Origin of the sequence: Runella aurantiaca (genome assembly GCF_003339505.1) — a bacterium.
GTDB classification, from domain to species: Bacteria; Bacteroidota; Bacteroidia; order Cytophagales; family Spirosomataceae; genus Runella; species Runella aurantiaca.
Genome location: NZ_QPIW01000001.1, coordinates 173,015 through 288,357, shown reverse-complemented (window position 1 = coordinate 288,357; position 115,343 = coordinate 173,015). Strand labels below are relative to the sequence as shown.

At 45.4% G+C, this 115,343-nt stretch carries 97 protein-coding genes, 4 tRNA genes and 1 riboswitch (1 of these 102 cut by a window edge); of the genes, 49 read left to right on the top strand and 52 right to left on the bottom strand.

Annotated elements, in window-relative coordinates; all coding sequences use genetic code 11:
* The first annotated feature begins 43 nt into the window (after positions 1–43).
* Complete coding sequence (locus DVG78_RS01305) at positions 44–2,125, top strand: ATP-dependent nuclease (RefSeq protein ID WP_114459259.1); 2,082 nt, start codon at positions 44–46, stop codon at positions 2,123–2,125.
* Positions 2,126–2,305: 180 nt separating this feature from the next.
* Here the strand turns inward: DVG78_RS01305 and DVG78_RS01300 are convergent, their stop codons facing one another.
* The gene (locus tag DVG78_RS01300) at positions 2,306–2,626 is read right to left on the bottom strand and encodes a DciA family protein (protein ID WP_114069995.1); all 321 of its coding nucleotides are present in this window, start codon (positions 2,624–2,626) and stop codon (positions 2,306–2,308) included.
* Positions 2,627–2,777: 151 nt separating this feature from the next.
* Positions 2,778–2,903, top strand: a riboswitch (SAM riboswitch).
* A 152-nt stretch (positions 2,904–3,055) separates the two neighbouring features.
* On the opposite strand from DVG78_RS01300, the gene DVG78_RS01295 reads away from it, so the two are divergent.
* From DVG78_RS01295 to DVG78_RS01285, 3 genes are all read left to right on the top strand, one after another.
* Entirely contained in the window at positions 3,056–4,090 is a 1,035-nt protein-coding gene (locus tag DVG78_RS01295) for a homoserine O-acetyltransferase family protein (RefSeq protein WP_114459258.1), read from the top strand.
* Between the two features lie 16 nt (positions 4,091–4,106).
* Positions 4,107–5,138 carry an aminopeptidase gene (locus DVG78_RS01290; protein WP_114459257.1) on the top strand — a complete coding sequence of 344 codons (1,032 nt, stop codon included), beginning with the start codon at positions 4,107–4,109 and terminating at the stop codon, positions 5,136–5,138.
* A 167-nt stretch (positions 5,139–5,305) separates the two neighbouring features.
* Positions 5,306–6,094, top strand: a complete 789-nt coding sequence (locus DVG78_RS01285) for a DUF3108 domain-containing protein (protein WP_114459256.1) — start codon at positions 5,306–5,308, stop codon at positions 6,092–6,094.
* 114 nt (positions 6,095–6,208) lie between these two features.
* On the opposite strand, the gene dnaB is transcribed toward DVG78_RS01285, so the two are convergent.
* A complete protein-coding gene (dnaB, locus tag DVG78_RS01280; RefSeq protein ID WP_114459255.1) occupies positions 6,209–7,810 on the bottom strand; it encodes a replicative DNA helicase in 1,602 nt (533 codons plus the stop codon).
* A 102-nt stretch (positions 7,811–7,912) separates the two neighbouring features.
* Entirely contained in the window at positions 7,913–8,962 is a 1,050-nt protein-coding gene (locus tag DVG78_RS01275; RefSeq protein WP_114459254.1) for a glycosyltransferase family 9 protein, read from the bottom strand.
* 279 nt (positions 8,963–9,241) lie between these two features.
* Between DVG78_RS01275 and DVG78_RS01270 the strand changes: the two genes are divergently transcribed.
* A complete protein-coding gene (locus DVG78_RS01270) occupies positions 9,242–9,625 on the top strand; it encodes a DUF423 domain-containing protein (protein WP_114459253.1) in 384 nt (127 codons plus the stop codon).
* Positions 9,626–9,700: 75 nt separating this feature from the next.
* Here DVG78_RS01270 and DVG78_RS01265 read toward each other — a convergent pair whose 3' ends face one another.
* The 10 genes from DVG78_RS01265 to DVG78_RS01220 all read right to left on the bottom strand — a co-directional run bounded on the left by DVG78_RS01265 (position 9,701) and on the right by DVG78_RS01220 (position 19,778).
* A complete protein-coding gene (locus DVG78_RS01265) occupies positions 9,701–12,655 on the bottom strand; it encodes a glycosyltransferase family 117 protein (RefSeq protein ID WP_114459252.1) in 2,955 nt (984 codons plus the stop codon).
* Between the two features lie 147 nt (positions 12,656–12,802).
* Positions 12,803–13,423 carry an NUDIX hydrolase gene (locus tag DVG78_RS01260; protein WP_114069987.1) on the bottom strand — a complete coding sequence of 207 codons (621 nt, stop codon included), beginning with the start codon at positions 13,421–13,423 and terminating at the stop codon, positions 12,803–12,805.
* 146 nt (positions 13,424–13,569) lie between these two features.
* Positions 13,570–15,165 carry an NAD(P)/FAD-dependent oxidoreductase gene (locus DVG78_RS01255; RefSeq protein WP_114459251.1) on the bottom strand — a complete coding sequence of 532 codons (1,596 nt, stop codon included), beginning with the start codon at positions 15,163–15,165 and terminating at the stop codon, positions 13,570–13,572.
* Between the two features lie 92 nt (positions 15,166–15,257).
* Entirely contained in the window at positions 15,258–15,566 is a 309-nt protein-coding gene (locus tag DVG78_RS01250) for an EthD family reductase (RefSeq protein ID WP_114459250.1), read from the bottom strand.
* Positions 15,567–15,579: 13 nt separating this feature from the next.
* Entirely contained in the window at positions 15,580–16,395 is an 816-nt protein-coding gene (locus tag DVG78_RS01245) for a DUF6597 domain-containing transcriptional factor (RefSeq protein ID WP_114459249.1), read from the bottom strand.
* 87 nt (positions 16,396–16,482) lie between these two features.
* Entirely contained in the window at positions 16,483–16,929 is a 447-nt protein-coding gene (locus tag DVG78_RS01240; protein ID WP_114459248.1) for an ester cyclase, read from the bottom strand.
* 131 nt (positions 16,930–17,060) lie between these two features.
* Positions 17,061–17,579 carry a DinB family protein gene (locus tag DVG78_RS01235; protein ID WP_114459247.1) on the bottom strand — a complete coding sequence of 173 codons (519 nt, stop codon included), beginning with the start codon at positions 17,577–17,579 and terminating at the stop codon, positions 17,061–17,063.
* A 90-nt stretch (positions 17,580–17,669) separates the two neighbouring features.
* Positions 17,670–18,350, bottom strand: coding sequence for a hypothetical protein (locus tag DVG78_RS01230; RefSeq protein ID WP_147276937.1), 681 nt, complete (start codon positions 18,348–18,350; stop codon positions 17,670–17,672).
* An 82-nt stretch (positions 18,351–18,432) separates the two neighbouring features.
* The gene (locus tag DVG78_RS01225; RefSeq protein ID WP_114459245.1) at positions 18,433–19,221 is read right to left on the bottom strand and encodes a hypothetical protein; all 789 of its coding nucleotides are present in this window, start codon (positions 19,219–19,221) and stop codon (positions 18,433–18,435) included.
* A gap of 95 nt (positions 19,222–19,316) precedes the next feature.
* Positions 19,317–19,778 (bottom strand): Lrp/AsnC family transcriptional regulator, encoded by a 462-nt coding sequence (locus DVG78_RS01220; RefSeq protein WP_114459244.1) that lies wholly within the window; start codon positions 19,776–19,778, stop codon positions 19,317–19,319.
* A 299-nt stretch (positions 19,779–20,077) separates the two neighbouring features.
* Here DVG78_RS01220 and DVG78_RS01215 point away from each other — a divergent pair, with 299 nt between their 5' ends.
* From DVG78_RS01215 to metH, 5 genes are all read left to right on the top strand, one after another.
* Positions 20,078–20,812 (top strand): YiaD family glycine zipper/OmpA-like lipoprotein, encoded by a 735-nt coding sequence (locus tag DVG78_RS01215; RefSeq protein WP_114459243.1) that lies wholly within the window; start codon positions 20,078–20,080, stop codon positions 20,810–20,812.
* A gap of 61 nt (positions 20,813–20,873) precedes the next feature.
* Positions 20,874–21,350: a hypothetical protein gene (locus DVG78_RS01210; RefSeq protein ID WP_114459242.1), complete on the top strand. Its 477-nt coding sequence runs from the start codon at positions 20,874–20,876 to the stop codon at positions 21,348–21,350.
* 56 nt (positions 21,351–21,406) lie between these two features.
* Positions 21,407–22,036 carry a porin family protein gene (locus tag DVG78_RS01205; protein ID WP_114459241.1) on the top strand — a complete coding sequence of 210 codons (630 nt, stop codon included), beginning with the start codon at positions 21,407–21,409 and terminating at the stop codon, positions 22,034–22,036.
* Positions 22,037–22,329: 293 nt separating this feature from the next.
* Complete coding sequence (locus tag DVG78_RS01200) at positions 22,330–22,992, top strand: L,D-transpeptidase family protein (protein WP_199563174.1); 663 nt, start codon at positions 22,330–22,332, stop codon at positions 22,990–22,992.
* Positions 22,993–23,027: 35 nt separating this feature from the next.
* Positions 23,028–26,852 carry a methionine synthase gene (gene metH, locus DVG78_RS01195; RefSeq protein ID WP_114459239.1) on the top strand — a complete coding sequence of 1,275 codons (3,825 nt, stop codon included), beginning with the start codon at positions 23,028–23,030 and terminating at the stop codon, positions 26,850–26,852.
* 82 nt (positions 26,853–26,934) lie between these two features.
* Here the strand turns inward: metH and DVG78_RS01190 are convergent, their stop codons facing one another.
* A complete protein-coding gene (locus DVG78_RS01190; protein WP_114459602.1) occupies positions 26,935–27,435 on the bottom strand; it encodes a pyridoxamine 5'-phosphate oxidase family protein in 501 nt (166 codons plus the stop codon).
* Between the two features lie 128 nt (positions 27,436–27,563).
* Here DVG78_RS01190 and DVG78_RS29975 point away from each other — a divergent pair, with 128 nt between their 5' ends.
* Entirely contained in the window at positions 27,564–27,713 is a 150-nt protein-coding gene (locus DVG78_RS29975; RefSeq protein ID WP_158549942.1) for a GNAT family N-acetyltransferase, read from the top strand.
* A 173-nt stretch (positions 27,714–27,886) separates the two neighbouring features.
* Here DVG78_RS29975 and DVG78_RS01185 read toward each other — a convergent pair.
* From DVG78_RS01185 to DVG78_RS01160, 5 genes are all read right to left on the bottom strand, one after another.
* A tRNA-Pro gene (locus tag DVG78_RS01185) sits at positions 27,887–27,961 on the bottom strand.
* 38 nt (positions 27,962–27,999) lie between these two features.
* Positions 28,000–28,086: transfer RNA gene (locus tag DVG78_RS01180), tRNA-Ser, on the bottom strand.
* A gap of 109 nt (positions 28,087–28,195) precedes the next feature.
* Entirely contained in the window at positions 28,196–28,924 is a 729-nt protein-coding gene (gene phhA, locus DVG78_RS01175; protein ID WP_114459238.1) for a phenylalanine 4-monooxygenase, read from the bottom strand.
* A gap of 15 nt (positions 28,925–28,939) precedes the next feature.
* A complete protein-coding gene (hppD, locus tag DVG78_RS01170) occupies positions 28,940–30,073 on the bottom strand; it encodes a 4-hydroxyphenylpyruvate dioxygenase (RefSeq protein WP_114459237.1) in 1,134 nt (377 codons plus the stop codon).
* 273 nt (positions 30,074–30,346) lie between these two features.
* Entirely contained in the window at positions 30,347–32,317 is a 1,971-nt protein-coding gene (locus DVG78_RS01160; RefSeq protein WP_114459235.1) for an acetoacetate--CoA ligase, read from the bottom strand.
* A 211-nt stretch (positions 32,318–32,528) separates the two neighbouring features.
* Between DVG78_RS01160 and DVG78_RS01155 the strand changes: the two genes are divergently transcribed.
* The 3 genes from DVG78_RS01155 (at position 32,529) to DVG78_RS01145 (ending at position 36,477) form a co-directional block, all read left to right on the top strand.
* Positions 32,529–34,271: a pseudouridine synthase gene (locus DVG78_RS01155; RefSeq protein ID WP_114459234.1), complete on the top strand. Its 1,743-nt coding sequence runs from the start codon at positions 32,529–32,531 to the stop codon at positions 34,269–34,271.
* 122 nt (positions 34,272–34,393) lie between these two features.
* On the top strand, positions 34,394–35,596 hold the full coding sequence (locus DVG78_RS01150; protein WP_114459233.1) for a glycosyltransferase family 4 protein: 1,203 nt from the start codon (positions 34,394–34,396) through the stop codon (positions 35,594–35,596).
* Between the two features lie 17 nt (positions 35,597–35,613).
* On the top strand, positions 35,614–36,477 hold the full coding sequence (locus DVG78_RS01145) for an alpha-1,2-fucosyltransferase (RefSeq protein ID WP_147276935.1): 864 nt from the start codon (positions 35,614–35,616) through the stop codon (positions 36,475–36,477).
* Positions 36,478–36,480: 3 nt separating this feature from the next.
* Here the strand turns inward: DVG78_RS01145 and DVG78_RS01140 are convergent, their stop codons facing one another.
* Both DVG78_RS01140 and DVG78_RS01135 read right to left on the bottom strand, forming a co-directional pair.
* The gene (locus tag DVG78_RS01140; protein ID WP_114459231.1) at positions 36,481–37,344 is read right to left on the bottom strand and encodes a c-type cytochrome; all 864 of its coding nucleotides are present in this window, start codon (positions 37,342–37,344) and stop codon (positions 36,481–36,483) included.
* Between the two features lie 162 nt (positions 37,345–37,506).
* A complete protein-coding gene (locus DVG78_RS01135) occupies positions 37,507–38,238 on the bottom strand; it encodes an NIPSNAP family protein (RefSeq protein ID WP_114459230.1) in 732 nt (243 codons plus the stop codon).
* Positions 38,239–38,414: 176 nt separating this feature from the next.
* On the opposite strand from DVG78_RS01135, the gene DVG78_RS01130 reads away from it, so the two are divergent.
* Positions 38,415–38,819, top strand: a complete 405-nt coding sequence (locus DVG78_RS01130; protein WP_114459229.1) for a DUF4174 domain-containing protein — start codon at positions 38,415–38,417, stop codon at positions 38,817–38,819.
* Here DVG78_RS01130 and DVG78_RS01125 read toward each other — a convergent pair.
* From DVG78_RS01125 to DVG78_RS01100, 6 genes are all read right to left on the bottom strand, one after another.
* Complete coding sequence (locus DVG78_RS01125; protein ID WP_229598094.1) at positions 38,816–41,587, bottom strand: formylglycine-generating enzyme family protein; 2,772 nt, start codon at positions 41,585–41,587, stop codon at positions 38,816–38,818. The genes DVG78_RS01130 and DVG78_RS01125 overlap by 4 nt on opposite strands.
* 12 nt (positions 41,588–41,599) lie before the next feature.
* Complete coding sequence (locus DVG78_RS01120; RefSeq protein WP_158549941.1) at positions 41,600–42,040, bottom strand: GNAT family N-acetyltransferase; 441 nt, start codon at positions 42,038–42,040, stop codon at positions 41,600–41,602.
* Positions 42,041–42,072: 32 nt separating this feature from the next.
* Complete coding sequence (locus DVG78_RS01115) at positions 42,073–42,723, bottom strand: NAD(P)H-binding protein (protein WP_229598093.1); 651 nt, start codon at positions 42,721–42,723, stop codon at positions 42,073–42,075.
* Between the two features lie 202 nt (positions 42,724–42,925).
* On the bottom strand, positions 42,926–43,558 hold the full coding sequence (locus DVG78_RS01110) for an MgtC/SapB family protein (RefSeq protein WP_114459227.1): 633 nt from the start codon (positions 43,556–43,558) through the stop codon (positions 42,926–42,928).
* A gap of 62 nt (positions 43,559–43,620) precedes the next feature.
* Positions 43,621–44,910 carry an aminopeptidase P family protein gene (locus DVG78_RS01105; RefSeq protein WP_114459226.1) on the bottom strand — a complete coding sequence of 430 codons (1,290 nt, stop codon included), beginning with the start codon at positions 44,908–44,910 and terminating at the stop codon, positions 43,621–43,623.
* A 93-nt stretch (positions 44,911–45,003) separates the two neighbouring features.
* The gene (locus tag DVG78_RS01100; RefSeq protein WP_114459225.1) at positions 45,004–46,389 is read right to left on the bottom strand and encodes an aminopeptidase P family protein; all 1,386 of its coding nucleotides are present in this window, start codon (positions 46,387–46,389) and stop codon (positions 45,004–45,006) included.
* 85 nt (positions 46,390–46,474) lie between these two features.
* Between DVG78_RS01100 and DVG78_RS01095 the strand changes: the two genes are divergently transcribed.
* On the top strand, positions 46,475–48,022 hold the full coding sequence (locus tag DVG78_RS01095; protein ID WP_114459224.1) for a S8 family serine peptidase: 1,548 nt from the start codon (positions 46,475–46,477) through the stop codon (positions 48,020–48,022).
* 82 nt (positions 48,023–48,104) lie between these two features.
* On the opposite strand, the gene DVG78_RS01090 is transcribed toward DVG78_RS01095, so the two are convergent.
* Positions 48,105–48,965, bottom strand: coding sequence for a sulfurtransferase (locus tag DVG78_RS01090; RefSeq protein WP_114459223.1), 861 nt, complete (start codon positions 48,963–48,965; stop codon positions 48,105–48,107).
* 224 nt (positions 48,966–49,189) lie between these two features.
* Between DVG78_RS01090 and DVG78_RS01085 the strand changes: the two genes are divergently transcribed.
* Positions 49,190–50,473 (top strand): Gfo/Idh/MocA family protein, encoded by a 1,284-nt coding sequence (locus DVG78_RS01085; protein WP_114459222.1) that lies wholly within the window; start codon positions 49,190–49,192, stop codon positions 50,471–50,473.
* A 254-nt stretch (positions 50,474–50,727) separates the two neighbouring features.
* Positions 50,728–51,051, top strand: coding sequence for a hypothetical protein (locus DVG78_RS01080; protein ID WP_114459599.1), 324 nt, complete (start codon positions 50,728–50,730; stop codon positions 51,049–51,051).
* 4 nt (positions 51,052–51,055) lie between these two features.
* Here the strand turns inward: DVG78_RS01080 and DVG78_RS01075 are convergent, their stop codons facing one another.
* Positions 51,056–52,471, bottom strand: a complete 1,416-nt coding sequence (locus DVG78_RS01075; RefSeq protein ID WP_114459221.1) for a CCA tRNA nucleotidyltransferase — start codon at positions 52,469–52,471, stop codon at positions 51,056–51,058.
* 129 nt (positions 52,472–52,600) lie between these two features.
* On the opposite strand from DVG78_RS01075, the gene DVG78_RS01070 reads away from it, so the two are divergent.
* On the top strand, positions 52,601–53,131 hold the full coding sequence (locus DVG78_RS01070; protein ID WP_114459220.1) for a DUF2480 family protein: 531 nt from the start codon (positions 52,601–52,603) through the stop codon (positions 53,129–53,131).
* Between the two features lie 49 nt (positions 53,132–53,180).
* On the opposite strand, the gene DVG78_RS01065 is transcribed toward DVG78_RS01070, so the two are convergent.
* Genes DVG78_RS01065 through DVG78_RS01050 form a run of 4 tightly spaced genes read right to left on the bottom strand, consistent with a single transcriptional unit; the run spans position 53,181 to position 57,098 of the window.
* Positions 53,181–54,026: a hydroxymethylglutaryl-CoA lyase-like TIM-barrel protein gene (locus DVG78_RS01065; RefSeq protein ID WP_114459598.1), complete on the bottom strand. Its 846-nt coding sequence runs from the start codon at positions 54,024–54,026 to the stop codon at positions 53,181–53,183.
* A gap of 48 nt (positions 54,027–54,074) precedes the next feature.
* Positions 54,075–54,317 carry a MoaD/ThiS family protein gene (locus tag DVG78_RS01060; RefSeq protein ID WP_114459219.1) on the bottom strand — a complete coding sequence of 81 codons (243 nt, stop codon included), beginning with the start codon at positions 54,315–54,317 and terminating at the stop codon, positions 54,075–54,077.
* A 53-nt stretch (positions 54,318–54,370) separates the two neighbouring features.
* Positions 54,371–55,522: a vWA domain-containing protein gene (locus DVG78_RS01055; protein ID WP_114459218.1), complete on the bottom strand. Its 1,152-nt coding sequence runs from the start codon at positions 55,520–55,522 to the stop codon at positions 54,371–54,373.
* Positions 55,512–57,098 (bottom strand): McrB family protein, encoded by a 1,587-nt coding sequence (locus tag DVG78_RS01050; RefSeq protein WP_229598092.1) that lies wholly within the window; start codon positions 57,096–57,098, stop codon positions 55,512–55,514. The genes DVG78_RS01055 and DVG78_RS01050 overlap by 11 nt, the downstream gene beginning before the upstream one ends.
* 237 nt (positions 57,099–57,335) lie before the next feature.
* On the opposite strand from DVG78_RS01050, the gene DVG78_RS01045 reads away from it, so the two are divergent.
* The 3 genes from DVG78_RS01045 to DVG78_RS01035 all read left to right on the top strand — a co-directional run bounded on the left by DVG78_RS01045 (position 57,336) and on the right by DVG78_RS01035 (position 59,308).
* Complete coding sequence (locus tag DVG78_RS01045) at positions 57,336–57,791, top strand: hypothetical protein (protein ID WP_114459217.1); 456 nt, start codon at positions 57,336–57,338, stop codon at positions 57,789–57,791.
* Positions 57,792–57,997: 206 nt separating this feature from the next.
* Positions 57,998–58,795, top strand: a complete 798-nt coding sequence (locus DVG78_RS01040) for a DUF7452 domain-containing protein (RefSeq protein ID WP_114459216.1) — start codon at positions 57,998–58,000, stop codon at positions 58,793–58,795.
* Positions 58,796–58,960: 165 nt separating this feature from the next.
* Complete coding sequence (locus tag DVG78_RS01035; protein ID WP_114459215.1) at positions 58,961–59,308, top strand: hypothetical protein; 348 nt, start codon at positions 58,961–58,963, stop codon at positions 59,306–59,308.
* A gap of 69 nt (positions 59,309–59,377) precedes the next feature.
* On the opposite strand, the gene DVG78_RS01030 is transcribed toward DVG78_RS01035, so the two are convergent.
* From DVG78_RS01030 to elbB, 3 genes are all read right to left on the bottom strand, one after another.
* On the bottom strand, positions 59,378–60,190 hold the full coding sequence (locus tag DVG78_RS01030; RefSeq protein ID WP_114459214.1) for a class I SAM-dependent methyltransferase: 813 nt from the start codon (positions 60,188–60,190) through the stop codon (positions 59,378–59,380).
* Positions 60,191–60,616: 426 nt separating this feature from the next.
* Positions 60,617–60,700: transfer RNA gene (locus DVG78_RS01025), tRNA-Leu, on the bottom strand.
* Positions 60,701–60,754: 54 nt separating this feature from the next.
* Positions 60,755–61,438 carry an isoprenoid biosynthesis glyoxalase ElbB gene (elbB, locus tag DVG78_RS01020; RefSeq protein ID WP_114459213.1) on the bottom strand — a complete coding sequence of 228 codons (684 nt, stop codon included), beginning with the start codon at positions 61,436–61,438 and terminating at the stop codon, positions 60,755–60,757.
* 346 nt (positions 61,439–61,784) lie between these two features.
* Between elbB and DVG78_RS01015 the strand changes: the two genes are divergently transcribed.
* The 3 genes from DVG78_RS01015 to DVG78_RS01005 all read left to right on the top strand — a co-directional run bounded on the left by DVG78_RS01015 (position 61,785) and on the right by DVG78_RS01005 (position 65,990).
* Entirely contained in the window at positions 61,785–62,705 is a 921-nt protein-coding gene (locus DVG78_RS01015) for a LytTR family DNA-binding domain-containing protein (protein WP_114459212.1), read from the top strand.
* A 98-nt stretch (positions 62,706–62,803) separates the two neighbouring features.
* Positions 62,804–64,447: an alkaline phosphatase PafA gene (pafA, locus tag DVG78_RS01010; RefSeq protein WP_114459211.1), complete on the top strand. Its 1,644-nt coding sequence runs from the start codon at positions 62,804–62,806 to the stop codon at positions 64,445–64,447.
* Positions 64,448–64,583: 136 nt separating this feature from the next.
* Positions 64,584–65,990: a tetratricopeptide repeat protein gene (locus DVG78_RS01005; RefSeq protein ID WP_114459210.1), complete on the top strand. Its 1,407-nt coding sequence runs from the start codon at positions 64,584–64,586 to the stop codon at positions 65,988–65,990.
* Between the two features lie 28 nt (positions 65,991–66,018).
* On the opposite strand, the gene DVG78_RS01000 is transcribed toward DVG78_RS01005, so the two are convergent.
* Together DVG78_RS01000 and DVG78_RS00995 are read right to left on the bottom strand one after the other, a co-directional pair.
* Positions 66,019–67,893, bottom strand: a complete 1,875-nt coding sequence (locus tag DVG78_RS01000; protein WP_114459209.1) for a glycoside hydrolase family 13 protein — start codon at positions 67,891–67,893, stop codon at positions 66,019–66,021.
* A gap of 81 nt (positions 67,894–67,974) precedes the next feature.
* Positions 67,975–68,844 carry an AraC family transcriptional regulator gene (locus DVG78_RS00995; RefSeq protein WP_114459208.1) on the bottom strand — a complete coding sequence of 290 codons (870 nt, stop codon included), beginning with the start codon at positions 68,842–68,844 and terminating at the stop codon, positions 67,975–67,977.
* 169 nt (positions 68,845–69,013) lie between these two features.
* On the opposite strand from DVG78_RS00995, the gene DVG78_RS00990 reads away from it, so the two are divergent.
* The 5 genes from DVG78_RS00990 to DVG78_RS00970 all read left to right on the top strand — a co-directional run bounded on the left by DVG78_RS00990 (position 69,014) and on the right by DVG78_RS00970 (position 73,343).
* Positions 69,014–69,682, top strand: coding sequence for an HAD family hydrolase (locus tag DVG78_RS00990; RefSeq protein WP_114459207.1), 669 nt, complete (start codon positions 69,014–69,016; stop codon positions 69,680–69,682).
* 9 nt (positions 69,683–69,691) lie between these two features.
* The gene (locus DVG78_RS00985; protein ID WP_114459206.1) at positions 69,692–70,081 is read left to right on the top strand and encodes a VOC family protein; all 390 of its coding nucleotides are present in this window, start codon (positions 69,692–69,694) and stop codon (positions 70,079–70,081) included.
* Positions 70,082–70,218: 137 nt separating this feature from the next.
* Positions 70,219–71,376, top strand: coding sequence for an MFS transporter (locus DVG78_RS00980; protein ID WP_114459205.1), 1,158 nt, complete (start codon positions 70,219–70,221; stop codon positions 71,374–71,376).
* Positions 71,377–71,463: 87 nt separating this feature from the next.
* Positions 71,464–72,264: a DUF4905 domain-containing protein gene (locus DVG78_RS00975; protein WP_158549940.1), complete on the top strand. Its 801-nt coding sequence runs from the start codon at positions 71,464–71,466 to the stop codon at positions 72,262–72,264.
* Positions 72,261–73,343 (top strand): LysM peptidoglycan-binding domain-containing protein, encoded by a 1,083-nt coding sequence (locus tag DVG78_RS00970; protein ID WP_114459203.1) that lies wholly within the window; start codon positions 72,261–72,263, stop codon positions 73,341–73,343. The genes DVG78_RS00975 and DVG78_RS00970 overlap by 4 nt, the downstream gene beginning before the upstream one ends.
* Before the next feature lie 120 nt (positions 73,344–73,463).
* On the opposite strand, the gene DVG78_RS00965 is transcribed toward DVG78_RS00970, so the two are convergent.
* From DVG78_RS00965 to DVG78_RS00955, 3 genes are all read right to left on the bottom strand, one after another.
* A complete protein-coding gene (locus DVG78_RS00965; protein ID WP_114459202.1) occupies positions 73,464–75,047 on the bottom strand; it encodes a complex I subunit 4 family protein in 1,584 nt (527 codons plus the stop codon).
* A gap of 48 nt (positions 75,048–75,095) precedes the next feature.
* Positions 75,096–77,075: an NADH-quinone oxidoreductase subunit L gene (gene nuoL, locus DVG78_RS00960; RefSeq protein ID WP_114459201.1), complete on the bottom strand. Its 1,980-nt coding sequence runs from the start codon at positions 77,073–77,075 to the stop codon at positions 75,096–75,098.
* 96 nt (positions 77,076–77,171) lie between these two features.
* Entirely contained in the window at positions 77,172–78,014 is an 843-nt protein-coding gene (locus tag DVG78_RS00955; RefSeq protein ID WP_114459200.1) for an alpha/beta fold hydrolase, read from the bottom strand.
* 147 nt (positions 78,015–78,161) lie between these two features.
* On the opposite strand from DVG78_RS00955, the gene DVG78_RS00950 reads away from it, so the two are divergent.
* From DVG78_RS00950 to DVG78_RS00910, 9 genes are all read left to right on the top strand, one after another.
* Positions 78,162–79,988 carry a hypothetical protein gene (locus DVG78_RS00950; protein ID WP_147276934.1) on the top strand — a complete coding sequence of 609 codons (1,827 nt, stop codon included), beginning with the start codon at positions 78,162–78,164 and terminating at the stop codon, positions 79,986–79,988.
* A gap of 75 nt (positions 79,989–80,063) precedes the next feature.
* Positions 80,064–80,519 (top strand): MarR family winged helix-turn-helix transcriptional regulator, encoded by a 456-nt coding sequence (locus DVG78_RS00945; RefSeq protein WP_114070068.1) that lies wholly within the window; start codon positions 80,064–80,066, stop codon positions 80,517–80,519.
* A 110-nt stretch (positions 80,520–80,629) separates the two neighbouring features.
* Positions 80,630–81,244, top strand: coding sequence for a YceI family protein (locus DVG78_RS00940; RefSeq protein ID WP_114459198.1), 615 nt, complete (start codon positions 80,630–80,632; stop codon positions 81,242–81,244).
* Between the two features lie 145 nt (positions 81,245–81,389).
* Positions 81,390–82,514, top strand: coding sequence for a hypothetical protein (locus DVG78_RS00935; protein WP_199563173.1), 1,125 nt, complete (start codon positions 81,390–81,392; stop codon positions 82,512–82,514).
* A gap of 55 nt (positions 82,515–82,569) precedes the next feature.
* Entirely contained in the window at positions 82,570–83,478 is a 909-nt protein-coding gene (locus tag DVG78_RS00930; RefSeq protein WP_114459196.1) for a DUF72 domain-containing protein, read from the top strand.
* Between the two features lie 147 nt (positions 83,479–83,625).
* Positions 83,626–84,126: a QcrA and Rieske domain-containing protein gene (locus DVG78_RS00925; protein WP_114459195.1), complete on the top strand. Its 501-nt coding sequence runs from the start codon at positions 83,626–83,628 to the stop codon at positions 84,124–84,126.
* Between the two features lie 58 nt (positions 84,127–84,184).
* Positions 84,185–85,087: a DUF5777 family beta-barrel protein gene (locus DVG78_RS00920; RefSeq protein ID WP_114459194.1), complete on the top strand. Its 903-nt coding sequence runs from the start codon at positions 84,185–84,187 to the stop codon at positions 85,085–85,087.
* A 39-nt stretch (positions 85,088–85,126) separates the two neighbouring features.
* The gene (locus DVG78_RS00915; RefSeq protein ID WP_114459193.1) at positions 85,127–85,684 is read left to right on the top strand and encodes a YceI family protein; all 558 of its coding nucleotides are present in this window, start codon (positions 85,127–85,129) and stop codon (positions 85,682–85,684) included.
* Positions 85,685–85,808: 124 nt separating this feature from the next.
* Entirely contained in the window at positions 85,809–86,504 is a 696-nt protein-coding gene (locus DVG78_RS00910; protein ID WP_114459192.1) for a 3-keto-disaccharide hydrolase, read from the top strand.
* A 68-nt stretch (positions 86,505–86,572) separates the two neighbouring features.
* On the opposite strand, the gene DVG78_RS00905 is transcribed toward DVG78_RS00910, so the two are convergent.
* The 3 genes from DVG78_RS00905 to DVG78_RS00895 form a co-directional block, all read right to left on the bottom strand.
* Positions 86,573–87,376, bottom strand: a complete 804-nt coding sequence (locus tag DVG78_RS00905; protein WP_114070061.1) for an enoyl-ACP reductase FabI — start codon at positions 87,374–87,376, stop codon at positions 86,573–86,575.
* 129 nt (positions 87,377–87,505) lie between these two features.
* Complete coding sequence (locus DVG78_RS00900; protein ID WP_114459191.1) at positions 87,506–88,165, bottom strand: ATP-binding cassette domain-containing protein; 660 nt, start codon at positions 88,163–88,165, stop codon at positions 87,506–87,508.
* Entirely contained in the window at positions 88,162–88,473 is a 312-nt protein-coding gene (locus DVG78_RS00895) for a hypothetical protein (protein WP_114459190.1), read from the bottom strand. Before DVG78_RS00895 ends, DVG78_RS00900 begins: the two co-directional genes overlap by 4 nt.
* A gap of 287 nt (positions 88,474–88,760) precedes the next feature.
* On the opposite strand from DVG78_RS00895, the gene sppA reads away from it, so the two are divergent.
* Positions 88,761–90,518, top strand: coding sequence for a signal peptide peptidase SppA (gene sppA, locus DVG78_RS00890; RefSeq protein WP_114459189.1), 1,758 nt, complete (start codon positions 88,761–88,763; stop codon positions 90,516–90,518).
* A 97-nt stretch (positions 90,519–90,615) separates the two neighbouring features.
* Here the strand turns inward: sppA and DVG78_RS00885 are convergent.
* Positions 90,616–90,691: transfer RNA gene (locus tag DVG78_RS00885), tRNA-Gly, on the bottom strand.
* Positions 90,692–91,497: 806 nt separating this feature from the next.
* On the opposite strand from DVG78_RS00885, the gene DVG78_RS00875 reads away from it, so the two are divergent.
* Entirely contained in the window at positions 91,498–92,667 is a 1,170-nt protein-coding gene (locus DVG78_RS00875) for an acyltransferase family protein (protein WP_114459187.1), read from the top strand.
* Here DVG78_RS00875 and DVG78_RS00870 read toward each other — a convergent pair.
* From DVG78_RS00870 to DVG78_RS00850, 5 genes are all read right to left on the bottom strand, one after another.
* Positions 92,664–93,233, bottom strand: a complete 570-nt coding sequence (locus DVG78_RS00870; RefSeq protein ID WP_114459186.1) for a DUF4956 domain-containing protein — start codon at positions 93,231–93,233, stop codon at positions 92,664–92,666. The genes DVG78_RS00875 and DVG78_RS00870 overlap by 4 nt on opposite strands.
* Positions 93,234–93,256: 23 nt before the next feature.
* Positions 93,257–94,000 carry a VTC domain-containing protein gene (locus DVG78_RS00865; protein WP_114459185.1) on the bottom strand — a complete coding sequence of 248 codons (744 nt, stop codon included), beginning with the start codon at positions 93,998–94,000 and terminating at the stop codon, positions 93,257–93,259.
* A gap of 143 nt (positions 94,001–94,143) precedes the next feature.
* Positions 94,144–96,669 carry an ATP-dependent Clp protease ATP-binding subunit gene (locus tag DVG78_RS00860; protein WP_114459184.1) on the bottom strand — a complete coding sequence of 842 codons (2,526 nt, stop codon included), beginning with the start codon at positions 96,667–96,669 and terminating at the stop codon, positions 94,144–94,146.
* Positions 96,670–96,754: 85 nt separating this feature from the next.
* On the bottom strand, positions 96,755–97,381 hold the full coding sequence (locus DVG78_RS00855; protein ID WP_114459183.1) for a WbqC family protein: 627 nt from the start codon (positions 97,379–97,381) through the stop codon (positions 96,755–96,757).
* Positions 97,382–97,555: 174 nt separating this feature from the next.
* The gene (locus tag DVG78_RS00850; RefSeq protein WP_114459182.1) at positions 97,556–98,320 is read right to left on the bottom strand and encodes a creatininase family protein; all 765 of its coding nucleotides are present in this window, start codon (positions 98,318–98,320) and stop codon (positions 97,556–97,558) included.
* A 144-nt stretch (positions 98,321–98,464) separates the two neighbouring features.
* On the opposite strand from DVG78_RS00850, the gene DVG78_RS00845 reads away from it, so the two are divergent.
* Positions 98,465–99,322 (top strand): lysophospholipid acyltransferase family protein, encoded by an 858-nt coding sequence (locus DVG78_RS00845; RefSeq protein ID WP_114459181.1) that lies wholly within the window; start codon positions 98,465–98,467, stop codon positions 99,320–99,322.
* Between the two features lie 20 nt (positions 99,323–99,342).
* Here DVG78_RS00845 and DVG78_RS00840 read toward each other — a convergent pair whose 3' ends face one another.
* The gene (locus DVG78_RS00840; RefSeq protein ID WP_114459180.1) at positions 99,343–100,239 is read right to left on the bottom strand and encodes a LysR family transcriptional regulator; all 897 of its coding nucleotides are present in this window, start codon (positions 100,237–100,239) and stop codon (positions 99,343–99,345) included.
* Positions 100,240–100,476: 237 nt separating this feature from the next.
* On the opposite strand from DVG78_RS00840, the gene DVG78_RS00835 reads away from it, so the two are divergent.
* Together DVG78_RS00835 and DVG78_RS00830 are read left to right on the top strand one after the other, a co-directional pair.
* Entirely contained in the window at positions 100,477–100,965 is a 489-nt protein-coding gene (locus tag DVG78_RS00835) for a GNAT family N-acetyltransferase (RefSeq protein WP_114459179.1), read from the top strand.
* A gap of 1 nt (position 100,966) precedes the next feature.
* Positions 100,967–101,497 carry a GNAT family N-acetyltransferase gene (locus tag DVG78_RS00830; protein ID WP_114459178.1) on the top strand — a complete coding sequence of 177 codons (531 nt, stop codon included), beginning with the start codon at positions 100,967–100,969 and terminating at the stop codon, positions 101,495–101,497.
* Positions 101,498–101,549: 52 nt separating this feature from the next.
* On the opposite strand, the gene DVG78_RS00825 is transcribed toward DVG78_RS00830, so the two are convergent.
* Positions 101,550–102,257, bottom strand: a complete 708-nt coding sequence (locus tag DVG78_RS00825) for an XRE family transcriptional regulator (protein ID WP_158549939.1) — start codon at positions 102,255–102,257, stop codon at positions 101,550–101,552.
* A 119-nt stretch (positions 102,258–102,376) separates the two neighbouring features.
* Here DVG78_RS00825 and DVG78_RS00820 point away from each other — a divergent pair, with 119 nt between their 5' ends.
* The 5 genes from DVG78_RS00820 to DVG78_RS00800 form a co-directional block, all read left to right on the top strand.
* Positions 102,377–102,790, top strand: coding sequence for a LexA family protein (locus tag DVG78_RS00820; RefSeq protein ID WP_114459176.1), 414 nt, complete (start codon positions 102,377–102,379; stop codon positions 102,788–102,790).
* Between the two features lies 1 nt (position 102,791).
* The gene (locus DVG78_RS00815; RefSeq protein ID WP_114459175.1) at positions 102,792–104,093 is read left to right on the top strand and encodes a Y-family DNA polymerase; all 1,302 of its coding nucleotides are present in this window, start codon (positions 102,792–102,794) and stop codon (positions 104,091–104,093) included.
* 237 nt (positions 104,094–104,330) lie between these two features.
* The gene (locus DVG78_RS00810; protein ID WP_114459174.1) at positions 104,331–110,852 is read left to right on the top strand and encodes a polyketide synthase; all 6,522 of its coding nucleotides are present in this window, start codon (positions 104,331–104,333) and stop codon (positions 110,850–110,852) included.
* Between the two features lie 17 nt (positions 110,853–110,869).
* Positions 110,870–114,880, top strand: a complete 4,011-nt coding sequence (locus DVG78_RS00805; RefSeq protein ID WP_114459173.1) for a non-ribosomal peptide synthetase — start codon at positions 110,870–110,872, stop codon at positions 114,878–114,880.
* On the top strand, positions 114,880–115,343 hold the 5' portion of the coding sequence (locus DVG78_RS00800; protein ID WP_114459172.1) for a 4'-phosphopantetheinyl transferase family protein. The gene runs 217 nt beyond the window's last position; the window shows 464 of its 681 coding nt (coding positions 1–464); the start codon lies at positions 114,880–114,882; the stop codon falls past the right edge of the window. The genes DVG78_RS00805 and DVG78_RS00800 overlap by 1 nt, the downstream gene beginning before the upstream one ends.

Sequence of the window (115,343 nt, the reverse complement as noted above, 5' to 3'; positions counted from 1 at the left end):
ACCACTAATGCAAAGAACTAAACACATAATATTATAACGTTCTATGGATATAATATCAAAAATTGAAATAAAACACTTTCGCTCATTCGATGGAGGAAAAGACCAAGAAAAAGTTCGAATTGAAGAATTAAAAGATATAAATGTATTTTCTGGTTCAAATGACTCAGGAAAATCAAATGTTTTAAGAGCATTAAATTTATTTTTCAATAATGAAATTTCGCCCGGTATTCGTTTTGAAAAAGAAAGAGATTTTTCGAAAATTGTATCAAATCGTTTTGATAAAGATATTGAAGAAAGAAAAAAAATTGAGAATGAACGGGTAAGATTATTAAATGAAAGTGGTGGAAATGAAAAACCAAAGGATTTAAGAAGGTCAGACGAGGTAATTTCAATTAAATTATTCTTTAATAATCCAACAAAACAAAGAGGATTGCCTACAGAATTTTGGATTTCAAGAACGTATTCGCAAAAAAACAGTTTCCAAGGGGATTATAGTTATCAGGGGGATTTGAATAAAGCTCAAACAACAGCTTTTCTTAAAAACTTCCAATTTGAATATATACCAGCAATTAAAGATCGTCAATTTTTCAACCATCTTTTCACAAAACTTCAAACTTATCTTTTTGAAAAAGGTGACAAATCTAAAAAAAATAGATTTCGGGATTCTTCTGAAAAATTCAATGAGATTTTAAAGACAGAAACTGACGAATTATTTGAAAATTTCAAAAACAGTACTGGTGTTGAAGCAAGTTTTCATATCCCATCTACTTTAGTTGATTTTTTTAGAACATTATCAGTAATGACTGAAAATGAAATTTCATTATTTGAAAGAGGTGACGGTGTTCAAGCTAGGTTCATTCCTGAAATTCTTGACGAAATATCCAAAAATTCAACAAAAAATATTATTTGGGGTTTCGAAGAACCTGAAAATTCATACGAGTCCAAGAATATTAGGAAATTGAAAGATGAATTTCAATTCAATTATTCTAGAAAATATCAAATTTTTATCACGACTCATACAATGGAGTTTTTGGCAATTAAAAGAGCTTTTACATCTGAAGAACAGAGTATTATTGATAATAAAAAAATTACTGGACAACTTAGAAAAACAGAAGCCCTAAATAAATTACCGACAACTAAAAAATCAAGTGATATTGCCATTTACCGTGTTTGGAAGAATTCGGATACAAATAATACATCTCTTGTTACAAGGTATATTGAAAACAATAACACTTGGGAAGATTTATGTGATGACTTAGGAATTATTTACGAAGCAAGAATAATTGAAAGTCTTCAAAAAAACATTGAACGTCAAATTCTAGAAATCAATTCTGCTAACCTGACATTAATTCAACAAAAACAAATCTACAAGGAATTAAACAAAGACTATTTAAAAAGTATAGAACAACTTGAGAGTGCCAAAAATAAAATAGAAGAATTACAAAAACCAATTTTATATGTTGAAGATATTTATGAAGCAATCTATAAAATTGGCTTTTTAAAATGTAAAGGTATCGAATTCCAAAAAGAAACTTTGGATAATGTGTTTGCTGAAAACGCTCCTTTTGTAATTCGAAGAAGTGGTGGAGCTGGGTCAGTTGGTGGAATTCTAAGTATGACAACTACAGATGGTTATGACGATAAAAAAATTATTGGGTTATTCGATTATGATGAGGAAGGTTGTAAAAATTTTTATCTGCTAAAAAATAGATGTGAGGGTGCTTGGAATGATCCAATTTTAGGTGATAAGAGAACAGGCCTTTATAAAAAGCGGAAAAAACATAATTGTTTTTATTCTTTATTGTTACCAATACCAGAAAGGTTAGAATCTCTTACAAGCGATATAAAAAGTGGAGCATTTACAAGTTTTGTTGAGATTGAAAATCTAATAAATCTAGCAAAACTGCAAGAATTAAATTGTGTTGAAACGAAATCAATTCTTGATAAAACTTATTATAAAATGAAGGAATCTTTAAAGCCTAAAGCTGTAGAAAAATTCTCTAACTTACCACAAGAAGATTTTCAAGATTTTATACCATTGTTTGATAAAATAAATGAACTTTTTGGAATTGAAAGCGACCAGATTGCAACAAATACAAATGCACAAGTGGTAACAAACACTTAGCTCCATTTTTCTGCCGCAGGCGCAACACAAAAAAACGGCGCCAAGCGCCAGCCGTTGTGCCTAGCCGGGAAAATCGCTAAATCAACATTCCTGCAAATCCAAGTCAATTTCAGCGTTCTTTGAACAAAATCACCACTTTGCGCAAGATTAAAATGATTTTGCAGGCATTCTATCAGTCCTTTAAATAAACACAATATCCGTAATCAATTCATACCCAAAGGAGTCATTGAGGGATTGGATGAGTTTGCGTTTGGCAATCACCAATTCGTTGGCCAGAGGGGCCGAGTCCAGTCGCAGAAACAGAACTTTGTCTTTTACGTAAATATCCGAAGTACGCGAAGCAATCTCTTTGCCCACCAGTTTTTCCCAGTACACTTTCACCGACGACTCATCAAATTTCCCGCGTAGACGGTAAATTTCCAACATTTTATTGATGGCATCGCCCACGGTAGTCACCCCCGGACGGCGGGCTGCATTTTCTTTTTTAAAACGGTAAACCATATTTATGGGCAGAGTTTGCTACGACAAATCTACAATAAGATGAAGAAATTTGGATTGGAACAACGAGTTTTTTCTGATTTATTTTGGATTCAGCCCTTTGCGCTGTAATATTGCACCATCAAGTCAGTTGCTTCTATTATGCACAGCGATTGATTTATAAAGAAGGGGGGAGAGAATAGGCTCCGCGAACCTCTGGCAACCTGTTTCCAAATACACGAGATAAGGTGCTAATTCCTACCTAAGCGGTCGCAAAAACGACCCTCAGGGGATATAAATCGAAACATTCATGTTAAGATTCCCGGAAAAACACATGCGCCTTTTGCGCAACACACGTTTGTCATCTTTTCGTTAAGATGTACTGGGCCGTTACTATCCCTTGGAAATTGAAAACGCTGAAACAACAAAACCACTTTTAATTGTTTTTGAACCTTGGCAGTTACTTTATTCAAATATCCTTACACGTTTCCTTTGGAACTGGGCGGCGAACTGGCAGGCTTCCAATTGGCGTACACTACCCACGGCACCCGCAACGCCGACAGCAGCAATGTTTTATGGATTTGCCACGCCCTCACGGGCAGCTCTGACCCCACCGATTGGTGGGATGGGTTGGTTGGCCCTGGACTTCATTATGACCCCAAGGATTGGTTTATAATCTGCGTAAACGTGCTCGGCTCGCACTACGGCTCCACCAACGCCCTGAGTATCAACACCAAAACAAAAGCGCCTTACTTTCAGAGTTTTCCTGACATCACCATCCGGGACAATATCTACGCTTTTGAACTGCTGCGTGAGCACCTCGGCATTGAGCACATTCATACCTTGGCGGGCGGCTCTTTGGGCGGGCAGCAAGCCCTCGAATGGGCCATTATCAAACCCGATTTAATCGAAAAACTGGTCCTGATTGCCACCAATGCCCTCCACTCACCGTGGGGAATTGCGTTCAATGAATCTCAGCGCATGGCCATCAAAGCCGACCCCACTTGGCAAGAAGCCCGCCCCGACGCAGGCATCGAAGGCATGAAAGTGGCGCGCTCCATTGCGCTGCTGTCGTACCGCAATTATGACACCTACGACTTTACCCAAGCCCGCGACAGCAACGAACAAACCGATCATTTCCGCGCCGCTACCTATCAGCAGTACCAAGGCGATAAATTGGCTCACCGCTTCAATGCGTTTTCTTACTGGACACTTTCTCGCATGATGGATTTGCACAACGTGGGCCGCAACCGTCCGAGCGTAACCAATGCCCTCTCGCTGGTAAAAGCGCATACGCTGGTGGTGGGCATCAGTTCGGATATTTTATTCCAACCCAGCGAACAAAAATTCCTCGCCCGACACATTCCCGATGCTGAGTACCAAGAAATTGACTCACTCTACGGTCACGACGGTTTTTTGATTGAATACAAGCAGTTGAAGCAGATTTTGCAAGCTTGGGAAACCAAAGGAATCCCGCAAGGACGTTAATGTAAATGCAACCCAAATGCTTAAAAAAGCCCTCCTCGTTGTTTTGCTTGTGCTCGTCGTCCTCGGCATCATCTATCGAGAACTGATTAGTTACGGATACATGCAGGCCAAAGGACAGGTGAGTATTTTGTTCAACACCCGCCCGGTAGCAGAAGTCCTGCAAGACCCCGCCCTCCCCGACTCGCTCAAACAGCGATTAAAACTCATCGGGGAAATCAAGCAATTTGCCATTGATTCATTGGGATTGGATTCTTCGGGCAGTTATACCGAATTTTATGACCAAGGCGGTAAACCCATTTTATGGGTGCTTACCGCCTGTGAAAAATTCCAAATGAAGCCCCAGCAATGGAGCTTCCCTATCATCGGGACGTTTGCTTACAAAGGCTTCTTTGATACCACCCGTGCCTATACAGAAGAGAAAACGCTCCTAGCGGCAGGATTTGACACCCAAATCAACGAAGTATCGGCATGGAGTACGTTGGGGTTTTTCAAAGACCCGATTTTATCTTCGATGCTCTACCGGGGCGAAGGCAGTCTGGCCAACCTCATCATCCATGAAATGACCCACGGCACGCTGTTTGTGAAAGACAATTTGGAATTAAATGAAAATCTGGCAAGCTTTGTCGGCGACTACGGGGCAGTGCGATTTATGGAAGCCAAATACGGAAAGAATGCTCCGCAGCTTGAACGTTATGAATTTCGAAAACGCTACAACGACGCGCTCAGTCAGCACATAGTACGCGGGGCTAATCAACTGGACAGCCTCTATAAAAAGTTTACGCCTTCGCTTGCTACATCCCTCAAAGACAGTCTCAAAACGGCCAAAATCCAGCATATTGTTCAAAGTTCGGATACGCTTTTGGGGGGATTGGTTGGCAAAAAATACCCGTGGCGCGGCAAGAAACTACCCAACAACGCGTTTTTTATTGGGTACCTTACGTACCATTCTCAACAAAATCAGTTCAATAAAGAGTTTAATGAAAGGTTTAAAGGGAACTTTCGCGCCTATCTTTCGTACTTAAAAACGAAGTACCCTACCTCCTTTTAGGAACAATTTTGAACTTCTATCTGCGTTTAATTGTAAATTTGGGGTGTATACGAATCGTCTCATTAAATCCTTGCCTTAAAACCAATTTGGGCTTTTAATCGTACATTTAAGGACCCTAAACGAGACCTCAAAAATACACTTGCCGTGTTAACAAAAATAATGAATGTATGCTTCGACGCAGTGTCATAGCCTTATGGGTATTGCTGATTTTCCCAGCTTTTCATGCCAAAGATTCTTATCGCCGAGTGGCTCAAACCAGCTTTGGCGTAGGGGAGCATTTTGAATACCGTGTCCATTACGGCATTTTCAATGCGGCAGATGCCGTGGTAGACGTAAGCCCTCAAATTCAGTACGTTAACGGTAGACCTTGCTATAAAATAAGCATTGTAGGCACCACACTAGGGGCCTTCAGTTGGTTTGCCAAAGTACGTGATGAATGGCAATCATGGATGGATACATCGGCCATTGTGTCGCAGAAATTTTACCGAAATATTCAGGAAAACAATTATCGAAAAGTAGAAACGACCCTTTTCAATCACGCCACCGACGATGCCGTGGTGACCGATGAAAACGGCACCAAGAAGTTTGACGTTCCCAATCATATTCAGGATGCCATCAGCGGGTATTTTTATTTGAGAACGCTGGATTTCAACAAATTACAACCCAATGACGTCGTCGATGTCCCTACTTTTTTGGAATCTTCGGTCTATAAATTAAAAGTAAAATACCGAGGGAAAGACACAATTAAGACCAAATTCGGAAAAATAAAAGCGTTAAAACTAACGCCTCTTATGCCGGATAATCAACTATTTAAAGGCGAAAATTCAATCCGCATTTGGGTTTCCGACGATGCCAACAAGGTTCCCATTAAAGTAGAAGTCGACCTTTGGGTCGGTTCTTTGGTCATGGAGGTCCGTTCTTTCAGGGGTGCCCGCAACAACTTCAACTGGTACTGATTCTTCGTCAGATTCAGCTGCCCACCAAAACGATTCTTCGTCTGTAGTTTGTTTTTCGTTCCACTCCCTGAACGAATCATTGAAGGTTTTCAGGTTGATGCACATGGTCTGCCCCTAGAAAGGAGGTTCTTCGGAAGGATTTGGTGGCGGGAAGTTCATCGCGCCCAAATCATTGGCTTTGCTACGGAATGTTCCACCAGCGGCAGGAGGAGGAGTGTCAAAAGACGCAGGAATGCTACCCGTGTTTAGCGGGGCATTATTGCCAGGATTGGCCGAATAATAGCCGTCCAAATCAGTAAATTTGGTGTATTTACCGATAAAGCGCAATTGAATGGTATCCAACGAACCACTACGGTTTTTGGCCACAATCACCTCACCGATACCCTGCACCGAATTGCCCGCTTCATCTTGCGTAAATCCGTAATACTCAGGACGGTAGAGGAAGGCTACCATGTCGGCATCCTGCTCAATAGAGCCTGATTCACGTAAATCTGATAGTTGCGGTCGCTTATCCCCACCCCGGGTCTCAACCGCACGACTCAACTGCGACAGTGCAATCACGGGCACATTCAATTCTTTGGCTAAGTTCTTGAGCGCCCGCGAGATAGACGCAATTTCTTGTTCACGGTTTCCACCACCTTTACCTCCGTCGCCCTGCATCAACTGCAAGTAGTCAATCACGACCATCTGTATGTCGTGCTGCTGCTTGAGGCGGCGGCATTTGGCGCGTAGTTCCAAGATAGAAAGCGCAGGAGTATCATCAATAAAAATGGGCGCCCGCATCAAGCGGTCGATGCGTTGGTGCAACTGCGTCCATTCATGGGGGGCAAGATTTCCTTTTTTAAGTTTTTCGCTATCAAGCTCGGCTTCGGCCGAAATCATACGATTGACCAACTGTACGGCCGACATTTCGAGCGAAAAAATGGCTACCGGCATCCCAAAATCAACGGCTGCATTGCGAAGCGATGAAACCACAAAAGCGGTTTTACCCATGGCAGGGCGTGCTGCCAAAATGATTAATTCGGTAGGTTGCCAGCCTGAAGTTAAACGGTCGAGTTGCGTAAAACCAGAAGGAACACCCGTCAAACCGTCCTTTTGTTCGCGGCGACGTTCGAGTTCTTTCAACGCCTCGTTCATGAGCGTACTCATGTCGGCGTAGTTTTTCCGGATATTTGACTCTGAAATCTTAAACAACGACTGCTCGACGGTATCAAGGAGGTTAAAAACGTCGATGGTATCTTCAAATGCGTCCTGTAAAATCTTGGAGGCCACCGTAATCATCTCGCGTTTCATGGCCGATTGGGCAACCACGCGTGCGTGGTATTCGATGTTGGCCGCCGAGTTAATTTTGGTCGTCAACGACGTCACATATTGCGCTCCCCCTACCACTTCAAGCGTACCCAATTGACGTAGCTGGGTCGTAACCGTCAGCAAATCAATGGGTTCTGAATTTGTAAAAAGAGTAATAATCGCATTGTATATTTTTTGATGCGCTTCTTTGTAGAAACTATCAGGCTTTAAAATATCAATGACCGAATTGAGCGCATCTTTCTCAATCATCAAAGCTCCCAGTACCGCCTCCTCTAACTCCAACGCTTGTGGGGGCAATTTTCCCATACTCGTCCCATTTTCCAGCCAACGATTGCTAGGATTGGGGCGGGAGCTGTTCCCAAGAGATTTTTTTTGAAGGAAATTGTATGATTTATCGTTGTCCATATGGCAAAATCTACTACAATGATAAGCCTATTTTTACGATTCTGAAAGTGCTTTTAGAAACAAAAATTTGGATTTTTCTTTAACTCATTGATAGCAAATGTCCTACAAAACAGATGCTGCCTTGGGGATTCGGTCAAAAATTGTTTCAATCTCTCCTCTGACCAGTGTATAATCCAACTCGGCACAAGTCTTACCCGACTCCCGAATCAGCAGGGCTTTGGTGCCATTTTGATAGTGGCCCGAGTAGGGCATGTAGGTATCAAAGTTGTTTAACTGGCCAAACAATAATATCCCAAAAGTGTCAACGGCATTGGCCAAATGCGCCGGACCACTGTCGATACCGATAAAAAATCGGGCGCGTCGAATGATTTCGGCCGTTTGCAAAATCGAAAATTTCCCGCACAAATTCAAATAGTGGTCATCCGTACTCTCAACGACATTTTTTAAGCCAATTTCGGCCACATAATAGCCTTTTTCGTGCATTAACCAGTTGACAAGTTTATTCCAGTTCTCTACCGACCAATCTTTGGCGGGATAGTTGGAACTGCAATGAATGACAATCAGTTTCTTGGGTAATTGCAACGCGTCCACCCGCACACGGTCAGCATCGTTGATAAACACTTTGGGCACATCATCGACCATGGGTAACGCTGCACACTGCTGAAAAATAGAGAGCAGGTTTCCTTTCTCAAAATAGTTAAAAACGGTAATATCTTTCTGCGCCGCCACGCGGTTGACGTGCACATCCTCACTAATGGAATCTCGGTTGCTTTGCCAAAATTCCAAGTTATATACTTGCTCAAAAATACCCGACTCACATACCAGTAACCGCTGTAAAACAGAAGGTTGGGCCCACACTTTATCAATTTCAGGATGTCTTTCTACCAATTCTTTAAATACAGGCCGCACAATCCAAACGATGTAAGCATTGGGGATAAGCGCCCGCACTTGACGGACAATAGGCTCGGCGGCTACAATGTCACCAAAATGCTCAGTCCGCAAAATAGCCACCATTTTTCTACTTCCTTTAAACGAAATCTTAAGAATCAGGAAACGTATAATTACGCCCAATGCCCCCGCGTATTCACCCAAAATGTAAGTGTATTTACGAAAACGATGAACCCAAAGGGCCTTTAAAGCAGAAACATCCATACAAAGCTGAGACTTTATTCTTTTGGCAAAAAAATGATTTAGTTTATTTATAACAACCAAATCACTGTTACTCAATATTATTCAACTGACATATAAACGCAAAATTAGGGTAAAAACGGATTTTTAGGTGATAAAATATCATGTTTTATACCTTTCAATTAGTATTCGGCACAATTCATTGAGAATTTTAGCCAAAATCGTACCAGAGCGTCAACAATGTTGGCTATTTTTGGGCCAAGTCTTCTAAGTTATTAGCGATACAAACCTTGATTTACCGTAATGTCAACTAAATTTTTTCTACAGTTGGGGGCCATTTTGGGCGCGTTGGGCGTCGCCATAGGTGCTTTTGGCGCTCACGCCCTCCGACCCACACTCGAAGCCTCTGGACGGATGGACACGTTTGAAACGGCCGTAAAGTATCAATTTTATCATGCATTAGCGCTCATACTGATTAGCGTTTTGCTCCAAAATACCGCAGTTACTTCTGCCAAGTGGTACCATTGGGCGGGTTATTCATTTTTGGGCGGTGTCATTGTTTTTTCAGGCTCGCTTTATACCATTTGTTTTACAGGCATCAAAGCATTTGGCGCCGTGGCGCCCATTGGCGGCACCCTCATGATTGTGGGCTGGGTATTGCTTTTTTTGGGAGCAACGAAACAGTAACTTTCCAAAAAAATGCAATAAAAAAGGTAGCGAGATAATCCCGCTACCTTTTTTTGTGGATTCAAACCAATGATTCTAGCCGCCCAATGCAGTCATGTATTGCTGCAATAAGGTTTCGTATTTTTTGGCTTGAGTCTCCTGTTTTCCTTCGCGGCACGCATTGGCGAGCGTTTGGAGGATGTACAACTGAATATTTGTATCCTGATTTACCCCGTGCTGCTGATTATACTTAAGAATATCTTCCGCACGGCGGCTCATTACTTCCGCGATTTCGAGGGCCTTTTTGGGTTCTCCCAGCGCAAACAAGTAATTCACGTAGTTGGCCGTAATCTGATCGTAAGGAATGGTTTTATCCGGCATTTTGGTGAGGATAAAATTAAGCGCCGTTTTGGCCTTTTCCGTTTTTCCTTCACGAATCAACTGATCAACCAAACGCATAAAGGCAATGCGAGCCGAGAATGCGGGCGAACCTTTGTAAGTACCGTCGTAATAAGCATTGGTGTTGTCCAATTCGCGCCAGAAAGTTTTCTTCATGAGGTTTTCAGACATGATGTCGGTATTTACATAACCATCTGAAGCACCGGGAACGCGAACAGGCAACAAACGATAAGCGTATCCTTCCAACTGCATGAATTCTTTCAAATTCAGGTAGTTATCATTGGTCAAAGTTCCTGAGAAATACACTGGGCGTTTCCAATCGTTGGTCGCAATGATGTCCAACATAATGAGGTCTGACTTGTACAAATCACGCTTACCCATGGTCCACTGCATGGTATCTTTTACAAAAGCCGACAATTCAGGTTTCAGAATGTTCAGCTTACGAACTTCGTTGGGATTGATACCCAACACCAATACTGACGAAGGCAGGATGCTGGTCATCTCACCGCTGGTCAATGGCACCTGAATGGCCGCGTTGTTTTGTTTTACCAACGCCATGTATTCTTTGAGATTGATACCGTTTTTAACGGCTGGCATCTCGTAGAAAGGCACGATGTCGTTTTTACCCGCCGCGAAGTTTTCGTATTCCAAGGAAATCGGCAATGGGTCAGATTCGTAGGTTTTGCGCTTCATTTGACCGATGTACCAATCAGTGCCCAACAGGCTCAGGTTACACACCCGAACGTCGGTACGGAAACCTTCTACTTCCTGAACGTACCAAAGCGGGAAAGTATCGTTGTCGCCACCCGTAAACAAAATCGCGTTGGGAGCACAGGAATTGAGCAAGTTTTTGGCAAAATCAACCGAATGATAACGATTGCTACGGTCGTGGTTGTCCCAACCTTTGGCACCCATCAAAAGCGGTGCTGACAAACCAATAACGGTGGCCAAGCCCGCCCGAGCAGGCGCTGAGGGGAGGATTTTGGTAAGAAAATCATAAATAAACATGACGCCCAAACCAATCCAAAACGCAAAAATGTAGAAAGAACCCACGTAAATATAGTCACGTTCGCGGGGTTCAACGGGGGGAGAGTTGAGATAAACCACCAACGCCACGCCCATCATCATAAACAATAATCCCGTTACGAGTAAATCTTGCTTACGACGGAACGCCTGTGCCACAATCCCCAACAATCCGAGGAGGAACGGAATCATGTAAAAATTATCGCGGGCTCGGTTGTTGGCCATGACGTCGGGAAGACCTTGGTTGGTATCCCACGGACGCAATCCGCCAGCGCCTTCTTCGTCGCTTTCACGACCGACAAAATTCCAAAGGAAATAACGCCAGTACATGTGTCCTAACTGGTGAGAGAAGAAGAACGCTAGGTTGTCGCCCATGCTTGGTTTTTGGCCTTCGGCCAGTCCCAATTTATCACGGTAGAGCTGCGGGTGATTCATTTGGTTGCTGTGTACCCGAGGAAAAAGCATCTGCTGATTTTTCTCGTACACGTACTCTGGCCGATAATCAGCAATGATATACCTACCGTTTGATTTGCGGTAAATAGGCTCCCCTTGTTCAGAGTTGACAGGACGCGCCGTAAATACCGGCCCAAATAACAATGGACGACTGCCGTACTGCTCGCGTTTGAGGTACGATACGTAGCTGATTACATCACTTGGGTCGTTTTCGTTGATAGGAGGGTTAAAATTAGAACGAACCAATACGAGGAAGTACGACGAATAGCCAATCAATACAAAAGCAAAAGAAAGCAATGCCGTATTCCAGACTTCTTTTTCTTTTTTGGCTGTATAACGAATTCCCCAAATCAACGTTCCAACGAATAATAAAAGGAAGAAAACGATACCTACCGAGAACGGTGCCCCGAGGGTATTGACAAAGAAAATTTCAAATTTGCCAGCCGTGGAAGGCAGCCAAACAATCACACCCGAGTTGATAATCATCAACACCACCAGACCGCCTACAAAAGCCGCGATACCGCCCCACAAAGATGGATTTTTGTATTTTTTGAAGTAATATACCAAAGCGAGTGCGGGAATGGTGACCAAGTTGAGTAAGTGGACTCCAATCGAAAGACCGACCAAATAAAACGTGAAAATCAACCAACGGTTTGCGGCGGCGTCATCTTCGATGCGCTCCCATTTCAACACGGCCCAAATCACGATGGCCGTAAAAAAGGAAGACAAACCGTATACTTCGGCTTCGACCGCCGAAAACCAAAAAGAATCTGAATAAGTGTACGCCAGCGCGCCGACCAACCCAGAACCCACCACAGCGATGGTTTCGCCCAAATTAAGATCTTCGTCTTTTTTGCCAAGCAATTTCCGTGACAAAAGCGTAATGCTCCAAAACAAAAATAAAATGGTAAAAGCACTCGACATCACCGAAACGAGGTTGACCCAGTAAGCCACTTGGGTTACGTCGCCCATGGCCATCATCGAAAACAACCGTCCGATAAGTAGGAAAAGTGGCGCTCCGGGGGGGTGTGGAACTTGAAGTTTGTAAGAACAGGCGATGAATTCGCCGCAATCCCAAAAACTGGCCGTACGCTCAACGGTAAGCAGGTAAGTGACCAGCGCTACCGCAAAAACAAGCCAGCCAGTTAGGGTGTTGATTCGATTAAATTTAGACATATAGAGAATATTGGATGTTAGTTTTTGGAGGGGATTTTTGTTAAAAAAATGGGTTATTTCCCCTTAGTTATCCAAAGGCGTGCCAAAAATAGCAAATTCAGCCTAAAGGCGACGAACCGGCCTTCTTAAAAGTTGTTAAATGAAGCGTTATTGACGAATCACCGTCAGGAGTTCGCTGATCATCATGGCGGTAGCCCCCCACACTTTGTGCCCCTGAATATCGTAGAAAGGCGCCTCAATGGTGACTCCACGCACGTCAAGTTCGGTAAAGCCAACGATGGTCTCGTCCAGAAGTTCATTCAAATTTACTTCCAAAACGGCCTCCACTTCGCGGGGGTCGGGGTAAAAGTCGGGCTTGTAAGCCAACTTTCCTACCACGGGCAGCACATAAAAATTGCTGGGAGGAATAAACAATTCGGTGAGTTTCCCCAATATCTGAACATCCGATGCTTTTATCCCAATCTCTTCTTGGGCTTCGCGCAGGGCGGTTCTGATGAGATTTTCATCCGTTTTTTCATAACGTCCGCCCGGAAAGGCCATTTGTCCCGCGTGAACACCGTCGTATTTGGGCCGTAAAATGAGGGGAAGGAGAATGTGCTCACGATGCGGGTAAAACAAAATCAACACGGCAGAGCGCCGTGTTTTTTCGTTGGGCTGAACCTTGAGACGCAGTCGCGTAGCTGATGCCATTTTAACATGTGCCTCCTGCCCCGGCAACGGTTGTCGGAGTTGGGCATCAAGCGCATGGATAAAATCGTTAAAAGGCATTGGCCAAATTAAAATATAAAAAAACTATTAACTCTATTTTGGCTAAAGTAATAGATAGTTCATAAACTAACCATTTTTGCAAAAACAATTTATCAAGCGTACTGATTTTGGGCAAAAGAGAATTGATAAAATAAGAACAAACGGGTTTATTTACCGTATTTGTTGACCAGTTGTTCGGCCACAAAAGTCCCATCCAACGCGGCCGACATAATCCCACCGGCATATCCAGCTCCCTCGCCACAGGGGTACAATCGTTGGGTCTGAAGGTGCTCGGCAGTGTCGCGGTGGCGTGGAATCCGCACCGGCGACGACGTGCGACTTTCAACCCCGATAAGTTGGGCTTCGTTGGAAACATAACCGTTCATTTTTCGCCCAAAATCCTGCAATCCTTGTCGGAGGGGTTCCGCAATGTGGTCGGGAAGGTATTCGCGCAAATCCATTGACAAAAGCCCCGGTTGATAGGACGTATCCAACAATTCAGGTGATGTTTTTCCTTTGACAAAATCCAGCACGCGCTGAGCTGGCGCGGTTTGTCCGCCGCCTGCGAGCGCACAGGCGCTTTGCTCAATGGCTCTTTGTAACTCTAACCCTGCCAACGCCCCGAAAGCCTGATACGGCTTCAAATCAACGTCTTCGATGCTCACGACCATGCCAGAATTGGCAAAACGTGAATCACGACGCGACGGAGACATGCCATTGACCACCAATTCGCCCGGCGAAGTAGCAGCCGGGACAATAAAACCTCCAGGACACATGCAAAAGGAAAAAACACCGCGTTGTACATTTTTATGCTGCGACTGCGTCACTAAGCTGTATGAGGCCGCGGGTAGATACGCCCCACGGTCGGGGCGATGGTATTGAAGCGAATCAATTAATTTTTGGGAATGTTCAATGCGCACTCCCACCGCGAAGGGCTTGGCTTCAATCAACACATTTTTGACCTGACACAATTCAAAAATATCCCGTGCCGAGTGCCCCGTGGCCAAAATAACCCCAATGCCCGTAAATTCCCGTCCGTCGGCGGTGACAACACCTTTTATTTCAGCCTGTTGATTGACACTCGTTGACGATGCGGCAAAAATAAAATCGGTGACTTTGGTTTCAAAATGCACCTCACCGCCCGCGTTCAGAATACTTTGACGCATATCTGCGATAAGGGGCGGAAGTTTATTGGTTCCGATGTGTGGGTGTGCATCATAAAGGATTTCTTCGGCCGCGCCATGCGAAACAAAAATTTCGAGAATGCGCCTAATATCACCGCGTTTGCTGGAGCGCGTGTATAATTTCCCATCCGAGTATGTCCCCGCTCCTCCTTCACCGAAACAATAATTTGAATCAGGATGGACGACGTGGTCTTTGTTGATAGCGGCCAAATCGCGCCGCCGCGCGCGAACATCTTTGCCCCTTTCGAGCAACACGGGTTTGTAGCCCAGCTCCACCAAGCGCAACGCCGCAAACATTCCTGCTGGGCCGCAGCCCACAATCACAACAGGCGGCTTTTGAGAAACATCAGGGTAGTCTTTTTGGTAGGCAATGGCGGGCGGGGGCGTCTCGTCGGCGTAGACTTCTGCCTGTACATTTACCTTTATTTGACGCGAACGTGCATCAATGGATTGGCGGGTTTTCCGAACCGTCAGGGTGTCTGTATCCTGAAGATGAAGGGTTTGAACAATGTATTGACGAAAAGCCGTTTCGTCCATCGCCGTCTCGGGTGGCAGCGTTAATTGGAGTGTCTGTTGCATCTGAGTTTGAAAGGGAGTTAGCCTTTAATGGCACAAAGATACGGCGAAACTGACTATTTTTATACTATCTACACGTTTATAGCAAACAGAAATCAATCTTCATTTCCAATCAAAACTACTGGTGCGCCACCCGTTGAAATCCGAATGGCGTCGGCGCCAACCTCCTGCAACCAGGTCGACACGGCCATCTGCAATGCTTCCAGAGACTCAAAAGGCAACGAAAATTGTTGATAAAACGCCGGTAGACCTTCGGGCGTGGGAAGCATTTTGGTTATAGTGTAAGTCTTTACATGTGTAGGTATTCCTGCTTTTTCGTGAAACAGTTCCAAGTGTTTTTTATAATCAGCCTCAAACTGTTGTACATCAGTTGGTTGCGGGTAAAGAACGAGAAGTTTAAGCATGGTAGTTAAGGATTTATTTCAGATAATTGGCCAATTCAACATTGTTTTTCACGTAAAACGAAGGACTTTTTCCCGTAAATTCCGTAAACTCTTTGATGAAGTGGGATTGGTCGTAGTATCCATTTTTGTAGATAATGTCTTGCCAATCAGCCACCTGCCAACGTTTTTGGGCTAGTTCACTGCATAAACTACCTACCCGACGAATACGGGCGTAATACTTGGGACTTACGCCCACTTTCTGTAAAAATTTGCGTTCAAACTGCCTACGACACACAAAAAGCTCGTTCATCATATCGCTGATATTGACCACTCCCCGCTGTTCCACTATCAGGTTTGCGGCGTAGTCTATGCGGTCGAGTTCTGGATTTTTGCGTAATAACTGAAGATTTAAAAACTGTTCTAGCAAGCCAATTCTTTCGGCGGGAGAAGCGGCCTCCTCAATTTTGTCGGACCATTCGTCCAGATGACGCCCCAGCACATCACGGAGGTTGGTGCGCTCGTCAGAAAACTCGTACATCGGCAATCCAAACAGCGTATTTAAGCCCGCAGGCCGAAATACGATACCCACCATGCCTATTTTACCCGAAAGTTGAAGTTGATAGCTTTTGGTTGCTTGACCTGTCAGGAAATTTTTGGGAACCAAGCCGCCGTTTAGTTTTTGGGAAGTTACCCGATACGGTGTGCCGTAGTTAAACACCATTGAGGCAAAGCCCGTTGGGGGCGACTCAATGGACAAGGATTTCGACAACATCAAACTATTTTCCCACAGGAAAAAACATTCCACAAAGGGGCGCAGGTGATTCGGGGGGACGAACTTTCGGTAAAGCATTATCAGTCATGATTTACCAAAAGTACGAAGTTTATACGTCACCCGCCAAACATTATAGTTGATACTTATCAAACGGTTACGGTATGTTTATACGCCCGTCAATTGCGCCACAAAACCCTCATGATTCCAATTGATTTTCAGGTCGATGATTTTATCGTTTTCGTCAAAACGAAACACGAAGATATGGTCGCTGTTGAACTTCAACCCTTTGCTTGGCAATCCCAGAAAGTCTTTTTCCTGTGTCCCAAAAATCGCCACTTTACAAATAATCAAATCATCTTCCGAATACATGCTGTCGACGGTGTTATCTAAATCGGGAAAACAGTCAATCAGCAAACTCCACACGTTTTTGCCAAATTCTTGAAAAAGTCCTTTTCCACCTTCACCCAGCGGCTCAAACCACACGGTAGCGTCGGGGGTGGCGAGGCTAATCATTCGTTCGGTATCCAACTCTTGATAGGCCGAAAAAAATTCGATGCAGGTGCCTTTGCGCGTGAGGTCGGTGATTGATTCGGTGGTTTTTGTCGTTTCCATTTTAAAAAGAGGATAGAGGGTAAGAGAGTTTTGTTTTTACAACCACAGAGAAACAGAGGGGCACGGAGACAAAAAACTTCGTGGTATTTACCGTTGAAAATTTTGAGGTTGTTTTCGGCCTTTAACAGCTGCTAAAACAAACCTTCTGCCGGTGGTTTGATGCCTTTTAGGCGCAGATAAATGGTGGTTTGCCCACGGTGATGGCACATGTGCTCAAACGATTTTGTAAACGCACTGTCAGCCGTCAGTTCTTGGCCAAATACTTTCACTTTCTTGGCCAAATCTTCTTCCGACATCGCCTTGATGGCTTCGATGGTAAAATCAATACTCTGCATTACCGTTTTAGTGACGGTGGCCTTAGAGTGGTCAGCCGATTTTTCGGCGGAGCCTTGGTAGGGGCTTGCTTTACCGCTGGCGGACGATGCAAACGCAAAATTAGCATCAGCGACGTGCATCATTTGTTGAGAGTAACTGCGGATTTCGGGCGTAGGTTTGAAAGAATAACCGTCTTCTGGCATCGCGGCCAAATATTCTGTCATAAATTTTTTGCCCCGTTCCCAATCGGCCAAGAGTCTTGATTTAGCATTTTGGGCGTTGATAGCCTGTCCAAAAAAGGAAAGCAATAATAAAGTTAAGAGAGATTTTTTCATTGACTTTTCATGTTTTAGTTTAATGATTCAAAATTACGTCATCGCATCTTGTAATTATTGTAAAAATGCGACATTTAGGCACCAATTTTATTATTTTTTTTCCAAAGTTTGAATTCCCGCAAAAACAATCTTCCAAGCCCCGTTGCTACGTTCAAGGATGCGCACTTGACGGACTTTCGCTTCGGTATTGGCAGTATCAAAAAAAGTTGCCCATGCTGTGATTCCTGCAATGTGGACCTCATAATCACTTATTAAGGCCGCAGATTGCTCGGCATCTATGGACTTTCTAACCAGCCCTTCTTCAAATTTGTTTTGTGAATAATCTGTCAAGGCTACCACAGCCGCAATTTTCCACGCATTATCGTGTTTTTCGAGTACACGAACCTCTTTGGTGGGCTTACTTTCTTTACCATACAGGTATTGGTCATAGGTTACGAAGCAAGCTTCATTACTATAAAACTTAAATACCATATTTTCTAATATTGGGTTGATTTCGCGGGCTTTAGCCACTTTAAAAGCCGCTAATCGTTCTTTCTCAATGGCATCCCAACCTTGTTTTACGTCGTAGCCTGTCCGTGAATTCCAGGCACGATAAGTGTGAGGGGCTTTTACCCAATTTTTGTTGTACTCCTGCACATCTACAGCATATGCATTTTTAGTTTCTTGGAGTAAAAGGGTCTTTATTCCCTCCTCTTCAGCAGTGGTTTGGGCAATGGCGGATATGCTAAAACAAGCCCCCAAAAGCAAAAAAAGTAGTTTTTTTATCATCATAATATTTGATTTGTTTGACGACTCAAAACTACCCTTCTGTTTGTGACTGTCATTGTAAAAATGCGACATTATCAATGGCAAATTAAAACGATTGCGCCTTTACAAATACCTCTCGTTGCTTGTCTGAAGGACGTTCTTGTATAATTTTATTCTCTTTTAGTTCAATGCTATTTAACACCGTTACCCCTACTGCCAAGTGGTTATTTGAACGCAGTTCTCTCGTTTCGGAAAGCGTCACCCCATCAAACTGATATAGAGATACTCCTGCACTTAAAAACTGTTTCGTTTTGGGATTATAAAAAGCATTCACGGCTAAGGGATAAGCATATATTTTCATGGCAACCATCTCTTTATACCTACCTTCACCCCACTTATCGTTTCCGTACTGTGCAGATTCTAAAAACCACACTCCTTCCAGACCGCCGTTTTTAAGTGGTTCGGGGGGAGTAATTCTTTCCAGAATATCATTGATGGGATAATTAGGCCATTTTTCAGAGTTCATTTTTCCATATTGTTGAAACTGTTTTTTGTTGACCTTAAAATTCATCACATAAGTGCTTCCAACAGCGGTAGAGTCCCAAGAGTAAAAAGCAACATGCTCGTTATATTTGCCATTTTTTAAGTCATAAGTACCACCGCAAGCGCCATCAAATACAGGTTTCTTTTTATCATCATATTTCTTCGATGCTGCAAACCAATAACCATCTTTGAAAACCTTTATACTGTATGGTCCATCGTACAATTCCATTTTTTTCATCTCCCCGTATTGAAACCGGGTGCGGTGGTAAGACCCATTAAGCTTATTTACCGGCGCATCACTTATAAAGGCCAATAGTGAAGCTATAAAGTATCCGAAAAGTAGTTTTTTCATCGTCGCAACTGTTTTGTTTTACAATTCAAAACTAATGCATCCGTGATGGCATTGATTGTAAAAATGCGACATTTTATGGCAAATACGCCACTTCCTTATACCTTCAGCGCGGTTTCGTGCTTGATTTCACTCATTACAAATATGCTGTGGGTATTGCCGATGCTGTCCAGTGCCCCGAGTTTTTCCATCAAAAATCGCTGGTATTCTGGCATATCATTTACCACTACTTTGAGCATAAAATCATATTCGCCCGAGATATTATAGCACTCCATCACTTCTTCAAAGGTCATCACTGCCGATACAAACTTTTCGCCATTGGCACGGCTGTGTTCTTTCAACGAAACATTGCAAAAAGCCACCAAATTTTTGCCAATTCCTTCCCGATTGACCAAGGCTACGTATTTTTTAATAATCCCTTCTCGCTCAAGTTTGCGTACCCTTTCGTACACTGGCGTATAAGAAAGATTCAATTGGGAGGCCAATTCTTTGGTGGTCAAAAGGGCATTCTGCTGTAAATAGCGTAAAATACCGCGGTCAGTTGTGTCTAGTTTTAGCATAGAACAATGGGGAATAACTTGCGCACAATTAGATATAATATCTTACAAATAAACAAATTTAATTTATTTTATCTAACAGCAATCCAACGAGTTTATTCTTCGAAAACCAGAAATTTGCACAAATTCCTCACTTTGGGGATTATTTTCTACAATTGAAAATTATATCCGAATGAGTCCAAAGCCGATAAAAAAGCACAACAATTTAAATATCAGATAGTTAGCATTCATTATACTCATTCAACTGTTCTTAGGCATGTAATTTTAGGCGGTATGTTTACACCAAACGGTATAAATAAATTATGAAAGCAATAACATCTTATTTAATCGCAACTTACATCATTGTGTTGTCGATTTATAACGTGGGGGTAGCTTCCGCTCAACAGTCAACCAAAAAGAAAGCAACGACTGCTCAAAAAGCTAAACTAAAAAAATCCCAAAAAGGAGCGTTAATCGGCGTAGGTGCGGGCGCAGTTATTGGTGGTATTATCGGTAAAAACAATAAAAATACGGCCATTGGCGCCATCATCGGGGCTACCGTGGGCGGTGCAGCAGGAGCCATCATTGGCAACCACATGGACAAGCAAGCCGAAAAACTTAGTAAAGATTTGGGCAATACGGCCCGCGTCGAACGCGTTGGTGAAGGCGTAAAACTAACCTTCGACAATGCCCTACTGTTTGACTTCGGCTCCTCTCAGTTGCGCAGCCAAACCCAAGAAAGTCTGCGAAATATGGCACAAACGCTTAAAACTGACGGCCAAACCAACTTATTGGTTGAAGGACACACCGATAGTGTAGGCTCAACGGAGTTTAACCGCGCACTTTCCGAAAAACGCGCACGGGCCGTATCAGATTTCTTGATTAGCGAAGGAGTTCCTGCCAGTCGTTTTAAAATTGTTGGCCAAGGGGAGTCAACCCCCATTGCCTCCAACAATACCGAAACAGGACGTCAACAAAACCGCCGGGTAGAAATGGCCCTGTATGCCAGCGAAGAAATGAAAAAAGCCGCTCAAAACGGCACCATCAGTCTTAGGTAGTCCTTTAAGTGAGTACCGTAAAGTCCCTAACTTTGCACCATTAACAATTATTCTCAATACAATGAACAGGTTATTTATTTTGCTGTATGCAACAGCAATCTTCTTTCTCAGCACACAATCAGGATGGTCGCAAGATTATCGTACGGGTATTGGCCTTCGCGCTGGCGGCCCCAACGGGGTGACAATCAAGCACTTCACAAAACCAAAAGTAGCAGTCGAAGGAATTATTTCTTCCCGCTGGAGAGGCTTAGGCTTTACGGGACTTATCGAAGGGCACACCCGCGCTTTTAACATCAATCGCCTCAATTTCATTTATGGTGCAGGGGCTCACGTTTATTTTTGGGGTGAAAGCAAAAGAGGTTATTCACCCTACGGACGCAGCAGCGTGGTGGGGATAGACGGAATTTTAGGGCTAGAGTACAACTTCCGCGAAATTCCCATCAACATCAGCATCGACTGGAAACCTACATTCAATCTTAATGTAGACGATGGTTTTTGGGGTGACGATGGAGCACTTTCCATTCGCTACATCTTCTAAAAACAACACCTACATCCACCCATAGTTTATATCCAACTTACTTAACTAAGGAAGCTATGAAAATTAGATTAATGTCAGCAATCATTTGCATTGCCACGGGTTTGTTCCAAACCGCCAATGCCCAAGAAGCAGTATCCCGTACGGGTATTCGGGGAGGCTTGAACGTATCAAATTTATACGTAAAAGACGTTACAGACCGCAATCCACGTTACGGGTTTCACGCAAGTTTGTTTACCCAAGTACCTCTCATCAAGGGAGTTCTTTATTTACAGCCCGAGCTTGGCTATTCTACCAAAGGCGTTACGGCTCGGTATAATTTATTGAACAATACCTTCCGAGGCGAGAATTCTTTTAAACTAGATTATGTCGAAATACCCGTATTAGCCACCGTCAAAGTGGGCAATTTTGTCGATATTCACGGGGGTGTCTACGGAGGGTTTTTGGCCAACGCCTCCACCGAAAGCAAGAGCGACGCTGGATTTACGGCCACCACCCTCAACCGCGACAATTTCAACAGTTTTGACTACGGTCTTTCGGCTGGATTGAGTATTTACTTCGGAAAGTTGATGTTGGGAACACGCTACAATTATGGACTACGTTCCGTAGCCCAAAGCGACGCCGCAAAGGTATTTTTAGGAAATGCCAAGAATTCCGCAGCCCAAGTATCTCTGGGAATTACGTTCTAGTAACAACGATAAAGTACATCATTATGATTCTCCCCATCAGACAAGTCTGGTGGGGATTTTTTTGCTTTAAATCACTGGATAATTTATCTATTTCAGGAATCCCCTAACCTGTAAAAAGTATATATTATTCACAAAACCATATAATTGTCCATTAATTATCTATTTTATTTTACATATCTCCAAATATCGTCTAATAAGCGTCGTAATCATTACTTTTGTCGTAATTTTGTATTTTCCATTTTCCGGCAAAGAAATGTATGCCTTATCGGACTTTTCTACTTTTATTGTTTGCAATGAACGCTTTCAGCCAGCCATTCCCGGTCAGTGAACGCTCCCGTGAGGTGACTGTTAAAATGACGGAATCACTGAAAAGCGAATTTGTAACGAGTGGATTGAAATGGGGAAGCACCGTGTTTATCCGAATATTTAAGGAACCCAAACGACTGGAAATGTGGATTAAAAACGGAAAACGCTTTGCGCTTTTTAGGACTTACCCCATTTGTCATTTTTCGGGTCAGTTGGGGCCAAAAACAAAAGAGGGTGATTTGCAGGCACCCGAAGGGTTTTACGAAGTCACCCCCGCTCAAATGAACCCCAACAGCGACTATCATTTGTCGTTCAATTTGGGATACCCAAATGCATTTGATCGGGCCCAAAAATACACCGGAAGTTATTTAATGGTGCATGGCAAATGTGTCTCTGTAGGCTGTTATGCCATGACCGATGCGTACATTGAAGAGATTTATACTTTGGTTCAAACGGCCTTTGAATACGGCCAGAAAACGGTTGCCGTTCATGCCTTTCCATTTGAAATGACAACCCAGAATTTGGCCAATTACGACACCCACCCATCCGCTGACTTTTGGAAAACCATCAGTGAGGGTTATAGCCTTTTTGAAAAAAACGCCTTCCCGCCCCGCGTGAACGTGAAAAGAAAAAAGTATGTTTTTAAGTAAAACTGCTCTGAAAGAGCACACAATTTAGTAGCAACATGCAAAACCCCGACATTCAGGAAATTTTAAAATCTCGTATCCTTGTGCTCGACGGCGCAATGGGCTCGATGATTCAACGCTATAAATTGACCGACGAAGATTACCGCGGCGAACGCTTCAAAGACTTTCCACACGAGCTCAAAGGCAACAACGATTTATTGTCATTGACTCGCCCCGACGTAATTCAGGAAATCCACGAAGCCTACCTCGAAGCAGGAGCCGACATCATCGAAACCAACACCTTCAGTGGTACAACCATCGCCATGGCCGATTACCACATGGAAGACCTAGTGTACGAACTCAACTACGAATCGGCTCGCTTGACGCGGGAGGCGTGTGACAAATACACCGCCATCACTCCCGACAAACCCCGCTTTGTAGCAGGCTCTATCGGCCCCACCAACCGCACGGCTTCCCTTTCGCCCGATGTCAACGACCCAGGTTACCGTGCCGTAACGTTCGATGAACTGGTCGATGCCTACTACGAACAAGTGCAGGCCCTCACCGACGGTGGTGCGGATGTGTTGTTGGTTGAAACCATTTTTGATACACTCAACGCCAAAGCCGCGCTGTACGCCATTGATTTATACTTTGACGATGTCAAAAAAGGAACGGTGCGCCCCATTCGCGGGGCGTTCCAACCGCCGTCGGTCAATACGACAAAAACCCAGTTGCCCATCATGGTATCGGGCACCATTACCGATGCCTCAGGCCGTACCCTTTCGGGCCAAACCACCGAAGCATTCCTGACGTCGGTGTCGCACATGCCTTTGCTTTCCATCGGTTTAAACTGCGCTTTGGGAGCCGATTTGATGCGTCCTTACGTGCAAACCTTAGCCACGCAAGCCCCATTTTATACGTCGGCGCACCCGAACGCGGGCTTGCCCAACGAAATGGGAGAATACGACCAAACACCTGAGCAGATGGCCGTTATCATTGATGACTTTCTGCAAAATCGGTTCATCAATATTATCGGTGGTTGCTGCGGAACCACCCCACCACACATCAAAGCCATTGCCGATGTAGCTGCCAAATACGAACCACGCGACATACCATTAGACGACCATATTCAAAAATTATCGGGGCTGGAGCCGCTCAAAATCACGAAAGAGACCAATTTCGTAAACATCGGTGAGCGCTGTAACGTGACTGGCTCAAAGAAATTTGCCCGCTTGGTGCGCGAAGGCAACTACGACGCGGCCATCGCCGTAGCCCGCGAACAAGTAGATACAGGAGCACAGGTACTCGACATCAACATGGACGAAGGAATGATTGACGGAGTACAGGCCATGACCAAATTCTGTAACCTGCTCATGGCCGAGCCCGACATTGCCCGCGTGCCGTTTATGGTCGATTCGTCAAAATGGGAAGTAATCGAAGCGGGTTTGAAGTGTTTGCAGGGCAAAGCCATTGTCAACTCCATCTCGCTCAAAGAAGGCGAAGAGAAATTCATCCAGCAGGCCGAAAAAGTACGTCGCTACGGGGCTTCCGTGGTGGTTATGGCCTTCGACGAAATAGGTCAGGCCGACAACTACGAGCGCCGCCTCGAAATTTGCGAACGGGCGTATTGGATTTTGGTCAATAAAGTAGGTTTCCCTCCACAGGACATCATTTTTGACCCCAACATCCTGACCGTCGGGACGGGGATGGAAGAACATAACAACTACGCGGTAGACTTTATCAACGCCACCCGCTGGATCAAAGAACACCTACCGTACGCCAAAGTAAGCGGTGGGGTTTCCAATGTGTCGTTTTCGTTCAGAGGCAATGAGCCCGTGCGCGAAGCCATTCACACCGTGTTTTTGTACCACGCCATCAAAGCAGGTATGGACATGGGTATCGTGAATGCGGGACAGTTGGGCGTTTATGACGACCTGCCCAAAGACATGCTCGAACACTGCGAAGACCTCATTTTGAACCGTCGCCCCGACGCGACCGAACGAATGCTGGCCTTTGCCGAAACCGTCAAATCTAAAGGCAAAGAACAGGTCATTGATACGGCATGGCGCGACCAACCCGTAGCCAAACGCCTCGAACACGCGCTCATCAAAGGATTGACCGAATACATAGACCAAGACGTAGAAGAAGCCCGTCAAACGGTAGACAAACCGCTACACGTAATCGAAGGACCACTCATGGACGGCATGAACGTGGTGGGTGATTTGTTTGGCGAAGGAAAAATGTTTTTGCCCCAAGTGGTAAAATCGGCGCGGGTAATGAAAAAGGCCGTAGCGTATCTGCTGCCTTTCATTGAAGAAGAAAAACTCGCTTTCCCGTCAGCTACGGAGTCAGGAGTGTCTAAAATTTTATTGGCAACGGTCAAAGGCGACGTTCACGATATTGGTAAAAACATCGTGGGTGTGGTTTTGGGTTGTAACAACTACGAAATCATTGACCTCGGTGTGATGGTGCCTACCGATAAGATTTTGGCCGCCGCCAAAGAGCACAATGTAGACATCATCGGGCTTTCGGGCTTGATTACGCCTTCGCTCGACGAGATGGTGGGCGTGGCCAAAGAAATGGAACGTCAAGGTTTTAAAGTGCCGTTGTTGATTGGCGGTGCTACCACTTCACGCATTCACACGGCCGTAAAAATAGACCCGCATTACAGCGGCCCCGTGATTCACGTGTTGGATGCGAGCCGTGCCGTGCCCGTAGCAGGTAAATTGACCCAAAACGAGCAAACATACGCCGAAGCGTTAGCCGACATCAAAAAAGAATACGCTAAACTCCGTGAAGACCACGCGAAGCGCCAGCAGGCCAAAGAAGCCGTGACGATTGAAGCGGCCCGCGCCAATAAAACCAAAATCGACTGGGAAGCCTTCACGCCTACTAAACCCAAATTTTTGGGCAACAAATATTTCTACGATTATCCACTGGAAGACATTGCCAAATACATCGACTGGACGCCTTTCTTCCAAACCTGGCAGTTGCACGGTAAATACCCCAAAATATTTGACGATGCCGTCGTAGGAAACGAAGCGAAGAAACTATACAACGACGCCAAGGCAATGTTGGCCGACATTATCAAGAATAAATCCCTGAAAGCCAACGCCGTCATTGGTTTTTATCCTGCCAACTCCGTCGGTGACGACATCGTGTTGCACGATTTTGAGGAAGTAGAAGTAAGTTTTGCGGGACAGGGCCAACAAAAACGTACCGAATACCGCGTTGTACCCGCAGAAACGCAGAATGTGGAGTCTCTGCAACAAACCGTATTGCATCACCTCCGTCAGCAAAACCAAAAGGCCGCTAATTTGCCTAATCTGTGCCTTTCGGATTATATCATGCCCTCAACCACCCACAAAACCGACTACATCGGCGCCTTCGCCGTCACGGCGGGCATTGGCATTGAAGCATTGTTGGACAAATACGAAGCCGACCACGACGACTACAACAGCATCATGGTCAAAGCCGTAGCCGACCGTTTGGCAGAAGCTTTTACCGAATTGATGCACGAGCGCGTTCGCAAAGAATTTTGGGGCTATGTGAAAGACGAGGCGCTTTCTAACGAGGAATTAATCTCGGAAAAATACCAGGGCATTCGCCCCGCACCAGGCTATCCTGCTTGCCCCGAGCACACCGAAAAACGTGCGCTGTTTGATTTGCTCGACGCCGAAGCACAGGTGGGTATTCAACTCACCGAAAGCTACGCCATGTACCCTGCCAGTTCGGTCAGCGGGTGGTATTTTGCCCATCCTGATTCTCGGTATTTTGCGCTCGGCAAAATCGCCAAAGACCAAGTGCAAGACTACGCCACTCGAAAAGGTATGTCGCTCGAAGAAGCCGAAAAATGGCTTTCTCCCGTCTTAAATTATGACTAATCACCTCTGATACAATACTTTAAACGAATAACGCACGAGGCTGGCCTCGTGCGTTATTCGTTTAAAATCGTCCCAAATAATCTTATAAATTGATTTTTCCGTATTCGCCTTCGTTGTATTCTTTCCCCGTTACAAGGGCTTTGGCCATGTTGAACAAAACCACCATTTTACTGGAAGAGCTGTCCCAATACTCCGCTGAATGCGTATCAATTTTGATTAATAATAACTCAGGGTCGTCTTTTCCTTCGGGAAACCAAACTTTAATGAGTGGGTTCCAAAGTTTTTCTATTTTTTTGGGGTCATGTATAAGCTTTGCCGTTCCCATAACGCTTACGTAAGTATTATCATCAGGGGCTGAATAGCAGACACATACATCAGGATTATCTTCAATTTCCTCGGTTTTGGGCGACGATTCACGCGTAAAAAACCAAATATTCCCCTCATCGTCCACTTCGGTTGTGCCCATCGGGCGACTGTGAATGTGGCCATCGGCGCTGTGCGTGCAAAGCATTGCTACCCGAATGTCTTTCACCATTTCTTTGAATTCACCCTTGGTTTTGGTAGTCGCTTTTGAATTTTCCATGACTTTGCTGTTTAAATAATTGAACACTTTCTTCTTTCCTGTAAAAGAAATGTGCCATTACTTTTGAAGCTGTTTATTTCCAAAAACGGCTAAATTTGGGCAAACCTTTCCACTCAAAATGAGAAGAGTTGACACTAAATACCATTTCTATCATGTTGGTCAGGGAGGCGCAATCGAAGGGTTTAAGGGCTATTTTGGACATTATAAATGAGGCCATCCTCAACACCACGTCAATGAAGACCTATGAAGTATACACCGAAGCAACCATTCGGCAGTAGCTTATCAAAAAACAACTGACATAAATGGGAATTGGATATAACGGATCAATATCTTTCTAAGCTAATAGAAAGCATACACGAAAGCATACACAATAAGATAAAAACAGTAAATTTTGAAGCAAACACAAATCGGACCTGCATAAAAAAAGCCCTCCAAAGGGAAGGCTTTTTTGTCGGGATGGCAAGATTCGAACTTGCGACCTCCTGGTCCCAAACCAGGCGCGATGACCGGACTACGCTACATCCCGATTTTTGAGAGAGATTTTTAGGTCTCTCTCAAAGTTTGCGGAGGGAGAGGGATTCGAACCCTCGGTACCCTTGCGAGTACGGCAGTTTAGCAAACTGCTGGTTTCAGCCACTCACCCATCTCTCCGGGAGGCTGAACAATGAACAAATGATTGTGACGTCTTTTGTTTATTGAGCCGCAAATATAGCGGTTTAGCGTACTTTTAAACAAATATTTTTCCAAAAATCTTCACATTTTATCCGACTGCTAAGTACGTTTCGGCTAGAATCTCCTCAATATCAGGGACAGAGCGATACAACTGCTCATAAGAATTTATTACAAAATAATGGTCTTGATAATGGTCTATGTGGTACGAAGTGTTTAAAAGTGTACGAACATCAAACGGATATTTAGGGAGAGCATCGCTTAAACAATACTCACTTTCGCCCGCCGACGACAATATCCCACCTCCGTAAATCTTGGTTTGACCATCTTCTTTGATTAGCCCAAACTCCACCGTGTACCAATAAAGGCGTCCGATTTGAGCAATGGCCTCTGGCACGTCCATAAATCGCAAAGCTACCCGGCTCAAATCCCCCATAAAATCACAAAAAGCCTGATTGGTCAGCAAAGGCACGTGGCCAAAAGTATCATGAAACATGTCTGGCTCTTCCAAATATTCCAGTTGGTCGGGTTTTCTCAACCACGTTGAGGCAGGAAAGCGACGATGGGCCAAAAATTCAAAAAAATCTCGGTGAGGAATCAATCCCGGTACCACTTCTACAGACCAACCCGTTAAGGCTTGCAGACGCGGATTGGTTTCGGCGTTGAAATTAGGGATATGCTCCGCAACGAATCCTACTTTTTCGATTCCTTCCAAGTAGGCCCTGCTTGCAATAGCAGGCAACTGTACCATCTGACGGTCGAACAGCTTCCGCCACATCTCGTGGTCGGCGGCGGTATATTTTTGATAAGACTGGTTCATGGCTAGGAAGATAAATTACAGCGTTCCGCGAAGTTCTTGTTCTCGTTCAATGGCTTCAAACAAGGCCTTAAAATTGCCTTTACCAAACGATTTAGCGCCTTTACGCTGAATGATTTCAAAAAACAACGTCGGACGCGGCATGATAGGCTTCGTAAAAATCTGGAGCAAATAGCCTTCTTCGTCTCGGTCGACCAAAATACCCAGTTCGCGCAACGGTGCCAAATCTTCATCAATGTGCCCTACCCGACTGAGTAAATCGTCGTAATAGGCGCTCGGTATCCGCAAAAATTCAACCCCACGACTTTGTAATTCATTTACGGTATGAATGATGTCATCTGTGGCAACGGCAATGTGTTGAATTCCCGCACCACCATAAAAATCCAAATATTCCTCTACCTGAGATTTTTTCTTCCCTTCGGCGGGTTCGTTGATGGGGAATTTGATACGACCGTTTCCATTGCTCATCACTTTGCTCATCAGGGCGGTATAATCAGTCGAAATATCTTTGTCATCAAACGACACCAACTGATTGAATCCCATGATGTTGGCGTAAAAATCTACCCACGGCAACATTTCGTTCCAGCCTACATTTCCGACCATGTGATCCACAAATTTCAACCCAGTTTCGGACGGACAATACGTAGGATTCCACGGCTTAAATCCAGGCAAAAAGACCCCATTATAAGCTTTGCGCTCTACAAAAACATGAACCGTATCTCCGTAGGTATGAATCCCCGAGCGCACCACTTTACCAAAAGCATCCTCTTCAACCACTGGCTCAAAGTAAGGTTTGGCCCCACGACTGACGGTCTGTTCAAAAGAATAAACGGCATCGTCTACCCACAGCGCAACGACCCTCACCCCGTCGCCGTGAGTATCGATGTGCTGGCCAATAGCCGTCCGTCCGACCAACGGAGAGGTAAGCATCAGCCGTATTTTACCCTGTTGTACCACATACGACTCACGGTCGCGCAGGCCTGTTTCGAGGCCCGCGTGGGCCAAAGGTTGAAAACCGAAAGCCGTCTGAAAATAGTGGGCTGACTGCCGAGCGTTGCCTACGTAGAATTCTATGTAATCAGTGCCGTTGAGGGGTAAAAAATCGGCGGTATCGGTTGATGAAGCTTCAATATCTGCAATGAGTGTTTCCATGAATGTATATTAGCTTAACTATATTTGTTTTACTAATTATTATTTTACTTACAATTTTATAGACAATTAATTTCATTTGCAAGATTTCATGGAAAATTATTGCTAAACTCAGAAAACAGATGAAAACTTGAGGCAAAATAGCCTGTAGAAAAAAAATAACGTCTTTAGCCCCTGCATCTTTGTTTGCAGGGGCTAAACAGATTGAATGAGGGGGCAGTAAAACCACAATGAGAAGCATTGCGGCATCAAAACCAAAATGGTTGTTACTATATTTTACACCTGTGCACGATTAAACTGCGCAAAAAAATCCAACGCTTGAGGATTTCGCATGGTATCGCGGCTGGCAGCCTTGGCGGGGTCGATCCCCATCAAAATCTTTTTGACGGGAGCCTCCATTTTCTTCCCACTGATGGTATAAGGCACTTCCGAAAGTTCATAAATAGCATCTGGGACGTGGCGCGGGCTGAATTGAGAACGGAGTTGCAGATTAATTTTTTTCTTTAAATCATCGGTCAGTTCCTGCCCTTGGGCCAAAACCACAAACAACGGCATGAAGTATTTCCCACCCACCTGCTCCAAACAAACCACCAAACTATCGGTCACTTCGGGCACGCTCTCCACGGCGCTGTAAATTTCACCCGTGCCAATGCGCACTCCGTCACGGTTGAGGGTGGCATCGGAACGTCCATAGATGATAATTCCGCCCCGGTCATTGATTTTTATCCAATCGCCGTGCCGCCAAATGTTGGGATAATTCTCAAAATAGCTGGCTCGGTAACGTTGGTTATCTTTGTCATTCCAAAAATAAATGGGCATGGAAGGCATCGGCTGGGTGATGACCATTTCGCCAAGTTCATTCTGGACAGGATTTCCCGCCTCGTCAAACGCCTCCAATTTACAGCCTAACAAACGGCTCTGGATTTCGCCCGAGTACACAGGCAACGTAGGACAACCGCCCACGAAAGCGCTACAAATATCGGTGCCTCCGCTGAGTGAAATGAGCCAAACGTCCTTTTTGACGTGCTGGTAAATCCATTCAAAGGCTTCGGGAGGCAAGGGAGAACCCGTAGAACCAATGCTTTGGAGTTGGTTAAATTTATACCCCTGCAAACTCACGCCCGCTTTCATACAAGCCAGATAAAAAGCCGCACCGCCCCCAAAGTGATTGATTTTTGCTTTTTCGGCCAAATCCCACAAAACATTCATGGTAGGATATTGAACGGCTCCTTCATAAAGCACCAGCGTGGCCCCTGCCAACATAGAAGCCACCGAAAAATTCCACATCATCCAACCCGTGGTTGAATACCAAAAATAACGGTCGCCAGGCTTGACGTTTTGATGGATAGTAAGGGCTTTCAAGTGTTCCAACAAGCAGCCGCCTACGCTGTGGGTAATGGCTTTGGGCTTGCCCGTGGTGCCCGAAGAATAAACCACCCACAAAGGATGGTCAAAAGGAACGGGCGTAAATTCGAGGGTCAAGAAGGGCGTTTTTAACACATCCTTCCAATTATCCGTTTTTGGTAGCTGTGCTTCGTAATTTAGGTACGGAACCAAAACTGTGCGTTTGAGCGTAGGCAACTGACTGATGAGCTGTCGCATAGCTGGAAGCTTATCAAAGCCTTTTCCGTTGTACGTATAGCCATCGGCGACAATCAGCACTTTGGGTTCAATCTGTTGAAAACGGTCTAAAATCCCGGTCGTTCCGAAATCTGGCGAACAACTCGACCAAACCGCTCCGAGCGAATTGGCCGCTAAAAAAGCCACAACTGCCTGCGGGCCATTGGGTAACACTCCCACCACTCTATCGCCCGCAATTACGCCCGATTGACGCAAATAAGCCGCCACTGCACCTACCTGTTTTTCCAGTTCGCGCCAAGAAAGTTCTTTGAGCGGTTCTTGCTCCGATTGATACATAATGGCAGGACGGGCTGGGTTTTTATGGCGGAAAATATGTTCGGCATAATTGACCGTTGCCCCTCTAAACCACTTGGTTCCGATAAAGTCCCTATTTTGTCGAATCAATACTTCAAAATACAGGCTGTGCGATTTTACCTCACAAAATTGCCATACACTTTCCCAAAAATCATCCAAATCAGTGACCGACCAATCCCATAAGTCATGGTAATTTTTGAAGTACAATCCTTTTTTAACAAAAAGCCAATTTTGAAACTTTTTGAGATTGGATTGTTCCATGAACGAACGGGATGGCGTCCATAACGGTTTAACGGGGGCAAGGTCCAGCATTACGTGTGTATAAAAGTTATGAGGATTCGGATGGATTTTTGATTAAACGACCAAAATCATTTTTTTGAGATATATTTAGGTTAAAAAAACATCTTCGCTTAAAATTCAGTACCTTTGTATCGCTGATTATCAGGCAATTTCGTCAAAATCAGCATTTACCAAATAATCGTTTACATAACTTCTTATTTACAGTAGTGATACTGCAAGCCCAATGAAAAAAGATAACAAAACACCGGGCAATACGCCTTTTTACAGCAAGTACAAAAAGGACTCGACCACTTCGTCCGACAAATCTTTTGAAAAGCCTTTTGAAAAAAAATCCCCTCGCGGCCGCAGCGAAAGATCTTTTGACAAGCCTTTTGACCAAAAACGCAGCGGCGACAAACCTGCCTTCAAAAAACCATTTGATAAACCTTTCGACAAAAAAGGAGAGTTCAAACCACGCGGAGAAAGAAGCTTTGACAAGCCTTTCGAAAAACGTGGCCCAGGTTCAGACAAACCGTATGACCGTGAAAAACGGAACTTTGACAAACCTTTTGAAAAGCGCGGTGACCGCCCAGAGCGCGGCGAAAGACCCGCCTTCAAAAAACCATTTGAGAACAAAGGCGATTTTAAACCACGCGGAGAAAGAAGCTTTGATAAGCCTTTCGAAAAACGTGGCCCGGGTTCAGACAAGCCGTATGACCGTGAAAAACGGAACTTCGACAAACCTTTTGAAAAACGCAGCGACCGCCCAGAGCGCAGCGAAAGACCCGCCTTCAAAAAACCATTTGAGAACAGAGGCGATTTTAAACCACGCGGAGAAAGAAACTTCGATAAGCCTTTTGAAAGACGCGATGACCGCAACGAACGCCCTTACGACCGCGAAAAACGGAACTTCGACAAACCTTTTGAAAGACGCGATGATCGTAACGAACGTCCTTATGACCGCGAAAAACGGAATTTCGACAAACCTTTTGAAAGACGCGACGACCGCAACGAGCGACCAGCCTTCAAAAAATCGTTTGATAAGCCTTTTGAAAGAACGCCGCGCGACAACGGAGGTACCTTTGACGGCGAAAAGCGCCCTTTTGATAAACCCAATAAACGTCCGCGTACCAACGAAAAATCGGACGAGAATGAAAGACGTGACCGCGCCCGTGACGCCGAACAGCGTAGGGTAGGAGAATTTAAAGAAGCTCCCCGCTATGATTTCAGTCAGGCAGAACAGCGCTACGCCAAAAAAATTCAGCCCAAAAACGATGATGGTCAAATCCGACTCAACAAATACATCGCCAACGCTGGGCTTTGCTCACGCCGCGAAGCAGATGGATTGATCGAGTCGGGACAAATTACCATCAACGGAAAAGTGATTACCGAAATGGGCCATCAGGTCAATCCCGGTGAAGTAGTCAAATACGGCAACCGCGTGTTGAATCCTGAAAAAATGGTGTATATCCTTGTCAACAAACCCAAAGATTACATCACCACCACCGACGACCCAGAAGGCCGCCATACGGTGATGGAGCTGATTGCGGGGGCTTGCAAGGAGCGCGTCTATCCAGTAGGACGTTTGGACCGTAACACAACTGGATTGTTACTCCTTACCAACGACGGAGAATTGGCCGAAAAGCTGATGCACCCTTCCAACGAAATTCAGAAAATCTACCAAGTAGAATTGGATAAACCCATTACCCAGGAAGATTTTGACAAAATCAAAGCAGGTTTCGATTTGGAAGATGGCCCCATCAAACCTGATGATTTGGCCATCGTTACCCCCGACGCCATGGTAGTGGGTATCGAAATCCACAGCGGCCGCAACCGCATCGTGCGTCGTATTTTTGAAAGCTTGGGCTACGAAGTACTCAAACTAGACCGCACCGTATACGGAGGTTTGACCAAGAAAGAACTTCCACGCGGCAAATGGCGCTTCTTGAACGAGCGCGAAGTGGTTAAATTAAGATATAAATTATAGTCGATTCAATCATCGTTTCAAATCCTCCTCTGCACGTGGCAGAGGAGGATTTTTTTATTGTTTTCATGTCACTTTATTGCGGTTTTTAAGTCATTGTTAAAGAACCCTTTCTTTAACCTACTTTGTCTCATACAATCTTAATCGCCAGTTTTGGTTTCTATCCCGAAACACACGGTATCGCACAAGCCGCCTATCAACAGGCCATGGGACTGCATCGTTTGGGATATAAAATCACGGTAGTCACCCAAGTTTCTGAACAACCGCGCAGCATTCCTTTTGACGTTATCGGATTCCCCCTATCTCCCAGTCGTTTGCCCAAATTTGATGAAATCGAAGTGGGTAAAACCTACCAACAATTTCTGAAGCAATCCAACTTCGACGTTCTTTTTTTTCATGGTTGGGAAAGCTGGGTTTCTGAGTTAGCCCTTCCGATTTTGGACCAAATACGAGGCAAAAAAGTACTGGTAAGCCACGGAACAACGATTCATCTGCGGTATCCAGGCATCAAAGGCTGGCTGCGTTGGCTTCGCAATCGTCCAGCGGCTTGGCAGTTTTCTAGAAAACTCACCGCGTTTGATTATTATGTCTTTTTGAGTAAAAAACAAGATAAACAACGCCTAACCGATTTTATCGAAGCAAAACGACTGGATCTTCATAACTCTAGCATTATTCCTAACGGGGCGCATCCAAGTTTTTTTCAGCAACCTAGCACTGATTTTTGGGATAAATTTGGATTAAATAAAGCCAAAATGCTGCTTTGCGTCGGCAATTTTAGCCGAGAGAAAGGCCAACTTGAACTCATTAAGTGGTTTATTGAGATTTCTCCGAAGGATACGATTTTGGTATTGATTGGCAGTCATTTTAACGATTATTCTAATCAGTTAAAAAAAGCCATCGGTGAACATTTAAACACGCGCATTTTTCTGTTTGAAAAATTATCTCTCGAAGATATTCACGCTGCTTATTGTGCGGCTACCCTATTCGTTTCGGCTACTTTTACCGAAGTCCAACCGTTGGTTTTACTGGACGCAATGGCCGTCGGCCTTCCTTTTTTATGTCGGGATGTAGGAGCCGTATCGACTTTAGAGGGCGGCTTGTGTTTTAAGGATAAGGCTGAGTTTAAGGTATTATTGAAACGACTGTTGAGAAGCCCATTTACGCTGCAAAGCTTCGGCGACAAGGGGAAAACAGCAGCTTTAACCATCTACCATTGGGACTTAATTGCTGAATCTTATCATTCATTGATTCAACACCTATCTTCTGCTCAAAATAATACCCAAAAAAAAACAGAATTCAGGACTAAAAATCAGGCACATTCAGCTTAGTGTATTTCCAAAAAAAAATGATTATTGTAAAACTTAGCGGCGGTTTAGGCAATCAACTTTTCCAATATGCCCTCGGGCGTCAACTATCGATTGTCAACCACACGGATTTGAAAATGGACACGACCAATTTCTCCCAACCCTCTGGTGGAACCACTCGAACCTTTGCATTGGGCTCCTTCAATATTCATGCAGCGCAAGCCAATAAAGACGAAATTAAGCTGCTGGCAGGGGAGCCTAACCGTATTTTCCAACGCGTTCGCCGCAAAATCGGCCTTATGCCGATTCATTATTTCAAAGAACCACATTTCCACTTTTATCAACCCGTTTTATCGCTTCAAGATGGTGTGTATTTGGATGGTTATTGGCAGTCGGAGAAGTATTTTGCAGAAATTGCAGACCGTATTCGTGAAGATTTAAAGCCTGTGGGGTCGTTTTCAAATCAATATGAAACCTTCAAACAGTCCATTAAGCAATCCGTTTCGGTAAGTGTCCATATTCGACGAGGAGATTATACAACGACCTCAAAAGCAAATCGTTATCTAAAACCCTGCGAAGCACTTTATTACCAAACGGCAGTGGAATACTTAACAAAACGGATTTCAAATCTGGTCTTTTTTGTGTTCTCTGACGACATCGAATGGGCAAAAGCCCATATACACTTTGGCTTCCCAATGCAGTATGTCGAAGGAAATTCGGCGCAAGAAGATTTGTTACTTATCGCCTCGTGCCAGCACCATATCATTGCCAACAGCACCTTTAGTTGGTGGGGCGCGTGGCTGAATCCGCACCCTGATAAAATAGTAATCGCTCCGCAGAAATGGTTTTCTACGGAGCGATTTGATACCAAAGATTTATTGCCAGAATCGTGGATTCTTCTCTGAACCCTATACTTTGACTTTGTGTTTGGCCATGTACTTCAAATAGCTGACAATTTCATCCAACTCTTTTTCTGACAAGTGTGTCACGGCGGGCATTTTACACTCATTACGAAAAGAAGTCGGGGCTTTGACAAATTGTTTGATTTGGTCTACCTGCCAATATTCCGTTATACTTTTGGGATAATTGAGTTCAGGGCCCATTTTTCCGCCTACTTTATTGAGCGAGTGGCAAGTCAGGCAGTTTACTTTAAATAATTCAAACCCTTTTACCTGCGTGTCGTCGTCTTTGGGAAACAGCACCGCCAATTCTTTGGAAGCCGCCGATAGACTTATTTTAACCAAATTGTAAGGCCATTTATAAGTCACATCTTTGGCAGGTACATCGGTATAAACTACATAAAACGGGGCTATTTTCATTTCATGGTCGCCTTTTTTGGGGTTTATCCAGTCCTGACCCGCAGGTGCTTCCACATCAGAAATGGCCAAATACGACTTTTTTTGCAGCACTTTCTCCAACGACATCGAAGGATTGTACCCATCTTCGCATTCAAACACAATCTGCGTTTGCTTGAGGTCTAAACGCTTATAAGCAGGAATGAATTTATCCAATACAACTTGCAGGGGAATCGCTTTATACGATTTTGATTTAAAAAACACGGGGTCCTCTTTTACTACCACCGTTTGGGCTTCGGGCAAAGAAGCTTTAACGTCGGGCAAATACACACTTAGCGAATCTTTTTGGAGAGCTAAAACAGCCACACTATCCACCGCCGTTGAATCCGAAGTTTCAGATTGATTATCAGATGTTTGAGAATGAGTACAACTGACAAAAGCAAGCCCTAATCCCAAAGCAGCGAGTACAGTTTTCATTAAAAAATGGGTTTTGGTAGCACAGCGTGACGACAGTTTCTCAAAACTGTCGCTTCGGTTTCTCAAAACTGTCGCTTCGGTTTCTCAAAACCGAAAGCACACAAGGTTTTGAGAAACCGAAGCATTAGGCCCTCAGGCCCAGCAGCACCGTCAACGACGCATTTATTTTATCGTAGAGAAGTCCGTTGCTTTCATGTAAACAGACTCCACCTTGGCGGCAAGTTTTCCGTTTTTCTCCGATTCGTCGCGGGCTTTTACCCAAACAGGGTCAGCACGGAAGGCATCAAATGCTTTTTTACCAGCTTCTTCGCTAGGATGCGCCAAAATGTAAATTAGTGTATCGTCTTTGCCAGTTACCGTCCAGTAAGCGACGTTGGTCATGCCGTGTTTTTTAAACAATTTGAGGGTATGGTCACGAAAACGGGTCAATAAATCGGGCAATTTACCCGTGTTGGTGGTGTAAGTCCGCAACTCAAATACCCGCTCTTTCTTACTCTTAGAAGACTTGATTTTGGGTGAAAAATCGGTTGCGTTCATAAAGATACTTTCTACTTTGGCCACAATTTTTCCGCTTACTTCCGAATCAGATTGTACTTTTTTCCATTCAGGGTCTGAACCGAAAGCCTTCCATGAAGCATCGCGAGCGGCGCGGTCGGGGTACGAAAGAACGTAAACCAGTTTATTTTCTTCGTGCAAAGGCACCCAATATCCCACGTTTGTCATGCCGTGTTTTTCAAATATTTTGGTGGTATGGTCACGAAAACGGGTTAATAAAGCTTCCAATCGGCCCGGGTGGGTGTAATAAATCCGGGTTTCATAGCAGCGGGTATCCTGGGCTGAAGCCGTCAGGCTGGCGGCAAAAAGAAGCATAATGGAAAGAATTTGTTTAAACATAACAGCTTATTGGTTTATTTGCATTTATAAAAGACGCGTCAGGGTGAGTTCTAAGTTAGGCAAAGCAAGTTTTCTCATTATTTTCTTTTTTGTTTTCCTTTTAGGTTGTATGCCCTAGAAAAAACTGCGCCATGTAAAGCGTAAAAAGTGATTCGTAAACCATAAAATCTTCAAAAATGAACGCATTATTTCTCGTCATCTGTGCTGTTTTGTTCAATTTCCAAGACTCCCTAGAAAAACGATTGGAAAAAATGGTGTGGAAAAATCGTGTGGTGGTAGTGTACTGCCCCAAAGCTTCGGATGCCGAATTTAAACTGCAAAAAAAGTGGCTGAGCGAGGTGGGAAAGGACGTTATGGAGCGTGATTTACGCGTGATTGACTGCGTCGAAGCCAATTTATCGGCCGACGATGTCCTTCATTTGAAAGAAAGATTTAAGTACACACCCAACCATTTTTGTTTTTGGTTGATTGGCAAAGATGGCGAAATCAAACTCGTCAGCAACAAGCCCGTCAAGCCTGAACAGCTTTTCGGACTCATTGATTCGATGCCGATGCGACGGGCGGAGAAGGGAAAAAACTAATCCCGCACGCACCGAAAACCAACGGTGGCGTTGCGCTCAAAGCCCTCGGAAACGCGTAATAAAATCTGCTGATGCGTAAGCGGTTGCGGGCCGCCCTGCACGTACCACCAGCTCGACTCGGGCTTAAAATAACTCCCCCCTTTGAGCATGATGTAGCGGTATTGGCCTGCTTGGTATTCATCATTGGTCAGTTGCCAAACCACGCCTTGTACATCTTTTAACCGCACCTGCGGACTGGTCGGTAGGGACTGCGCAGCACCGGCGGACCGGTCTACGGTTTGAAACCTTGCCGACGTTTTTGTTAACGAATCTTTTTCCGTTGCATATTGCCACTCGCGTTCAGTGGGCAAGCGCTTGCCCGCCCATTTTGCGTACGCTCTGGCATCTTCGAGCGACACATACACCACAGGTTTGTTTTCTTCTCCTTTGGGAATTTGCCCGTTTTTCCAGTGCTTCAAAAAGTTGGCGGCATCTTTGGGTTGGTAGCGGGTGGAGGTCAGAAATTTCTTAAAATCGGTGTTAGAAACTAAATTTTTATCAATTGAAAATGCGCTGATTTCGTGTGTTGTCGTGTCCTTTTCGGGATAGGGCAAAAACACCTCGCCGTGCGTAGTGATGTGACGATAGCGGCCTGCAGGGATTTGAAGCTCAGCATTTGCCACTGAAGATATGAGGATATTTCGCTTCGCTGGCAAACTGGTATGCACTGTGTGGCTTATGAGTCGTGGCTGCCCGGGCACCATTTTCACCACGCGTTCGTCCAAAAGTTCATTTTCTTTGTCGAACAATTGAACCACAAACTTACTTTCGTCACTACCCCATTTATCTAACGGATAAACGTGCGTTCCCCGCCCAAATGTTGCCAAAGGTTGCTCAGCATACATTGGATTCCCTTTCCATATTTTTATACTGTTTCCAACGGCAGCAGATACTTTTAAGGCATTCGGCTGTAAATCAACGCTCAGATATTCGGACAACTGTGCAATGGCTCCCACCGCACCTTCATTGTTGGTGCCAAGATAAGATTGAGCAAACGGTGCGGTATCGACCGAAATGTATCTTTTTCCACCTTGCAAAACACTCGTTATTTCCTGATGATTGAACAAATCAATAAAATGCCTTTTGGGTTTTTCAAACACTTCAAACAATGGCCCTTTAAACCCTTCGGGAATTAGGCTGAAAATCGTGTAAAGTGTTTTGGTAGAATCCTGCCATTTATTTACAAAAATTCCATCACGGGTTGTTGGGATAAGCGGCGTGTAATGAGTGTTCAAAAATACCGAGCTGTTTTCCCGCAAAATGCGCGTGGTTTGGCCTAAAAAACGGTAATCTTCTTCGACCCAATCGGGCGTGCCCGCCTGAAAAACGTTCAATTCCGTGCCGTAGCCGTTGAAAAAACTCGTGGCAAATTCTCGACGGATACGCTCTTTAAACTGCTCGGCTACGCGAAAAATCGCAAATTCGGGTTTGATAAATTTATTGAGATTCAACATTGGCGGGTAATACAGCGCATTATGAACGCGCCCCGCCACAATGCCCGGCATATCTTTCGGTATCGCCATGCCTTCGCTGTACATCACCACGCCTTTTTTGACTTGGTCGGCGGCTTCCTGCAATTCTTTACTGCTACTGCCACGCGTATCAAGCACCACACCGTCGGCCTGAGTAGCTGCAATGAGGTCCGAAAGTCCCTTCAAATGCGCTTTGGGATTGTTGGCATCGCGGGTAGATTCGTCCCACGGATTATAACACAAAAACAATTTTGTGCCCTGCAAACGCATCATGTTGCCCATTTTTTTGAGGTTAGGCAAGCCACCCGGTAAGTCGCTGAACAAATCAAATTGATTCCGCTGGTCTAAGCCTAGCGTGGGCCAAGTGGGCCAAATGCCAAGTACATCGTCGCCGCCGTAGAGGGCTTTCCCGCGTTTGATAAAATCGTTGATTCCTTGCCCCCATTTTACCCCCAACGAAAAACGCTGGTCCCAAGCCATCATCAAATGGATGACATAACTCTTACGAATCCACTGTAAATCAGGTCGTTGAAAAAGTGAATTATCAAACTGAGCCACGTCAAATAGCTTTCGTTTTTGGAACATCTGACGTAACCCTTCCTGCCAATCCCCCGTATAGGTTTGCAGCCAAAGATGGTACGTAACGCTCCCTTTGGGGGGCAAAATGGTTTCAAAACGGCGGCGGGTGGCATTTTCCCATTTGACGCGCCGCATCAATGCACACACATTTTTTTCGACCATGTTTACGGCCGAAAATCCCAACTCCCACGCATTATCGGGCAAGATAACGTTGACGGGTGCAAAACCAGGTCGAAACAAATGCGCCCGTGACAACGAATGGTTTCCCAACCCCGTGATGTATACGTGTGATTTAGACTCTCCAAAGGGCACTACATTCCGAAGCCTTAATGTGTCGGCAGACGTATTCGTAAAGGTAATCACCGCATAACCGTACCCGTCGGACGGGTTGATTTGGCAAGTTACACTTAGCTTATTCTCTAAGACAAAATTCAGTTTTTCGTTTTCGGATTGAAAAACCGTGCGCTCAGTCGTGCCGTATTTGTCATTTAAGACGTAAGAAAACAACGGAAGCGATTGATACGCGCGAATGGTAGAATCGCTTGTATTCAACTGCTCAAGGCGTAAAAAACGATTTTCTACAAATGATGGCTGCCATTGAGCAACAGCACAAAAAGGCAAAAAGAGGGCGGTCAGCAATAGTCTCATCAGCAACTTACTTTTTTTGTAAAGATGCATAGAGCGCTCCGTTTACCCATACTTTTTCACAAACTTAAAATGGGTCGGTTCCAAGCCTTTTCTTTCGTAGAAACGATGCGTATCTACCCGTTTTTTATTGGCAGTTACTTCCAGAATTTTGAAATTTTCACGTTCTGCCACGTTCATTAATTCCTGAATCAGCACACTTCCTACGCCTTTGGAGCGGTAATTATCCACGACAAACATTTCCTGAATCTCCCCCACTTTTCCGCAATGATGAAGCAGCCACTGCGCGTGGACACTGGCATAGCCCACACACTTGGCCTCATCAAACGCCATAAAGTAATGACAATCAGGATTTTTGAGATTTCGATTGAAGATTTCCTGAAATGCGTTAAAATCCAATTGCTCTTCTTCCAACGCACAAAGGAAACTGTAGACGGTAATAACGTCGCTTTCGACGGCTCGTTGAATATTAATGGTGGCAGACACAACGGTAAAATAAAAGTGAATCAATCATTACATCAAAACTCTTGCATCAGGTCAGACTCATACACCAGCGTTCCTTTGACGTTGCTGGAGGTAATGGAAACCATCGCTTCTGCCACCTTATCTGCGTCAATAGCTCGGTATTTGACGGGGATGATGAATTGAAACAGTTTTGAGAGCAACTCACCTACTTTTTCGCCAAAACGGCGCTCCTGACGCGCGCCTACCAATAACGAAGGACGGAAAATGAGCAGCGTTTCATAACCCAATTTCCGGAGCGATTCCTCCACTTTTCCTTTGACCTGATTGTAATAAAACAACGAAGTATAATCTGCACCCATGGCCGTAATGATGGCAAAACGCTTCGCCCCATTGGCCAAGGCTATTTTTGCGACTTCAATGGGATAGGTATAGTCTACCAGATAAAAAGCATCTTTCGACCCTGCCTTTTTCATGGTGGTCCCGAGGCAACAAAAAATATCATCTGCCTTAACAAGTGCCGCATCTGGATGGTCAAAATCAAAAATGATACTTTCCAATTTGGGATGGCTACCCGTAAAAGGCTTACGTGTCAGCACTTTCACATGACTGTATTTTTCAGAAGCCAATAGCTTTGCTACCACTTTCTCTCCTACCAAACCTGTAGCCCCAATTACTAATGCACTACGTTTTTCGGAGGTCATCATTATATAAATGTTTAGGCATTCTTGACGATAATTAGGCTGTATATTGACCGACTTTTACTAATGCTATTTATTATTTATTCATGTCGATTATCTAAATTCTTTGCGTTTATATTTTATCTCAATGGTAACAATTGAAGTAAAATGCAAAAAAAAAGGGAGTTGTAAAAGCTTCCCCCCAATAAATTATTAAACGGTGCATCACCTAGAAGTCAAATTCCAGCACTTCTTCGTCATTCAGTAAAAGCTTGGTCAGTTTGTCGTGTTTGCGCTCTGGCCCCTGAATCGCCCACGTCCCACTGATGGTATTACCAATCCGATTTTGCACCCCACGTTTGGCATCTAACCCCAATTCTTTAAAAAGGCTTTCGTAATTTTTCAACGTTTTTTGTTGATACTTACAAACGATACGATAGTTACGAAGTTGATTATGACGGTTTATGATGTCTTGAATCGGAACGAGTGCGTACAACACAAAAAGTACCAATATAGACGAAGCCAAGGCAATTTCATAATAACCGATGCCCACGCACATCCCCAACGCCGCCGTAGCCCAAGCCGTGGCGGCCGTTGTAATGCCCGAAACACGGTTACTCTCCCGGAAGATAATGCCGCCGCCGATAAAGCCGATGCCCGTCACAATGTTGGAGGCTATCCGCCCCGCATCCCCACCCAATTTGGTTGAAATGACCGTAAAAAGCGTCGAACCAATGGCAATCAACATCATTGTTCGCAGCCCCGCCGATTTGCTATGGTATTCACGTTCTAGCCCAATCAGCGCGCCTAACCCCGCCGCAATTAATAGTCTTATAATATCTTCTGTAAAAAGAAAGCTCATTTTTATCCGAGGTTGTCCCTCATAATCAGTTATTTACTCCTTAAATCATTATCAACTTCAATCTATTGATTCATTAATTCTTCAATTTCCTCGGCTTCAATGGGTATGTGTGCCATCAGGTCAACGTTTCCGTCGGCAGTAATCAAAATATTGTTTTCGAGCCGAATCCCCAATCCCTCCTCTTTGATATAAATACCGGGTTCACACGTAAAAACCATGCCGGGGGCAAAAGCACGGTAGCGACTCCCCACATCGTGAACATCCAACCCCAACAAATGGGACGTCCCGTGCATAAAATATTTTTTGTACGCTGGCCAATCGGGATCCTGTTTTTCAATGTCCTGTTTGGTCAACAACCCCAAGCCCAACAACTCACTTTCCATGATTTTGGCCACTTCAGCCTGATACGCATCGGGGATTGTACCCGTCACGAGCATCCCCCGCGCGGCTTTCATTACCCGCAATACCGCATCGTATACCTCCCGCTGACGCGGCGTAAAACGACCATTAACGGGAATGGAACGCGTCAAGTCGGCATTGTAATTGGCGTACTCGGCCGCTACATCCAACAGCAAAATATCTCCCGCTTGGCACTGTCGATTGTTTTCAATGTAATGCAGCACGCACGCATTTTTTCCCGACGCAATGATGGGACTGTACGCAAAGCCTTTGGAACGCTTTCGGGTAAATTCGTGAATAAACTCGGCCTCAATCTCGTACTCCCACACCTCAGGTTTGACAAAATTCAAGACCCTTAAAAACCCATCGCGGGTAATGTCAATGGCTTTTTGAAGTTGATTAATCTCCTGCGGTTGCTTCACAGCGCGCAAATAATAGGTCAGCGGTGCCAACCGTTCCAATCGGTGCAAAGGGTATCTTTCCTTAAAATCTCGAATGTAGCGCGCATCCCGCGTTTGGACTTGCGCGTCGCCTCGGGCGTGCTCATTGGTGTTGAGGTACACATTGTCGGCCTCAAAAATCAACTGACTAAATATCAATTCAAACTGATGAGTCCAATAAATCCGCTGAATACCCGACACTTGCGTTGCCTGTGCTTTGGTCAGTTTTTCACCTTCCCACACTGCAATAAGCTCATTTGTTTCGCGCAAAAAAAGCAATTCTCGAAATTTAGGATCGGGATGATCGGGAAATAATACCAGAAGGGTTTCTTCTTGATCAATTCCTGACAGATAAAACAAATCGGAATTTTGCTTAAAACCCATGGTTCCGTCGGCATTGGTCGGCATGGGGTCATTGGCATTCAGTATCACCAAGCTCTTGGGCTTCAACAGCTTATAAAGAAGTTGGCGATTTTGAATGTATAGCTGAACATCTATCGGTTCGTAACGCATTCTTTTATAGCTTATTTCCTCTGTGCCCCTCCGTTTCTCTGCGGTTAAACTTCTTGAAACCACGGAGAAATGGAGGGGCACAGAGGATAAAATTTAACACCTTAACCCTTCAATTTCGGCGATTGTTTTGGGAATGGGCTCACCAATCAATTTTGCACCGTCGGCCGTAATCACGTAATTGTCCTCAATCCGCACCCCGCCAAAATCAAAATAGGATTTCAGCTTATCGTACTTGATGAACTCTTTAAATTTTCCTTGGCTTTCCCACAATTGAATCAGTTCTGGAATAAAATACGTACCTGGTTCAATCGTCAACGCAAATCCCACCTCTAGTTCTTTGGCCAATCGTAAAGACTTCAAACCGAGCAAATTGCTGCGTTCTAGTCCCTCACGGTAACCTATATAGTTTTCGCCCAGATTCTCCATATCATGAACATCCATCCCAATCATGTGCCCAACGCCATGGGGCATAAAAAGGGCCGGAACGCCCAACGCCACCATTTCGTCCACATCTCCTTCGAGCAAACCAAGGTTTTTTAAACCCTCAGTCACCGTCCGCCACGAAATCAAATGACAATCAAGGTACTTCACACCCGGACGCAACGCATTGATAACGTTCATGTTGGCGTCCAGTACAATCTGATAAATTTCTTTTTGTTTTTCGGTAAATGTTTTGTCAACGGGCCACGTACGCGTAATGTCTCCTGCGTAATAAGTGGCCGTTTCGGCTCCAAAATCCCCCAATACAAGTCGGCCACTTTCGAGGCGATTGCCATGATAATGATTGTGGAGCGTTTGCCCATCTACCGACAAAATAATGGGGTACGCCAAGTCCCCGCCCCCACTCCGCGCCGTGCCATGAACCGTGCCCACTACTTCGTATTCGTATTTGCCCATGCGGGTAGCGCGAATCGCATTTAGGTGCATCTGCCCCGAAATATTGACGGCTTTATCCATTTCAATGATTTCATGATCCGTTTTATACGAACGTTGGTTGATGACCGCCATAATAAACGCCATTGACGCTTTTTGAGGAATTTCGGCCAGTGACCAGCCCGTCCAGTGATGAAGTTTCAGGGTATGCTCAGGGCGATAGGGCGGCAGAAAATGCACGGCCCGGCCCGCGCTAAGCGCCCCCTTGAGGGTGGCTTCAAGGGCAGATTTCGGAAGCGTTTTGGCCACGCCTACCCGCCCTGCCTGTTCTTGTAAAGTAGGCTGCGGCCCCGCCCAAATCACATCATCCATCGTAATTTCATCCCCCACAATCCATTCCTCGCCCGAGTCAGCGTCGATAATGGCCGCCAGTCCTACTTTATCCAGTCCAAAGTAGTACAGAAAAGTGCTGTCTTGTCGAAAATGATAGGTATTATCGGTATAATTCATTCCCGATTCTTCATTTCCTAAAAATAATAAAAGACCGTTGGAAACCTGATTTTTGAGTTTAGCGCGGCGCGAAGCGTAGGTATTTGTTGAAAACATTTGTATTCTTTTATGAAAAATTTGTGAACTTTGTGTGATTTTTTAGCAATTTTAGGGAATCATACGTTTTCTTAACTTACTTAAGATGAAAAAAATTGGAACGACGATAGCGGCGGTGGCGATGCTGTCTTTTTCATTCGGCTGTTTGGCGCAGACAAAATACTGGATTTTTCTGAAAGATAAAAATACGACCGATGCGCCAGCAATTTCACCAAAAACGCTGCAAAATCGTCTCCAACAAGGGCTTTCTTTATTTGATGAAACGGATTTGCCCGTAAAGAAAGAATATCTGCAACAGCTACAAACAACTGACTGTCAACCAATAAACACTTCCCGATGGTTTAATGCCGTTTCGGCTCGCCTTACTGCTGAGCAATTGCAAGCCGTTCAGTCGCTTCCTTTTGTCAGTAAAGTCCAACCCATCAACGGCCAATTTTACATTGCCCAAACCCAGCCCAATCGCCGCTCTGCGATGGCACCCGTCATGACGCAGGTACAAGCCGACGAATTTAAAAAAGCGGGTTTGAACGGAAAAGGAATCACCATCGGCGTCATTGACGCGGGATTTCTGGAAGCTCCCACCAATAATCTCCTAAAACACATTTTTGACCGCAAAGCCATCTTGGATAAACGTGACTATGTTAACCCACCGTTAACGTATTCTGATAAATTTTACACCACCGCCGAAACCTTCTCTGACTTTCACGGAACAGAAGTGATGAGCGCTATTTCGGGGGCCAATCGCTCCGAAAGCGCACAAAACGGCTTAGCGACCGAATCACAGTTTTACCTTGCCCGCACCGACCACGGAACCCGCGAATTTCGCGGCGAGGAAGACAATTGGGTAGCCGCAATGGAGTGGATGGACAGCCTTGGCGTACGTTTGATTAATACCTCATTGGGCTACGCCCAAGGGTTTACCGACCCCAACGAGAATTATCAAATCAACCAAATGGATGGCAAAACGAGCATCATCAGTCAAGCAGCGCAATTGGCGGCCGACAAAAAAGGTATCTTGGTAATTGTATCCGCTGGCAATGAAGGCGACGACCCAAGCTGGCGCATCATTTCCACTCCCGCCGACGCGCAAGGTGTGTTGGCCATCGGCGCTACCAATCAGCGGTATTGGAACCGCATCGGTTACAGCAGCATCGGTCCTGAGTTTTTGCCTTATCTAAAGCCCAATGTTTCCTGCTTTTCGTTATACGGCACGTCATTGTCAGCACCCGTTATTACGGGCTTTGCGGCGTGTTTGATGCAGGCCAATCCAACATTGACCAACAAACAACTCATCAATCTCATTGAGAAATCGGCCCATTTGTATCCCTACGGAAATAATTTTGTCGGTTACGGAGTCCCGTTGGCTTCTCGGGCATTGGCGTTGCTCCAAAATCCCGCCGAATCTGGCACCACTTACGCGCGGGAAATAAAAGCATCTGGCACATCGCACACCCTCAAACTGCCCGGAACCAGTGATATGATTTCTGTTTTCCACAAAAAGAGTTCAATGCACGTACTTACGCAGGAGGTAGTACGCCTCCGCGATGGCCAACTGACGATTCAACGGCAGGAAGGTGAAACTCACACCACCATTGACCTAAAAAGCGAAGTTATTGAGGTGGTTTGGGAATAATTCGTCTGGTTTATAACGTACAAAATCCCTCTTTCGGCAGTCTTACCGAAAGAGGGATTTTTAGTTTTTGCGATACTTGAGCCTAATCTTTCGACAAAGTAAACATCGGACGGTCGGTTCTTGACCATTCACTCCACGAACCCACGTAGAGTTTAGGAATCTCCATTTCAGCGTAGGCCAGGGCAAGCAACGTATGACAGGCGGTCACGCCCGAACCGCAATGAACGATGACATGTTGGGTATCTCTTCCATTCAAGGCTTCTGTGTATTTTTCTTTCAGTTCGGCAGGTGAAAGAAAAAATCCATTCGCATCCAAATTGCTCGTAAAAGGAATATTGGCCGCACCTGGAATGTGCCCCGCAATCAAATCAATGGGTTCAACTTTTCCGTCAAAACGGTCTTTATCGCGCACATCAATCACCAGATATTCAGCATCATTGGCTACTTTTTCCACTTCGTTGATGTCCGACAACGGCAACATCCATTGCAGTGTTTCATAGGTTTTTTCGGGAATAGCAGGCGTTTCTTCTCCTGAACTGACGGGAAAACCAGCGTTTAATGCAGCATCCAACCCGCCGTCGAGCACTTGTACATTTTCGTGGCCGATGGCTTTTAGCATCCACCAAAAACGAGCGGCGGCATTTCCCCCGTTTTTGTCATCGTACACTACAACGTGCGTGTCGGGCCCGATGCCAAGTTGGGTCAACACCTGCGCAAATTGTGTAAGGTCGGGCAATGGATGACGGCCTCCGTTTGAGGCATCTGCTGGCACATTGGCCAATTGTTTTTCTAAATCAACAAACAATGCTCCCTCTAAATGGCTGGTGGCGTATCTATCTTTTGCCCCCGCCCCCGCCCGGGCGTCCACAATAAGCGGTCTTTTTCCTTGCGCTGACGCGACCAATTCGGATGGCTTACTAATCGGAGATAACTTTTGTGGCATATCGTTCAGACGTTTGGGTTAATTCATAATGTAAACGCAAGTTAGGTACTGACTTTTGAATAAAAAAGAGGCCATTTAGGGTTAAAGTGTATTTTTTTAGGCTTGCGCAATTCACACAAGCTCCCCAACTTACTCCTTCGGAGGCTTAAAACTTTTTTCTTATTTTCAGTTCGCGGTGAGAATCAGCTCATTTTACGCTTTTGAAATAAACCTTCATCCAACATATGAGCCACCTACTGAATCGCCGTCGTTTTTTAAAACAAAGCAGTGCCGCCGCCCTCAGCCTTCCATTTCTGACGGGTTTTACGCGTAAAGTAGCCCCCAGCGACCGACTGCGGGTAGCTCACATCGGATTGGGTGGCATGGGAACGCAACACCTGAAATGGTTTGCGGGGTTGCCAGAAGTAGAAGTAGCGGCGCTGTGCGACTTGGACGAAACGCATTTAGCCGCCGCTCAAAAAACCTTATTGGGTTTACAACCCGACACAAAAGTCCAATTATACAGCGATTTTCGTCGAATTTTAGAACGCAAAGACATTGACGCTATCACCTGCGCAACGCCCGACCATTGGCACGCCCAAGTAGCGATATTGGCGTTTGAAGCGGGAAAAGATGTGTACGGCGAGAAACCCCTGTCGTACAGCGTGCGTGAAGGACAAAAAATGCTTAAATCGCTCAAACGCCACGACCGAATTTTTCAGTTAGGCACCCAAATCCACGCGGGTGACAACTACCACCGCGTCGTTGAAATCATTCGTTCTGGTGCCATTGGCAATGTTCATACCGTGCGACTTTGGAAACCCGGAGCGCCGCCCGTACTTGGACCAGCCAACTATCAAGAACCACCCTCTACGCTCAATTGGGATTTCTGGCTCGGGCCAGCCCCTTATTCAAAATACACGCCTGAGCGGTGTCATTTCAATTATCGCTATTTTCTGGATTATTCAGGAGGGGTGTATCAGGATTTTTGGAGTCACATTGCCGATGTGGTCTGGTGGGCCATCAATCCCCAAAATCTTACTACCGTCAGCGCCAAAGGAGAAGTTGGGGAGGGCATTGGCAACACTCCCAAATGGATTGATGTTGATTATCAGTTCGACAATCTCAAAATTCACTGGACTACTACGCCGCCCAACGTGCTGGGAGCAGCCAATCGGGGCATTGGTGCTTATTTTGAAGGGGAGAAAGGCACACTTCTGTGTGATTATAATACCCGCGAAATTAACATCGGCGGAATGCTCATGAACGATGTTGAAACCGTTCCCCTCAGCATTCAGCGGTCACCTGGGCATCAACAAAATTTTGTAAACGCGGTCAAGACCCGTACGCAGCCCGAATCAAACCTTGAATACGCCCGTCAAATGACACTACCTATGCACCTTGGACTTATTTCGTGGCGTCTGGGGCGGGAGTTACACTGGAACGCAAAAAAGGAAAAATTCCGTCATGACGGCGAAGCCAATGATTTATTGTCACGCGACTATCGAAAAGGCTGGGACTGGATATAAAATAAGCCAAGTTATAGGCGTGTCAGAAATGAAGGAAGCCGAATTGGAAAGAGAAAAATCTAGGAGAGAAAACGGAAGATTTGATATAATGCAAAAGCCGCTGGTAGACCAACGGCTTTTTTCTTTTTTATGCAATTATAGTTAAAACGACGAAGCAAATAAAAAAGTTTAGCCCTTGAAAAATAATCGAATAGTTTTTCATAAAATTGCGAAAACTTGATTCAACTCAAATTTTTGACAAAAAATCACGGAAAATGCTCCAACAAACCATTTACGAAGTGCGCATCACCTACATCGGTTCGCTCAATAATTTACGCCAGCGCGAACCGTTTGTTACCTATTTTTCAAATCTGAAGAAAACCATTGAAAATATATCGTCGCAATTAGCCCTTAATGGTTGGCCGCTCAAAATCAATTATTCAGCGGTATATCGGAGTTTGCATGCCAAAGGAAAATACACCTGCGATTTCGACGTGGCGGGACATAAAGTATTCAAAATAACCATTACGCCCTATACATTAAACCCCACACTGACTACCTTGGGCATCGACGAAATGCCCACCGTAAAATCAAGTTAAATGGTTAAGAAACCACGGGCGTCAATCCCATTTTCTGGCCTTCTTCGAGCATAAATGCGTAGGCCGGCTCGAAAACATTGGGGATAATCCCATCCAAAATCGCTTCCCGAACCGCCGTTTTAATGACGCCCACTTCAGCAGAAGGTTTCAGCCCAAAGGCTTCCATGATAACCTCTCCCGTGATGACGGGCTGAAAATTTCGTATTTGGTCGCGGGCTTCGAGGTCGTAGAGTTTTTGTTCAACTTTGTCGAAATTCGACAGATGTTTTTTGACTTTTTCGGGATTTTTGGAAGTTATATCGGCCCGGCAAAGGGTCATCAACGCCTCCAAATCGGCGCCGGCATCAAACAATAACCGCCGCAATGCGGAATCAGAAATAGTCTCTTTCGACAGCGCGATGGGCCGGAGGTGAAGCCGAACGAGTTTTTGAACAAAACGCATGTTTTCGTTCATCGGCAGTTTCATTTGACGAAAAATACGCGGCGTAAAGCGTGCACCCAAATCTTCGTGACCGTGGAAGGTCCAGCCCACTTTTTTATCAAAACGCTTGGTGGCGGGCTTGGCAATATCGTGCATGATGGCCGCCCAACGCAGCCACAGGTCGTCGGTATGTTTGGAAATATTATCCAATACCTGTAATGTATGATAAAAATTATCTTTATGGCCTTTTCCGTCCTGATACTCAGCCCCTTGCAATTCTACAAATTCAGGAAAAATTCGCTTTAAAATACCTGCTTGGTGCAACAGTTTGAACCCATAGGAAGGCACTGCCGACAAAATGATTTTATTAAGTTCGTCGTTGATTCTCTCTTTGGAAATAATATCAATACGCTCGGCAGTTTTAACCAAACCATCAAAGGTATCGGGTTCAATGTCAAAATTCAGCTGAGTCGCAAAACGCACCGCCCGCATCATGCGTAACGGGTCGTCAGAGAAGGTAATTTCGGGGTCAAGCGGTGTGCGAATGAGTTTTCTGCGTAAGTCATTGATGCCGTTGAAGGGGTCAATCAACTCGCCATAGTTGTCAGCATTCAGGCTGATACCCATGGCATTGATGGTAAAATCCCGTCGATTTTGGTCGTCGTGCAGGGTACCGTCCTCCACTATTGGTTTGCGGGATTCTGTACGGTAAGATTCGCGCCGCGCACCCACAAATTCAATGTCTAAATCATCCACCCGTAACTGTGCAGTACCAAAATTCTTATACACATTCACGTGTACGCCAAGCTTTTTGGCAACCGCCTCCGCCAATGCTATACCACTCCCGATTGATACAATGTCGATGTCTTTGGAAGGACGCTTTAAAATCAAATCACGTACGTAACCTCCTATCACATAGGCGTCTACTCCAAGGTCATTGGCAGATTGAGCGACAACGTTAAAAATAGAATGTTTATCTAAGACTTCACTAAAATTCATTCTTCCAAACTTTATAAGCTGCAAAGGTAGCATTTGTCGAACAACAAATTTGCTATTTATACCCATCGTTCACAAACTTTCGACCTGTAATGTGTGTTGCATTAAGTGCAAAGCAGACTATTAAGTAAAATGGAAGAAATCATCAACCGCGTTGCCAAAAGCGGCCTCGTTACGTTAGATTTAGAAGATTATTACCACCTTGGAGAGCGTGTACTGTACGACTTGAAAGAGAATCTCTTCATGGGAATGATTCTGAAAGAAAAGGACTTTCGAGAATTTTTGAAGAGCCACGATTGGGCGCAATACAAGGGTCAAAACGTGGCCATCACCTGTACAGAAGATGCCATCATCCCCACGTGGGCATATATGTTGCTGGCCTTACATCTGGAGCCTCACGCCAACTCGGTGGTTTTTGGAAACCTGAATGACTTAGAAGAAAAGCTTTATTTTGATGCCATCAGCCAAATCAATCCAGAAGACTATCGGGATGCCCGCGTCGTGGTAAAAGGGTGCAGCAAACACCCCGTACCCACGGCGGCGTACGTCGAAATAACCCGCAAATTACAGCCTGTGGCCCAAACACTTATGTTTGGCGAGCCATGCAGCACGGTGCCCCTTTATAAGCGGCCAAAAAATACGCAAGAAGCGGTCAATGCTTAGCCATAAAAAGGTCAGAAAGGCGTTTTTACGACAAATTTTCTGACCTTTTTTATCCAAAAACGTACTGAGAGGCCAGCATCGCCTGTGCCAGTTGTTGCTCGTCGATGGTAATTTTTGCTTCTAACTGATTCAACTCGCTCACGACTAACTCAGTAGCCAAATTTCCCACCAGTTTATCCTCGGCCAACGGGCAACCTCCAAAGCCTCGAACGGCACAATCAATGCGCCTAACGCCCGTTTTGTAGGCAGCTCTTACTTTCTTGGCCACGTGGCTCGATTTAGCGTGAAGATGCGCGCCAAATTCAACATTTGGAAATTTTTTGAGCAAATGTCCGTACAACGTTTTAATGTCATCGGTGGTACTCGTTCCGATGGTGTCCGAAGGGGCGATGATGTTGATACCCATACCCACCAAGCGCTCCGAAAATTGCTCCACCAGCTCGGGGCTGTATGGGTCGCCGTAATGATTGCCGAACCCCATCGAAAGATACACGACCAATTGTTTTTTGGTGTTCAAACACAGGTTTTGAATTTCGCTCACTTCCTCAAACGCTTGCGCAATGGTCTTGTTGGTATTTTTGAGTTGAAAGGTTTCAGAGATCGATAATGGAAAACCTAAATACGTAATCTGCTCAAATACAGCCGCATCCTGCGCCCCTCTTAGATTGGCGACGATGGCAAGCAACTTGGTTTTTGTAGCAGACATATCCAATTTTTCGACGACCTCCGCCGTATCGCGCATCTGCGGAATCGCTTTGGGTGAAACAAAACTGCCAAAATCAAGCGTGTCGAAACCTACCTGCAACAGACGATTTAAGTAATTTATTTTTGTTTCCGTGGGAACAAAATCGGTCAGCCCCTGCATGGCATCCCGTGGACATTCGATGAGTTTCACAGTGTATTGGTAAGTAATGAAAAAATTCAATCAAGGTGTAAAAGCATTTTAGCCTCCGCTGACGGGCGGAATGAGCACGATTTCGTCGTTGGAATGCAACAAGGTCGAATCGTCGGCGTATTCGGTATTGATGGCTACCCGTAGAGACGATAACTTCTGAAAATCAGGAAATTGAGCAATCAAAAACTGCTTCAAATCGGCCACGGTTGCTGAGTCAGACAACTGTACAGACAATTCGAGCTGACCGATTATTTCTTTGGCAATCCCGAAGGACAGTATTTTTAGATTCATTTGGACTAACTAAAATTTGTATAGTTTCTCAACATTTATCCTTTTAAAAACATTCATCGCAACTGCTCCACCACCCGTTTGAGGCTCTCTAAATTGTGGGCGGGCGCGTGCAAATCCAAATGCGGTAGCACCGCTTTAAGCGCCTTCACTTCGGGGCGATAATCAGGTGAACCCGCCAGCGGATTGAGCCAAATAACGCGGCGAGCTTTCCGACGAATACGCTCCATATTCAACGCCAAATCGTCGCCTTCGCCCGTATCCATGCCGTCGCTGATGATGAGCACAATGGTACGAGAATTAAGCTTACGCATGGCGTATTCTTGTACAAACTCGCGCAAAACGGCTCCAATATCAGTCCCCCCCGACCAATGCGGCACGCGTTCAGTCAGATTTTCGAGGGCCTTGGTGTACTCCATTTCCTTTAAATCTTCGGTGATACGGCACAAGCGCGTACTAAACACGAAGGTCTCGATGGATTGGTACAAATTTTGAAACGCAAACATAAACTGCACCCAAAAACGGCTGTAAAGTTCCATGGATTTGCTTACGTCGCAGAGAAGTACCAACCGAATTTTATTGCGGGCAGGACGGCGGTAAAATAAATCAATGATTTCATCCCCTTTCCGAAAGTTGTTGCGCAGTACGCGCCGCAAATCCAACTGCCCACCGCTGCGAGCCGCTTCGTAGCGACGGCTCATGGTTTTGGCCATTCGCTGCACCAACGTCCGGATGATTTTCCGCGCTTCGTACAAATCTTCGTCGGTGTACGAACCAAAATCTTTTTGCGAAAGCGGCTCGCCCAAGCTATACGAGGCCAGCTCCTCCTGCTCGGGCTGACGGTTGCCAGTGAGCCAGTTTTTCAGAGCTTCAAACGACGCTTCACCGTTTTGGTTATTTTTCTTTTTTTTCGATTTGCTCTCTTCGGCGTCTTCTTTTATTTTGGAATCAACGGCTTTGGCGAGTTCTTTCCAATACTTTACATACAACTCGTCAAACTCCCGAAGTTGTTTGCGGTTTTGGGGATAAATACTGCGCAATGCCAGATAAAACTGCACTTCGTCGCCCACGTTGATTTCGGCCAGTGCTTTGAGCGCATCCGCCTCGCGGTCGGGCCCCACGGGAATACCCCTCGCCCGCAAAAAACGGCTAAAGGCCACGATGTGTCCAGAAAGAGAAGTTTGGCGGGCAATAAGGTTATCTCTCATAAATCCACTTGAAAATGTCCTTAGGCAAGTCTTCAAAACGGCCTTCTGTTAAGGCAGGATTCAGTTGATAGGTAATCACATTTTCGGCGTTTTCAAGGTCTTCGCCGAAGAGTTCCCGTTCAAGCGATGACGTGTATTGTTTTTTTACCTGAATTAGCTTACAATCAGTGGGTTTACCCCAACGGTCATTATCGGCCAATACCAGCTGAATCTTGCGCCAATCATCATAAAAATACTCCTGCAACAACGGAATAATCTGGTCTCGCATGGCCTTGCAAAGTTGCTCAAATGTATCAATGTTCATCAAATACGCGTGCCCAATGACGTGGTCACGGTCGTGCAAAAATTCGATGCGTTCGTTGAGCGTGCGCAACAGTCGCCCCAAATCAGTCGTTTCAATAACCCTGCCTTCGAGGAGCGTTTCGTTGGGTTGACGCTCGGCAAAATGAAAGCGTCGGCGCAGGGCCGTATCCAACAGGGCAATGGAACGGTCGGCGGAGTTCATTGTGCCCAAAATGTATAGGTTGGGCGGCACTCCAAAACGCTCCTGCGAATACGGCAACGTGACCCACAGCTCATTTTCTGCCCCCAACCGCTTAGATGGCTCAATGAGCGTGATGAGCTCGCCTAGCACCTTAGAGATATTGGCACGGTTGATTTCATCAATGACCATAAAAACAGGTTCGGCGCGGTCAAATCTCGCTTTTCGGGTTTCGGCCGCATCCGTGATACAACCTTCAAAACTTTGGTAATCGGCTTTTCTGAGCGCCTCCAAACAGGCCTCATAAAACACCCCTTTCCGTACCCGATAGCTGATTTTGTCACCGATGGTCTCGGGGCGAATTCCCTCCACAAACTCCTCATAACTAAAGGATTGATGGAAGGTGATAAATTTGTGTGAATACACTCGACAAAGCTGCTGAACCTCGTAGGTTTTGCCCGTTCCGGGTGGGCCATACAAAACGTAATTAAGGGGAATTTGAGGTTTTTCAACGGGTACATTATACACTTCTTCCGAGTCTTTAAGCGTTGTTTTTCCAGCCGTAATCTCATATCTTTTTTCCGCTAATCCCAACACTTCTGCGTTAAAGGCATCGTCTTCGGCAGCATGATAAACCGCATTATTGTGCAACTCGCGGTGGTTGGTCGATGTCGCAATATGCTTTAAATCCTGCAACGAATCAATCCAGTACTGCACAATACTTTCGTTTTGCCACAAATGCTTATCGGCATATTTAATCACACCCAGTGTATAATCGGAAGTGCTTTTATCCTTAAAAACAATCTTACTATTCATCAACGGAACTTTATTCAAAAGCTCTTTTTTAAACAATAGCCCCACACAAACATTTTCCTTTTTCCCAGAAATCTGCAAACAGGTGTGGTTGTTTAGATTTGCCCTAATTCGGAGGTCTCTTTCACTGATTGTAAAAGCAATCTGAGACGAGTTGGGGGGTAAGTCCAAACTGTCAATCATCTCTTTCAACAACTTAAAAAAACGCCGTATTGCGTCGTATTGATTGATACGACGAATCTGCTTTACCAAAATATCACGCTCGGTGATTATACTGTTCATAATATTAAATCTACTTCCTGAACTTCTCATTCCTCTGCAAATTACAAAACTCCCGTAATTTTGCAGTAAATGCCGCCCAAACACCCAATAACTTTACGCTAGTCAAAGGTAAAATCGGTTTTTATGGCACTAATTTACGTTTTTGGGGATATAACTTATCCTTTTAAAAAGCGTTTAAGTTAGAGAGTAACCCAGTTGCACGTCATTCTTTTGCCATCAATCCCATCCCCGTAAAACATGCCCATTCGATTTCTGTTCTTTTGTCTTTTTCCGCTCGTTTCTTGCGCTCAAACTTTTTCGTATGGCCGATTTGTTGCCCGCAATCACGCCATTGTCTGGACCGAGAAATTTGAAATTAAAGACATGGATGAGCCTATCATCGTTGATGCCGTCAAAGAGCAATTGGGTGAGAAGGAGTACGTTCGTTTTGATACCCTTCAACAACACGAAATTGTGAGCGGATGGCTCATCAATCCTCCCGCTACGACCATTGCCAAAGCCCGATTTAGAGTTGATATTTTGTACGAAGGATACGTAGTGGCCGTCAGCGAAATCGTTGAATCAGCTTCAAATGCTGAAACGCCCCTCGAAAGCTGTCTGTTAAAAAGCGACGGAAGTTTTATCAAAAATATCCCCAAACGAGCTGAAACGTTAGATAACCTTTTGATAAAGCTGTTTGAAATAAAGCAGTGATTCTTCTTTCTCTACATAATTTAAAGAAAGTAATCAATAGGCTGGAAGTCTATCTAAACACTTATGTCTCATTGATTTTAACGAAGCCTAGTTATACCCATTCCCCGGCGAAAAATTCCTAGATAAACCCTTCAATACCAGATTATTTACAATAGTTTTTTTTCTAAAAAAATAGTAATTTTAGTTACACTAAAACCCTACTTAAAATGAAAAAGACATTTATAACGCTGGCTCTGGCAGGGATGTCTATCCACGCGAATGCGCAATCTTCACTCATTCAACCTCAACAATCCATTTTTCTATCAACCACCGTCGGAGGGACCGCATTGACGGGACAAAACAATGCCACCACAGGCGCCTCCACAGGAATCAAAGGAGTCGCAATTTCTACTAGTCACGGCTCAGGAGCAACTGGGGGTGCCAGCGGTGTTTTGGGAATGATTACCCCTACCACCGCGCCAGGCGGCTATTCTGCGGGTGTAAGAGGCTTAAACAACGGGACTGGAGGTACTGGGATTGGAGTCATCGGTTATCAGGCAGGAAGCGGCTGGGGAGTGTATGGAGAAACCCCTTCGGGATTCGGCGTTTATGGTATTACGACGAACAATGCTGCGATTTCAGTGGGGGTTAGAGGAGAAACATTCAGTGCAAATGGTATGGGAGTAGAAGCTAAGTATTCCGGCACGGGTGTAGGCGTTGCCCTAGAAGTAGATAATGGTGCCATAAGGGTTTCGGGCACAAACAAGGCCGCTTTTATCCATACGGCAACCGTCGCTAATAAATTATCGTCCAATGGCACCGATGTTGACCATCCGATGTGTAACGGAGATGCTAATTGTTTTTTATTTGTTACTCAGAAATTAAATCCTTCTGGCATTATTTATAACAATGCATCAATCGGAGTGTATTACAATACAATTCGTAACAAATGGGAAATTTTCAATGAGAACAATGCAGCAATACCCACCAATGCGCAATTCAATGTATTGGTAATCAAACAATAATAGCATTAAACAACCCTCTATATTTTATGCTGAAGCCCAACCTACTTTTGCCAATTTTCTGTTATTTTTGTAAGCATCTTAAATGACTTTTGTAATCTCAACTTATTGCGTATTCGTAATTATTGACTGTTTTGTTTTTCTGCCTTTCTCTTAAACTGTAAGGTTATGCTGTTAGCTTTGATCTTTACCGCCTTAGCAATATGCTTGATTTTTGGAGAATGGCCAGGCCCTCACCGCTTTGACGTATATTCAGAAACCGAATCCCATCAAGAAGCAGAAGTATACATCGAGCGTAAAAGCCGTCTTAGAACCGTTGACACTAACGGAACGTCTGCATTTATGACGGATGACTTAGCGGTGTACTTTTTAAAGCCAGCCCCTGAGGAGATTGAAAAGACCCGCGAGGGTTGGCTTAGAAGCCTTTCGCTTCGCCACGAAAAAGGCGAATTGACCGACAGTGAATTTAGCGAGGAAATCAATAGATGTTTGGACCAAACAGCCTCAAAACCCTAAAAAAACAAGTGAGGTTTGGGCCTAAAAACTACCTATCAATCCAATAGATTTCAATTTACTTCTTTGCCCTCAACGCATAACCGTTACTCTCAAGAATGTAGCGGGTATAGAAGTAGTATCATTCGAAGCGTTTTTGTTTTGACTGTTGAACAAAACTTCTAACTCCTGCTGCAACTCCAACGCTTTTCCATTCTTCTCGGCGGCTTCAAAAGCGTTCATGGTTGGACCATAGTAGTTTTTGAACACGTTTACAAATTCAGCAGGGGTATAAGGAGCGTTAAAAGTAAAAGTATCTTTCAGGAAGGATATATTTTCTTTTGCCACACCCGCATTCCCAAAACGCTCAATCACATGATTTTCTAGCCCCCACAGCATAGGGCTGACAAAACCCTCGGGCGGTGGGGGCGTATAGGCAGAACTAATTTTCAGTATCTGCGCTACCAAAGTAGGATCTCCTGGTATCCAGTTTCCCATCACTATTCTTCCGCCAGGGCGCGTAACACGCACCATTTCCTTGGCTACATCAAATGGCTTTGGGGCAAACATTGCCCCAAATATACTTACGACCAGGTCAAAAGTACCGTCCTTAATTTCGTGCAAATCACTGGCATCCCCTTCCTGAAAGGTACAATTTGTAAGGCCTTGGTTTTTGGCCCGAATGTTTCCCGCCTCAACAAGGTTTCGTGCTATGTCTACCCCCAAAACATTCGCGCCGAGTTTTGCTTCGGGAATCGCGGTGGTGCCATCCCCACAACCAAGATCAAGAACGTTGAGCCCCTTGGAGATTTCCAGATTAGCGACCAATGCTTCACCGCTTTCACGCATAGTTGCAGCAATTCGCGTGAAATCACCCTTTTCCCATAATGCCTTGTTTGGATTCATCCTATTGTGTTTTTAGAAGCGTAAATTATAAATTTGATTGTTTAACCTACTAAAACGCGATTTGCTTGAATCAAAGCAGCGCCCCGTCTTCGTTCAAATAGACAGTTGTAAAACAACATTTTTCATCTACTTTTTTTTCTTCACCGAAGTCGGGTGATGCAGTAACGTCTAAGTTAAGGGATGAAGGGGACACCCCCAAGTAGGGTATAAACAAACTTAGTTAACGGTTGAAAGCCAACCTAGCTAACAGTGATGCTATTCTTTGAAATATCCAACCTGACCAAAACCAGGTGAAGGCTTTGATATTTTTGATACAATTCAGCTAAAACGTGGAAGTACAGAGGCAGGGATTTTAAAGATTTGCTGACATCGGAACTAACAAAATGCAAAAAACCGCTTTACGTTGCCGTAAAGCGGTTTTTTCTGTGACGAAGAGGAGACTCGAACTCCTACAGGCTTACGCCCACTACCACCTCAAAGTAGCGTGTCTACCAATTCCACCACTTCGCCATTTCCCTTGTTTGGGGTTGCAAAAGTAGTTGTATGAAAATTAATTCGCAAGTTTTAAGCCAAAGAAATTAACTTTTCTATTGCCAATTTAATGTTTTCGCGTACTTCCATAATATTTGCATCCATCATATAGCAGGGAGCCGTAATGATTTTCAGGTCTTTATCCACCGCTACCTCGCGCACCGACGCCATTTCGGCTACCTGACCGATGGACGACATTCCCGCCGAAATCGCGGCAATGTCGTACGGAGATGCTTCTTCGGTTGTCCCAACACTCAGGTGGGCATGAATTTCGGTCCCTTCCAGCGCCTTGGCAATCGTGGTTGGGCTCATGCACAAACCCACGATGGGTTTGCCCTGACGCACCAAAGCCACAATTAACGTTTTGACCGACTCCAAGATTGGGCCTGACGGGCCTTCAAAAGCCCATTTAGTGATGTTTTTGGCCGTACCAAATCCGCCAGGCATGACCAACCCATCCAACTCACTAGCATTAACATCTACAATGTCTTTGATATTTCCGCGTGCAATACGGGCCGATTCAATCAGCACATTACGGGTTTCGGGCATTTCTTGCCCAGTCATGTGGTTCAAAACATGATACTGATTTACATTGGGGGCAAAACATACTGCCTCTGCTCCAACTTCTGCAATCGCTAAAAGTGCAAAGACGGATTCATGGATTTCGGAACCGTCAAAAACGCCGTTTCCGTGCAAAAGAACACCAATTTTTTTCATTTCATCACATGGATTTTACGTTCAAATATAGGAGAAGTAATCAATTATTTCCTAGCATAAAAGGCTAAATCAACGAGAGTAGGAAACATGGTGTATCTTTTTAGTGCAATTGGGATAAAAAATAAATATATTGGGATAAAAAATAAAGCAAATAGTCAAAATAACGTAGTTAGGTGTAATGATTATGTCGCTTTTGGAATAAAATAGATGTTTTGAAAAGGATGACACGTATCATCCTTTTCCTGTGAATAAGCAAACCGAATAGGACAACTCAAGGCATTTTTGGAGTTGAAATGTGGGCTGTTTATAGCATTATTAAGTGAAAAGAAGCCAAGTTCGTACAACCATGAAGCCCCCTACCTTGATGCCTGTTACTTTACGCGCTTTTCAACACCCTCTTTTTCTCCTTATAAGCCTTATAATGGGCGTGGGGCTCTTCTGGTCTATCACCCTATTTAACGACTACCGAAGCGGTGCTTCTTCGCTTTTTCAAGGTGGAATTGGCAACTACTTAAAAGTGACATTATTCTTCAACGCCCTGTTTGAAGTCGTGTCTTTCCTGATTTTTATGCAAGTAGCCCCGAGGTATCTTCGTCTGTTCAAAATCACGCACATCAAACTCAACCTTAAAAGTGTGTTGATGTACGAGCTCCTCTTTCTGCCCTGCATTTTAGGCTCTATTGTTATTTTCAGCCCCCTCACCAATGGAATTAGGTATTTATTCCTTTTCTACCCTCATTACTCGTGGGAAACGTATTTTCCAACCTATTTTTTTCAGCAGAATATGTTTATGACGTATTTAAACGTTTTACTACCTTTTGCATATATATACCTGAATTCCAACCTATTGCTGGACTACAATGCGTGGAAGGACAAGAACCTTCAACACACAGACACCCCTGACCAGCCTCTGCAACTGTACATCAAAGCCATTGAAGCCTGGGACGATTTGGGAGAGACCATTCTGTCGTTACAGGACATTATTTATATTGAAGTAGAGTCCAATAACTACTTTGCGTATACAAAAGGCCGAACCTATAACATTCGCAAAAATTTGTCTGAATTGGAAGCCGAACTTAACCCTCAACAGTTTTATCGCATCAATCGCTCGGTGATTTTAAACTTGAGTTTTCTAAAAACCTACACATTTTTAAAAAATGATAAATACATCGTAAGACTTAATGATAGCAAAACGGAGTTTGTGATGCAACGGGCAAGGGTCAAAGAACTCAAAAAGCGCCTAAACGTGTCTAACCCTACATCCTGAAAAAAACCTCGCTAGAGAATGGTTTGTCATTTTTAAGTATTTTTAAAAACTTGCCGTAAATTCGCCCCGATTTCTCTTTTCAAACTACACCTGATACAATGCACTATCTTAAACTTACGTTGGCAATCTTGTGCACAACTACCTTATTTGCCCAAACCAAAAAATCAACTTCATCCCCCGAAAAGCTCGCCCGTCCTAAACTCGTGGTGGGCGTAGTGGTAGACCAAATGCGCTACGACTATTGGTACCGTTATTTTGATAAATACGGCGAAGGCGGTTTTAAGCGCCTCTTACGCGAAGGATTCAACTGCCGCAACCACCATTATCATTATGCCCTTACCGTAACCGCCGCTGGCCATGCCTCGGTGTATACAGGCTCTACGCCCGCCATTCACGGTATCGTAGGCAATGACTGGTACGACCAAAAACTAGGCAAAGGAATGTATTGCGTAGCCGACAGCACCGTTCAATCCGTCGGTACAAGCAACTCGGCGGGCAAAATGTCTCCCAAGAATTTATTGGTCAGCACCATCACCGACCAACTCCGCATCGGCAACAATTTCCAAGGAAAAACCATCGGCGTTGCCATCAAAGACCGGGGCGCGATTCTTCCCGCGGGCCATACCGCCAACGGCGCTTATTGGTTTGACAGCCGCACTGGCAACTGGATTACGAGCACGTTTTACATGAATGATTTGCCACAGTGGGTCAAAGATTATAACGCCAGAAAACGTCCATCAGAACTGATGAAGCAAAACTGGAATACGCTGCTGCCCATCGAACAATACACCGAAAGTACCGCCGACGACAAACCCTACGAAGCAAAAATCGCCGGTGCCAAAAAACCCGTTTTTCCTTACGATTTGGCTGGAATAGCTGGCGACGCCTACGGTATTCTGGCAAGTACGCCGCACGGCAACACCATCACCAAAGAAATTGCGCTTGAAGCCCTCAAAAACGAAAACCTCGGCAAAGGAACGGCCACGGATTTTTTAGCCGTTAGCTTTTCTACCCCCGACTACGTAGGTCATGCTTTCGGCCCTAACTCGGTAGAAGAGCAGGATATTTATCTGCGCCTCGACCGCGACATTGCTGAAATCCTGACCGCACTTGACAAGCAGGTGGGCAAAGGCAACTACCTGTTTTTCATTTCGGCCGACCACGCCGTGATGGATGTGGTAGAACTCTGGAAACAAAACCGCCTGCCCGCAGGTCGCCTCAACATTGGGCAAATGGTAGCCGCCGCCAAGGCCGCATTGAAAGAGAAATTTGGCGAAGGCGATTTTATTACCATCTCCGAAAATTACCAAATCTACCTCAACCACGCCACCTTGGAAGCCAAGAAGCTGGAGGTAGCAGATGTCTGCAAAGTGATTCGTAAAAGACTCCTTGATTTTGACGGAATTGCCGATGTAATCAATTTGCATGATTTAGGTAATGCCAATATCAATGATTATTTGCTCACTTTATACAAAAACGGCACGCACGTAAAGCGCAGCGGCGACATTCAGATGGTTATTGAACCGGGCTGGATGTCGGGCTCATCGACCGCTACCCACGGGGCACCGTACAATTATGACACGCACATTCCGTTGTTGTTTTATGGCTGGGGAATTAAGCCCGGAGAAACCTTTGGGCGGACTTCAGTAGCCGACACCTCCCCAACATTGGCGGCATTACTTAAAATTTTAGAGCCCAGCGGAAACATCGGAAAAGTGATTGAAGATGTCATGAAAAAATAAATCTTCTGACAATCAATTACATCAAATTCCTCCAAAATAGGTTGCTGAATTTAGTTACAGGATATTTTGTTAAAAATTTGACAACAAAAGATTTTTTCCTATCTTTCGAATAAGACCTTACCCATACATTCAGGATATGCAACCAGAATTCGAGGAAAGACAACCAGATTGGCGGGACTCAGTGCAGCGATTTGAGGTAATGCTTAAAAATCACGAACGCCAATTTTTTGATTTAGATGCCTACGAACATATCGTGGAGCATTACATTGGAGAAGGGAACTGGGAACGCGCCCTCCAAGCCTGTGAATTCGGCCTTGAGCACTTCCCTTATTCGCTTGAACTAATGCTTGACAAAGCCCACCTGCTGGCGCAAAATCAACGGTTTGATGAGTCGATTAACCTGCTCGAACGAGCGGCGCTCTTCAACCCTCACGATTTGGATGTACTGTTTATGCAGGGGGGAGTTTACAACATGATGGGCGAATACGAGCAGTCGGTAGAGGTTTATGAACAGATGCTCAATTTCATTGAAGAAGAGGAAAAAGACGATATTTTATTTCAGATTGGCCAAGCATACCAAAACGGTGGCAAATACGAAGAAGCCATCGAAAAGTATAAAAAAGCGCTTGAACACAATCTTGAAAATGAAAATGCGCTTTACGAACTCGCCTTTTGTCTGGAAATCACTGGGCAAATGGAAAATAGCATCGATTATTACAATGAGCTCATTGACCGCGACCCCTATTCTTCCAATGCCTGGTACAACCTCGGCATTGTTTACAGTAAACTCGGCCGCTACGACGAAGCCTTAAACGCTTACGACTACGCCACGGTTATTAAGGAAGATTTTGCATCGGCCTATTTCAACATGGCCAATGCCTACATGAATCTGGAGCGCTTCGAAGAAGCCAAAGAAGCGTATTTACTCACGTTGAAACACGAGCCTCCTTCGGCCGACTTGTATTGTCACTTGGGAGCGAGCTACGAAAAACTCAAAGATTTCGGCAATGCCCTTAGCAATTACCGCGAAGCCCTCAAACTCGACAAAGAGTGGGACGAAGGGTGGTTTGGGGTCAGTGTGTGTTTGGCCGTGGAAGAAAAGTGGATTGAAGCCCTCAACTGTATTCAAAAAGCCATTAAACTCAACGAACACGTTGCGGACTATTGGCTGATTCAAGCCGACTTGGAATATAAAATCGGCAATTTAGTCTCCAGCAATGAGGCCTTTGAGAAAGCGGCTGAACTAGAGCCTGATTTTGAAGATGTGTGGCTCAAATGGTCATTGGTGTTGTTTGACCAAGGGCAATTTGACCGCGCCTACGAAATCATCCAGCAAGGCATCGACGACATCCCCGACAACGCAAGCCTCTACTATCGAGCCACGGCCTATCTCCTGCACGCGGGCGATTATCGGGAAGCAATTCTCAACCTTGAAGTGGCGCTTACCCTTGATTACGAAGCCCACGAGCAACTGTATGATTTCTTTCCAGAACTGGAAAAACAGAAAGCATTATTCAAATTAATTGAACAATACAGAAAATAAGAAAGGGGCTTCCGCCCCTTTCTTATTTTTACTTCAACTCCAATACCCACGCCGTCATGGCGGGTACTTTTAAGGAAGCCAACGACGAAATCGTTTCCTCCGTCAATGCATTTTTTGCCGTGGTAAAGCCCTGCATCCGTTCGGAAAAACGGGCCGTTTCGAGCGTAGCATCCTCCGCGTTTGTATTCATTATCACCATAATGGTCTTCTGCGCGTTGTGACGAAAGTACACGTAAAAGCCGTTTTGGGGAACAAACTGCGTGAATTTACCGCTGTGCAATGCAGGCGTATTTTTGCGGTAGTTGGCCAATTTCTTGACAAAATCAAAGGCTTCATTCTCCCGGGCCGTCCGTCCTGAAGCCACAAATTTATTTTCGGTATCGGTCTTCCATCCTCCCGAAAAATCCCGACGTACTTCGGCATCAGTGGGATTTTTGAAGTTTTTCATCAGAACTTCCGTTCCGTAATAAAAATGCGGAATACCGCGCGTAGTCAGCAACCACGCAACGCCCAACTTATATTTGTTGAAATCCTCCCCGATGACCGAAAAAAAGCGGTCGGTATCGTGGTTCTCCAAAAACGTAACCATTTTGGAAGGGTCATGATAAAGGAAATCCTGCGCCAACGCATGATACACTCGGTTGATGCCACCATCCCAACCAAAAGACTCTTTTAGCCCGTCATTAATGGCCTGAAAGCTGGGAAAATCGCAGGTACCGGGCTGATTACAGGCAAAAGGAAACTTTACATTGTTTCGTACATAATACGACAACGAGGCAGGGTTGGTTACCCAAGTTTCTCCAAAAATCAATAAGTTAGGATATTCATCCATCAACGCCTGATTGCAGCGATTCATGAAAGGCATATCGTTGTACTTATACGTGTCGATGCGCCATCCATCCAACCCAAACTCTTCGGTACTCCAAATGGCGTGTTGAATTAAATAGTTGGCAAAAAAAGGACTTCGTTGGTTCACATCGGGCAAAAAAGGCGTAAACCAGCCATCAGTCAGGTATTTTCGGTCAATGTTGGCACCGTTGGGGTCAGTAATCGCCTGCTCTTTGTGGGTAGTGCCCGTGTAAGAAGGCCACGTATTAAACCAATCTTTGGTGGGAGGGTCGAGGTACATCCAATGGTCTTCCGAAACGTGGTTATAGACCGCATCCTGAATCAGTTTCATGCCGCGCTGATGCAAGGCCGCCGAAAGCTGCTTATAGCCTTCATTACCGCCAAAACGGCGGTCAATTTTATAATGATCGCTGAAATGATAACCGTGGTAAGCCGCCTGTAAATTACCGTGTAATTCCTTTTTGAGTTTGGTATTATTTTCAATAACGGGTGTATTCCACAGCGTGGTTACTCCCAATTCCTGCAAATAATCCAAATGATTTATAATGCCCTGAAAGTCGCCCCCGTGCCGAAGGAAAGGCACGTTTTTGTCGGCTTTGGTGTCGAGCATATCGTCAAAACGGTCGTTTGACTCGTCGCCGTTGGCAAAACGGTCGGGCATGAGCAAATACACAAAATCCGAAGAATTAACCAGAACGGGTTGATGGCGTTTTGTGCTTAAAACGTATTTTTGGGTGGTTTTGGCGCTTCCTTGGGTAAACACCAACGACATGGTTCCGGGTTTTGCCGCTTTGGAAATAGCCAAATCCACAAACAAATAATTGGGATTTTCAACGTTTTGCGTTTTGAGAACACGCACCCCGGGATAGTTGACGCTCACGGTTGCTTTGTGGATGTTTTTGCCGTAAATGAGCAGTTGAACATTCGGGTTTTTCATCCCTATCCACCAATTCGTGGGGTGAATACGCTGAATTTCGAGCGTTTGTGCTACCAACACAGCATTTACTGAAGCCAACAGAAGGCTTACAATCAGGTACTTAGTAAATTTCATCATAGGAAAAGTTATTTTAATTCTCAAAAATAATCAAAAAACTTTCCCATCCATACGCAGCGTCAACGCATACCACTGAAGATGTTAAGATAACGGATAGAGCGCCGTTGAAAACTGCCGCCGGTACTCGCCAGGGCTTTGGTGAGTGAGTTTTCGAAAGGTTCGGTTAAAATGGGATAGATTATTAAATCCGCATTCATAGGCCACCTCGGCCACATTTATGTTTTGCAGAAGCATCACGCGGGCATGGTTGATGCGGTAGTCGTTGACAAATTCTGTAAATGTTTGGTGGGTCATTTTTTTGAAATAGCGACAAAAAGCGGGCAAACTTAGATTGACGGTTTCGGCCACTTCGTTGGGGTTTATATCAGTTTGGAAATGAGTTTCTACAAATGAATAGATTCGGCGCAAACGCTCTGTTTCCTTAGGCGGAACGTCGGGGCTATTGGCTTCCGAATGCAGCAATTCAACGTCGACTGCCAAGGCCATTTCCTGCAATACCCACAGCAATGTCATCATGCGCTCGAATCCCGTTTGCGTAGGCATTTGTTGGATTTTCTCGCCCACTTTTCGCTTGGTATCCATCCCAAAGGCCAATCCCCGTTTTGACTTTTCAAAAAGCAATTGAATGGATTCCATCTCTACGTTTTTCAAAAACTCTTTGCCTAAGAAATCCTCACGAAGTTGAATGACAAACTCCTCAAAATCACTGCTTTGTCCGTAGGCAAAATTTAGATGCGGGATATTGGGACCGATAAAAACCAATTCACCGTCTTCGTAGCGCGACAAATGCCGACCAATCTGCCGACGTCCTTTTCCGGCGGGGATATAAACGATTTCGTATTCAGGATGATGGTGCCAGTATACCCGGCAGCTTTCTTCGTCGGTGGCATGGTAGAGTCGAAAGGAATTTCCGACGGTCGGCTGTATTTTTTCAAATTCTAAACGTGCCATTTTGCTTATTTTGACACATAATTACAAAATAAAGTCAATGGAGTGTTGTAAGTGGCAAACAAAATCGTAGAGTTGAACCGAAAATTGGCCGTAAATTTGTGTCATCATTAACTCATTCATCGATAATGGATGTTTTTGTATCTCAATAGCATCCCATTTCTTATCTATTATGTCGCAACTTGCAGTAATATTTGACATGGACGGCGTCATTGCCGACACCAACCCCACCCACAACGTAGCCTGGCGTAAATTTCTCGACCGTTATGAAATAGTACCCACCGAAGATGACCTTCAAAACCACATGTACGGCAAGCACAACAGCTATATTCTCAATTATTTTTTAAAACGGGAATTAATGGCCGAAGAACTGCTGCAATTGCAATTTGAAAAAGAAGCTTTGTTCAGAGAATTATACACGAGTATTGTTGAACCATTGCCCGGATTGTTGCCATTTTTGGCTGATTTGAAACAAAATGGGGCCAAACTAGGCATTGCAACCTCCGCACCCGTCGAAAACTTGGAAATGATGGTGGGGCAAATCCCGTTGCTAAACGAAGTAATGAGCTCTATGCTTTCCGAAAAGGACGTCACGAAGCATAAACCTAACCCAGAAGTGTACCTCAAAAGTGCCGAAAGACTGGGCGTTTCGCCTTCACAGTGCGTGGTTTTTGAAGATTCTGTTTCGGGCGTCAGCGCAGGGTTAGCCGCTGGGATGAAAGTAATTGGCGTCACCACTTCTCATTCATCCGACGAACTCCCACCGTGCAGCGCTTACATCAACGACTACCTAAACCTGTCGTATTCGACTGTTCTACAATTAATTAACGCAACGTTATAATCTACCGCCATGTACATCGAACACCTAGCGCTTTGGTGCCGTGATTTGGAGCGGATGCGTGCATTTTACGAGTTATATTTTGGGGCGGTTTCCAACGAAAAATACGTAAACACCAAAAAGCAATTTGAGTCTTATTTCCTCTCGTTTGAGCAAGGTCCACGGCTAGAAATCATGCAAATGACTGGTATACCCGCGCATTCAAACGATGTGTATGCGCAATTTACGGGCCTGATTCATTTTGCCGTTTCGGTTGGCAGTGAAGAAAAAGTAAATGAATTCACAGAGCGCCTTCGCAGTGCTGGCTACGAAGTGGTCGGTGAGCCTCGCTGGACGGGAGACGGTTATTACGAAAGCGTCGTATTTGACCCTGAACAAAACAGAATTGAAATTACAAATTGAGTTTATCGAGTTGCTTTCTTTCACCAACGATATAATTGAGTCATAGACGACTAAAGGCACTTAGTTCTCAAAATAAATTACACATTTAAAATAAAGAGTACGGTGTTATCCGTATTTGAGCCTCTTTCAGTTAAAAAATGACAACCCATTTAAAAACCTATTTTACCCACAGCAGGAGTTTAGCCATTGGCGCCATATTTGCGTCGGTGGGATTTTTGTTTGGCAACTGGGTTACTTGGATTCCTTACGTAAAGCAGAAATTTGCCCTGAGCGATGCCCAATTGGGCCTGCTTTTACTAAGTATGCCTCTTGCTTCTACGCTTACCAATCCCCTGTCGGCACTCATTCTCAACCGGTACGGGATGCGTGCAACCACTATTTGGGGACTTACGGCCATGGCACTTGCGTATTCATTGCCCGTCAATGTGCCTTACATCTGGATGACCTCCATCGGATTAGGTTTGATGGGAATCGGCATCGCCTTTACCAATGTAGCCATGAATACCTGCGTTACGTCCATTGAGCGTCAGGATGGCATCTACATTATGTCAACCTCGCACGGGATGTTCAGCGCGGGTGGCATGATTGGCTCGGCACTGGCGAGTATTTTGATGGGGCTTAAAGTCTCCCCTGCACTGCACATTGCGGGCGTATCGGTGCTCATTATCTCGGTTGCGTTTATTGCGCGCCCCATTGTTATGAGTATTCACGAAGAAAAACGCACAACCTCGGAAGCGCCTAAATTCGCGTGGCCCAATCGTATATTAATGGGCATGATTGCCATTTCATTTTGCACCAACGTCACCGAAGGTACCATGGCCGACTGGACCGCCGTGTACATGCGCGATATTGTGAAGTCAAATGACTTTTATATTGGCTGGGGATTTGCCTTTTACGCGTTATTCATGGCCTCGGGTAGATTCATCGGCGATTCACTCATTCCCCGTTACGGAAGTCGAAAAATACTGGTATCGGGCGGAATTTTGGCCGCAATCGGCATCATGATCGCGGTGCTTTTGCCACATACTTTTACCGCCATTCTTGGTTTTGGTATGGTTGGCGCGGGAGTTTCTTGCGGGGCACCTATCCTCTACGGCAGCGCAGCCCGAGTACCCGGAATGGCCAAAGGAGCGGGCCTTGCTGCCATGAATACGTTCAGTTTGGCAGGATTCTTAGCAGGCCCGGCTATCATCGGCTTGGTATCCAGCGCCCTCAATCTTTCCTTTGCCATCGGTTTGGTGGCAATATTAGCACTGATATGGGCTTTTTTATCCAGCCGTTCCAATTTGTATTAATCTCCGTCACAGGCAGAAAGGTTTGATAAACTTTTCTGCTTTTGTTACTTTTGGCCAATCAAAGACTTAACTTTACTCAGGCCGATTTTGCTCACACCTCAACATTTCTCCTTTTCGCTTCCTGTTTGGCGTATTTTATACGACACCCTTCCTAATGAGAAAACCTCCCTACTTTTAATCTTTGAGCTACGCGATAAAAACCAATTAAAATGGGTAGCTTTTGATTGCGAAACAGGGGCGGTTTGTTGGGAACATTCTTTTCCAGAAACCACTTGGTGGACCAGTGCCATCGGCTTTTATTCGGGCATACTTTTGCTTCACGAATATGCAGGCAGCGAGCAGCCCGCTCCAAAAAAACTTATAGCGATAGAGGCGTTAACTGGCCGCCTGGCTTGGGTCTTGGAAGGATGCAAATTTGAACATACCGATGGAACAAACCTCCAAACCTCCAGAATGCGTCCTGAAAGTGCCCCAATTCTGGAAAACAGGGCCCTTAGCACGGGAGAAATCATTGATTTACCTTTTCCTTCAGCCCAAACTATGCCACCACAGTGGCGCGCTCCCGTTACTTACGAAGAAACGAACCCTTATTACGTAACAATAGCTCAATTCATTGAAAAAATAACTGGAAATATCCCTAAAAAAGCGATAAATTATGGTGAAATATCTGGACATTTATTGTTTTTTTACTACTTTTACCCCACTAACGCTGTTTCATTATCCCGGTCTATATTGGTAGTAAATTCGACGAAAACAGTTCTCCTGCACGAAACGATTCTCTCGGACGTGGAGAGCGCCGTTTTCGGCGATTATTTGTATGATAACCACCATATTGTTTTATTAAAAAAAGTTGACGAAATTACCGTAATAAAATTACCCAGACCATGATAAAGCGCGTCGGATTTTGCCTTGTAGTGTTAGGATTATTGTGGGGGAAAACGGCCCACGCAACACCTTCCCGCTCTTCTTTGCCCGATTCTACTGGTAGCGAGACCAAAAACGGTCAGTCTTTTGTGATTCATAAAGTAGACCCCGGACAAACATTGTACGCCGTGATGCGGAAGTACAAAACGACTCTCAAAGCCATCAAGGATGCCAACCCCGGAATGAAAGATAATTTGATAACGGGGCAAGTATTACGCGTACCTTCACAAGCTCGCTCTTCTGCGCCCAAAACGGCCACAAAAGAGCCCGAAAAAGCGCCCGAAAAGGATAAATTAGTTCTTGATTACGAGATAAAACCCAAAACGGAGTCGACCGTAACCATAAAATCAGAAGAGGATAAGCCAAAACCAGAAACCCCTAAGGTGGAGGAAGAAGCCAAACCTGCGGAAGTGGCAGCCGAGAAAAAACCAGAGGATGTAAATAACCCCAAACCTGTCGCAACTGTTTCAAAAACAGGACTTCATAAAGTAGAAGGCGGACAGTCGTTGTACGGAATTGCGGTAAAATATGGCGTTTTGATGGCCGATATTCGTCGCTGGAACGGTCTAACGTCTGACCAACTTCGTTCAGGTCAGGAATTAATTATTGCTGAACAGGCTTTCCAAGAATATTTGAAGAAAAACAAATTGGACTCGGTTAAACTAGCAGATGCGAAGAAGTCAAACGCCGAAAAACCTCCAGTCCCCGTTGTGCGTCCCGAAGACCCCACCAACTCAAACCTCCCCGAACCTAAAATTGCCAATACTGGCAAACGTATTTTGGAAACAGGAGTAGCTGAGGTTTTGGAGGGAATGGATAGCAACAATAAATACCTCGCCCTTCACCGTACGGCGCCCGTTGGCTCGTTGATTCAAGTCAAGAACATGAACAACAGCCAAAGTATTTGGGTGAAAGTGATTGGAAAATTGCCAGACATCAGCGCAAACAACCGAATTATCATCAAACTCTCGGCCCGTGCACAGGAAAAACTTTCTCCCGGCGGTCGACAATTCATTGCTGAAATCAGCTATTTAGCACAGTAACTTCGATTAGCAGAACATAAATGCCTCCCAAGTGAGAACATTTGTCTACTTGGGAGGCATTTATGTTTTTGGTCTAATGAGGTCTTTCAATCCATTATTTTACAGCATATAGCTAGGGTATTATTCAAATATTTTCAGCAGATGGGACACGGTCTTATCAGATAAGCTAAACAACCATCCCGGAAATATCCCTAAAGCAAATGACATAAGCACCAACGGAATCAGCATCCATTTTTCCAATCGGTTCAGGTCTGAAAGAAAAGGCAATTCGGTCGGATTCTTGGCCCAAGGTTTCCCAAAAAACATGCGCTGAAATGTCCAGAGAAAATACGCGGCGGCCAGTATTATCCCCAACGTTCCCAAGGCAGTCAACCACACTGGCAGCCTATCTGACTGAAAACCACCCATCAGCGTAAATAACTCTCCGATAAAGCCCGAAAAGCCTGGCAAACCGAGGGAAGCAAAAAAGGTAATACCCGTGATAATGGTATATAAAGGCATGTATGAAATCAAGCCACGATAGTTGTCAATGAGGCGGTTGTGGGTACGGTCGTACAAGACCCCAACCAATAAAAACAGCAGTGACGAAAGGATTCCGTGGCTCACCATTTGGTATACCGCGCCGTTGAGTCCTTCGGCTGTAAGCGAGGCAATCCCCAACACCACAAAGCCCATGTGCGACACCGAAGAATAGGCAATCATCTTCTTTAAGTCATTTTGAGCTAAGGCATTAAAGCCTCCATAAACAATGGAAATCACCCCCAAAATAGCTAACGTAAAGGCATATTCGGCGGCGGCATCGGGAAAAATGGGATAGGCAATTCGCAGCAAGCCATAGCCTCCGATTTTTAAGAGGACACCCGCCAACACCACCGATACAGGCGTAGGCGCTTCAACGTGCGCATCGGGCAACCAAGTATGCAGCGGAACAATCGGCAGCTTAATGGCAAAACCAATAAATAGCAACCAAAAAGCAAGCATCCGCGAAGGCACCCCCAGTAATGTAATTTCACCGCTCGGGGTGAGGATACTGTCGGGCAAATAATTACGTCCATCGGTCATTAACCGTAAATCAAACGTATGAACCATGGTTTTGGCAAGTTCTGACTCATACGGGTCAATCACCGAAATATAAAGGCCAATCATGACAATCAGAATCAACAGCGAACCAACAAGCGTGTAAAGGAAAAACTTGATGGAAGCGTATTCGCGGCGCGGCCCTCCCCACAATCCAATCAGGAAATACATGGGTAGAAGCATAAATTCAAAAAACAGAAAAAACAAGAAGAAATCGAGCGCCAAAAAGCACCCCATGATGCTCGTAGTCAGCAACAAGTACAACGAATAATAGGCTTTTTCGCGTTTGGCGATTGAAAATGAAGAAAAAACGCCCACCATCATCACCACGGATGAAAGCATAATTAAGGGCAGGCTGATGCCATCAACGCCTAAAATAAAATCGATGGAAACCGTTCCCAAACTTCCCATCGACAGCGTAATCCAGTCGGCTTTTTCCACCATTTGAAAATCGGCAGTTTGGGTTGAAAAAAAGTAATAAACGACGGCTGAAACCACGACTTGACACGCGCAGAAAAAAACGGCAATCCATTTGAAAGCCTCTTTTTGGGAGTTGGGGAGCAATGCAATCACCACCGACCCAACGAGCGGATGAAAAGTAAGAAACGAGAGTAGATGAGGAATCATAATAGTACGTTAGCCAATACCCAAAAGCGATATTTGTTGCCAATGGCCTTAAAAAAACAATAAAATCATTAGTAAAACACCCAAAAGCATTACTACAAAATAGGACTGAACCCGCCCATTTTGCAAATTTCGAATTCTGTTTCCGACAAATCCCGCCAGCCAAGCCAACGCGTTTACAGCGCCATCCACGACCAATTTGTCAAATCGCCCAATGGCATGGGCACCAATCACAGTGACATAACCTACTCCATTGACCATTACATCAATCATCCGTCGGTCCATTCTATACGTCCAATACGCTATTTTCTGTAGAGGTGCAATCAAAAACACATGCCGATCGGTTTCATCAGCGTGTTCATTTAACCATTTTAATCCGTTTCGTATTTTCCCAAACAAAGAAACAAACAGCTTTTCAATCACGTCATGAATTCCTTGCAGCAACGTAATGAGGGAAGGTAATGGCCCCATCGCCGTAGAATAAAAGCCTCCCAAAAGTCCGATGGCAACGACCAAAACAGACAGTATTTCCACCATTCCATGCCCCCTTTCGGCTGCTTCAACAGGAAATATACAAAAGAACCACCCATGCGCAGCATCGGCTGGATTGAATGAAAACCAAATAAAAAAAGACAGGATTGCCAAAAGAATAACGGGCACTTTCATAAAAGAATCCGCATCATGAACGATTTGTTCGTGACGGTATCCTCCTTGGTTTTCGCCGAAGAAAACCTGTTTCCATTGCCTAATAACGTAAAAAGCAGTAAGACCTGCCGAAATTAAGCCCACAACAGGAATGACAAAAGCGATGCCCCCTGTATGTTTGGCCCACTCAAATGCCCCAATCAAAATGGCATCTTTGGAAAGAAATCCTGAAAAAAACGGCAAACCCGCCAGCGCAGCGGCACAAATCGTGTAGGCCCAAAAAGTAACGGGCATTTTTTGTCGAAGCCCGCCCATTTGGCGCGTGTCTTGGGTATGAACGGCATGGATGATTATGCCAGCGCACAAAAACAAGCCAGCCTTAAAAAAAGCATGGGTCAATAAATGAAACAAAGCGGCTTCTTTGGCTCCCACGCCCATTCCCATCACCATCAGGCCCAGTTGAGAAACCGTTGAATACGCCAACAATTTCTTAATATCGGTCTGAAAAATAGCCTTATACGCGCCTAAAAACATGGTTATGGTGCCGATGATGGCCACCACAATCAGAGCATCGGGTGTCAGAAACGGATGAATGCGTCCGAGCAAAAAAATACCAGCGGCCACCATCGTAGCAGCATGAATCAGGGCCGACACGGGCGTTGGGCCCTCCATTGCATCTGGCAACCAATCCGAAAGCGGAAATTGGGCTGATTTGCCAATGGCCCCACAGAATAAACAAACGCCAATGACGGTAAAAAGTATGGAAGAGTCTTCCGAAATAATACCATTTTGATGGGTCAAAACCGACAATTCTGTTGTACCAAATTGCCAAAACACCAACAAAATACCGATTAGAAAGCCCGCATCACCGATACGGTTCAGCAAAAATGCTTTTTTGGCCGCCCAAACCGCCCGTGGTCGCTCATACCAAAAACCAATCAGTAAATAAGAAGAAAGGCCCACCAATTCCCAAAATACGTACATCAGCAACAGACTGCCCGCCAACACAATCCCCAACATTGAAAAAACAAAAAGTTGCAAAAAAGCAAAGTACCTCCAGCGCGCTGGCTCATCGTGCAAATAACTTATTGAGAACAATTGAACTAAAACCGCGACCAAATGCACCACCACCAGCATCATAAGGGTTTGATTATCTACCAAAAAGGAAAGCATGATGGGCTTACCGTTCATAGAAAACCATTCGACCAAGTAAACCTGAGATTGATTGAGTGCTTGATTAAACATCACCAACGAACCACCTAAACCCATAAGAGTGAGGGCAATGCCAATGTATCCGGCCCAATTATTGGCCCGTTTTCGAAAAGAGAACAAACCAATAAAACCAAGAAAAGGGAAGACAAGAAGTAAAATCAAATAAAGAGACATTCGGGTTGAGGCAAAACCTTTTCGGCAAATATCAGGCAAATCGGGTGTTTTTACAAAAAAGGGCGGAAAGGATTACGCCACTAAGCCCGCTTTTATTTAATCCGTAGCTCTTTTGATTCCTTCAACAATCAAATCGGGGTCGCTCCAAGGCACAAAGTGATTCATGTTTTCCTTCCAAATCGTGGTCACTTTCACGTGCGGCAGCTGACGCTTGATAAACTTTGCATTATCTGGTGCCACCAGCACATCCTTTCCCCCTTGCACCACCACTACTGGACAACGAATTTTTCCCCAATGAGGAGACATTTTTTTTAGTTCACTTTCTAAAGGCAACAATTCATCATTGCTGCTTCTGAAAAAAGACGGCATTGCCCAGCGCAACGGCGTGTACCTCAACGGATACCGGTACCAGTTGGAAGGCTCCAATGCGGGGTCGACCGAGCCCGCCACAATGACCAGCGATTTGATAAACTCCGGATACTGAATGGCGGCTTCTGCGATTACGGGGCCGCCGTACGAATGGCCTACTAAAATAACGGGCTGCGATTGACGTTTTAAGATGGGTAATAACGCTTCTGCTTGATTTTTTAATTCATCTTCTGCCCCCTCTGCTTGAGATTCCCCAAAACCGGGCCTATCTACCGCCAATAAATGGTAATGGGCCAATAAAAAGGTATCTTTCAAAAAAGATTTAAAGTTGTCCCAAGAACCTGGAGAACCATGAACAAATAAAATCGGCTGTCGCGATGAATCACCCGCCTCAACATAGTGTAATTCCCGCCCCAATGCCTGATAAAAATGGCGTTTGGGCTGATAAAGGCTTTTCGAAAAATAGCTGTTCATCTCCTTGTCATTCATTCGACCAGTAAGACAAGACGACGCAACCACCGCCAACATGTACAAAGAGCCAACGATGAGGAGTATTTTACGGTATTTCATGGGTATTTTTAATGGGGTTGTCTATGCGATAACTTATTTTTCATTTATTTAGTTAAATATTGAACAAAAGAATAGGGAATTCTCGTACGTATTCCGATGATTTACTGCGGAAAAAAAATACTATCAACGCTTATACTTAGCCTCATTTTGTTAGAAGCAGTGGGGCAGAGAGTTCCATTGGATAGTATTTCAAAAATTCGCATTGATGCTCCCACCGCCAAAGACACCGCGTTCGGCATAAAGGCTAAAAAAGTAGTCCCCAAAACCATCTACAATTTTCTGTTTCGGGATATTTATAACAGTACTACTTCAGGAAATACCATCAGCGAAATTGAAGAAGCCCCCCATAAAGTATTTGAAGGACGCTGGATTCGGAAGATTTATGTACACAGTGCCGATGTGTTTGGTTACAGCGTCTATGATACACTTCGCGGGCCTGACAACTGGCTCGACCGCACGGGCAACCGATTTCATCGCAGTACCCGCGAATGGGTCATCCGAGATAATTTTCTGTTTTTTGAAGAAGGAGACCTCATTGACCCCGAAAAAATCAAGGACAACGAACGCTACTTGCGTCAGCAGGGCATTTTTCATGACGTTCGAATCGTTATTGTTCCTTATAAAAATGCAAAAGACGCCGTCGAAGTCCACGTGTATACCCAAGATATTTGGTCGCTCCTACCCGATGGCTCCGCCTCAGGACTAGATAATTTTTCTATCGGCTTAGAACAGCGTAATTTTCAAGGGCTAGGACATTCATTAAAGAATTCGATTTCTTATAATGCCAACGACCCCCGCCAAAGATGGGAATATACAGGCAGATACCTCATTCCCTCCTACCGAAAAACGTTCATAACGGGTCAGGGAATCCTGAACCTCCAGCGCGACCAAAAACAACTGGGCTTTAAAGTCTTTCGACCTTTTTTGACCCCCGAAATGAAATATGCAGGCTCAATCGAAGCAGGATACAACGATTTACGCCTTTTTGAATTCACCACCGACTCCCTCACGGGGCGTTCGGTCAGGAATTACTTCTGGTCGCAATATGTTTTATTTGACGCGTGGATTGGGCGTTCGTTTAAGATTTTTTTTGGTGACGACCAACTCCGCGAACGCGCTCGATTTGTGGTTGCATTGCGTCATTCTCGCCAAACATTTTACAACCGAGGGAAGGCCGTCACCGACAGTACCAATCAACTTTTCCAGAATACGCGCCCTACCCTATTCAGTTTTGGATTCTCCAACCGCCGCTACAAACGGGATTTGCTCATTTATGGTTTTGGTCGAACAGAAGACGTACCACTGGGCGAAATGGCGGCGTTTATCTATGGCAACGACCCAGCTGAGTTAGGCACCCGAAAGTACGTTGGCCTGAAGTTTTCCAAGGCACGGTACATGAAAGCGGGCTATTTGTACAGTTTGGTTAATCTGGGCACCTATTTTAAAGGCGGAACCACCGAACAGGGGGTGTTCAGCACCGAAAATAATTACTTTACGCCGTTACACAACTTGGGGCAACGTTGGTACGCCCGGCATTTTCTAAATGTAAAATTTGGGTGGGGATTCAATCGCTTCCAAAATGAATATTTTAATATCAGCGGAAATGAAGGGATTCAGGGAATAACCAGCGACGAACTACGGGGCACGCGCAAATTGGTCGTTGGTGTAGAAAGTGTATTTTTTAGCCCTATTAATTTCTTAGGGTTTCGGATGGCGCCCTTCGTATTTTCAAACCTTGGTTGGACTTCATTTAAGGGAGAACACCTTCTTAATGCCCGTCCTTTTCACGGATATGGCATTGGTTTCAGGTTCCGAAACGAAAATCTTACGTTTAACACCTTTCAAGTTCGGCTAAGTATTTATTCAGGCATCCCTGACATTGGACAACCATTTAGGGCTGGTTTTGAGGGAGTTACTCCACTTCGACTCAAAGATTTTGACATTTCCGCTCCCGAAATAATTCCTTTTAGATAATTTTTTTCAATAAATGTATTGACATATAATGTAAATACATTTATATTTGCAGTGTCAAATTTGAAAAAGGGATTTATGTCTATTGAAACCGACATCAAACAGAGTAAGTTCAGAAACGCTTACCACAAAATGGCACTCAACTTGATTTATACGACGAGTTGGTTGAGCAATGGTCAGGCGGCACTCTTGAAACCGTATGATTTAACGACGCAACAGTACAATGTATTGCGCATTTTAAGAGGTCAGCACCCAAATCCAGTCAGAGTAAATGATATTATCGAGCGGATGCTTGACAAAATGTCAAACGCATCACGTTTAGTAGACAAACTCCTGGCCAAAGGATTGGTAAAGCGCACCGAATGCCCGCGTGACCGCCGTGCCGTTGATGTGGTCATTACCGACGATGGTATGAAAATTCTGGCCGAATTGGACGCCATGCAGGGAGATTGGGAAAACACCCTTCTGAACGTTACGGAAGAAGAAGCAAATCTGCTAAGTGACATTTTGGATAAGCTTCGCGGTTCTGTTTAATTTTCTAAAACAGTGCTGTCATTAAAATATTTTATTAAAACTATATAAAATCCATCAACACAAAAGTCTTTTAACTTAATTTTTTAAACTTTTAAATACCACGAAGTAAAATGAAAACGATCAAAATGTTTGCAAGTGTATTAGTAGCCGGTATGATGATGATTAATTCGGCAGTTGCAACTGAAAAGACAGCCTCTAAAAAAGCCGTTTCGTTCAAAGTAGATGCCTCTAAAAGCGTCGTAAAATGGCACGCTAAAAAAGTAACTGGCGAGCACAACGGAACAGTAAACTTAGCTAACGGCGCTTTGACCGTTGATGGTACTAAAATCACCGGAGGTTCTTTTGAAATCGACATGACGAGCATCAAATGTGAAGACCTTACCGATGCTGGGTACAACGCTAAATTGATCACCCACCTTAAGTCTGATGATTTCTTCTCGGCAGAAAAACACCCAAAGGCAACTTTCAAAATCACCAAAGCTGAAGGTTCAGGCGCTAACTATACTTTGACTGGCGACATGACCATCAAAGGAATCACCAAAAGCATCTCTTTCCCTGCTACCGTGAAAGCCGACGCTAAAGGAGTAACCGCTAATGCAAAAATCACGCTTGACCGTACAAAATGGGATATTCGTTATGGTTCAAAATCATTCATCCCTAACATCGGCGACAAAGCTATTTACGACGATTTCGCCATTGATTTGACATTGGCTGCCGTAAAATAATTGCTTCGAAAGCACATTTCGTAACTGTTTAAAACCCCGTTCTTCAATGAGCGGGGTTTTGTTTGTTTCAAACGTACTAATTTTTCAGAATAGGCGTTATTTAATCAAGAAATGCAATCCGCCTTTACCGCTAACTGCACACTTCATGAAAAGCTTATTCTGCCTATTAACAGCCCTTTCAACTTTTACTTACGCTCAAGCCCAAACTTCACCCGAAACGGAGGAAGAAGACGACGATTTTGTATGCCATTATTTCGGTTACAAACAACTCCAAACACCCAAAGAAATTTGCAATTACCTTAGCTTTCGTTCTAATCAGCACGCCGAGCAGGTGGTGGATCAGATTTTGAGGCAAGTAGGTCTGCTGCGAAACTTTGTGGTGGTAGAGTGCCCAAATACCGAAAACTGCTTTGCTACTGTAGTAGACGGGCAGCGGTACATTGTGTATGACGGTGCTTTTATGAAACGCGTCGAGAATGTCACGCAAACCGACTGGTCGGCCATCAGTATTGTGGCCCACGAAATCGGGCATCATTTGCAGGGGCATACCATCGACGGCAAAGGCAGTCGCCCCCAAAAAGAATTGGAAGCAGACCGCTTCTCTGGCTTTGTCATGCAGCGCCTTGGGGCTTCGCTTGAAGAGGCTTTGGTAGCCATCAAAACCCTCGGCGACGATAAGCCTACGTATTCTCACCCCGCCAAGGCAACCCGCGTAGAAGCCATTCGCCAAGGATGGGTGGATGCCGCTGGAATACTATCAAACGCCCCAAAACCGACGGCTTCTGGCCCGCAAGTTTCGAATCGCACTCCGCAGTCTACGGTTCCTGCTACACCTTCCCGCCCCGTGGTAGTTTCACCCGCTCCCGAAGAACCCGAAGATGAAAATGTAGGATGCGTGGCTGGAAATTGTGACAATGGTCTGGGAATTTATGTGCACGAAAGCGGCGAACGATACGAAGGAGACTTTCGGTACGGCAAACGCCACGGGACGGGCGTTCAGTACTATCCAGAAGGTAAAATGAAATACAAGGGCGATTTTCGAACCGACCAACGCACAGGATACGGAGCCTACTATTTTCCCAACGGCGATAAATACGTAGGGTTGTTTCAAAACAACCTTCCCCACGGCAAAGGCACCTACTACTACGCCGATGGCGATCGTTTTGTGGGAATTTACGAAAATGGCAAACGCAACGGCCAAGGCGCTTTTTATCACCGCAACGGACGACGGGAGGCGGGCGTTTATTCGGAAGATGAGCGGGTAAAATAATGTACTGTTTTCTTCCTACGTATTTTCTTAATTTGCGGCAGATTATACGTTCATCATGGATTTTGGGAAAGTAGACGACATTTCAAAAGTTAATTTCAACTTACCACCTGATCACCCTTTTACTGGTCAGGTGCTACCTTCTTTTAAAACATCTGAACCACCACGTTGTTTTGTAGGCCCTCCCATTTGGGCCAACAAAGAATGGGTCGGCAAAATATATCCTACGACGGCAAAGGAAAAAGATTTTTTATACCATTATACACGTCAGTTCAACACCATTGAGCTAAACGTTACACACTATCAAATTCCCTCAGAAACCACGATTCAGCGTTGGATAGACGCGGCGGCTCCTAGTTTTTGTTTTTGTCCCAAATGGCCCCAAACCATCAGTCATGAATACCAACTCAAAGGTTGTGAACACTTGAGTCAGGAGTTTACCTCGTCTGTTTTAGAACTGGGAGAGCATCTTGGTACAACCTTTTTACAGCTTGGGCCTGCTTTTGATACGTCCCAATTTCATACTTTATCGGCTTTTTTGAAGCAACTCCCGCCAAATTTTCCCATCGCGGTTGAGTTTCGCCATCCCGATTGGTTTTCAAATGAATCTATTTGGCAAAAAACCATCGAAATGCTCCAAAAACTGGGCATGGGTACTGTGATGTCGGACGTGGCGGGCCGTCGGGATGTGTTGCACATGAGCCTTACTTCTCCCATCCTGACCCTGCGTTTTGTGGGCAATGAACTGCATCCAACCGATTTTACCCGGGTCGACGCCTGGGTACAACGCCTGAAGGACTGGTACGCCCAAGGCCTCCAAACGGCTTATATTTTTGTCCACTGTGGCGAGAACATCAACGCCCCCGAATTGACCAAGTACTGGATTGAGCAACTTAATCTGCACTGTGGGCTATCGCTTCAACCTCCTCACATCCGCCCCAAAGTAATCCAAGGCTCACTTTTTTAGACAAAACCAAAGCCCGATTCTGCTGTTTACAAAGCCTTTATACGCTTCTGTGCAAAAAAAAGGTTTACATAACGCAACCAGAAACGATTTAAACTCGTAAATGCCTGTACAAACATATTATTACACAAATCAAACTTTTGGGTTAACATGAAACAGACAACCATGAAAAGAGGGCAATTCTTGCGTGAATTAGGGCTTAGCAGCAGTGCACTGATGGCTTTTTATTGCTTAGGTACCACCATGACCGCCTGCTCTTCGGGCAGTGATGCCCCTACTCCCACCCCCACGACCCCGACAACCTCTACCGGTCTGACTGGCAATGCTGATTTGAGTAAAGGGGCGATTAATTTCACCTTAAACTTGACCAGCACCGACTTCGCTACCCTTAAAACAGCAGGTAACTTTGTAACGGTAGGCAGCGTAATCGTAGCCAATGCCAAAGGAAATATGGTTGCCCTGTCAAAAGCCTGTACCCATGAAGGAACAACCGTAGGGTATCGCTCGGCACAAAACGACTTCTTTTGCAGCAATCACGGGTCAGAATTCAGCACAACGGGTGCCGTAGAAATGGGCCCTGCCACCAAAGCTTTGACGGTCTATACGGCCAAGTTGAGCACCGATGGTAATACCTTGACCGTTAGTGCCTAATTCGTTTATTGTAATAGTGCGTTCCCTAAAAACAAGTAAAGACCCTAATTAAATGTGTATGAAAGCACTTGCTTCAGTAGTTGCCGCGTTGTTGTTGATGAGTACAATTGACGTAAAAGCGCAGGAAGATTTAACAAAAATGCTCGAAGAAAACGAGCCCAAAACGACGGATTATACAACGGCCACTTTCAAAGGAACGCGTATCATCAACGGGCATTCTGTGGAAACCGTCAAGAAAAATCACTTGGACTTTATCATTCATCACCGTTTTGACCGTCTGAACTCAGGGGCATACAACCTTTTCGGGCTTGATTATTCAACCATTCGGTTGGGATTTGAATACGGTTTGACCGACAACGTAACGATTGGTTTTGGACGTAGCAGTGTTCAAAAAACCTTTGATTTTTTGGCCAAAGCCAAACTTCTTCGGCAGTCGACGGGCACTCGCAACATGCCCTTCTCGGTAACGGCATTTGCGAGTACAGTCATTGAAACGCTGGATAAAGACCTTTCGACCCAAGACAAAACGTCTTATTGCACTCAACTTTTGATTGCCCGTAAGTTTAGCGAGCGTTTGTCGTTGCAGCTCAATCCCACGTTCTTGTACCGCAATCGCGTGGCGACTGCCGCGCAAGAACGAGCACTTTTTGCGTTAGGATTTGGCGGGAGAATGAAGCTGAACAAACGATTGTCATTGAATGCTGAATATTATTGGGCATTTCGTGAAAAAGACCTCGAAAATGCCCTTGGCGACCCGTACGGAAATTCGCTCGCTATCGGTGTTGACATTGAGACGGGTGGTCACGTGTTTCAACTACACTTCACCAATTCTTCTGGCATGGTCGAAAAGCAATTTATCGGTGATACTTCGGGAAGTTGGGGCAAAGGAGACATTCGCTGGGGTTTCAACGTTTCAAGAACGTTCAGTTTTGACAAACGCGCCAAAGGAATGATGAAATAGCCTTTTTTTCTTTAATGACTGCATTAAACTTACTATGCCATGAAAACAATCATCATCATTTTAGCCGTTTCTTTCGCGTCGTTTGGCTACCTAAATGCCCAGAATCTGTATTCAACAAGCAACGGGGAAACGAGTTTTTTTTCAGAAACACCCGTTGAAAATATTGCGGCAGTTAACAAATTCGGGCAAGCGATTCTGAACACTTCCACCAACGACATTGTGGTGCAGATGAACATGAAACAGTTTGATTTTCCGAACAAACTCATGCAGGAGCATTTCAACGAAAACTACATCGAATCGGCCAAATACCCCAAGGCGGTCTTTAAAGGAAAAATCAACGAAAAGATTGATTTCACCAAAAACGGCACCTACGACATCTCCGCTACTGGCGATTTCAACCTCCACGGGGTGTCTAAACCACGGACATTTAAAGGTAAAATCACCGTTGCTCAGGGTTCAATCGGGCTTACGACAGATTTTGAAGTGGCCTTGACCGAACACAACATTGAAGTACCCAAGGTAGTCTTTATGAAGATTGCCCAGACGATACAAGTGAAGAATAAGTACAGTCTCGCCCCCTACGTTAGTAAAAAATAGGATGTATACAGTGTTTGCAATTCTTGAAAGTACAGTATAGTTTTGGGCGGATATTCTTTGATGAGTGGTAGATATATCTACTGCTCATTTTTTTGTTTCTCTCAATCATCATTTTTCCACTATTATGCAAAAAGTAAAGTTTTCACTCGTTTTAGCAGCCGTTACGCTGATATTGACTTGTGGCTTCGTTCAGAAAAAAGGCAAATGGCAGAGCCTTTTCAACGGTAAGGATTTCAGCGGCTGGCACGCTTTCAACAAGCAGGGACAACCTATTTCTGACAAATGGCAAATTGAAGACGGCGCCATGGTCTTGACTGGCAGAGGCGGCGGCGACCTTGTCACAGATGCTGAGTTCGAGAATTTTGAGTTGGAAATGGAGTGGAAAATCTCCGAAAAAGGCAACAGCGGCGTGATGTGGGGCGTGGTAGAAGATAAAAAATACTGCTGTCCTTACAGTACTGGCCCTGAAATGCAGGTACTCGACGACGCCAAACACCCAGATGCACTCGCTGGCAAAAATGGCAACCACAAAGCGGGTTCGTTATATGACATGATTCCTCCGGCCGATTTCAGCGCAGTAAAACCTGCTGGCGAATGGAATAAAGCTAAAATGAAAATTGACAAAGGCCAAGGCACTTTCTGGTTGAACGGTAAGCAGATGGTAACGTTTCCTACCAAAGGACCCGGCTGGGATGCACTCGTAGCCAACAGCAAATTCAAAACGTGGGAAGGTTTCGCAAAATTTGCGAAAGGAAAAATAGCAATTCAGGACCACGGCGATAAAGTGTGGTTCCGTAATATTCGCGTTCGCGAGTTGTAGGAATTTGACGCGGTAAAAAAAATAAGTCCATCGTTCGTAGTGAAAACTATAAACGATGGACTTATTTTTTATCCCTGAAGTAGCTCTTCCGAAACGCCAATCATGGAGAAACCGCCATCATGGAAGAGATTTTGCATGGTCACCATGCGGGTATAATCAGAAAACATCATCACCACATAATTGGCGCAATCGTCGGCCGAAGCGTTGCCAAGGGGAGACATTTTTTCTGCGAAATCATAAAATTTATCAAAGCCGCCGATTCCTGACCCTGCCGTAGTTTTGGTGGGTGACTGAGAAACGGTATTGACCCGTACATTTTTTGCTTTACCATAACGGTACCCGTAGCTACGGGCAATCGACTCAAGCATCGCTTTTGCCTCCGCCATATCGGTATAAAAAGGAAAAGTCCGTTGGGCTGCCATGTACGACAGGGCCACCACGCTGCCCCACTCATTGATGGCATCCATTTTTTCGGCTACCTGCAAAAATTTATGAAACGATAACGCCGATACATCAATACTTTTCAGAAACCAATCGTAATTCAAATCTCCGTACGGGCGTCCCTTACGGATGTTTGGCGACATACCGATGGAGTGGAGCACAAAGTCTACTTTCCCCCCCAATACATCAATGGATTTGGTGTAAAGGTTTTCGATTTCTTCAATGGAAGTAGCATCTGCGGGGATAATTTCGGCCTCACAGGCATCCGCCAATTTATTAATTTCGCCCATCCGCATTGCAATAGGGGCGTTTGTCAGCGTAAAAGTTGCACCTTCGGCTTTCGCTTTCATTGCTACTTTCCACGCGATTGAGTTTTCATCAAGCGCACCCGAAATGATGCCGCGTTTCCCTTGTAAAATTCCGTTTGCCATTTTTTTGTTTTAGAGTTAGGGGCTAAGAGGTAAAAAGTCAGGCTCAATTCTCTCAATCCTTTCCTCTTTTTTCTTAACCAGAACCAAGCGACAAAGTAACGAATTTTTGCGCAAATAGCCTTCATTTTATCATTCAGGAATATACCCTCTATCCATCAAATCACGGAGTGGGTTGGTTAACAAATAGGTCGTGCCATTTTGTAAAAAATAGGTTTGATCGGCAATGTCCAAAACGTCTCGGTAAAGGTGATCGGTGATTAGAATTCCTTTTTGAGCCTTTTGGGACGTAATCAGCCATTTCAGCTGCTCCACATACATGGGCGAAAGGTGCGAGAAAGGCTCATCCAACAAAACGTATTGAACGGGTGAAAAAAGAATCAATAACGTTTCCCAAAACCGCCTCTCCCCGCCCGACAGCTCACCAAAACGCTTGCTTTTAACCACTTGCCATCTTTCACCGAAGGAATCATCGACCCCAGAATCATACCATTTAAAGGCCTCCTGTACCCGCAGAGAGGGCGGCGTGAGGGGGTGTTGCGGCAAATACCGCACGAGGTGATGCTCCCGATAAGGAAATTCAACGAAACGCCTATCCCAACGCACCGACTTAAATACGGGCTTCAAGGTCCCGAAAATGATTTGCAGTAAGCTTGATTTTCCACAACCATTTCTCCCTAAAATAGCCGTAACCTCGCCCAAAGGCATTTTCAGGTAAATGCTTTGCAGAATTTTTCGTTCGCCATAAGCAAGTTCAATGCTATCGGCCTCCAAACTTTTGAATAATTTCATACGTGAATTAACCAATTGATGAGTGCCAATCCCCCGAAAAACAACAACATATCGAGGCAGAAAGCCCCCACAAAAAGGCGTGGAATGGAATGCCCCATATTTTGGTAAAAAAGATATTTTTGACGCGAAAAAATATGCATAAAATACCAAACAACGCCAAAAGAGGCTAATTTAAGCCAGAAAAGAGGCCCAAATAGCAGCCATAAGTCGTCGCCCAAAGGTACTTGAGCCACCAGCCATCCTCCCCACGAAACGACATTCGTAAAAAACCAAAATTGACGGTAAAAAAGCCAAACAGCGGAAAGCATAAAATTGAATTTTCGGCAAGCTAACAAGCAGTCTGACACGTTGTGAGCGCGTTAAGAAACTTTAAGAATTTTGGTTCCTAAAATTCGTGTAAACATATTCCCTTTCGTAAACCGATACCGCCATTTAACATAAACACCTCCGCCTCGCCCACCAAAACCGTACTTTTGTTTGTTATTCAAGCAACCAAATCAAGTTACCAAGTCGTATCATAAGCAGAAGCAAAAACCACAGGTTCTCTCTGGCTTTACCCCTTTAATCTCAAAATCACTTAATTACCCAATCGTTTATGTGGCAGTTTATTAAATATGTTTTCGCAACCATCGTCGGTTTATTTCTTTTCTCGTTACTGGGCTTCTTTTTGTTTATCGGTTTAGCAGCGGCGCTCGGCTCATCGGAAGAAAAAACCAACGTTGAGAAAAACTCCGTTCTTAAATTAAATTTAAACAATTCCATTCAGGAAGTTTCCATCGACAACCCTTTTGCGGAGCTCACGGGCGGGCAGGGCGATGTCATTGGCCTGCTTGATATTAAATCTGCCTTGGCCAATGCCAAACTCGACCCCAACATCGAGGGCGTTTACTTGGACGTTCAATACCCGATGGTTGGCTGGGCCTCGGCCGAAGAAATTCGCGATGCAATCATTGATTTCAAGAAATCTAAGAAATTTGTGTACGCCTACGGGGAGGTAATGACCGAGAAAGCCTATTACTTGGCATCTGTTGCCGACAAAATATACCTCAACCCCGCCGGAGGAATGGAATGGAACGGACTCAGTGCCGAATATGATTTCTACAAAGGAACCCTTGACAAACTTGAGATAAAGCCGTTGGTGTTTCGGGTAGGTGAATATAAAAGTGCTGTGGAGCCTTTCTTCCGCGAAAACATGAGCGACGCCAGTAAGTTGCAGAATCAGGTTTTGATTAACGTCATTTTTAATCATGCCGTTGAAAATATTGCAAAATCACGGGGCATTTCTGCCGCCCAGCTCAAAAACTTGGCCGATTCTTTATCCATAGATGCTCCTCAAGATGCCCTCAAGTATAAGCTCATCACCCACGTAGGTTATTATGACGAAGTAGAAGCTTCATTGAAAAATGAACTCAAACTGAAGGAGGACGATAAAATCAAATTTGTTGGCCTTGGCAAATACATCAAAGCCGATAAGCTCATTAAAGACGGGCCATCTGACCGCAGAATTGCGGTCATTATCGGAGAAGGCGCCATCATGTCAGGCAAAAGCACCGACGGAAATATTGGCTCTGAAACCATCATGGAAGAACTTCGCAAAGCACGCAAAGACAAAAAAGTAAAAGCGGTGGTCCTCAGAATCAACTCTCCAGGTGGCAGCGCCCTGGCTTCTGATGTTATGTGGCGCGAAGTGCAACTGACCCGCAAGGAAAAACCCGTGATTGCTTCCATGTCAGACGTAGCAGCCTCTGGGGGCTACTACATGGCAATGGGCTGCGATAAAATTGTAGCTCAACCCAACACGATTACTGGCTCTATCGGTGTGTTCAGCGTGCTGTTCAACTTTGAAGATACCTTCCGCAACAAATTGGGTATTACCTTCGACCGCGTCAACACCAACGCCCACGCCGATTGGCCTTCGGTAACCCGCGACATGACTCCTTTTGAGAACAACCGTCTGCAAAAGAGTACCGAAAACATTTACGCCATTTTTACGCGCAAAGCCGCCGAAGGTCGCAAAATGCCCCTTGCCAAACTTCAAGCCTTGGCTTCTGGTCGGGTTTGGTCGGGTAAGGAAGCCAAAGAAAATGGGTTGATTGACGAATTTGGTGGATTGGACAAAGCCATTCAGGTAGCCGCTAAAGCCGCTAAATTGAAGGAAGGTGACTATCGTATCAAATACCCTGCGGAGAAAAATATGGTAGAGCAGTTCATCAATAAACTCACTGGTAACGCCGAAGAGCAATTGATGCAACAAAAATTAGGTGATTTTGCGCCTTACCTCAAAGTCTTGAAGAAACTACAACAAATGCAAGGAACGCAAGCCCGCCTACCGTATGATATAGTAATCAAATAATCACGCACCGGCTATCACAAAAAAATCCCCCGATTCAGTCTGTCGGGGGATTTTTTTGTGGCCAAAAATAAAAAAGTCCCGCATGAACGGGACTTTGTGGAGCGAAAGACGGGGTTCGAACCCGCGACCTCGACCTTGGCAAGGTCGCGCTCTACCAGCTGAGCTACTTTCGCGTTTTGGTGTTATTGGCAGGCGTATGCCTCAAACGGGTTGCAAACATATTAAACCCAATCTTTTTTTCCAAATATTTAGTCAAAAAAGGTGGAACAAATTCAAAAGTTGTGGAGCAACTTGGATTAAGAATACAACGGAGTGAGTCGCTTTCCGTCTGGTTCGTTACCTGACAGTCCACTCTTTGATGCAGGCCGTTGCCGTTCTGCAAAAACTCGACCTCAACCAACAAATTCCAACTTTTTCCTTTATCGGATATAATCCGAACAAACCGCCAAAGAATCAAAGTTTGTCATTACCCAAGTGAAGGGCCTGCAACACAAAGCCCTTTTAAAATACATTCACGACCGTTGCATTCCAACAACTATACTAATGAAGACATCCGATTTACTCTTTCAAAATTTACTTTTATTGCCCATTCTCTCAGTTGACTCGACCTATCTTCAGGGACAGGGCTTTCTCATAAAACGGTAAAGAGCGGATAATTAGCCATCTTTGAATGATGATTAGCAATACTATTTATCGCATAAGTATGTGGTCAAAAATAATTTGTTCTATTCCCACCCCGTCGCTACGCGACACCCCTCCCAAGAGGGGATTTACGCTCTAATCCCCTCTTGGGAGGGGTGCCCCAACGGGGCGGGGTGGGTCTATTGAATGTATAAAATAATAAAAACTATTTACGATTCAGTACTTAGCTTAAATTACTTACCTAAAAACGCACCGCCAAGGCGCGCATTTCTTCACTTCAAAAGCAACCTTTTCTCACCTATTTGCATCTGCCTCTAAAAACCTTACAGCCACTCTGATGCACTCTCGTCCCGAACGCCGCCACTACCTTGATTGGATACGGGTATTGGCTTTTTTTTTGCTGATTTTTTTTCACTGCGCCATGCCTTTTGTCACTTTCAACTGGGAAGTGAAAAATGCGGAGACCTCTGTCGCGCTAACGCGATTGATTTATTGGCTACATCAATGGCGCCTACCACTGCTGTTTTTTATTTCAGGGGTAGGGATTCACTTTTCCCTAAAAAAACGGTCAGTAGGGATGTTTGCCCTTGAACGAGTAGTACGTTTATTCATTCCTTTGCTGTTTGCCATGTTTTTCATGATTCCCGCGCAGGTGTACATCGAGCGATTGCAGCGGGGGCAGTTTACGGGCAGCTATGCCGCGTTTTATCCCAGCGTTTGGGAGTTTGTACCCTACCCCGACGGAACCCTCACGTGGAGTCATTTATGGTTTGTCGTCTATTTGTTTGTGTTTTGCCTTTTGCTTCTGCCTGTTTTTGCCTTTTTTAAATTAAAAGCAATCAATGCTTTGAAGGAAGAAATAACGAATCGGCTCACGCATCCTTTGGCCGTAGGCGCGTTGGTGATTCCTTTCACGCTGTATTATTTTACCCTGTACCTCGACTATCCCGAGCAGCAGAGCCTACTCGACGATTGGTTTTTGTTTGTGTCTTCGCTTACGTTCGTGGTGTATGGGTATCTTTTGGGAGGAAGCAACGCCTTTTGGCAAACCTGTGAACGTTTCCGTTTTTATTATCTAAGTACGGCGCTCGTCTGCATTGGCATCCTGTTTTACAAGTATTGGTGGACTTTGAGCTTACCCAAAGTAAATGACAGCCGACTGTATATCTACGGGATTCTCAATTCCGTCCACATCTGGACGTTGATTCTGGCAGCAATAGGATTTGCGAAGCACCACCTGAATTTTTCTACACCATTTTTAAAATATACCAATCAGGCCGTGTACCCCTATTACATTCTCCACCAAACGGTGATTGTTGTAGCTGGGTATTTTGTAGTGCAGTGGCCCCTGCCCATTGTTGTTAAACTCACGCTTTTGATTTGCCTTTGCTTTTCAATTGTAGCCGTGCTTTATCATTGGCTGATAAAACCGTTTCTTCTCACCCGAATTTTGTTTGGTTTAAAACCCAAAAAAAGCCTATTTAAAGAAGAATCGGTGGCTAGTTAGAGGTAATAATAAATCCTGAGAAAAGCCATGTCGTGCAGAAAATCAAGCTTATCAATTTCGATTCGAATGATTTTTAGTCCGGTGCGGTCACGCAAATCAGCCATTAATTCTTCACGACGTGCGGCGGAGGTAAGCGAAATTTTGTCGTACATAATTTCCTTGCTGTATTCCCTCGGAAAAACAAAATCACCGTCAAAAAGAAAGGTCAAAAACAGCATCACCGTGGTAAGGATGGCCGTAATTCCGACAGAATTAGCCGAAAGGCCATGAATAAGTCCCAACGCAATGGACAGAAAAAGATAGGTCATATTTCGCATGGTTATACCTTCCGTTCGATAACGTAGCATCGAAAATACCGCAAACAGCCCAAAAGCGGCACCCATCGAAACCTCCACCTTATTAATCAGGTAGGTTACGGAGAAGATTATGAGATTAAAAGCAAAAAAAGAGAAAATAAACTCGCGGTTTCGATAAATGGGATAGTAAATCAGCCACAGCAAAATCGCCATGCTAAACACATCAAGGCCAATTTGAAAAATGAGTTCATGAAGTAAAACATTGGACATATTCTTAACGTTGTTTCAGCTTTTCAACACTTATTAAATTGGTTAATTCTCGTAAGAATCGGTTTGATGGCATTTGCCTTCAATGTAGGCTCTACGCTGGCAAGCCCCAAGCAGTATTTACTTATGCCTCCCTCCCGAATCTCTTTTTCTTTCATCAGGTTCTTGAACAAGCTGACGCTCCCTTTTTCCTGTTGGACGTCCGCAATGACTAGGTTAGGATACGCCACCGATTTTGAACGCCACCGAAACCACACGTTCAAATCAAACGTCACTCTTTCACTTGTTTCTGGATTGACCAGCATCGTGCGGTGGTAATAAACCCATACGGCAGGCTCTAAACTTGACACATCGATTGGTATATTTTGGAGCAGCAACTGTCTTCCATTTCCTGAAATATCTTCCGACAAATCGTCGAGCCGTATACGTTGTATCCGAGTAAAACTTTTATTGTTTCGGGATTTCAGTTCAAAATACTGCTCATTGGTTTCAACTTGTCGACAACTGCGGATTTTGTAGCGGTTCAACTTTCCTGCCAAATGTTGGTAATAAAAAAGGCGCTCTGGGGTATCGAAATAAAGCGTATCGTACTGAAAAAGCCTTTTTCCTTCAAAATGCATCAATTGATAATGCGGCCGAATTTTCTGGATTATCTCTTCCAAATGCGTTTTATCAAAAAGGTACCTAGCGTCTATCCGGTCAATGAACTGGATAGACGCTTTTTTGTCCATTGCAATTCCCCGCAAATCATTGAGTAGAGGTAGGTTCATTTGGCACAGCTCTATGGTTACAAACAAAAAAGGGTACGACAAAAATCGTACCCTTTTCACCTATAAGTATATTTTCAGAGAAAAATATATTCTAAAGCGGCCTAAAATGCATTGAAAGAACTATTTTCAAGCAAAACCAAACTTTAGTTTATGACTTCTTCCTCTTTTTTTCTAACCGTAATCACGAGGGTTTCAGCGCCATCTTCGTGGTCAGCCAAAAGCGTATCGCCTTCGCGCAAATCTCCTTTGAGAATTTCTTCCGCTACGGGATCTTCGAGGTATTTTTGAATAGCGCGGTTGAGCGGACGGGCACCGTACTGTTGGTCGTAGCCTTTTTCTGATAAGAAATCTTTGGCTTTTTCCGTCAGTTCTACCTGATATCCAAGGTTGGTTACGCGATTAAACAATTTACCCAGTGAAATATCAATGATGCGATGGATGTCTTCACGTTGCAACGAGTTAAACACAATCACGTCGTCCAAACGGTTGAGGAATTCAGGCGAGAATGCTTTACGCAATGCACTCTGAATGGTGCTCTTCATTTGGTCATCTGGATTTTCAGATTTTGACTTGGTGGCAAAACCAATGCCCGAACCAAAATCCTTCAGGTCACGTACTCCAATGTTGGAGGTCATGATGATGATGGTGTTACGGAAGTCAACCCGCCGTCCTAGACCATCGGTCAAAATACCGTCGTCCAGCACTTGAAGCAAGATATTGAAGACATCGGGGTGGGCTTTTTCGATTTCGTCCAAAAGCACCACACTGTACGGCTTACGACGGATTTTTTCGGTCAGCTGTCCGCCTTCTTCATAACCCACGTAGCCCGGAGGCGCTCCAATCAGGCGCGACACGCTGAATTTCTCCATGTATTCGCTCATGTCGATGCGAACGAGCGCATCTTCCTTATCAAACAGGTAGGTAGCCAATACCTTCGCCAATTCCGTTTTTCCTACACCCGTTGGACCAAGGAAGATAAACGAACCGATTGGTTTTTTAGGGTCTTTCAATCCTACCCGCGTCCGTTGGATGGCTTTGGTCAGTTTTTCAATCGGCGTATTTTGACCAATCACACGGTTTTTGAGTTCATCACCCATACCGAGCAATTTCTGGCCTTCGTTTTGCGCCACCCGATTCACAGGAATACCCGTCATCATGGCCACTACTTCAGCTACGTTATCGTCCGTAACGGTATAGCGGCGTTTTTTGGTTTCCTCTTCCCACGCAATTTTGGCGCGGTCAAGTTGGTCTAACAATTTCTTCTCACGGTCGCGAAGTTGAGCGGCTTCCTCGTATTTCTGGCTTTTCACCACGAGGTTTTTCTGCTTCTTCACTTCCTCAATCTGTTGTTCCAACACCACAATATCTTCGGGAACGGTGATATTGCTGATGTGTACGCGGGCACCCACTTCGTCCATTACGTCGATGGCTTTGTCGGGCAAGAAGCGGTCGGTAATGTATCTTTCCGACAGTTTCACGGCCTGTGCAATGGCTTCGTCCGTATAGTTTACGTGGTGGTGGTCTTCGTACTTATCTTTGATGTTGTTCAAAATCTCAATGGTCTCTTCCACGCTTGGAGCATCGACCATTACAATCTGAAAACGACGAGCCAAGGCACCATCTTTTTCGATGTACTGACGATATTCGTCGAGCGTAGTGGCTCCAATGCATTGGATGTCGCCCCGGGCTAATGCAGGCTTGAACATATTGGAGGCATCTAGCGAACCAGAAGCGCCACCCGCGCCCACGATGGTGTGCAACTCATCAATGAACAGAATCACCTCTGGCGATTTTTCTAGTTCATTCATGACCGCTTTCATGCGCTCTTCAAACTGCCCGCGATACTTGGTTCCTGCCACAAGTGAGGCCAGATCCAGCGTCACAACGCGCTTGCCGAACAAAACACGCGAAACTTTCTTTTGTACAATTCTTAACGCTAGGCCTTCCGCGATGGCCGTCTTACCAACGCCCGGCTCACCGATGAGTACGGGATTGTTTTTCTTACGGCGGCTCAGTACCTGCGCTACACGTTCAATTTCTTTTTCACGGCCAACAATAGGGTCTAATTTGCCCAATTCTGCCATTTTGGTTAGGTCTCTACCGAAGTTGTCTAATACAGGCGTGCGAGATTTTTCGGTATTTTTGGGGTCTTTGCCTTGCTGAGCACCGCCTCCGAACATACTCCGTTCGTCGTCGTCGTCAGTTTCGGGCCCCGCATGGGGTTTGGTGCCTGATGATTGATACTCTAACATTTCCTTAACGATTTCATAGTTTACATTGAACTTGGCTAAAATCTGCGAGGCCAGGTTGTCGGGGTCACGCAGAATGGACAGTAGCAGGTGCTCCGTACCTATAAGTGGGCTTTTAAAAATTTTTGCTTCTAAGTAGGTGATTTTCAACACCTTTTCAGACTGCCGGGTCAACGGAATATTGGCCAGATTTTTCACGTTGTTGGTTGCCGTCCCTTTCGTAACCTGCTCGATGGTTACGCGAAGTTCGTCCAAAGAAACCCCAAGTTTCTTCAATAAAGCCAACGCTACTCCTTCTCCTTCTCTTATCATTCCCAGAATAAGATGCTCGGTGCCGATATAATCATGACCCAAACGCAAGGCTTCTTCACGGCTGAGTGAAATGACTTCTTTTACGCGGTTTGAAAATTTTGCTTCCATTTAATTATGGTTTCTTCACGGTTGGAATGGAGGAGTATAGCTAGCTTATGTATAAACTTCTTAACGAATAAACCTCCTACTTCGTTCAATTTACGAAAACTGACCGCTTTAAGATGTTTGTGGCCTCCGCTCCCTGACACATCAGCAAGTCAATCACACTCAAATTCGGAACAAATTCTCGCCCGAAGTTTTGTTGATAAACAACGGGAACGTATAAATTGTTGTGCCCGTAGGCCTTTTTGGGATGCACCAACGAAAGTGCGTCAAATTGGCCATTTTCTACCGTGGGTTGGTACGTTTCGGTCAGACGTATTGTCGGCTTTAGTCTCAACAGCCGCAGACAGATTGTCAGCAGTTCCCAATTCAAGTCAAACAGAAAAGTGGGTTTTCTCTGAAAAACACTTTCAAAATCTGTACCAAAATACTCAAAATAAGGGGCTTTGGCGTAAGCGGCTACGATAGCCCCCCAATGTCGTTTTACCCAAGGCTGCGAATAATCAATTTTTACTTCTTTAATGGGCATTTTGGGTTCCGAATGAACTACCGGAACAATCAACGTATCTACGCCGTTGGCGGTCAGAATGTGGCAGCGGTTCCGATAGGTTTGTTTTAGGAAATGCTCCTGCGCTTCAATCTCAAACTCCCCATATTTTAACAAACAAGCAAAGTACTCCAATGAGGGGAAGTACTGTAATTCTATTCTGGCCGACAATTTGGTTTATAAATAAGTGATTATGTAAATAAAGTAATTTGAATGATAATATCAAAAAAATGATAAAAAAATTTTGCAAAACCTTCTTTGCCGATACCAAAAATGAGGAAAGTACAAATTTTAATAAAATTAAAAATGCCGTTTTTGCCTTTTACGGTAAAGAAAGATGGGCGCTTACTCGTACAACTGATTCACATCAGCATCGGCCAATTCGATGAAGAATTGCCCTAATTTTTGGGTCAAATCGGTATAAAAAAGCGCGCCTTTCTCGGCGGTGGCCTCTTTGGGATTCCCGACGCCCGTATCTTCCGTTACCTGACTCCATTTACGCTCGGCCCAGGCCCAGCCTTCGCGCATGGCGCTGATGTTTGTTTTTTTGGCGCGCCCTTCGCCCGCTTCTTCCAACGGGAGTACTAGTTCAGGATACAGGTGCAGCAGTAGGCTGGTTTCGGTTTCGTCGGCGTGGTCGCCGGGGTTTGCAAAATACGCCGACCCGTCCAAGGCTTTGAACCAAAAACAAGTGCTTATCCATAGTTCAGGAAATTGCGTCCCTACTTCCCGCACCATCTGTTTGAAATCGTTGCCACCGTGGCTGTTGAAAATCAGCAGTTTTTTTATGCCACTTCGGGCCACTACTTCGGCCAAATCCCGCAATATGGCCATTTGCGTACTTGGGTAGAGGTTCATGCACAGCCTAATGTCGGCTTGGCCCGTATTAACGCCAAACGGAATCGTTGGCAACACCAGTACTTTACGACCCGCCTCCCACGCCAAACGCGCCGCTTCAGCGGCCAGCGCGTCGGCTTCGTAGTTGTCGGTGGCATAGGGCAAGTGATAGTTGTGGGCTTCGGTAGCGCCCCAAGGCAAAACGGCCGCGTCGTAGTCGGTCATTTTTACCGCTTTCCAGTGGGTTTCGGCAAGAAGGTAAGGTCGAGACATCGTTCTATTTGTTGATTATAGGACTAAGAAGTAAAACACATCGGTTGATTTACTAATTTTGCGCGCTAAAATTCTTTTTTTAAAAGATTTCCTTGACCAACGGTCCCCTCGTTGTATTTTGGCAATCGTAAATCATCGCATCAAATGTGGTTTTTGGGCTGGTTGGGGCGTTTGCCTCTGGCGTTTTTATATAAATTATCCGACGTTTTTTACGTGCTGATTTATTACGTAGTCGGTTATCGCAAAAAACTTGTAACACAACATTTAACGGAGTCGTTTCCCGAAAAAACACCCAAGGAGATTCAAGAAATTAGGAAGCAGTTTTATCAATTGCTGGCCGACTTATTCGTTGAAACGCTCAAACTGCCGTATTTAAGTCCCGAAGAGATTCAGGAGCGAGTGCAGATTGAGAACTTTGAGTTAATCAAAAACTACGTAGACCAAGGGCAGTCTTTTTTGTCTTTCAGCGCTCATATTGCCAACTGGGAATGGGTGCCAGGAGCGTTGACTACGCGCGGCATTCCGGTAGATGTGGTGTACAAAACCCTGACCAACAAACAATCCGACGAGTTTATGATAAAAGTGCGCTCTTCGTTTGGGGTGTACCCTATTCCGATGCAACGTTTGATGCGTGAAATCGTGGCTCGCCGAAAAATCATTCGTACCACGGGCCTCGTGGCCGACCAATCGCCCCACGAACCCGAACATGCCCATTGGCTCCCGTTTTTAAACCGAGAGACGGGTTTCTTTCCGGGCACCGAAAAAATAGCCCGTACCACCAAAATGCCCGTCGTATTTGGCGAAATGTACCGCAAAAGTCGGGGGTATTATATCGTTTTGTTCCACTCCGTAGCCGAGCCGCCGTACGACGATTTGCCCGAAGGCGCCATTACCAATTCCTACAAAAACCTGTTGGAAGCCGCTATCCAACGCCATCCAGCCGAGTGGTTGTGGTCGCACAACCGTTGGAAGCACAAAAAAGAGAAGTTTGTAAAACCGTAGAGACCTCAAATTTTACATTCTTACAATTCGTCCAAACACAGTCTTTTGACGGCGGCTTGGGCAATTTCTCGCAGGTGCGGCAGCACCGCATTGGTATCATCGGCCCGCCAAATGAGGTACAACTGCGTGACGGTGGGCAACTTTAAAAACCGAACTCCCAACGACGATGCGCCTTCGCGATACGAAATCGGCAATACCGACAGCCCGAGTTTTTTTTCGACCAGCCGCAAAATAGTCGCGCCATAGTTGGAATGATACACCACTTTGGGACGGAAGCCTTTTTCTTCAAAGATGCCGTGTAATATTTTTCCATAATTGATGTCAACATCGATTTTCGGCAAAATAAACTCCTCCGTTCGGCATTGACTAATGTCTTCAAAATTGGAATCATTGAGCGGCGAATCGCTCGGCACAACCAACGCAAAATGTTCTTCAAACAACAAATCTGTCGAAAAACGAGGGTCGACGGTAATCTCCCGCGTAAAACCAACGTCGATGTCGTAATTTTTCAATGCCTCCATCAGTTCCAATTCGGCAATTTCGGTCAATTGCACGTTGACATCTGGAAAACGCTCGTGCATCATGGCCAGAACTTCGGGCAAAATCGAATACAACGCCGAGCCAGGGTGCCCCATCCGAATCTTACCCACAGCCCCGCTGTGAATACGACGCGTTTGCTCGGTGATGTAAGTAAGCTGATGTTGGAGACGGCTGATTTCGTCCCGAAAATAACTCCCCGCAGCGGTCAGTTTTACATTTCGCTTGTCCCGTTCAAAAAGCAAAACGCCCAACTCTTCCTCCAATTGCTGAATTTGCCGGCTCAAAGCAGGCTGTACGATAAACAATTTTTCGGCCGCCCGCGAAAAGTGCAACTCTTCCGCAACGCCCAGAAAATAGGTAAGTTGACGAATATCCATGTTGAACAGAAGATTAGGTAGACGCTAGGATTTTTGCGATTAGTTTTGGACACTTATACAAATTAAGCATAAATCAGTAAAAAAATAGCATTTCTGATTATTAAACAGCTTTTGTTACTTTGTTCATCGTACTCATTTTCCAATACGATTTTTAGTTGTCTTTTATGACTCCAAAACCTCTCCGCGCTTGCGGGGAGGTTTGTCGTCGGCAAGCAGAAACCCATCTAATACAATAATATGATTCAAATTGCCCATTACAGCGAAGCACATCAACCGTCCATCATTGACTTGATTTTAGGAATTCAGCAAAACGAGTTCAACATTCCCATCACTTTGGCCGACCAGCCCGATTTACTGACCATTCCGTCGTTTTATTGCCAGAACAAAGGGGCATTTTGGGTGGCCTTAAACGAGGGACAGGTGGTCGGAACCATTGCGCTGATTGACATCGGCGACCAAATGGGCGCGATTCGTAAGATGTTTGTTCACCAAGATTTTCGGGGAAAAGAACTGGGTATTGCTACCCTGCTTTTGAATGCCATGCTTGAGCATTGTCGTCAGCACGGCCTGACCGCCATTTATTTAGGAACCCTGCCCCGACTTCAGGCGGCCATGCGTTTTTACGAAAAAAACGGCTTTGTACAATTGCCAAAATCAACGCTGCCTCCCCAGTTTCCCGCCATGACGCTTGACACCGTGTTTTACGAATACAAAATCGCTGGATAAAATGAACGCAATAACCACCGAATTCACCATTCGCCCGGCTCAGGGGTCGGATGCTCCTGCCCTGCGCGATTTGATGGAAAAGACCTTCGTTGATACCTACGCGAGCTATAACACGCCTGCCAACATGCAGTTGTATATAGCGACGCGGTTTGGGTTAACCCAAGTTCAGCTTGAATTGCAGGACGAAAATGTACACTATTTGATTGTTGAAAAGCAGCGCGAGTTGATTGGTTTTGCCAAGCTCGTTCAAAATCACTCGGCCGAAGGCTTAGAAAACAAAAAAGCGCTGGAAATTGAGCGGATTTACTTAGATAAGGCTTACCACGGCCAACAATTAGGCGTCCAACTCATGCAGGCCTGCCTAGAATGGGCCAAAGAAAGTGCCGCAAAGGTGGTTTGGCTCGGCGTTTGGGAACACAACCCCAAAGCCATTCGGTTCTACGAAAAAATGGGTTTCGAGCGCTTTGGTGCGCATACTTTTACGCTCGGCACCGAAGTTCAGAATGATTTTTTGATGAAGAAAGAATTATAGATATGGGCTGCGGGCGGTTTTAAGAAACCTCCCGCAACCACATCGCCCAATATTACCCCATCGGAAATTCTGAATCAAAATAGCCCGCAAAACGCCACAATTCCTGAATTTCTTCGCGACGAACCGGGTAAGGTGCATAGCGCTCGTTGAGCGACTTAAGCACCAGTACCCCTTTGTCTTCCAAGTAGTTAAATACTTTTTTTAGCACCACCCCTTCATCTTTGGTCACCACGAGGCAAATGGTACCGTTTTTGACGCCGTCCCATTGGTCAATGTACTCTCCAAACACCACCGAACCTTCGCGCAGGGGCGGCATAGAATCTCCTTCGTAGGGAAATGCCCGGTACTTCCGGTCACGCGATAGGAAAGGCACCTGAAACGCCGGCAGGCGGTTGATGTAGTCAATATCGCCGTAGCCTTCGGCATAGCCCCCCATGGCTCGAACGGGCACAAACTCGATATTTTCGCGGTTTTGAGGGTCAACGGTGGTTACCAACACCCGAAGGTCGCCGTTGGTTGACACGGGGCGCGTATCGTTACGTAAATCCTTGCGCAAAAAACCGTCGATAGGAATGGCGAAAAACGTAGCCAGACGAATCAAATCTTCAAAACTCGGCTCCGCTCTGCCCAATTCATACGCTGCCAAGGTAGATTTTTTTATCCCTAACTCATCGGCCAAGCGCTGTTGAGATACCTTTCCGTCCAGTTTACTTCGCAGATAAGAAAGATTTTGAGCAAAATTATTCACTTTTTCTTGCATATTATTTACATTACGAGTAATATTTGCAACCAAAATACACATTTTTTAACCAAAAGGCAAATAAAACAACCATTTATTGCTTTATATACCAATACAACATCCCTAACTGATTGTTACTCATGAACTTTTATTTTCCTACCGTTTTCATCCCTTTGGTCAGCGCTACCGTTTCGGCTGGTTTTCCTTCCCCAGCCGATGATTACACCGAGCTTTCTCTGGACCTCAACGCGCACCTCATTGAGCGCCCTTACAGCACTTTCTGCATTCGCGTGCGCGGCAATTCGATGGAAGGAGCACGCGTATACGATGGCGACATCTTGCTGGTAGACCGCTCCCTCAGCGCCCAAAACGGAAGCATTATCATTGGGATATTGGACGGCGAATTTACGGTCAAACGCTTACGTATGGAACAAGGACAAACTTTTTTATTGCCTGAGCATCCTTCCTACGACCCCGTTGCCATTACCGAGGCCAATGACTTTAAGGTTTGGGGAGTCGTTACGTACATCATCCACAAAACCCAAAAGCAATAGTATGTACGCACTCGTCGATTGCAATAATTTCTACGCTTCCTGTGAACGGATTTTTCAACCTAAACTGAAAAAAAAGCCCATCGTGGTTTTGTCTAACAACGACGGCTGCATCATCGCTCGTTCTGACGAGGCCAAGGCGTTAAATATCCCAATGGGTGTACCGCTATACCAAATCGAATCATTGATTAAACAACACGATGTCAAAGTCTTTTCGTCCAATTACGCACTTTATGGCGACCTTTCCAACCGCGTCATGCAAAGCCTTCATGCACTCGTACCGCAATTGGAGGTGTATTCCATCGACGAGGCTTTTTTGGATTTACGCCAAATGCCGTACCATGATTTATACGCGTTTGGTCAGGAGATTAGGCAAACGATTTGGCAGTGGACGGGCATCCCCGTTTCGCTGGGCATTGCTCCCACCAAAACGTTGGCCAAGGCCGCCAATCGCTACGTGAAAGCGCACGCAAAAGAAACGGGGGTTTTTGTTATTGAAGACAATTTTACGGCCGACATCGCCCTCGCCGCAACGCCCGTTGAGGATATTTGGGGGGTGGGCCGCCGGTACGGCCGTTTTTTGGCGGGTCACCAAATCCAAACCGCTTTTGACCTCGTTCAAATGCCCGATTCATGGATTCAAAAACACCTCAAAATTGTGGGTTTACGAATGGTACGAGAATTAAGGGGTGAAATTTGCTACGGTTTAGAACTTGAGCCTCATCCCAAAAAAGGCATCTGTGTTTCGCGCTCTTTTTCAAATACCCTCACCGACTTATCCTTGATTGAGGAAGCCGTCGCGACCTTTGCCGCGCGGTGCGGCGAGAAGCTGCGTAAGCAAAAAAGTTGTGCCAATCTGTTGCACTTGTTTTTGTTTACCAACCCACACCGCGAGAACGACCCGCAGTATTTTGGCTCCAAAGTACTTCATTTTTCCGCCGCCACGCACAGCGGTTTTGACTTGGTAACGATGGCACTGAAAGCCCTAAAACTCATTTTCAAAGAAGGATACCGGTACAAAAAAGCAGGGGTAATGGTGAGCGGGCTTGTGCCTGAAAACAACACCCAAACCGTACTTTTTGACATCAATGAACCCAAACGACTCAAAGACCACCGCGTTTTTCAAACGGTAGATGCCCTCAATCGCAAGTTGGGTCGCGATACCATCCGCATTGCCACGCAGGGAAAAGGTTGGACCACCCACCAGACCCAACGCTCCCCCTGCTACACTACGCGATGGGAGGATTTACTGGTTATTGACGAACGAATTGATTTTCGAGGAAAACACCTGCGTGGGCTATATTGATTCAGTTGTGAGTAATAAAGCCTTGAATCCAAACCTTTTTCGATAAGTATTTTTCTTAAGTACAAAGAGCCAATTTTAATTTATACACAAACAATAAATATGACATTTAAGTATATTTTTTAAACATAAAAAACTACCTATCAGCGACTTAACTTATTTATTATACCAAAAAATAGTACATTTTATACCAAAAAAAACTATCTTTGTCTACAGTCTATGAGAAATTAAAAGGTTAAAATGACTTTGCCCGATCAACCTTCCATTTACACCGTAATTGATTTTTTCCTAAAACAATTAACGATTTCCAAGGATGCAGTAGCAATACAGTATCAAAATCAACAACTTACCTATCGTGAGCTTGCCGAAAAGGTATTTACGCTTTCTTCCAAGATAGCCCACATTCCAGAAAAAACCATTGTTGTAAGTGCATCCCGCTCCATCGACATGATTGTTCATGTGTTGGCAGCGCTACACGCTGGCAAAGCATACCTGCCGCTCGATGCGTCCTATCCACTCGAACGATTAAAACAAATCCTAAAAGAGGCCGACGTACGAACTGGATTATACTCAACCGAAGAAGAAATCATTTTTAATCAAAAGCTTAATATCATTAATCTATTAAGCGCCGAAGAAATAGAACCTCAATACCCCTCTCCCGCTGCGACAGTTACGTATGTTCTTTATACTTCTGGCTCCACGGGCGTTCCTAAAGGCGTAAGTATGGGCAATGAGGCCCTAATCAACCTCATTCAGTGGCAAAACAACAACAGCCGTTGTGGTGAGGGCACCAAAACACTGCAATTTTCACCGTTGGGTTTTGATGTTTCGTTTCAGGAAATATTTGCCACGCTCAGCACGGGTGGCACCTTGGTTTTAATTGATGATGACCAGCGTTTAAACCCGTTGGGCTTGCTGGAATTTATTACAGCACAACGCATCAACCGCATCTTTCTGCCGTTTGTGGCCCTGCAATTATTGGCAGAAACGGCCGTGAGCAACCAGTACTTTCCATCTTCTCTACAGGAGGTGATGACGGCTGGCGAACAACTCAAAATAACGCCGCAGCTGCGCGCTTTTTTCTCGGCCCTGCCCAACTGCCAACTTTTTAATCAATACGGACCCACGGAATGCCACGTCGTAACCCAGCTCGCGCTCGATGGCCCGCCAGATTCATGGCCGGAGTTGCCTTCCATCGGAACACCCATCGACCGTGTTTCCATCTTTATAATTGATGAACAACTCAAGCCCGTAGCCGACGGAAAAGAAGGCGAATTGTGCATCGGCGGGGTTTGTGTAGCCGAGGGCTACTTGAACCAACCGAAGCTAACCGACGAAAAATTTCAACAATGGCAACCTCCTCAAGGTAGCCCGCAACGAATATACCGAACGGGTGACGTGGCCCGCAAATTACCCGACGGCAACTTCGAATTTTTGGGCCGCAAAGATGACCAAGTCAAAATACGGGGTTATCGCATCGAACTCGGCGAAATAGAAGCCGCGCTCGCTAAACTACCCAATGTAACGCAGGCGGTAGTGACCGTCAACAAAGACATTCCGGGCCAAAACCGCCTAATTGCCTACCTCACCTCCGACAAAGAGGAGCAAGAATTGCAACTCCGAAACCGGCTTTCCGACCTCCTGCCCGATTACATGATTCCGTCGGGGTTTGTGATTGTCAGTGAATTTAAGCGAACGCCCAACGGCAAGGTAGACCGAAAATCTCTTCCCAAACCCTCGCTCCAACGCCCTGCCTTGCAAGTGCCTTACCGGAAGCCCACCACGCTGATTGAGCAGCAAACCGTTGCGCTTTGGGAAGAGCTTTTGCTGCTGGAACACCTCGGTGCCGACGATTCGTTTTTTGAACTCGGCGGCAATTCATTGTTGGCCCAAAAAACCGTTGTGCTTTTACAACAACGACACGGCTATCAGTTGCCCATCACCAAATTATACCAGTTTCCTACGCCGTCAGGTATTTCTATTTTTCTGGCAGGAAATGAAAAAAAATTCGAGTTGCCTGCTGCTCCAATTTCCAATACCAAACAAAAAGACGTGGCTATCATCGGGATGGCCTGCCGTTTTCCGGGCGCCAATACCATTGATGAATTTTGGAATATTTTGGTCAACGGCCAAGAAACCGTTCGTTTTTTTACGCCCCAAGCACTCGACAAAAACATCCCAGATACCCTCAAACGGGACCCATCATACGTACCCGTCCGGGGAATCATCGACGGCATCAAAGAGTTTGATGCCGATTTTTTTGGAATCTCCCCCCGAATGGCCGAGATGATGGACCCTCAGCAGCGTATTTTCCTCGAAATCGCCTATGAAGTCTTGGAAAACACTGGTTATCTTTTGAACAATCGGAACCAATCCGTGGGGGTGTTTGCTGGCTGCGGCAACAATACGTACTATTTGAACAATGTGTTTCCCAACAAAAATAAACTGGAAACCATCGGTCAATTCCAAGTCAATACGGTATCCGAAAAAGATTATATCGCCACCCGAACCGCCTATCAACTCAACCTGCAAGGCCCCGCCGTGGGCGTATTCTCAGCTTGCTCTACTTCGCTTTTGGCCGTGGCCGAAGCGACGGAAAGTATCCGAAACGGAAAATGCCGCGTTGCCATAGCAGGGGGAGCAAGCATCACCGCCCCCGTAGAAAGTGGGCATTTGTACCAAGAAGGGGCCATGTTTAGCCAAGATGGGCACACCCGAAGCTTCGATGCCCAGGCCACTGGCACCGTTTTCAGCGACGGCGCGGGGGCGGTTTTGCTCAAATCGCTCGACGAAGCCGAGCGCGACGGTGATTTTATTTACGCGGTCATCAAAGGAACGGGGGTCAACAACGACGGGGGTGAAAAAGGAAGTTTTACCGCTCCCAGCGCCCACGGACAAGCCACCGCCATTGCGCTGGCACTCCGTGATGCCGCCGTCAATCCCGCCACCATCAGCTACATAGAAGCCCACGGAACCGCCACGCCCATCGGCGACCCGATTGAAATAGAAGGACTTAAAATGGCGTTTGGGCCGCAGGAGCACAATCATTTTTGCGCCATCGGCTCCGTCAAATCCAACATTGGACACCTCACCCACGCGGCTGGCGTGGCGGGGTTAATCAAAACGGCTCTATCCATGCAACACGGGGTATTGCCTGCTTCCATCAACTACCAAACCCCAAACCCCGCCCTCGGACTAGAAACGGGGCCTTTTTACGTCAATGACCGATTGAACGAATGGAAAGGAGAGAAAAAACGGGCGGGTATCAGTTCGTTTGGGGTAGGCGGTACCAACGTGCACGTTGTGGTAGAAAGTTACCCTGCGCCAGTGCCCGTTCCACAACCTGCCGGAAACGACTGGCAATTGATTACGTGGTCGGCACATTCGGAGCAAAGCGCCACCGAATACGGGCAAAAATTGGCTACTTACCTAAATAATCACCCCGCGCTTTCGCTTGCTTCGGTGGGTGCCACCCTCCGAGCAACCCGCAAAGAATACCTTTTCAAACGGTTTGTGATGGCAAAAGATACCGCTGGTTTGCAGGCGGCGGTGCAACAACCTGCTCCGCCAACACACGCGGCAGCGGTTATCGACTCGTCGGAAGTAATGTTTGTTTTTCCTGGGCAGGGCACGCACTATCCGTTTATGGGGCGGGAGCTATACCTCCGTTTTCCCGTGTTTAGTAAAGCGTTGGAAGCCTGCCGCACCATTTTAATGGCCCAAACGGGATGCGATATTTTAGAAGTACTTTATCCAGATAAAGAAAAACCTAGCTCAGAAACCGTCGATAATACCCTGTACGCCCAACCTGCTTTGTTCTCGGTTTCGTACGCGCTGGCTACGCTCTGGATGAGTCTGGGAATCAAGCCTCAGGCGTTTATTGGCCATAGTTTAGGCGAATTTGTGGCCGCGCACCTAGCGGGCGTGTTTAGTCTTGAAGATGCCTTAAAGCTAGTGGCTACGCGGGCAACCATGGTGAGCGCACTGCCCCAAGGCGCAATGCTTGCCGTCAGAATTCCAGCAGACCGGGTGGCCGATTTGTTGGAAGAGGGCATCTCTCACGCGTTGGTCAATTCCCCGAATAACCATGTATTTTCTGGCACTCCCGAAAAAATAAGTCGCTTGACTGAAAAGGTGGCTACCCTTGGATTTGCCCACGCACCCGTCAACACTACCCATGCGTTTCATTCTGCCGCGATGGAGCCTGTGGTGGCACCGTTCCAACGCGTTGTGGCTTCCATTACGCTAAACCCGCCGAGAATTCCTATCATTTCGAGCGTTACGAGCACCTACTTAAAAGATAGCGAAGCCACGTCGCCGTCGTATTGGGCCAACCACCTACGGGCTACGGTGCATTTTTCTGAGGCCATCGCTTTTGCCGCCCAAGAATCCAATCCCATCTTTTTGGAAACAGGGCCGGGAGGTGTACTTTCTTCTTACATCAAACAGCAGAACAAGCGTTGGGTGGCGTTGGAAAGCATTACCTCGGCAAGTCCTGAAACCAAACAGCTTTTACAATCGTTGGGGAAACTGTGGCAATTGGGCCTAAAACCGAATTGGAACGGGATAAACGAGGCATCATTGCCCAAGATTCCCGCCTTGCCCACGTATGCATTCCAACGGAAAAGGCTATGGTTGGAACCGATTATAACCGAACAACCCATAAATTCATTCGTTATCAATTCTCCCGAAATCACTCCCATTATCGACAATACCCCTATGCCCGTGAACAGAAGCGCGCTATTATCCGAAAAAATAAGGCAAATTCTGGAAAATGCGTTAGGGATTGAACTTGGCGACACCGACGAAAAACGCTCCTTTATTGACTTAGGAGTTGACTCTCTGCTGTTGACCCAATTGTCGCTTACGCTCAAAAAAGAGTTTTCCATTCCAGTCAGTTTTCGTCAACTAAGCGAAGAGTACGACAGCATTCCCGCGTTGGTGGCTTACCTTGACCAGCAGTTGCCCGCCGAAAAATTTGCCCCCGCCCCAATCCACACCCCTGCGCCCGCTGCCACACGGCCAGTGCTCCCTCAGGTGGTGACCAATACAGGTCCGTTGACGGCGTTGGACCAAATTGCCCAACAATTACAGGTACTTACGCAACAAGTGCAGCTATTGCAAGGTAACGGAAGCACCCCGCAAGCGGCTCCGTCCGTTCCAACAGTGGCTCCAACCCCGAAGCCCCTTAGCATCAGTCCCGACGAAGCCGCCGAGCTGAAAAAACCCTTTGGAGCAACGGCCCGGATTGAACGCCAAAAGACGACACTGAACAACACCCAAAAGAATTTTATCCGGGCGTTTACCACCGATTACAACCAAAAAACGGCCAAAAGTAAAGAGTACACGCAAAAACACCGCGCCTCTATGGCCGACCCGCGGGTGGTCACTGGTTTTAAACCCGTCATCAAAGAAATTGTATATCCCATCGTGGTGAGCAGTTCAAAAGGAAGCAGGGTAAAAGACATTGACGGCAACGAATACATCGACGCGCTCAACGGTTTTGGCTCCAATATGTTGGGCTACCAACCCGAGTTCTTGACCCAGGCCATTAAGGAGCAGATGGACAAAGGCTACGAGATTGGCCCGCAGCACGAACTGTCGGGGCCTGTGTGTGACCTCATTTGCGAATTTACGGGTTTTGACCGGGCGGCACTTTGCAACACTGGCTCAGAAGCCGTACTGGGTGCAATGCGCATTGCCCGAACCGTAACGGGGCGTTCGTTAATCGTCGCTTTTACGGGTTCATACCACGGCATCAACGACGAAGTGATTGTACGCGGAACCAAAAGCGGGAAAAACTTCCCCGCCGCCCCGGGCATCATGCCCGAAGCGGTACAAAATATGCTCATTCTCGACTACGGCACCGACGAAAGTCTACGGATTATCAGCGAGCGAGCCGACGAACTAGCGGCGGTGTTGGTAGAGCCCGTCCAGAGCCGACGCCCAGAATTTCAACCCGTTGATTTCCTCAAAAAAGTCCGACAGATAACCGCCAAGTCGGGCAGTGTTCTGATTTTTGATGAAGTAATTACGGGATTCCGAGCGCATCCGGGTGGTGCGCAGGCCCTTTTTGGCATTCAAGCTGACTTGGGCACCTACGGAAAAGTGATTGGCGGGGGCTTGCCGATTGGAGCCATTGCGGGCAAAAAAGATTTCATGGATGCCCTCGATGGCGGATTCTGGCAGTACGGCGACGAATCCATCCCCGAAGCCGGCGTTACTTATTTTGCGGGTACGTTTGTGAGGCATCCACTGGCCCTTGCGGCCGCCAAGGCGTCTTTGGAATACATGAAAGAAAAAGGGGTCGCCTTGCAAAGCGAACTCACCGAAAAAACCGTATATCTGGTACAGGCACTAAATGACATTTGTCAAAGGCACCACATCCCACTCTACGGCGTCCATTTCGGTTCGTTATGGAAACTAAAACTGAAAGAGGAATACCCGTATAATGAACTTGTTTTTGCCTTGATGCGCTCCAAAGGCATTCATATTTGGGAAAATTTCCCCTGTTTTCTTACCGAAGCGCACACCAAAGCTGATATTGACCAAATAATAGCCCAATTTGAACAAAGCGTTCAGGAATTGATTGATGCCGAACTGATTCCTGTCCCGAAAAAGAAAAAAGAAGTCGCCCGTCGTATGGACGACAACCAACCGCCCGTCGTGGGTGCCCAACTTGGGCTGGATTCAGAAGGAAATCCCGCTTGGTTTATTACAGATGCTCAACGTCCCGGAAAATATTTAAAGATAGAACCATGAAGAAAATGATTTGAGTTATGACCCATATTGCCTACCACTTTACCCCCATTGACTACAACCCTTTTGAAGGGACAAAAATTGAAAAAACAGCCCCCGCAACGGAATCACAGAAAGAAATTTTCATTTCTACGCTTATCGGCGAAGATGACGCCAACCGGGCTTATAATGAATCGTTTACGCTACTGCTTTCAGGCGACCTGAACGTTCCTGCTTTTCGAGAGGCATTTGCTGACTTAGTCCAGCGCCACGAATCGCTCAGGACAACCATCAGCGCCAACGGAGAAAAAATCATCATTTTTGAAACGCCATCGTTCCAATTAACGGAAGACGATGTTTCTCCCCTCGCCCCCGCCGAGCAAGAAGCCTACTTGCGCCGCCTCGCCGACGCAGAAGCCGATACGCCTTTTGACATCGTTAAAGGACCGTTGTTTAGGCCATACCTTATCAAAACAGGCTCTGATACGTGGCAGTTTACGCTGACGGGGCACCACATTTTGTTTGACGGTTGGTCGTTGGGTATCCTCCTGCAAGACCTCGGGAAGTTGTATTCGGCCTATGCTACAAATACTTTCCCCGCGCTGCCCGTTGCGGTTCAGTATGCCCAATATGCCAACGAGCGCAAGCAATTCGAGCAAACGGAGGAGTACGCAACCATTAAAAAGTTTTGGGTAAACCAGTTTAAAAACAACGTACCCGTCTTTGATTTTCCGACCGATTTCCCCCGCCCAGCTACTCGCTCGTATTCAAGCCAACGCAACGATTATCCCATCGCTCCGTCGCTGGCGGCGGCGCTCAAAAAAGTGGGGGCCCAAAACGGATGTAGCTTCATCACCACCCTTATTGCGGCGTTCGAAGTCTTTTTATATAAATCCTCTGGGCAAAAAGACATCGTTTTCGGATTGCCCACCGCTGGACAATCGGTGACGGGAAACACCCACCTCATTGGTCACTGCGTCAATATGTTGCCCATGCGGAGTGCTCCTACCCCCGAACAGTCATTTATCGACTATCTGAAAGCCCGAAAGTCGGCCATTTTAGATTGCTATGAGCATCAACAGCTTACGTTTGGCAGCCTACTCAAGCTCATCAATATCCCCCGCGACCCGTCGCGCGTTGCACTCGTACCCGTTTCATTCAATGTGGACTTAGGCATGACCAACGACGTTCATTTTGAGGGACTTTCTTACACGCTTATCAGCAATCCGCGCCATTACGAAACCTTCGAGTTCTTTCTGAATGCCAGCGGCTCTGAGCGTGAAATGACCTTTGAGTGGTCGTACAATACCAACCTGTTTAAGGCTGAAACAATCCAAAAGTTACACGGGCATTTTGAAGCTATATTGCAACAGGTGGTCGAAAACCCAGCCATCCTGCTCCGCAACCTGCCAGGAAGCACACCCATTTCCGACGGCCGTACCTACCAAACCTTAAATGATACCCTAACGCCCTATCCAACCCATAAAACCGTTGATCAGCTGATTGCCGAAACAGCAGCTGACTTCCCCTCGGCGGTGGCGATTAATTTTAAGGGGACAAAAATGTTGTACGCCGAACTGGAGACAAAGGCCAATCAATTTGCGCATTATCTCATCGAAAGCGGTATCCGCCACGGCGACATTGTAGGGCTGGCCTTGGAGCGCTCCCTGTATCTGCCAGTGGCCATTTTGGGGATTGCAAAAGCAGGCGCGGTATTTCAACCCATTGACCCAGATTATCCCTCCCAACGCGTCAATTATATATTAGAGGATGGGGGCGCAAAAACGCTGATTACGTCCCTCAAATTCAAAACTCGGTTTGAGGCGGTCATCAATACCCTCTGTATTGAGGTGATTATTCCGTTGTTGAAAACCTATCAAACGACCCCACCAACGCTCTCCCGAAGCGGCCGCGATTTGATATATATTTTGCATACTTCAGGCTCGACCGGCAAACCCAAAGGCGTGCAGATTGAACACCGCAATGCCGTCAATTTGCTGTTGAGTATGAAACACGCACCCGGAATGACCTCCGACGATAAGCTACTCTCCATCACCAGCATCTCGTTCGACATCTTTTACCTTGAGCTTTTTTTACCGCTCATTTCGGGAGCCACGATGGTCATGCTCAATTCGGCCGACTCAAAAGATGCCCGAGAAATCATTGAGTGTGTTCAAAACGAAAAAATTACGGTCTTACAAACCACGCCTTCGGTTTGGAACAGCATCCTCGACGTGGCCGACAATCTTTCGTTGCCACTCAAAGCAATCTGCGGGGGCGAAGCGCTGTCGAAAGATTTGTCGAAAAAGATGTTGCGCAAAGTAAATGAGGTCTGGAATGTATACGGCCCTACCGAAACCACCATCTGGGCAACGGTCAAGAAAATTTCTGACAACGATGAAGTCATTACCATCGGAAAGCCTATTTTCAACACCCGCATTTACTTGCTCGATGAGCAGCGACAGCTCGTTCCTGACGGAGCCGTGGGCGAAATATACATTGCCGGTGACAACGTAGGCCGGGGCTATCTGCACCAACCATCCCTTACGGCCCAACGATTTTTGCCCGACACCATTTTGAATCAGCCCGAGCAAAAAATGTATCAAACGGGCGATTTGGGCAAACTCTTGGAAAACGGCGAGATTCAATGCCTTGGCCGAATAGACCATCAACTGAAAATCAACGGGTTTAGGATTGAACCAGGCGAAATAGAACACTGCATGACGCTTGCCAACGTCGGAGTAAAGCAGGCAGTGGTCAAGCCAGTCACCCGGAACAACATTACGGTGCTTGCGGCTTTTTATACCTCCGAGCCCAACCGACAAGCAATGACGCCTACCGCTTGGAAACAACTGCTGCAAGGCTACTTGCCTGCCTACATGATTCCTGAGCAATACGTTGTTTTGCCCGAGTTTCCGTTGACCCCCAACGGAAAAATTGACAAAAACAGTCTACAATTACCCGGAAATCTGCCCGCGCCAGCTCCACCCAAAGTCAACTCTACGTTTACTCCGACGGAATTGACCGTTGTAAAGGTATGGCATAAAGCACTGAATAACAACGACATTGAACTTGACGACAACTTTTTTGAAGTCGGTGGGCACTCATTGATTGCGGCGCAAGTAATGCAGCAAATTTATCAGGTAACGGGCAAGAAACTTCCGCTTGCGATTCTTTTTGAAAGTCCCAGTGTTCGGTTGCTTGCCGCCGCCATCGACCGAATCCAGGGCAAGGCTACGTACCGAGCACTGGTTCCCATTCGGCCCAGCGGCACCAAAACGCCCCTTTTTCTGGTCCACGGGGCGGGGTTAAATGTGTTGATGTTTTCTCCGCTGACTTCCTATTTTGACGAAGAGCAACCCATTTATGGACTTCAGGCACTCGGTCTTGACGGCAAAAAAATAGAAACCGACACCATAGAGGGCATTGCAGAAATCTACAATAAGGAAATTCTGGAAGCTAATCTGGGGGATGAATACGCCATCATCGGCTACTCTCTCGGCGGAGTTATCGCTTTCGAAATGGCCAAACAATTGAAAAAGATGGGTAAAAAGATTAAACTTCTCGGCATGATTGATACGTTTATCGACAACGAAGATTATCATTTAACGACCCTTGAGCGTTACAAAACCAAGATTTTAAGGCAACCCAAAAAGCTTACATTTATCTTTCAAAACTTGATGAAAGACCCTCAGGAAACCCTTCGCTATCAGGCCTATATCTCAAAAGCAAAGGTCAAATCAATGCTTAGTAAAGCCATTCCTGACAAAAACGCTCCCGTCTCATTGGAAGACCGCATCAATCATCATTATGAAAAAGCCTATCTCAATTATAAGCTGACTCCCTACGACGACGTGATTTGCCTTTTCAGAGTGGCCAAAAGGATTTATTACGTTGATGACCCTGTCTACTTGGGCTGGAAACCGTATTCGCCCCAAGGTTTGATGATAACCAACGTTCCGGGAGACCATAAGACTTTCCTTCTGCCTCCCAACGACCGGGTGTTTGCCAGAAAATTGCAAAAGGTTCTGAACAAGCCTATCATCAAATAATGGAGCCGTTTTCTTTTCGGGAATGGGACAATGAGGCTTTTTTAGGGCTACAAAAGGTAAAAACCCAAGTTGTTTTTATTCATAGAAACCGCTACTTGGCGCTGGAAGAGGCCATTTTAGCGAATGTAAACTCGGAAGAAACGGCACGCGCCAGCCGTTTCTTCCACTCCAAAGACCGCGAAGTATACCTGCTGGGCAAGTACGTTTTACGGAAAATTTTAGCCGCACAAACGGGCCTCGCTCCCCAAAAGATTATTTTTTCGAAGACCCACGCCAATAAACCTTTTTTTGAGGGGCAGGAGTTTAACCTCAGTCATTCTGGCGACCATATTTACCTTGCCTTCAGTCCTTTTGAGGTGGGGATTGATGCCGAAAAAAACAACCTTGACTTTGACCTTCAGCCCGTTGTCGATGCCTGTTTTTCGGAGGAAGAATCTATGACGCTTTCAACCGAAGAGTACAG

What these genes read in the sequence shown, in the direction of transcription:
- DVG78_RS01305 (WP_114459259.1), top strand. Translation starts at nt 44, where the DNA reads ATGGATATAATATCAAAAATTGAAATAAAACACTTTCGCTCATTCGAT.
- DVG78_RS01300 (WP_114069995.1), bottom strand. Translation starts at nt 2,626, where the DNA reads ATGGTTTACCGTTTTAAAAAAGAAAATGCAGCCCGCCGTCCGGGGGTG.
- DVG78_RS01290 (WP_114459257.1), top strand. Translation starts at nt 4,107, where the DNA reads ATGCTTAAAAAAGCCCTCCTCGTTGTTTTGCTTGTGCTCGTCGTCCTC.
- DVG78_RS01285 (WP_114459256.1), top strand. Translation starts at nt 5,306, where the DNA reads ATGCTTCGACGCAGTGTCATAGCCTTATGGGTATTGCTGATTTTCCCA.
- dnaB (WP_114459255.1), bottom strand. Translation starts at nt 7,810, where the DNA reads ATGGACAACGATAAATCATACAATTTCCTTCAAAAAAAATCTCTTGGG.
- DVG78_RS01275 (WP_114459254.1), bottom strand. Translation starts at nt 8,962, where the DNA reads ATGGATGTTTCTGCTTTAAAGGCCCTTTGGGTTCATCGTTTTCGTAAA.
- DVG78_RS01270 (WP_114459253.1), top strand. Translation starts at nt 9,242, where the DNA reads ATGTCAACTAAATTTTTTCTACAGTTGGGGGCCATTTTGGGCGCGTTG.
- DVG78_RS01265 (WP_114459252.1), bottom strand. Translation starts at nt 12,655, where the DNA reads ATGTCTAAATTTAATCGAATCAACACCCTAACTGGCTGGCTTGTTTTT.
- DVG78_RS01260 (WP_114069987.1), bottom strand. Translation starts at nt 13,423, where the DNA reads ATGCCTTTTAACGATTTTATCCATGCGCTTGATGCCCAACTCCGACAA.
- DVG78_RS01255 (WP_114459251.1), bottom strand. Translation starts at nt 15,165, where the DNA reads ATGCAACAGACACTCCAATTAACGCTGCCACCCGAGACGGCGATGGAC.
- DVG78_RS01250 (WP_114459250.1), bottom strand. Translation starts at nt 15,566, where the DNA reads ATGCTTAAACTTCTCGTTCTTTACCCGCAACCAACTGATGTACAACAG.
- DVG78_RS01245 (WP_114459249.1), bottom strand. Translation starts at nt 16,395, where the DNA reads ATGCTTTACCGAAAGTTCGTCCCCCCGAATCACCTGCGCCCCTTTGTG.
- DVG78_RS01240 (WP_114459248.1), bottom strand. Translation starts at nt 16,929, where the DNA reads ATGGAAACGACAAAAACCACCGAATCAATCACCGACCTCACGCGCAAA.
- DVG78_RS01235 (WP_114459247.1), bottom strand. Translation starts at nt 17,579, where the DNA reads ATGAAAAAATCTCTCTTAACTTTATTATTGCTTTCCTTTTTTGGACAG.
- DVG78_RS01230 (WP_147276937.1), bottom strand. Translation starts at nt 18,350, where the DNA reads ATGATGATAAAAAAACTACTTTTTTTGCTTTTGGGGGCTTGTTTTAGC.
- DVG78_RS01225 (WP_114459245.1), bottom strand. Translation starts at nt 19,221, where the DNA reads ATGAAAAAACTACTTTTCGGATACTTTATAGCTTCACTATTGGCCTTT.
- DVG78_RS01220 (WP_114459244.1), bottom strand. Translation starts at nt 19,778, where the DNA reads ATGCTAAAACTAGACACAACTGACCGCGGTATTTTACGCTATTTACAG.
- DVG78_RS01215 (WP_114459243.1), top strand. Translation starts at nt 20,078, where the DNA reads ATGAAAGCAATAACATCTTATTTAATCGCAACTTACATCATTGTGTTG.
- DVG78_RS01210 (WP_114459242.1), top strand. Translation starts at nt 20,874, where the DNA reads ATGAACAGGTTATTTATTTTGCTGTATGCAACAGCAATCTTCTTTCTC.
- DVG78_RS01205 (WP_114459241.1), top strand. Translation starts at nt 21,407, where the DNA reads ATGAAAATTAGATTAATGTCAGCAATCATTTGCATTGCCACGGGTTTG.
- DVG78_RS01200 (WP_199563174.1), top strand. Translation starts at nt 22,330, where the DNA reads ATGAACGCTTTCAGCCAGCCATTCCCGGTCAGTGAACGCTCCCGTGAG.
- metH (WP_114459239.1), top strand. Translation starts at nt 23,028, where the DNA reads ATGCAAAACCCCGACATTCAGGAAATTTTAAAATCTCGTATCCTTGTG.
- DVG78_RS01190 (WP_114459602.1), bottom strand. Translation starts at nt 27,435, where the DNA reads ATGGAAAATTCAAAAGCGACTACCAAAACCAAGGGTGAATTCAAAGAA.
- phhA (WP_114459238.1), bottom strand. Translation starts at nt 28,924, where the DNA reads ATGAACCAGTCTTATCAAAAATATACCGCCGCCGACCACGAGATGTGG.
- hppD (WP_114459237.1), bottom strand. Translation starts at nt 30,073, where the DNA reads ATGGAAACACTCATTGCAGATATTGAAGCTTCATCAACCGATACCGCC.
- DVG78_RS01160 (WP_114459235.1), bottom strand. Translation starts at nt 32,317, where the DNA reads ATGCTGGACCTTGCCCCCGTTAAACCGTTATGGACGCCATCCCGTTCG.
- DVG78_RS01155 (WP_114459234.1), top strand. Translation starts at nt 32,529, where the DNA reads ATGAAAAAAGATAACAAAACACCGGGCAATACGCCTTTTTACAGCAAG.
- DVG78_RS01145 (WP_147276935.1), top strand. Translation starts at nt 35,614, where the DNA reads ATGATTATTGTAAAACTTAGCGGCGGTTTAGGCAATCAACTTTTCCAA.
- DVG78_RS01140 (WP_114459231.1), bottom strand. Translation starts at nt 37,344, where the DNA reads ATGAAAACTGTACTCGCTGCTTTGGGATTAGGGCTTGCTTTTGTCAGT.
- DVG78_RS01135 (WP_114459230.1), bottom strand. Translation starts at nt 38,238, where the DNA reads ATGTTTAAACAAATTCTTTCCATTATGCTTCTTTTTGCCGCCAGCCTG.
- DVG78_RS01130 (WP_114459229.1), top strand. Translation starts at nt 38,415, where the DNA reads ATGAACGCATTATTTCTCGTCATCTGTGCTGTTTTGTTCAATTTCCAA.
- DVG78_RS01125 (WP_229598094.1), bottom strand. Translation starts at nt 41,587, where the DNA reads ATGCATCTTTACAAAAAAAGTAAGTTGCTGATGAGACTATTGCTGACC.
- DVG78_RS01115 (WP_229598093.1), bottom strand. Translation starts at nt 42,723, where the DNA reads ATGATGACCTCCGAAAAACGTAGTGCATTAGTAATTGGGGCTACAGGT.
- DVG78_RS01110 (WP_114459227.1), bottom strand. Translation starts at nt 43,558, where the DNA reads ATGAGCTTTCTTTTTACAGAAGATATTATAAGACTATTAATTGCGGCG.
- DVG78_RS01105 (WP_114459226.1), bottom strand. Translation starts at nt 44,910, where the DNA reads ATGCGTTACGAACCGATAGATGTTCAGCTATACATTCAAAATCGCCAA.
- DVG78_RS01100 (WP_114459225.1), bottom strand. Translation starts at nt 46,389, where the DNA reads ATGTTTTCAACAAATACCTACGCTTCGCGCCGCGCTAAACTCAAAAAT.
- DVG78_RS01095 (WP_114459224.1), top strand. Translation starts at nt 46,475, where the DNA reads ATGAAAAAAATTGGAACGACGATAGCGGCGGTGGCGATGCTGTCTTTT.
- DVG78_RS01090 (WP_114459223.1), bottom strand. Translation starts at nt 48,965, where the DNA reads ATGCCACAAAAGTTATCTCCGATTAGTAAGCCATCCGAATTGGTCGCG.
- DVG78_RS01085 (WP_114459222.1), top strand. Translation starts at nt 49,190, where the DNA reads ATGAGCCACCTACTGAATCGCCGTCGTTTTTTAAAACAAAGCAGTGCC.
- DVG78_RS01080 (WP_114459599.1), top strand. Translation starts at nt 50,728, where the DNA reads ATGCTCCAACAAACCATTTACGAAGTGCGCATCACCTACATCGGTTCG.
- DVG78_RS01075 (WP_114459221.1), bottom strand. Translation starts at nt 52,471, where the DNA reads ATGAATTTTAGTGAAGTCTTAGATAAACATTCTATTTTTAACGTTGTC.
- DVG78_RS01070 (WP_114459220.1), top strand. Translation starts at nt 52,601, where the DNA reads ATGGAAGAAATCATCAACCGCGTTGCCAAAAGCGGCCTCGTTACGTTA.
- DVG78_RS01060 (WP_114459219.1), bottom strand. Translation starts at nt 54,317, where the DNA reads ATGAATCTAAAAATACTGTCCTTCGGGATTGCCAAAGAAATAATCGGT.
- DVG78_RS01055 (WP_114459218.1), bottom strand. Translation starts at nt 55,522, where the DNA reads ATGAGAGATAACCTTATTGCCCGCCAAACTTCTCTTTCTGGACACATC.
- DVG78_RS01050 (WP_229598092.1), bottom strand. Translation starts at nt 57,098, where the DNA reads ATGAACAGTATAATCACCGAGCGTGATATTTTGGTAAAGCAGATTCGT.
- DVG78_RS01045 (WP_114459217.1), top strand. Translation starts at nt 57,336, where the DNA reads ATGCCCATTCGATTTCTGTTCTTTTGTCTTTTTCCGCTCGTTTCTTGC.
- DVG78_RS01040 (WP_114459216.1), top strand. Translation starts at nt 57,998, where the DNA reads ATGAAAAAGACATTTATAACGCTGGCTCTGGCAGGGATGTCTATCCAC.
- DVG78_RS01035 (WP_114459215.1), top strand. Translation starts at nt 58,961, where the DNA reads ATGCTGTTAGCTTTGATCTTTACCGCCTTAGCAATATGCTTGATTTTT.
- DVG78_RS01030 (WP_114459214.1), bottom strand. Translation starts at nt 60,190, where the DNA reads ATGAATCCAAACAAGGCATTATGGGAAAAGGGTGATTTCACGCGAATT.
- elbB (WP_114459213.1), bottom strand. Translation starts at nt 61,438, where the DNA reads ATGAAAAAAATTGGTGTTCTTTTGCACGGAAACGGCGTTTTTGACGGT.
- DVG78_RS01015 (WP_114459212.1), top strand. Translation starts at nt 61,785, where the DNA reads ATGAAGCCCCCTACCTTGATGCCTGTTACTTTACGCGCTTTTCAACAC.
- pafA (WP_114459211.1), top strand. Translation starts at nt 62,804, where the DNA reads ATGCACTATCTTAAACTTACGTTGGCAATCTTGTGCACAACTACCTTA.
- DVG78_RS01005 (WP_114459210.1), top strand. Translation starts at nt 64,584, where the DNA reads ATGCAACCAGAATTCGAGGAAAGACAACCAGATTGGCGGGACTCAGTG.
- DVG78_RS01000 (WP_114459209.1), bottom strand. Translation starts at nt 67,893, where the DNA reads ATGATGAAATTTACTAAGTACCTGATTGTAAGCCTTCTGTTGGCTTCA.
- DVG78_RS00995 (WP_114459208.1), bottom strand. Translation starts at nt 68,844, where the DNA reads ATGGCACGTTTAGAATTTGAAAAAATACAGCCGACCGTCGGAAATTCC.
- DVG78_RS00990 (WP_114459207.1), top strand. Translation starts at nt 69,014, where the DNA reads ATGTCGCAACTTGCAGTAATATTTGACATGGACGGCGTCATTGCCGAC.
- DVG78_RS00985 (WP_114459206.1), top strand. Translation starts at nt 69,692, where the DNA reads ATGTACATCGAACACCTAGCGCTTTGGTGCCGTGATTTGGAGCGGATG.
- DVG78_RS00980 (WP_114459205.1), top strand. Translation starts at nt 70,219, where the DNA reads ATGACAACCCATTTAAAAACCTATTTTACCCACAGCAGGAGTTTAGCC.
- DVG78_RS00970 (WP_114459203.1), top strand. Translation starts at nt 72,261, where the DNA reads ATGATAAAGCGCGTCGGATTTTGCCTTGTAGTGTTAGGATTATTGTGG.
- DVG78_RS00965 (WP_114459202.1), bottom strand. Translation starts at nt 75,047, where the DNA reads ATGATTCCTCATCTACTCTCGTTTCTTACTTTTCATCCGCTCGTTGGG.
- nuoL (WP_114459201.1), bottom strand. Translation starts at nt 77,075, where the DNA reads ATGTCTCTTTATTTGATTTTACTTCTTGTCTTCCCTTTTCTTGGTTTT.
- DVG78_RS00955 (WP_114459200.1), bottom strand. Translation starts at nt 78,014, where the DNA reads ATGAAATACCGTAAAATACTCCTCATCGTTGGCTCTTTGTACATGTTG.
- DVG78_RS00945 (WP_114070068.1), top strand. Translation starts at nt 80,064, where the DNA reads ATGTCTATTGAAACCGACATCAAACAGAGTAAGTTCAGAAACGCTTAC.
- DVG78_RS00940 (WP_114459198.1), top strand. Translation starts at nt 80,630, where the DNA reads ATGAAAACGATCAAAATGTTTGCAAGTGTATTAGTAGCCGGTATGATG.
- DVG78_RS00935 (WP_199563173.1), top strand. Translation starts at nt 81,390, where the DNA reads ATGAAAAGCTTATTCTGCCTATTAACAGCCCTTTCAACTTTTACTTAC.
- DVG78_RS00930 (WP_114459196.1), top strand. Translation starts at nt 82,570, where the DNA reads ATGGATTTTGGGAAAGTAGACGACATTTCAAAAGTTAATTTCAACTTA.
- DVG78_RS00925 (WP_114459195.1), top strand. Translation starts at nt 83,626, where the DNA reads ATGAAACAGACAACCATGAAAAGAGGGCAATTCTTGCGTGAATTAGGG.
- DVG78_RS00920 (WP_114459194.1), top strand. Translation starts at nt 84,185, where the DNA reads ATGAAAGCACTTGCTTCAGTAGTTGCCGCGTTGTTGTTGATGAGTACA.
- DVG78_RS00915 (WP_114459193.1), top strand. Translation starts at nt 85,127, where the DNA reads ATGAAAACAATCATCATCATTTTAGCCGTTTCTTTCGCGTCGTTTGGC.
- DVG78_RS00910 (WP_114459192.1), top strand. Translation starts at nt 85,809, where the DNA reads ATGCAAAAAGTAAAGTTTTCACTCGTTTTAGCAGCCGTTACGCTGATA.
- DVG78_RS00905 (WP_114070061.1), bottom strand. Translation starts at nt 87,376, where the DNA reads ATGGCAAACGGAATTTTACAAGGGAAACGCGGCATCATTTCGGGTGCG.
- DVG78_RS00900 (WP_114459191.1), bottom strand. Translation starts at nt 88,165, where the DNA reads ATGAAATTATTCAAAAGTTTGGAGGCCGATAGCATTGAACTTGCTTAT.
- DVG78_RS00895 (WP_114459190.1), bottom strand. Translation starts at nt 88,473, where the DNA reads ATGCTTTCCGCTGTTTGGCTTTTTTACCGTCAATTTTGGTTTTTTACG.
- sppA (WP_114459189.1), top strand. Translation starts at nt 88,761, where the DNA reads ATGTGGCAGTTTATTAAATATGTTTTCGCAACCATCGTCGGTTTATTT.
- DVG78_RS00875 (WP_114459187.1), top strand. Translation starts at nt 91,498, where the DNA reads ATGCACTCTCGTCCCGAACGCCGCCACTACCTTGATTGGATACGGGTA.
- DVG78_RS00870 (WP_114459186.1), bottom strand. Translation starts at nt 93,233, where the DNA reads ATGTCCAATGTTTTACTTCATGAACTCATTTTTCAAATTGGCCTTGAT.
- DVG78_RS00865 (WP_114459185.1), bottom strand. Translation starts at nt 94,000, where the DNA reads ATGAACCTACCTCTACTCAATGATTTGCGGGGAATTGCAATGGACAAA.
- DVG78_RS00860 (WP_114459184.1), bottom strand. Translation starts at nt 96,669, where the DNA reads ATGGAAGCAAAATTTTCAAACCGCGTAAAAGAAGTCATTTCACTCAGC.
- DVG78_RS00850 (WP_114459182.1), bottom strand. Translation starts at nt 98,320, where the DNA reads ATGTCTCGACCTTACCTTCTTGCCGAAACCCACTGGAAAGCGGTAAAA.
- DVG78_RS00845 (WP_114459181.1), top strand. Translation starts at nt 98,465, where the DNA reads ATGTGGTTTTTGGGCTGGTTGGGGCGTTTGCCTCTGGCGTTTTTATAT.
- DVG78_RS00840 (WP_114459180.1), bottom strand. Translation starts at nt 100,239, where the DNA reads ATGGATATTCGTCAACTTACCTATTTTCTGGGCGTTGCGGAAGAGTTG.
- DVG78_RS00835 (WP_114459179.1), top strand. Translation starts at nt 100,477, where the DNA reads ATGATTCAAATTGCCCATTACAGCGAAGCACATCAACCGTCCATCATT.
- DVG78_RS00830 (WP_114459178.1), top strand. Translation starts at nt 100,967, where the DNA reads ATGAACGCAATAACCACCGAATTCACCATTCGCCCGGCTCAGGGGTCG.
- DVG78_RS00825 (WP_158549939.1), bottom strand. Translation starts at nt 102,257, where the DNA reads ATGCAAGAAAAAGTGAATAATTTTGCTCAAAATCTTTCTTATCTGCGA.
- DVG78_RS00820 (WP_114459176.1), top strand. Translation starts at nt 102,377, where the DNA reads ATGAACTTTTATTTTCCTACCGTTTTCATCCCTTTGGTCAGCGCTACC.
- DVG78_RS00815 (WP_114459175.1), top strand. Translation starts at nt 102,792, where the DNA reads ATGTACGCACTCGTCGATTGCAATAATTTCTACGCTTCCTGTGAACGG.
- DVG78_RS00810 (WP_114459174.1), top strand. Translation starts at nt 104,331, where the DNA reads ATGACTTTGCCCGATCAACCTTCCATTTACACCGTAATTGATTTTTTC.
- DVG78_RS00805 (WP_114459173.1), top strand. Translation starts at nt 110,870, where the DNA reads ATGACCCATATTGCCTACCACTTTACCCCCATTGACTACAACCCTTTT.